General features: G+C 43.0%; 103 protein-coding genes and 1 riboswitch (1 of these 104 running past the window's edge). Of the genes, 74 read left to right on the top strand and 29 right to left on the bottom strand.

What is annotated here, in order from left to right:
- Together AC20OE_RS17320 and AC20OE_RS17315 are read left to right on the top strand one after the other, a co-directional pair.
- Positions 1-298, top strand: partial view of a DUF1700 domain-containing protein gene (locus AC20OE_RS17320; protein ID WP_372556188.1) — the 3' portion only. The gene continues 290 nt to the left of window position 1, outside the view; 298 of the gene's 588 nt are visible here — the last part of the coding sequence; the start codon falls outside the window, past its left edge; its stop codon occupies positions 296-298.
- Positions 295-465 (top strand): hypothetical protein, encoded by a 171-nt coding sequence (locus AC20OE_RS17315; RefSeq protein ID WP_268473073.1) that lies wholly within the window; start codon positions 295-297, stop codon positions 463-465. Before AC20OE_RS17320 ends, AC20OE_RS17315 begins: the two co-directional genes overlap by 4 nt.
- Before the next feature lie 68 nt (positions 466-533).
- Here AC20OE_RS17315 and AC20OE_RS17310 read toward each other — a convergent pair whose 3' ends face one another.
- Positions 534-1,751, bottom strand: coding sequence for a multidrug effflux MFS transporter (locus tag AC20OE_RS17310; RefSeq protein WP_268464123.1), 1,218 nt, complete (start codon positions 1,749-1,751; stop codon positions 534-536).
- Between the two features lie 213 nt (positions 1,752-1,964).
- Between AC20OE_RS17310 and AC20OE_RS17305 the strand changes: the two genes are divergently transcribed.
- The gene (locus tag AC20OE_RS17305; RefSeq protein WP_461199036.1) at positions 1,965-2,501 is read left to right on the top strand and encodes a GNAT family N-acetyltransferase; all 537 of its coding nucleotides are present in this window, start codon (positions 1,965-1,967) and stop codon (positions 2,499-2,501) included.
- Positions 2,502-2,559: 58 nt separating this feature from the next.
- Here the strand turns inward: AC20OE_RS17305 and AC20OE_RS17300 are convergent, their stop codons facing one another.
- The gene (locus tag AC20OE_RS17300; protein ID WP_039176190.1) at positions 2,560-2,763 is read right to left on the bottom strand and encodes a hypothetical protein; all 204 of its coding nucleotides are present in this window, start codon (positions 2,761-2,763) and stop codon (positions 2,560-2,562) included.
- Between the two features lie 113 nt (positions 2,764-2,876).
- On the opposite strand from AC20OE_RS17300, the gene AC20OE_RS17295 reads away from it, so the two are divergent.
- Entirely contained in the window at positions 2,877-3,413 is a 537-nt protein-coding gene (locus tag AC20OE_RS17295) for a ribonuclease FAU-1 family protein (protein WP_058837252.1), read from the top strand.
- A 38-nt stretch (positions 3,414-3,451) separates the two neighbouring features.
- Here AC20OE_RS17295 and AC20OE_RS17290 read toward each other — a convergent pair whose 3' ends face one another.
- Positions 3,452-5,065 (bottom strand): S8 family peptidase, encoded by a 1,614-nt coding sequence (locus AC20OE_RS17290; RefSeq protein WP_039176194.1) that lies wholly within the window; start codon positions 5,063-5,065, stop codon positions 3,452-3,454.
- A 187-nt stretch (positions 5,066-5,252) separates the two neighbouring features.
- Between AC20OE_RS17290 and AC20OE_RS17285 the strand changes: the two genes are divergently transcribed.
- From AC20OE_RS17285 to AC20OE_RS17270, 4 genes are all read left to right on the top strand, one after another.
- Positions 5,253-6,734, top strand: coding sequence for an amidase (locus tag AC20OE_RS17285; RefSeq protein ID WP_247544628.1), 1,482 nt, complete (start codon positions 5,253-5,255; stop codon positions 6,732-6,734).
- A gap of 37 nt (positions 6,735-6,771) precedes the next feature.
- A complete protein-coding gene (locus AC20OE_RS17280) occupies positions 6,772-7,344 on the top strand; it encodes a TetR/AcrR family transcriptional regulator (protein ID WP_224930128.1) in 573 nt (190 codons plus the stop codon).
- Between the two features lie 80 nt (positions 7,345-7,424).
- On the top strand, positions 7,425-8,447 hold the full coding sequence (locus tag AC20OE_RS17275; RefSeq protein ID WP_487269049.1) for a quercetin 2,3-dioxygenase: 1,023 nt from the start codon (positions 7,425-7,427) through the stop codon (positions 8,445-8,447).
- A 158-nt stretch (positions 8,448-8,605) separates the two neighbouring features.
- On the top strand, positions 8,606-9,739 hold the full coding sequence (locus tag AC20OE_RS17270; protein ID WP_047203435.1) for a zinc-dependent alcohol dehydrogenase: 1,134 nt from the start codon (positions 8,606-8,608) through the stop codon (positions 9,737-9,739).
- Positions 9,740-9,760: 21 nt separating this feature from the next.
- Here AC20OE_RS17270 and AC20OE_RS17265 read toward each other — a convergent pair whose 3' ends face one another.
- Positions 9,761-10,198, bottom strand: a complete 438-nt coding sequence (locus AC20OE_RS17265) for a MarR family winged helix-turn-helix transcriptional regulator (protein WP_039176203.1) — start codon at positions 10,196-10,198, stop codon at positions 9,761-9,763.
- A 262-nt stretch (positions 10,199-10,460) separates the two neighbouring features.
- On the opposite strand from AC20OE_RS17265, the gene AC20OE_RS17260 reads away from it, so the two are divergent.
- The 4 genes from AC20OE_RS17260 to AC20OE_RS17245 all read left to right on the top strand — a co-directional run bounded on the left by AC20OE_RS17260 (position 10,461) and on the right by AC20OE_RS17245 (position 14,856).
- Positions 10,461-11,969, top strand: coding sequence for a class I adenylate-forming enzyme family protein (locus AC20OE_RS17260; RefSeq protein WP_487269048.1), 1,509 nt, complete (start codon positions 10,461-10,463; stop codon positions 11,967-11,969).
- Positions 11,970-12,035: 66 nt separating this feature from the next.
- Positions 12,036-13,418: an amino acid permease gene (locus AC20OE_RS17255; protein ID WP_039176209.1), complete on the top strand. Its 1,383-nt coding sequence runs from the start codon at positions 12,036-12,038 to the stop codon at positions 13,416-13,418.
- A 100-nt stretch (positions 13,419-13,518) separates the two neighbouring features.
- Positions 13,519-13,884, top strand: coding sequence for a VOC family protein (locus AC20OE_RS17250; protein WP_025092526.1), 366 nt, complete (start codon positions 13,519-13,521; stop codon positions 13,882-13,884).
- Positions 13,885-13,995: 111 nt separating this feature from the next.
- A complete protein-coding gene (locus AC20OE_RS17245) occupies positions 13,996-14,856 on the top strand; it encodes an alpha/beta fold hydrolase (protein ID WP_268502376.1) in 861 nt (286 codons plus the stop codon).
- Between the two features lie 40 nt (positions 14,857-14,896).
- Here AC20OE_RS17245 and AC20OE_RS17240 read toward each other — a convergent pair whose 3' ends face one another.
- Positions 14,897-16,324 carry an alanine/glycine:cation symporter family protein gene (locus AC20OE_RS17240; protein ID WP_330545866.1) on the bottom strand — a complete coding sequence of 476 codons (1,428 nt, stop codon included), beginning with the start codon at positions 16,322-16,324 and terminating at the stop codon, positions 14,897-14,899.
- 33 nt (positions 16,325-16,357) lie between these two features.
- Complete coding sequence (locus tag AC20OE_RS17235) at positions 16,358-17,338, bottom strand: glutaminase (RefSeq protein ID WP_008342152.1); 981 nt, start codon at positions 17,336-17,338, stop codon at positions 16,358-16,360.
- 517 nt (positions 17,339-17,855) lie between these two features.
- Here AC20OE_RS17235 and AC20OE_RS17230 point away from each other — a divergent pair.
- The 3 genes from AC20OE_RS17230 to AC20OE_RS17220 all read left to right on the top strand — a co-directional run bounded on the left by AC20OE_RS17230 (position 17,856) and on the right by AC20OE_RS17220 (position 21,362).
- Positions 17,856-19,142, top strand: coding sequence for an ATP-binding protein (locus AC20OE_RS17230; protein WP_487269047.1), 1,287 nt, complete (start codon positions 17,856-17,858; stop codon positions 19,140-19,142).
- Between the two features lie 4 nt (positions 19,143-19,146).
- Positions 19,147-20,085 (top strand): response regulator, encoded by a 939-nt coding sequence (locus AC20OE_RS17225; RefSeq protein WP_268473092.1) that lies wholly within the window; start codon positions 19,147-19,149, stop codon positions 20,083-20,085.
- 191 nt (positions 20,086-20,276) lie between these two features.
- Positions 20,277-21,362, top strand: a complete 1,086-nt coding sequence (locus tag AC20OE_RS17220) for an SEC-C metal-binding domain-containing protein (protein WP_487269046.1) — start codon at positions 20,277-20,279, stop codon at positions 21,360-21,362.
- Between the two features lie 47 nt (positions 21,363-21,409).
- Here AC20OE_RS17220 and AC20OE_RS17215 read toward each other — a convergent pair whose 3' ends face one another.
- The 4 genes from AC20OE_RS17215 to AC20OE_RS17200 form a co-directional block, all read right to left on the bottom strand.
- Positions 21,410-22,450 (bottom strand): DUF4352 domain-containing protein, encoded by a 1,041-nt coding sequence (locus AC20OE_RS17215; RefSeq protein WP_251181448.1) that lies wholly within the window; start codon positions 22,448-22,450, stop codon positions 21,410-21,412.
- Positions 22,451-22,764: 314 nt separating this feature from the next.
- Positions 22,765-23,421 carry a response regulator gene (locus tag AC20OE_RS17210; protein WP_366204371.1) on the bottom strand — a complete coding sequence of 219 codons (657 nt, stop codon included), beginning with the start codon at positions 23,419-23,421 and terminating at the stop codon, positions 22,765-22,767.
- A complete protein-coding gene (locus AC20OE_RS17205; RefSeq protein WP_487269045.1) occupies positions 23,418-24,632 on the bottom strand; it encodes a sensor histidine kinase in 1,215 nt (404 codons plus the stop codon). The genes AC20OE_RS17210 and AC20OE_RS17205 overlap by 4 nt, the downstream gene beginning before the upstream one ends.
- A gap of 22 nt (positions 24,633-24,654) precedes the next feature.
- Positions 24,655-25,116, bottom strand: coding sequence for a DUF1453 domain-containing protein (locus tag AC20OE_RS17200; protein WP_260981899.1), 462 nt, complete (start codon positions 25,114-25,116; stop codon positions 24,655-24,657).
- A 159-nt stretch (positions 25,117-25,275) separates the two neighbouring features.
- Between AC20OE_RS17200 and AC20OE_RS17195 the strand changes: the two genes are divergently transcribed.
- Positions 25,276-26,205 (top strand): aldo/keto reductase, encoded by a 930-nt coding sequence (locus AC20OE_RS17195; protein ID WP_338527808.1) that lies wholly within the window; start codon positions 25,276-25,278, stop codon positions 26,203-26,205.
- Positions 26,206-26,238: 33 nt separating this feature from the next.
- Here AC20OE_RS17195 and AC20OE_RS17190 read toward each other — a convergent pair whose 3' ends face one another.
- Both AC20OE_RS17190 and AC20OE_RS17185 read right to left on the bottom strand, forming a co-directional pair.
- Positions 26,239-27,204 carry a sensor histidine kinase gene (locus AC20OE_RS17190; RefSeq protein WP_058837263.1) on the bottom strand — a complete coding sequence of 322 codons (966 nt, stop codon included), beginning with the start codon at positions 27,202-27,204 and terminating at the stop codon, positions 26,239-26,241.
- Between the two features lie 11 nt (positions 27,205-27,215).
- The gene (locus tag AC20OE_RS17185; protein WP_039176235.1) at positions 27,216-27,917 is read right to left on the bottom strand and encodes a LytR/AlgR family response regulator transcription factor; all 702 of its coding nucleotides are present in this window, start codon (positions 27,915-27,917) and stop codon (positions 27,216-27,218) included.
- A 166-nt stretch (positions 27,918-28,083) separates the two neighbouring features.
- Between AC20OE_RS17185 and AC20OE_RS17180 the strand changes: the two genes are divergently transcribed.
- From AC20OE_RS17180 to AC20OE_RS17170, 3 genes are all read left to right on the top strand, one after another.
- On the top strand, positions 28,084-28,824 hold the full coding sequence (locus AC20OE_RS17180; protein ID WP_039176238.1) for an ATP-binding cassette domain-containing protein: 741 nt from the start codon (positions 28,084-28,086) through the stop codon (positions 28,822-28,824).
- On the top strand, positions 28,824-29,999 hold the full coding sequence (locus tag AC20OE_RS17175) for an ABC transporter permease (RefSeq protein ID WP_041088911.1): 1,176 nt from the start codon (positions 28,824-28,826) through the stop codon (positions 29,997-29,999). Before AC20OE_RS17180 ends, AC20OE_RS17175 begins: the two co-directional genes overlap by 1 nt.
- A gap of 145 nt (positions 30,000-30,144) precedes the next feature.
- Positions 30,145-30,480, top strand: coding sequence for a hypothetical protein (locus AC20OE_RS17170; RefSeq protein ID WP_039176243.1), 336 nt, complete (start codon positions 30,145-30,147; stop codon positions 30,478-30,480).
- A gap of 45 nt (positions 30,481-30,525) precedes the next feature.
- Here AC20OE_RS17170 and AC20OE_RS17165 read toward each other — a convergent pair whose 3' ends face one another.
- Both AC20OE_RS17165 and AC20OE_RS17160 read right to left on the bottom strand, forming a co-directional pair.
- Positions 30,526-30,861: a hypothetical protein gene (locus AC20OE_RS17165; protein WP_039176245.1), complete on the bottom strand. Its 336-nt coding sequence runs from the start codon at positions 30,859-30,861 to the stop codon at positions 30,526-30,528.
- A 295-nt stretch (positions 30,862-31,156) separates the two neighbouring features.
- Entirely contained in the window at positions 31,157-32,218 is a 1,062-nt protein-coding gene (locus tag AC20OE_RS17160) for a DUF4352 domain-containing protein (RefSeq protein ID WP_039176247.1), read from the bottom strand.
- Positions 32,219-32,745: 527 nt separating this feature from the next.
- Here AC20OE_RS17160 and AC20OE_RS17155 point away from each other — a divergent pair.
- Positions 32,746-33,174 carry a cell wall hydrolase gene (locus tag AC20OE_RS17155; protein ID WP_039176249.1) on the top strand — a complete coding sequence of 143 codons (429 nt, stop codon included), beginning with the start codon at positions 32,746-32,748 and terminating at the stop codon, positions 33,172-33,174.
- Between the two features lie 119 nt (positions 33,175-33,293).
- Entirely contained in the window at positions 33,294-34,073 is a 780-nt protein-coding gene (locus AC20OE_RS17150) for a glucose 1-dehydrogenase (RefSeq protein WP_487269044.1), read from the top strand.
- Between the two features lie 20 nt (positions 34,074-34,093).
- On the opposite strand, the gene AC20OE_RS17145 is transcribed toward AC20OE_RS17150, so the two are convergent.
- Together AC20OE_RS17145 and AC20OE_RS17140 are read right to left on the bottom strand one after the other, a co-directional pair.
- Positions 34,094-35,134, bottom strand: a complete 1,041-nt coding sequence (locus tag AC20OE_RS17145) for an acyltransferase family protein (protein WP_039176257.1) — start codon at positions 35,132-35,134, stop codon at positions 34,094-34,096.
- A 211-nt stretch (positions 35,135-35,345) separates the two neighbouring features.
- Positions 35,346-36,338: an LLM class flavin-dependent oxidoreductase gene (locus tag AC20OE_RS17140; RefSeq protein ID WP_369879077.1), complete on the bottom strand. Its 993-nt coding sequence runs from the start codon at positions 36,336-36,338 to the stop codon at positions 35,346-35,348.
- Positions 36,339-36,751: 413 nt separating this feature from the next.
- Between AC20OE_RS17140 and AC20OE_RS17135 the strand changes: the two genes are divergently transcribed.
- The 15 genes from AC20OE_RS17135 to AC20OE_RS17065 all read left to right on the top strand — a co-directional run bounded on the left by AC20OE_RS17135 (position 36,752) and on the right by AC20OE_RS17065 (position 51,910).
- Positions 36,752-37,354, top strand: a complete 603-nt coding sequence (locus AC20OE_RS17135; RefSeq protein WP_039176264.1) for a TerD family protein — start codon at positions 36,752-36,754, stop codon at positions 37,352-37,354.
- A 20-nt stretch (positions 37,355-37,374) separates the two neighbouring features.
- Positions 37,375-37,956, top strand: a complete 582-nt coding sequence (locus tag AC20OE_RS17130; RefSeq protein ID WP_039176267.1) for a TerD family protein — start codon at positions 37,375-37,377, stop codon at positions 37,954-37,956.
- Positions 37,957-37,995: 39 nt separating this feature from the next.
- The gene (locus AC20OE_RS17125; RefSeq protein ID WP_034664245.1) at positions 37,996-38,574 is read left to right on the top strand and encodes a TerD family protein; all 579 of its coding nucleotides are present in this window, start codon (positions 37,996-37,998) and stop codon (positions 38,572-38,574) included.
- A gap of 140 nt (positions 38,575-38,714) precedes the next feature.
- The gene (locus tag AC20OE_RS17120) at positions 38,715-39,494 is read left to right on the top strand and encodes a TerC family protein (protein ID WP_039176272.1); all 780 of its coding nucleotides are present in this window, start codon (positions 38,715-38,717) and stop codon (positions 39,492-39,494) included.
- A gap of 99 nt (positions 39,495-39,593) precedes the next feature.
- Complete coding sequence (locus AC20OE_RS17115; RefSeq protein ID WP_487269043.1) at positions 39,594-40,781, top strand: HpcH/HpaI aldolase/citrate lyase family protein; 1,188 nt, start codon at positions 39,594-39,596, stop codon at positions 40,779-40,781.
- On the top strand, positions 40,771-42,102 hold the full coding sequence (locus tag AC20OE_RS17110; protein WP_487269068.1) for a phosphoribosyltransferase family protein: 1,332 nt from the start codon (positions 40,771-40,773) through the stop codon (positions 42,100-42,102). Before AC20OE_RS17115 ends, AC20OE_RS17110 begins: the two co-directional genes overlap by 11 nt.
- Complete coding sequence (locus AC20OE_RS17105) at positions 42,095-43,204, top strand: cysteine protease StiP family protein (protein WP_099662864.1); 1,110 nt, start codon at positions 42,095-42,097, stop codon at positions 43,202-43,204. The genes AC20OE_RS17110 and AC20OE_RS17105 overlap by 8 nt, the downstream gene beginning before the upstream one ends.
- Positions 43,201-44,016, top strand: coding sequence for an HAD family hydrolase (locus AC20OE_RS17100; protein WP_099662865.1), 816 nt, complete (start codon positions 43,201-43,203; stop codon positions 44,014-44,016). The genes AC20OE_RS17105 and AC20OE_RS17100 overlap by 4 nt, the downstream gene beginning before the upstream one ends.
- Positions 44,017-44,086: 70 nt before the next feature.
- Positions 44,087-45,703 carry a YceG family protein gene (locus AC20OE_RS17095; protein WP_372556181.1) on the top strand — a complete coding sequence of 539 codons (1,617 nt, stop codon included), beginning with the start codon at positions 44,087-44,089 and terminating at the stop codon, positions 45,701-45,703.
- 14 nt (positions 45,704-45,717) lie between these two features.
- A complete protein-coding gene (locus tag AC20OE_RS17090) occupies positions 45,718-46,812 on the top strand; it encodes a toxic anion resistance protein (RefSeq protein ID WP_034283225.1) in 1,095 nt (364 codons plus the stop codon).
- 400 nt (positions 46,813-47,212) lie between these two features.
- On the top strand, positions 47,213-48,478 hold the full coding sequence (opuAA, locus tag AC20OE_RS17085) for a glycine/proline betaine ABC transporter ATP-binding protein OpuAA (RefSeq protein ID WP_039176292.1): 1,266 nt from the start codon (positions 47,213-47,215) through the stop codon (positions 48,476-48,478).
- Positions 48,479-48,488: 10 nt separating this feature from the next.
- Complete coding sequence (gene opuAB / locus AC20OE_RS17080; RefSeq protein WP_039182966.1) at positions 48,489-49,334, top strand: glycine/proline betaine ABC transporter permease subunit OpuAB; 846 nt, start codon at positions 48,489-48,491, stop codon at positions 49,332-49,334.
- The gene (locus tag AC20OE_RS17075; RefSeq protein ID WP_039176296.1) at positions 49,334-50,215 is read left to right on the top strand and encodes a glycine betaine ABC transporter substrate-binding protein; all 882 of its coding nucleotides are present in this window, start codon (positions 49,334-49,336) and stop codon (positions 50,213-50,215) included. Before opuAB ends, AC20OE_RS17075 begins: the two co-directional genes overlap by 1 nt.
- Before the next feature lie 106 nt (positions 50,216-50,321).
- Complete coding sequence (locus AC20OE_RS17070; RefSeq protein WP_231730792.1) at positions 50,322-51,077, top strand: alpha/beta fold hydrolase; 756 nt, start codon at positions 50,322-50,324, stop codon at positions 51,075-51,077.
- Positions 51,078-51,187: 110 nt separating this feature from the next.
- Positions 51,188-51,910: an SDR family NAD(P)-dependent oxidoreductase gene (locus AC20OE_RS17065; RefSeq protein WP_059374366.1), complete on the top strand. Its 723-nt coding sequence runs from the start codon at positions 51,188-51,190 to the stop codon at positions 51,908-51,910.
- A 48-nt stretch (positions 51,911-51,958) separates the two neighbouring features.
- Here AC20OE_RS17065 and AC20OE_RS17060 read toward each other — a convergent pair whose 3' ends face one another.
- Positions 51,959-53,086: a M20 peptidase aminoacylase family protein gene (locus AC20OE_RS17060; RefSeq protein ID WP_059374368.1), complete on the bottom strand. Its 1,128-nt coding sequence runs from the start codon at positions 53,084-53,086 to the stop codon at positions 51,959-51,961.
- 153 nt (positions 53,087-53,239) lie between these two features.
- On the opposite strand from AC20OE_RS17060, the gene AC20OE_RS17055 reads away from it, so the two are divergent.
- The 3 genes from AC20OE_RS17055 (at position 53,240) to AC20OE_RS17045 (ending at position 57,501) form a co-directional block, all read left to right on the top strand.
- Positions 53,240-54,670: a YfcC family protein gene (locus AC20OE_RS17055; protein WP_059374369.1), complete on the top strand. Its 1,431-nt coding sequence runs from the start codon at positions 53,240-53,242 to the stop codon at positions 54,668-54,670.
- Positions 54,671-54,887: 217 nt separating this feature from the next.
- Entirely contained in the window at positions 54,888-55,835 is a 948-nt protein-coding gene (locus tag AC20OE_RS17050; protein WP_039176305.1) for an L-lactate dehydrogenase, read from the top strand.
- Between the two features lie 43 nt (positions 55,836-55,878).
- Positions 55,879-57,501 carry an L-lactate permease gene (locus AC20OE_RS17045; RefSeq protein WP_039176308.1) on the top strand — a complete coding sequence of 541 codons (1,623 nt, stop codon included), beginning with the start codon at positions 55,879-55,881 and terminating at the stop codon, positions 57,499-57,501.
- Between the two features lie 45 nt (positions 57,502-57,546).
- On the opposite strand, the gene AC20OE_RS17040 is transcribed toward AC20OE_RS17045, so the two are convergent.
- Complete coding sequence (locus AC20OE_RS17040; RefSeq protein WP_039176311.1) at positions 57,547-58,536, bottom strand: LacI family DNA-binding transcriptional regulator; 990 nt, start codon at positions 58,534-58,536, stop codon at positions 57,547-57,549.
- Between the two features lie 109 nt (positions 58,537-58,645).
- On the opposite strand from AC20OE_RS17040, the gene AC20OE_RS17035 reads away from it, so the two are divergent.
- From AC20OE_RS17035 to AC20OE_RS17005, 7 genes are all read left to right on the top strand, one after another.
- Entirely contained in the window at positions 58,646-59,971 is a 1,326-nt protein-coding gene (locus AC20OE_RS17035) for a DegT/DnrJ/EryC1/StrS family aminotransferase (protein ID WP_039176314.1), read from the top strand.
- Complete coding sequence (locus tag AC20OE_RS17030; protein WP_039176316.1) at positions 59,946-60,812, top strand: HAD-IIB family hydrolase; 867 nt, start codon at positions 59,946-59,948, stop codon at positions 60,810-60,812. Before AC20OE_RS17035 ends, AC20OE_RS17030 begins: the two co-directional genes overlap by 26 nt.
- Complete coding sequence (locus AC20OE_RS17025) at positions 60,809-61,855, top strand: Gfo/Idh/MocA family protein (RefSeq protein ID WP_099662868.1); 1,047 nt, start codon at positions 60,809-60,811, stop codon at positions 61,853-61,855. The genes AC20OE_RS17030 and AC20OE_RS17025 overlap by 4 nt, the downstream gene beginning before the upstream one ends.
- A 54-nt stretch (positions 61,856-61,909) precedes the next feature.
- On the top strand, positions 61,910-63,100 hold the full coding sequence (locus tag AC20OE_RS17020) for an MFS transporter (protein ID WP_058837278.1): 1,191 nt from the start codon (positions 61,910-61,912) through the stop codon (positions 63,098-63,100).
- A gap of 115 nt (positions 63,101-63,215) precedes the next feature.
- Entirely contained in the window at positions 63,216-63,845 is a 630-nt protein-coding gene (locus tag AC20OE_RS17015) for a LysE family translocator (protein ID WP_099662870.1), read from the top strand.
- Positions 63,846-63,948: 103 nt separating this feature from the next.
- Positions 63,949-64,332 (top strand): UPF0715 family protein, encoded by a 384-nt coding sequence (locus AC20OE_RS17010; protein ID WP_039176326.1) that lies wholly within the window; start codon positions 63,949-63,951, stop codon positions 64,330-64,332.
- Positions 64,333-64,521: 189 nt separating this feature from the next.
- On the top strand, positions 64,522-65,280 hold the full coding sequence (locus tag AC20OE_RS17005) for a YqcI/YcgG family protein (RefSeq protein ID WP_099662871.1): 759 nt from the start codon (positions 64,522-64,524) through the stop codon (positions 65,278-65,280).
- Here the strand turns inward: AC20OE_RS17005 and AC20OE_RS17000 are convergent.
- Positions 65,275-66,591: an amino acid permease gene (locus AC20OE_RS17000; RefSeq protein ID WP_180272389.1), complete on the bottom strand. Its 1,317-nt coding sequence runs from the start codon at positions 66,589-66,591 to the stop codon at positions 65,275-65,277. The two genes, AC20OE_RS17005 and AC20OE_RS17000, sit on opposite strands and share 6 nt — an antisense overlap.
- A 112-nt stretch (positions 66,592-66,703) precedes the next feature.
- Here AC20OE_RS17000 and AC20OE_RS16995 point away from each other — a divergent pair, with 112 nt between their 5' ends.
- The 9 genes from AC20OE_RS16995 (at position 66,704) to AC20OE_RS16955 (ending at position 76,799) form a co-directional block, all read left to right on the top strand.
- Entirely contained in the window at positions 66,704-67,300 is a 597-nt protein-coding gene (locus tag AC20OE_RS16995) for a DUF1989 domain-containing protein (protein ID WP_047202087.1), read from the top strand.
- A 197-nt stretch (positions 67,301-67,497) separates the two neighbouring features.
- Positions 67,498-68,319 (top strand): NAD(+) synthase, encoded by an 822-nt coding sequence (gene nadE, locus AC20OE_RS16990; RefSeq protein WP_024424335.1) that lies wholly within the window; start codon positions 67,498-67,500, stop codon positions 68,317-68,319.
- A 520-nt stretch (positions 68,320-68,839) separates the two neighbouring features.
- Positions 68,840-69,697 (top strand): citryl-CoA lyase, encoded by an 858-nt coding sequence (locus AC20OE_RS16985; RefSeq protein WP_082700785.1) that lies wholly within the window; start codon positions 68,840-68,842, stop codon positions 69,695-69,697.
- Positions 69,694-71,127 carry an aldehyde dehydrogenase family protein gene (locus AC20OE_RS16980; protein WP_099662872.1) on the top strand — a complete coding sequence of 478 codons (1,434 nt, stop codon included), beginning with the start codon at positions 69,694-69,696 and terminating at the stop codon, positions 71,125-71,127. The genes AC20OE_RS16985 and AC20OE_RS16980 overlap by 4 nt, the downstream gene beginning before the upstream one ends.
- Positions 71,128-71,193: 66 nt before the next feature.
- Positions 71,194-71,910, top strand: coding sequence for a type I 3-dehydroquinate dehydratase (aroD, locus tag AC20OE_RS16975; RefSeq protein WP_216431146.1), 717 nt, complete (start codon positions 71,194-71,196; stop codon positions 71,908-71,910).
- A gap of 38 nt (positions 71,911-71,948) precedes the next feature.
- Positions 71,949-73,709: a thiamine pyrophosphate-binding protein gene (locus AC20OE_RS16970; RefSeq protein WP_059374383.1), complete on the top strand. Its 1,761-nt coding sequence runs from the start codon at positions 71,949-71,951 to the stop codon at positions 73,707-73,709.
- 23 nt (positions 73,710-73,732) lie between these two features.
- Complete coding sequence (locus AC20OE_RS16965; protein WP_039176346.1) at positions 73,733-74,113, top strand: cupin domain-containing protein; 381 nt, start codon at positions 73,733-73,735, stop codon at positions 74,111-74,113.
- A gap of 124 nt (positions 74,114-74,237) precedes the next feature.
- Positions 74,238-75,440 (top strand): CaiB/BaiF CoA transferase family protein, encoded by a 1,203-nt coding sequence (locus AC20OE_RS16960; protein ID WP_099662874.1) that lies wholly within the window; start codon positions 74,238-74,240, stop codon positions 75,438-75,440.
- A 45-nt stretch (positions 75,441-75,485) separates the two neighbouring features.
- Positions 75,486-76,799 carry an MFS transporter gene (locus AC20OE_RS16955; protein WP_099662875.1) on the top strand — a complete coding sequence of 438 codons (1,314 nt, stop codon included), beginning with the start codon at positions 75,486-75,488 and terminating at the stop codon, positions 76,797-76,799.
- A 44-nt stretch (positions 76,800-76,843) separates the two neighbouring features.
- On the opposite strand, the gene AC20OE_RS16950 is transcribed toward AC20OE_RS16955, so the two are convergent.
- On the bottom strand, positions 76,844-78,202 hold the full coding sequence (locus AC20OE_RS16950; protein WP_059374385.1) for a hypothetical protein: 1,359 nt from the start codon (positions 78,200-78,202) through the stop codon (positions 76,844-76,846).
- A gap of 148 nt (positions 78,203-78,350) precedes the next feature.
- On the opposite strand from AC20OE_RS16950, the gene AC20OE_RS16945 reads away from it, so the two are divergent.
- Together AC20OE_RS16945 and AC20OE_RS16940 are read left to right on the top strand one after the other, a co-directional pair.
- Complete coding sequence (locus tag AC20OE_RS16945; RefSeq protein ID WP_039176354.1) at positions 78,351-79,124, top strand: IclR family transcriptional regulator; 774 nt, start codon at positions 78,351-78,353, stop codon at positions 79,122-79,124.
- 85 nt (positions 79,125-79,209) lie between these two features.
- Positions 79,210-79,767 carry a shikimate kinase gene (locus tag AC20OE_RS16940; protein WP_003214270.1) on the top strand — a complete coding sequence of 186 codons (558 nt, stop codon included), beginning with the start codon at positions 79,210-79,212 and terminating at the stop codon, positions 79,765-79,767.
- Between the two features lie 39 nt (positions 79,768-79,806).
- Here AC20OE_RS16940 and AC20OE_RS16935 read toward each other — a convergent pair whose 3' ends face one another.
- On the bottom strand, positions 79,807-80,580 hold the full coding sequence (locus AC20OE_RS16935; RefSeq protein ID WP_099662876.1) for a class I SAM-dependent methyltransferase: 774 nt from the start codon (positions 80,578-80,580) through the stop codon (positions 79,807-79,809).
- A 116-nt stretch (positions 80,581-80,696) separates the two neighbouring features.
- On the opposite strand from AC20OE_RS16935, the gene AC20OE_RS16930 reads away from it, so the two are divergent.
- Positions 80,697-81,614, top strand: coding sequence for a LysR family transcriptional regulator (locus AC20OE_RS16930; RefSeq protein ID WP_487269067.1), 918 nt, complete (start codon positions 80,697-80,699; stop codon positions 81,612-81,614).
- 177 nt (positions 81,615-81,791) lie between these two features.
- Here the strand turns inward: AC20OE_RS16930 and AC20OE_RS16925 are convergent, their stop codons facing one another.
- Positions 81,792-82,577, bottom strand: coding sequence for a carbon-nitrogen family hydrolase (locus tag AC20OE_RS16925; protein WP_487269042.1), 786 nt, complete (start codon positions 82,575-82,577; stop codon positions 81,792-81,794).
- Between the two features lie 247 nt (positions 82,578-82,824).
- On the opposite strand from AC20OE_RS16925, the gene AC20OE_RS16920 reads away from it, so the two are divergent.
- Positions 82,825-83,781 carry an acetylxylan esterase gene (locus AC20OE_RS16920; RefSeq protein WP_487269041.1) on the top strand — a complete coding sequence of 319 codons (957 nt, stop codon included), beginning with the start codon at positions 82,825-82,827 and terminating at the stop codon, positions 83,779-83,781.
- A gap of 35 nt (positions 83,782-83,816) precedes the next feature.
- Here the strand turns inward: AC20OE_RS16920 and AC20OE_RS16915 are convergent, their stop codons facing one another.
- Positions 83,817-84,131, bottom strand: coding sequence for a hypothetical protein (locus AC20OE_RS16915; RefSeq protein WP_024424319.1), 315 nt, complete (start codon positions 84,129-84,131; stop codon positions 83,817-83,819).
- A gap of 92 nt (positions 84,132-84,223) precedes the next feature.
- On the opposite strand from AC20OE_RS16915, the gene AC20OE_RS16910 reads away from it, so the two are divergent.
- From AC20OE_RS16910 to AC20OE_RS16890, 5 genes are all read left to right on the top strand, one after another.
- A complete protein-coding gene (locus tag AC20OE_RS16910) occupies positions 84,224-84,994 on the top strand; it encodes a nucleotidyltransferase domain-containing protein (RefSeq protein WP_487269040.1) in 771 nt (256 codons plus the stop codon).
- Between the two features lie 161 nt (positions 84,995-85,155).
- Positions 85,156-86,073 carry a proline dehydrogenase family protein gene (locus AC20OE_RS16905; protein WP_058837292.1) on the top strand — a complete coding sequence of 306 codons (918 nt, stop codon included), beginning with the start codon at positions 85,156-85,158 and terminating at the stop codon, positions 86,071-86,073.
- 23 nt (positions 86,074-86,096) lie between these two features.
- Complete coding sequence (gene pruA / locus AC20OE_RS16900) at positions 86,097-87,644, top strand: L-glutamate gamma-semialdehyde dehydrogenase (RefSeq protein ID WP_426052799.1); 1,548 nt, start codon at positions 86,097-86,099, stop codon at positions 87,642-87,644.
- 126 nt (positions 87,645-87,770) lie between these two features.
- Positions 87,771-89,003 (top strand): PucR family transcriptional regulator, encoded by a 1,233-nt coding sequence (locus tag AC20OE_RS16895; protein WP_058837294.1) that lies wholly within the window; start codon positions 87,771-87,773, stop codon positions 89,001-89,003.
- A gap of 133 nt (positions 89,004-89,136) precedes the next feature.
- The gene (locus AC20OE_RS16890) at positions 89,137-90,435 is read left to right on the top strand and encodes an arsenic transporter (protein WP_039176390.1); all 1,299 of its coding nucleotides are present in this window, start codon (positions 89,137-89,139) and stop codon (positions 90,433-90,435) included.
- Positions 90,436-90,554: 119 nt separating this feature from the next.
- Here AC20OE_RS16890 and AC20OE_RS16885 read toward each other — a convergent pair whose 3' ends face one another.
- Both AC20OE_RS16885 and AC20OE_RS16880 read right to left on the bottom strand, forming a co-directional pair.
- Complete coding sequence (locus tag AC20OE_RS16885; protein ID WP_047203935.1) at positions 90,555-91,232, bottom strand: amino acid ABC transporter permease; 678 nt, start codon at positions 91,230-91,232, stop codon at positions 90,555-90,557.
- Positions 91,233-91,244: 12 nt separating this feature from the next.
- A complete protein-coding gene (locus AC20OE_RS16880; RefSeq protein WP_372556208.1) occupies positions 91,245-92,051 on the bottom strand; it encodes a transporter substrate-binding domain-containing protein in 807 nt (268 codons plus the stop codon).
- A 247-nt stretch (positions 92,052-92,298) separates the two neighbouring features.
- Between AC20OE_RS16880 and AC20OE_RS16875 the strand changes: the two genes are divergently transcribed.
- Positions 92,299-92,628 (top strand): YckD family protein, encoded by a 330-nt coding sequence (locus AC20OE_RS16875; RefSeq protein WP_039182972.1) that lies wholly within the window; start codon positions 92,299-92,301, stop codon positions 92,626-92,628.
- A gap of 42 nt (positions 92,629-92,670) precedes the next feature.
- On the opposite strand, the gene AC20OE_RS16870 is transcribed toward AC20OE_RS16875, so the two are convergent.
- The gene (locus AC20OE_RS16870; RefSeq protein WP_058837296.1) at positions 92,671-93,435 is read right to left on the bottom strand and encodes an MBL fold metallo-hydrolase; all 765 of its coding nucleotides are present in this window, start codon (positions 93,433-93,435) and stop codon (positions 92,671-92,673) included.
- A 115-nt stretch (positions 93,436-93,550) separates the two neighbouring features.
- On the opposite strand from AC20OE_RS16870, the gene AC20OE_RS16865 reads away from it, so the two are divergent.
- Complete coding sequence (locus AC20OE_RS16865) at positions 93,551-93,967, top strand: Lrp/AsnC family transcriptional regulator (protein WP_039176401.1); 417 nt, start codon at positions 93,551-93,553, stop codon at positions 93,965-93,967.
- Between the two features lie 28 nt (positions 93,968-93,995).
- Positions 93,996-94,802 carry an AAC(3) family N-acetyltransferase gene (locus tag AC20OE_RS16860; RefSeq protein WP_059374401.1) on the top strand — a complete coding sequence of 269 codons (807 nt, stop codon included), beginning with the start codon at positions 93,996-93,998 and terminating at the stop codon, positions 94,800-94,802.
- A gap of 1 nt (position 94,803) precedes the next feature.
- Here the strand turns inward: AC20OE_RS16860 and AC20OE_RS16855 are convergent, their stop codons facing one another.
- The 3 genes from AC20OE_RS16855 to AC20OE_RS16845 all read right to left on the bottom strand — a co-directional run bounded on the left by AC20OE_RS16855 (position 94,804) and on the right by AC20OE_RS16845 (position 97,564).
- Positions 94,804-95,190, bottom strand: coding sequence for a competence protein ComJ (locus AC20OE_RS16855; protein ID WP_059374403.1), 387 nt, complete (start codon positions 95,188-95,190; stop codon positions 94,804-94,806).
- 120 nt (positions 95,191-95,310) lie between these two features.
- On the bottom strand, positions 95,311-97,008 hold the full coding sequence (locus tag AC20OE_RS16850; protein WP_338593936.1) for a methyl-accepting chemotaxis protein: 1,698 nt from the start codon (positions 97,006-97,008) through the stop codon (positions 95,311-95,313).
- Between the two features lie 127 nt (positions 97,009-97,135).
- Positions 97,136-97,564 carry a NucA/NucB deoxyribonuclease domain-containing protein gene (locus tag AC20OE_RS16845; RefSeq protein WP_039176411.1) on the bottom strand — a complete coding sequence of 143 codons (429 nt, stop codon included), beginning with the start codon at positions 97,562-97,564 and terminating at the stop codon, positions 97,136-97,138.
- Positions 97,565-97,931: 367 nt separating this feature from the next.
- Between AC20OE_RS16845 and AC20OE_RS16840 the strand changes: the two genes are divergently transcribed.
- From AC20OE_RS16840 to AC20OE_RS16810, 7 genes are all read left to right on the top strand, one after another.
- Positions 97,932-100,001 (top strand): hydantoinase/oxoprolinase family protein, encoded by a 2,070-nt coding sequence (locus AC20OE_RS16840; protein WP_058837300.1) that lies wholly within the window; start codon positions 97,932-97,934, stop codon positions 99,999-100,001.
- A complete protein-coding gene (locus AC20OE_RS16835; RefSeq protein WP_487269038.1) occupies positions 99,991-101,979 on the top strand; it encodes a hydantoinase B/oxoprolinase family protein in 1,989 nt (662 codons plus the stop codon). Before AC20OE_RS16840 ends, AC20OE_RS16835 begins: the two co-directional genes overlap by 11 nt.
- Positions 101,976-103,061: an ABC transporter substrate-binding protein gene (locus AC20OE_RS16830; RefSeq protein ID WP_058837302.1), complete on the top strand. Its 1,086-nt coding sequence runs from the start codon at positions 101,976-101,978 to the stop codon at positions 103,059-103,061. The genes AC20OE_RS16835 and AC20OE_RS16830 overlap by 4 nt, the downstream gene beginning before the upstream one ends.
- Positions 103,062-103,069: 8 nt before the next feature.
- Positions 103,070-104,161 carry an ABC transporter ATP-binding protein gene (locus tag AC20OE_RS16825; RefSeq protein ID WP_338593939.1) on the top strand — a complete coding sequence of 364 codons (1,092 nt, stop codon included), beginning with the start codon at positions 103,070-103,072 and terminating at the stop codon, positions 104,159-104,161.
- Positions 104,161-105,030, top strand: a complete 870-nt coding sequence (locus AC20OE_RS16820; RefSeq protein WP_251181428.1) for an ABC transporter permease — start codon at positions 104,161-104,163, stop codon at positions 105,028-105,030. The genes AC20OE_RS16825 and AC20OE_RS16820 overlap by 1 nt, the downstream gene beginning before the upstream one ends.
- Positions 105,023-105,826, top strand: a complete 804-nt coding sequence (locus AC20OE_RS16815) for an ABC transporter permease (RefSeq protein WP_024424298.1) — start codon at positions 105,023-105,025, stop codon at positions 105,824-105,826. The genes AC20OE_RS16820 and AC20OE_RS16815 overlap by 8 nt, the downstream gene beginning before the upstream one ends.
- Positions 105,827-106,194: 368 nt before the next feature.
- Positions 106,195-106,288, top strand: a riboswitch (cyclic di-GMP riboswitch).
- A 139-nt stretch (positions 106,289-106,427) separates the two neighbouring features.
- Positions 106,428-115,343, top strand: an 8,916-nt coding sequence (locus AC20OE_RS16810; protein ID WP_487269037.1) for a non-ribosomal peptide synthetase, incomplete at its 3' end; no start/stop codon positions are given.

The following is a 115,343-nucleotide window of genomic DNA, read 5'->3' as shown; positions in this document are numbered from 1 at the left end:
AGTCTTCCTGTTGATTCTTTCTGTGTATATGGTGATTTGGTGTATTCCACTCGTGACGGGTACAGTGACGCTGGTTGGTCTGCTCGGAGGTTTTTGGAGCATCATTGGTTCTCCATTTATCTTTCAGGACGGTTTGCATGTGGTGGTGACGCAGATTGGCGTTGGTATTTTTCTATTAGGTGTCGGATTATTAAGCGGCATAGCCACGGCGTATTTGACAAAGCTATTTGTGCAAATAACTATTCAAACCACTAAGGCATTCATCGGAATGTTTAAAAAGAAGGTCGTGAGAGTATGAACGTGAACGATTTAAAAAAGCAAGTCATCAAATGGGGGATCATCCTCACCGTTGCCGGAGGAATTGTCATGGCAATTGGTTTTGGCATATCAGGCTTTGATCTAGATGCATATCACAACAATGACCAGAGCAACGTGTTCCGCACCATCAATTGGAGCAAGCCGTAATAAATGAAAAAAGACAAAGGGCTAAAATCAAGATCATTTTAGCCCTTTGTCAACAGTCTAAAACCCGCTTATGCGGGTCTTTTTTTCGCTCGGGCCACAAAGAAGAAATAACAGCAAAGTGCGCCTAGATCACAAAGCATAATGATCAGACCCATTGGAAAGGCTGTTTGGCTTCCGGCTAGTCCGACAAGAGGTGTCATGCAAGCGCCTAGCAGCATTTGCGCCACACCGATCAGTGCAGCAGCACTTCCTGCATGTGCCCCGTGATGCTGCATCGCAAGAGACGGTGCAGAGGTGCCGACAATTCCAACGCTTGATACCACAAAAAACAGCGGAATGAGAATACCGTACAATCCTGCATCAATCGAGATCATGAAAAATAAAGTGACTCCCCCTACCGCAGCTGTCAGCAATCCAATGCGAAGGACTTTCTCTTCACCAATTTTCGCAGCGACTCGGGCAAATACTTGTCCAGCTGTGATGATCCCAAGACTATTCACCGCAAAGGCCGCACTAAAGCCTTGTGGAGAAAGGTTAAAAATATCCTGGAGCACAAACGGTGACCCGGAAATATAAGCAAACATCGCTGCGAATACAAGACCTTGTGAGAGTGCATATCCAACAAAGAGACGATCACTGGCTAAAATTTTCATCGCGCCTGCAATCTGTTGAAAGCCCCCGGTCTGTCTACGCTCCGCAGGTAAGCTTTCTTGCAGTGAAAAGATGGATCTCAGCAGCATCAATGCCCCGAGAATTCCGAGTAGGACAAATACACCCTGCCATGTCGTGAAGCGTAAAATTTGTCCGCCCGCAATAGGTGCTGCTGCCGGAGCCACCCCGTTGACTAACATCAGCAGTGCAAAGAATTTCGTCATTTCTGATCCTTCATAATGATCTCGCACGATAGCTCGTGCAATCACAATGCCTGCTGAACCAGCAAGTCCTTGAATCAATCTAAGAAGAATGAACATCCAAATCGATGTGACCACTGTACAAAGAAGTGATGCCGCTATAAAGATAATCAAGCCAATCATCAGCGGTTTTCTTCTGCCGATCGTATCGCTGATCGGGCCTGCAATCAGCTGGCCAAGCGCCAGTCCAATGAGACAAGCCATGAGACTTAATTGGGACAGCGCCGTACTTGCCTCAAAATCACGAGCAATATGAGGCAATGCAGGTAAATACATATCCATTGCCAGCGGAGCAAGGGCTGTTAAAGATCCAAGCAATGCGGCAAGGAGAAATCGATTTTTTTTCGATTCTTGGGGATAAGATAAAGAACTCATATGATGACAACACTCCTCGTATACTTCCTCAACACAGCATAATGAATCAAGCGTTCCTTTTCAATGAAAAATTTTCAAAGATGTTTCCGTGCAAAATGATTGATCTTTCGAATGAGACTCTTTACATTGAATGAGTAGAGAAAAGAGTAAGGCTATCACATGCAGTGATTGCATGATACGTATATCCACTAATAGAGAGCAGGAGGTGCTGACATGAAGCAGCAAGAGCTAATCATTCGTCAAGCAGTCAAAGAAGATCATGAGGCCATCAGGAGCGTGCTGATCAAATCCTATGCACAGTATGCGCCTCAATTTACAGAGGAAGGCTGGCAAGATTATTCTGCCGCGCTTGCAGCAGCTGTAGATAATCCGAACATGGAGCTGATGCTGGTGGCGGAGCTTGATGGCAAGGTTGTGGGGACGCTTCAAATGTTCCGTTCATCAGAGCAAGCATATGACAATCCAGAAATGGGCATTACATCAGCCATCGTCCGGTTTTTAGGAGTAGAGCCCGATGTGAGGGGAAAAGGAATTGCAGAGTCCTTGCTGCGTAAAAGTATTGAACTAACGCAATCATGGGGCGAAAATGTCCTGTATCTGCATACATCTGATAAAATGCAGGCCGCCATTCGCCTATATGAAAGAATGGGCTTTGAGCGTGCGCTTGATAAAGATTTTGTGAGCTCGAGTGGGACGCATGTCAAGAGCTATCAATATGTGATCAAGAAAGAACAGCCAGCAGGTTCATAATATAACGTGCAGCAAAAGGAAGAGCTTACGTCCATGGGCAGCTCTTCCTTTTTTCAATTTATGCCCATAGTGCCAGCGCCCAATATGATACCCCCCATGAGATGAAACCGAACATGACAAAGAATTTTAACATGCGCTCATAAGGAGACAGCTTTCGTTCTCTCTTCGTTTTCACTAGCTGCCAATAAAGGGCAAAGCCGCAAATCATGAGGATGATTTGTCCAAGCTGTGTAAAGTTTTCAAGAATCGTGATTCCGTTCATTTCTTTTCACCTCATCATTCATCTTCCAGAAGTAAAAGCGCAATCCTTTATTTCTTCAAAAAAAATCGGTGTATACTAGAAAGAAACGAGTGTTTAGAGGGAGTTGTGACATATTGTTTTCGCTGCATGCGGATCGTTGGGATGAAGTCATCGAGAGAAAAATCAAATACGATCAAAAAGTTGTGGAACATACCTGTCAGCTGTTAGACGCACAGAAGCAGCAGGCTGTGCTGTTTCACAAAATTGAAGACCCGTTTACGATGAGGGCAGGTGATGGTGCTCTAACCATTCCTAAAGGAAGCTATACGACTGCCTATTATTGGAAGGATCGTCCTTACAACATATATTTCTGGAGAGATGATCAAGGGAAGGAACTAGGATCTTATCTTAATATGGTGGGAGATACTCAGTTCAACGGCCAGCTGGTCATGTTTGAAGATCTCATTATTGATCTACTCGTTCTTCCGAATGGTGATGTCTTTGTGCTGGATGAAGATGAATTGCCGGAGAGTTTAGCGGATTTTGAACACGGTTCGGTGCATCGGGCATTAAAGGGTGTGATGGCTTCGTTAGAAAGCATTCTCGATCAAGTGAGGGCAGATGCCGAAGGAAAATATCATCACAGTTTGTTTGAGCCGATGTTGAAATAGAAAAAACGATTCCTCGCTGAAAGGAATCGTTTTTTTTGTTAAACCTTAATACGGTTTAATCGTTTTTGTAAATTGGTTTTTGTTTTGGAGGCTTTTAGCTGTTTGACAGCGCTTTGGGCCGCTGCTTTTGTTTTCTTTGTTCGTTTCGCTTCCGCTTTTTTGACCTTTTGTTTAGCGTCTGTCACTTTCTTTTGATAAGCGACTTGTTTTTTGACTTTGTCGAGCCGGTTTTGCAGGCTTGTTTTTTCTTTGCCTTTGTTTAGTTTTTTGATGGCCGTTTGAGCACTTTTAATAGCGCCCTGTGTTTTGTTTTTTTCGGCTGTTTTGACCTTTGCACGTGCCGAGCGGATATCAATGGCTGCTTGGACTTTCTTCACCCGTTCTGTGAGTGCTGTTTTTTGTTTGCTTGCAGTGAGCCGGCCAATTCTTGTTTTGGCTTGATTGACATCTTCCTGCTTTTTAGATGTTTCGGCTTTTTTAACAGCACTGGCAGCAGCCTTTAAAAAGGAGGATTGCGGCACATATTGCACGCGGCCATAGCCGAATTGTGGATCCCTCCCTTTTGCACCAAGATCCACTGTATAGCTGCGCAATAAAGTGCGAAGCTGTGCATTTGTTTTCTTCGGATGAAGCTGCTTTAACAGTGCCAGCATTCCTGTGACATGCGGTGCAGCTTGTGATGTACCCGTTGCATACCAATATTCATTTTTTAAATAAGTGCTGATGACGTTCTGGCCAGGGGCAGAAAATTCAATCCCTTTCCCTGTATTCGAGATAGACGCGAGTTTGTCTTTGTCAGTCGTTGCAGATACGGCAATGACGCTATTGTAAGCGGCAGGGTAGCTAATATGATTCTTTTTCCCATCATTTCCGCTTGCAGCGACTACAAGTAGTCCTTTTTTATAGGCTTCATCCACTGCTGAACGCAAGATGGGGATATTGTCTTCAAAGCCTAAACTTAAATTAATAATGTCCATCTTGTTGGTAATCGCCCAATCGATGCCTCGAAGCAGACTATATAGATCGCCTTCTCCCGTTTTATCTAACACTTTCACAGCATACAGCTTCACACCAGAAGCGACGCCAACTGTTCCATAATCGTTATTAAGCGCACCAATCGTGCCGGCGACATGTGTGCCATGTCCTTCATCATCTTTATAAGAGGATGTGTAGTTCACGAATGATTTACCGCCGGCTACCTTTAAATCCTCGTGTGAGAAAATGCCAGTATCTAAAACGGCTACTTTTACATTTTTACCAGTGACGCCTTCTTTTATTGCTTGTTTTATATTGAGTTTTTGCAGGTTGTAAGATTTTTGTACCAATGCATCCTGATTAGTAGCAGCGGCTGTTTTCTTCACAGTAGAAGCTGCGAGTTTAACCTTTACGTTTTTTGAGACGTAAGCGATGTTTGGGTCTTTTTTGAGTGAGGTGACCGCTTGTTCATCTGCTGTCACAGCGACCGCGGGAAGATGTATGTACTGTGCGTTCACTTTCTCACTTTCCTCAATAGCTGTTTGTTTCCCTTTTTGATTTTTATAGACGATGATAACATCTGTTTCTTTTGACGGTGCAGCTGCCTGCGAATGGAAGGGCAAAGCAGTTGTCAGCGCAAGAAGAAACGCGATGACGATCAATATTTTCCTTTTCAAGGCGTGGCTCCTCTCATCCGATGATCTCGGTCTTTTTTTCTCTATTATATCGGAGAAAGCAGAGGGATGGGATAGTAGAATTGTCGTCTTGTTGAGAAAGTTATTTTTACTAGTAACCTGAAATTGAAATTCATAGAATTCTAGTAGACAATAGAGACATCAAGATAAGAGAAAGAAGGACATGCTGATGAACGTAAAAGAGTATATGACGTATGATGCGACTGGCTTAGCAGCACTTGTGCGGAATAGGCAGGTAACGCCCGAGGAGCTTATGCAGGCTGCATTTAATAGATTGAATGAGGTCAATCCAGAACTAAACGCTGTGATACAGACGAGACAAGATCAAGTTTTAAAAGATATCAAGGAGTTACATGAGTATCAGCCATTTGCAGGCGTTCCGTTTGTGCTGAAAAATATATCACAAGGGATTAAAAACGAACCGCTGACAGCAGGCGCTTTGCTGTTAAAGGATGTAAAAGCCAACTCGGATTCGCACTTTGTTGATCGATTGAAGCAGGCTGGTTTTCTCATGATTGGGCATACAAATACACCGGAATTCGGTTTAAGAAATGTGACGGAACCTGCGTTACATGGGCCAACGAGAAATCCTTGGAATACGGACTATTCTCCAGGCGGCTCAAGCGGCGGGACAGCAGCAGCTGTTGCAAGCGGCATTGTACCTGCTGGCGGAGCAAGTGATGGCGGTGGTTCCATTCGGATTCCAGCCTCCTTTACCGGTTTGTTCGGTCTTAAGCCTACGCGGGGAAGAACGCCGGTAGGCCCAGGCGCAGGAAGGCAGTGGCAAGGGGCTTCCATCGACTTTACACTCACAAAAACCGTGCGGGACAGTGCAGCCCTTCTTGATCTTCTTCAAGTCATTCAGCCCGAAGCTGCTTTCCAAACTCCGTTATACGATGGCAGTTACCAAGAGGATCTGGTGAAACGTACATCTTCTATGCGAATTGCTTACAGTGTAGAATCTCCAGTTGGCACGAAGGTCAGTGAGGAAGCGAAGCAGGCGGTTCAGCAAACAGTGAAATGGCTGAGTGAGCAAGGTCATCAAGTAGAAGAAGCCAAGCCGGAAATTGATGGGGTTCATCTCATGCAGCAATATTACGTGATGAACAGTGGAGAAATGTCTGCGTTATTCACTTCCTTGGCTCGTTCCTTAGGGCGTCCAGTAAAGCCGGAGGAAACGGACATCGTGGCATGGGTGCTGGCGGAGGCTGGCAAGAATGTGACCGCAGCTGCTTATACAGAAAGTCTTGATGCGTGGGATCGGGCTGCTGCACAAATGGCGTCATTTCATCAAACCTACGATCTCTATGTGACACCAGCTACTGCCTATTCAGCTCCAAAGGTTGGTGAGCTTATGCATTCAGATCAGGAAACAGCCGAACTTTTACGTGTGTCATCTCTTTCAATGCAAGCACAGCAGGATCTTATTTATGATATGTTCCTCAAGAGCTTGACCTACACCCCATTTACACAGCTTGCCAACTTAACAGGTCAGCCATCAATGAGTGTACCTGTTCATCTCACTAGCGCGGGCATGCCTTTAGGGGTACAGGTGACAGCGCCTAAAGGGAAAGAGGACTGGCTGCTCAGGCTTGCGGCGGAAATGGAGACATCCTCGATTTGGAAAGGAACTAGTCAATTAAATCGATAACGCATGATAAGCGACTTTGGTCTATGGAGGGAAAAGAGTGTCACACGTGAGTACGAAGGATAAAATCATTCAAACGGCAGCACTTCTTTTACGTAAACAGGGATACCATGCGACAGGATTGAATCAAATTATCAGAGAGAGCGGCACACCTAAAGGCTCTCTTTATTATTACTTTCCAAATGGAAAAGAAGAGCTGGCCATTGCATCTGTTGAATACATTAGTCAAAAGGTCATCAATCAAATTGAAGAAGGCTTTGCTTATTCGGATGATCCGTATATCGCCATCGATCGTTTTATGACAAATATCATTCGAGGATTTATGGAGAAAGAAAGTGAAAGAGGGATTCCAATTGTCTTGCTGGCGGCAGAGTCAAAGCCGGAAAACACGCAGCTCCATGCCGCATGCAAACAAGAAATGATCCGCTGGCAGGAGCTTGTAAAAGAAAAGCTAATGAACAGCGGGTATGAAGAAAACAAAGCGGATGAGCTGGCTTCTCTCCTTCACTCAATGGTAATCGGTGGTCTATCGATGACGACTGCACTCAAACAAACGACTCCTTTAGAACACGTAAAAAGTTACCTTAGACACTTATTTATGCGAGAAGAGTAAAATCTCTCGCATATTGTCTATCTATTATATCAATTGGTCTATATAATATAGATAGTCAATTCGTCATGAGGAGTGATGGGATGTCGGAGCAACCGCAATCGATCAAGCAATCCGAAGGTACCTCTTTTTATACCATGTCTGGTTCAGGAAAACTGTATGGGCTCGAGAATCAGCTTGTTCAAATGCTGGCAGAAGCAAATCAAACGAATCAGCTGTTTGAGCTTGCCTTAATCACAGGTGGGAAAGGAGCTTATTTCCCGCTGCACTGTCATGAGCACTTATTTGAAACCATTTTTGTGCTGGAAGGAAAGCTTGAAGTGATGCTGGACGGTAAAAAATACATGGTAACTGCCTTTGATTATATTCATATCCCGCCCAAAACGATTCATGGCTACAGAATGCATAGTCATAAAACAAGATTTATTTCATATACGCTGGGCGGAAAAATGACAGATGTCTATCAGCAAATTGGGAAGAGGCTTTTTCAGAATGAAAGTTCTATGATGAATCATGCTTTCGATGCAGCCAGTTTTCAGCAGACTGAAAAAGAAAGCGATATCATCCTGATGCATGGAATCAGAGAACTGTCCAATACAACCAAGCCCCCCGTTTTATTTCATAGTCAGCTCCCTCACGAAATAAAGCCCTATGTATTAGAGGCTGGTGAAGGGAAGCAATACATCATTGATGGTCAGATTCATGAGCTGATTGCAACAGTAGAAACAACAGGGGGCGGATTCAGTCATTTTGTGGTTGAAGGAGCGAAGGGAAGATATTTCCCGCCGCATTATCATCAAGTTCATACTGAAGCCCTCTATTGTGTTGAAGGGAAAATGAACCTTCATTTGAATGGAGAAGATATTTGCTTGATGCCGGGTGACTTTGCCTATATCCCGCCTGATACGATTCACTCTTATGAATTTATGTCTCATTCAAATAAAATGTTGGTTTTGCTGCTACCAGGAGAAATTGAGCAGGTGTATGAGCAGTTTGAAGAATCTCCAAGACAAAGTATATGTCCCTATTTTATTCAAGAAGGGAATTTCATGTTCAATCGGGAGACTTCAACTCAATATGATTTGTTTTTTGTCGAAAAGGAATAAGTGTGTAACGCGTTACACAACATTATGAGTCTGTCGAAACAATCGACAGGCTTTTTTTGTTTTTTGCCTCCTCCACATAAATTTCTCATTTGATGAATGAAGCATTCATTCAAGGTGAAGCTATGTAAAGATGACTTGAGCTAAAGGAGGAAATGCATGTGAGAGCCGTTACTTATCAAGGGAAAAATAGCATTGCAGTGAAAAAAGTAGATGCACCGTCGATTCAAGATCGAGAAGATGTGATTATACGGATAACATCGACATCAATTTGTGGATCAGATTTACATTTGTATCAGGGGAATTTCCCGCTTCCAATCGGCTATGTGATTGGGCATGAACCAATGGGGATTGTGGAGGAAGTTGGCCCGGATGTCACAGCTGTAAAAAAGGGAGACCGTGTCGTCATTCCATTTACAGTTGCATGTGGTAAATGCCAATATTGCGATCATCACTTAGAAAGCCAATGCGACAACTCAAACCCGCACTACGACTCGGGTGGACTTTTTGGCTATAGCGAGAAATATGGGAATTATCCCGGAGGACAGGCAGAGTATTTACGCGTACCTTTTGGAAATTACACCCCGTTTAAGATCCCAGAGGATTGTGAGCTGGAGGATGAACAATTGCTGTTCTTATCAGATGTCCTGCCAACCGCCTATTGGAGCGTAGAGCACGCAGGTGTGAAAAAAGGCGATACGGTCATCGTGCTAGGCTGCGGACCTGTTGGGTTAATGGCACAGCAATTTGCTTGGCAAAAAGGGGCGGAACGTGTGATAGCTGTGGATTACATCGATTACCGCCTGCGGCATGCAAAACGGATGAGCGGCGTGGAGGTTTTTGACTTTACAGAAGATCCCGACATGGGAGAAACGTTAAAGGAGCTCACCAAGGGCGGGGCCGATGTTGTGATTGATTGTGTGGGAATGGACGGGAAGAAGTCGCCGCTTGAAAAAATTGAGCAAAAGCTCAAGCTGCAAGGCGGAACGATCGGACCCATTCAAATTGCCACAAAAGCCGTTCGCAAGTGCGGAACAGTGCAGATGACGGGTGTGTACGGCGGCCTGTACAATATGTTCCCATTAGGTGCTTTTTTCGCAAGAAACGTCACCTTGAAAATGGGCCAAGCCCCTGCTCGAGGATACATGTCAAAACTCTATCAAAAAGTGACAAGCGGTGAAATTGATCCTAGAGCCATTATCACACACAAATTGCCATTAGATGAAGCTGCTCATGCGTACCACATCTTCAATGACAAACAGGATGATTGTATAAAGGTCGTCTTAAAGCCATAAAAAGAAGGCTTAGGAGTATTCCTAAGCCTTTAATGTGTGCTCGTCCATCATTTTTTCGATTAATTCAAAAAATGTTTTTTTATCTTCCTCTGAAAGGTGGTTGAACAATTGATTCACAAGCAGCTGGCGATTGTCGATCATTTGTTTAGCAATTTGTTCACCCAATTCAGAGAGTTCAATCCATACAGTACGGCGGTCATTATTATTTCGAGAGCGGATAATCAGCCCTTCGTCTTCTAAGTGATTGAGAGCGGTGGTTGTTGCAGAGGGAGATAATGAAACTTCCTGAAGAATATTTTTCACAGTACATGATTGATGGCGGTAGATGATACGTAAAATAAATCCTTTAACATTCGTGACGTTTTTCGGAATATTTTCTTCATCTAATTGTTTCGTCGCCTTTAAATACTTTGTCAGTGCATGGTCTAACAAACTTGCCTCTAGCTCGAAATGTTGCATTCTCCATACCTCTTTTCCTATTGCATTCGCATTTTCCGATCAATTACTAGGTCTATCTTATCATAATAATCATCATGATTTAAACCGAAATGGAAGACGGCTATAAAATTACCTATATTATCAATTAATAAAAAGAACAATTCCAAAATGAAATGATTTTACTTTCAGCTGTTTTTATTTTAGAATGTGAATGAGATAAAATCTGCCAACCCAATTCGCTGGAAATTGGCTATTGGAAATCAAACGTTTGGAGATGAAGATATTGAATACTTTACAGGCATTACTAAACGACAGAATGGAACGCTCTTCACAAATTGAGGCGGTAACTGGCGGAGGTGTGTCTTATACATTTGAAGAATATGCAAAACGCATCGACCAGCTCGCTCATTACTTACATCAAAAAGGAATTCGAAAAGGCGATCGCGTTTGCTTTATTTGTCAAAACCATCATCACTTTTCAACGATTATGCTGGCAGCCATTAAAGCAGGTGCAGTCGCAGTTCCGCTTAGCTGGCAGCTTACTTCTTTTGAGCTGGAAGGGATTTTGAAAAAAGCAGAGCCAAAGGCTTTATTCTTTGATCGAGAATTCCGTGACATTATCGCTGCGGTGGATGTGCCTTTAGACAACTGTCTCATGGTAGAATCTGGTGTGGATGCGAAAACAACGCAGCTGTTTGAAGATATATTGGCTTCAAATGATGGCAGTGATCTTGCAGAAGAGGTATCAGAGGAGGATCTAGCGATGATCTTATTTACCTCTGGGACAACGGGTAATCCAAAAGGCTGTATGGTCGGACATGGACGAATCTATCAATTTTTAACAAGACGTGGGAATCGAGGATTTGACTTGAAAGGAAAGCGGTATTTAGCGAGTCACCCTCTGTATCATATGAGTTCAATTAATCACCTGATCGCCGCTGCGATTGAAGGGTATACGCTTGTCTTCTTACATGATGCAACACCGAAGCGCATTTTAGAAACAATTGAAAAAGAAAGAATTACGTTCATGATGGCTTTCCCATCAGCTTATACGTACATGCTGGAAGAAATGAAGCGCGGTTCGTATGATCTTTCATCCTTTGAAATTGCGATTTCTGGTGGTACGAAGGTGCCGGTCCGTTTGATTAAGGACTACAAAGAAGCAGGCATTCAGATGATGCATGGCTACGGAAGCACGGAAGCATGGGTTGTCAGTGCGTGGCATCCTGCGATGGGCGAGGATAAAATGGGCTCTGCTGGTAAAGTGGATCCAGATGTAGAAGTGAAAATCGTTCATCCTGAGACAGAGGAAACACTGCCAGCTGGAGAAATTGGCGAAGTCGTCATGAGAAGTCCGTTTTATTTCTTAGGCTATTATCATCAGCCTGACGCAACTGCGAAGGTACTCAAAGATGGATGGTTCCATATGGGAGATGCAGGCTATCTAGACGAAGACGGTTTTCTATTTATCACAGGCAGATACAAAGATGTGATTTTATACGGCGGAGATAATATCTACCCAGATCAAGTAGAAGAAGTCATTGAACAAATTCCGGGTGTGATTGAATCAGCTGTCATCGGGGTGCCGGACGAATTATATGGTGAAGTACCAAGTGCATATATCATAAAAGACGAATCCGCCGATTTCTGCGAAGAAGATGTGGTGAACTATTGTCAGGAACGTTTGGCCGATTACAAAGTGCCATCCATTCATTTCATCAGTGAACTGCCAAAAAACAAGCTTGGTAAAATCATGAAGAAAGATTTACGTGAATTGGTTGTGAATGCTTAGTACCTATTCTGCTATAATGAAATTTGAATGATTTTTTGTTTTTCTAACGTTTTGGAGGGAAAGGGTTTGCGACATATTCTTCGTAAGAAACACATTCACGATTTGTTGGAACAGAGCAGACAGCAAAAGGTAAAGAAAACGCTGGGCGGGCTTGATCTCACGCTTCTTGGTATAGGGGCGGTGATTGGTACAGGGGTTATGGTATTAACTGGAATTACAGCAGCTAAGGATGCTGGACCGGCTGTCATTTTCTCTTTTGCGATTGCAGCCATTGTGTGCAGTTTGGCAGCACTTTGCTATGCAGAAATGGCGTCAGCGCTCCCTGTATTCGGCAGTGCATACATTTATTCATATACAACCATGGGCGAGCTTGTAGGCCATTTGATGGGCTGGACCTTATTATCTGTTTATATGCTGACAGCTTCAGCTGTCGCCAGCGGCTGGTCGAGTTATTTCAACAGCCTGCTTGAGGGATTTGGAATTTCGATTCCGCATCAATTCTTAGCGGGGCCAGAGCAAGGCGGATATATGAATCTGCCGGCGATTATCATTGCTTTACTGATTGCGTGGATCTTATCTAGAGGAACGAAGGAAAGTAAAAAATTTAATAATATCATGGTGTTTGTGAAACTCGGTATTATTGTTCTTTTCATTGTAGTAGGCGGCTTTTATGTACAGCCAGCCAATTGGCAGCCATTTATGCCGTTTGGCGCAGAAGGCGTTATTGCCGGTGCTGCTGCTGTATTTTTTGCCTTTTTAGGATTTGATGCGATTTCTGCTTCAGCTGAAGAGGTGAAAAATCCGCAGCGGAACCTGCCAATTGGGATCATAGGTTCATTACTTATTTGTACGGTCATTTACATTGTCGTTTGTTTGGTCATGACAGGCATGGTGCATTATACAAAGCTTAATGTTACAGAAGCTATGTCCTATGTCCTGCAAAGTGTACATCAAAATAGCGTGGCTGGTATTATTTCTGTTGGTGCGGTCATTGGATTGATGGCTGTGATTTTCGCCAATAATTATGCGGCAACTCGAATTGCCTATGCGATGGGCCGAGACGGACTTTTGCCTAAAGTGTTTTCAAAAACAAACAAAAGCGATACGCCTGTTGCTAGCATATGGATGATTGGCGGAATGACAGCTGTTATTTCAGGCTTTATTGATTTGAAGGATCTGTCCAACTTAGCGAATATCGGTGCGTTATTAACGTTTGCCATGGTCAGTTTATCTGTGCTTATTTTGAGAAAGACACATCAGCAGCTTGAGAGGGGCTTCAGGGTTCCTTTTGTGCCGGTTCTGCCGATTATATCAATGGGCTGCTGCTTGTTCCTTATGCTCAACTTACCAGGCCGGACATGGCTTTACTTTGGGGTTTGGCTGTTAATCGGCGTCGTCATGTACGCAGCGTATTCAAACAAACACAGTGAATTAGCGAAATCTTCATGAGAAAAAGGTGCAAATCCGTTGACGATTTGTGCCTTTTTTCATACGATTTGGGATAAGCTATAAAAGAGATAATGGACGGAACAAGAGGAGGATGAGGGATATGATTAGTGTTAGTCCTTATATTGTTGTAGAAGATGTGAAAGAATCTCTTCAATATTATCAAGGGATTTTTGGTGGGGATATTCAAATCTTAAATGAACATCAAGACCGTGTCCTGCATGCTGAATTGCATCTTGGGGAATCGCTGCTTCATTTTTCAGATACGTTTGGACGCACGCCAAAGCCAGAGAATCTCAGATTGATCATGCAGTTTGACAATGAAGAAGAACTAAAGGCTGTCTATGAAGCACTGGAAGCTGATGGAGATGTACTGGTTGAATTACAGGATACCTTCTTTGGCGCACTTCACGGACAAGTACAGGACCGGAAAAACGGGTTAATCTGGGTTCTGAATTATATGAAATAGACTAAGACCTTCACGAGTGTGAAGGTTTTTTGTGAGTGTTTTTATTTTCTGAAAAATGGAAAATATGCTATGTTGGAAGAATAAAAGGACAAGGAGAAGGGTGGCAAAGGAATGGAACAAATTGAGTTTCAATCAATCCAAACAAATGGTGTAACACTTCATACAGCAATGGCTGGACCGGAAAATGGCCCGCTGCTTGTGCTGCTCCACGGGTTTCCTGAGTTTTGGTACGGCTGGAAAAATCAAATCATCCCCTTGGCTGAGGCGGGCTATCGTGTTGTCGTTCCTGATCAAAGAGGCTACCATCTAAGTGACAAGCCAGAAGGAGTCGAATCCTACGTATTAGATAAATTGAGAGATGATATTGTAGGACTGATTAAGACGCTGAGCCCGAACCAAAAGGCGATTGTCGGCGGACATGACTGGGGCGGGGCTGTTGCTTGGCATTTGGCTTCGACCCGTTCTCAATATGTCGAGAAATTAATCATTGTGAATATGCCGCATCCGCGGGTGATGATGAGGGTTCTTCCTTTTTATCCGCCGCAGTGGAAGAAAAGCTCTTATATCGCTTTTTTTCAGCTCCCAAATGTTCCAGAGGCAGCACTTCAAGAAAATCACTTTCAAAAGCTGGATGAAGCCATTGGGCTGACTGCAAGACCACATTTGTTTACGAAGGAAGATGTCTCAAGCTACAAGCTCGCTTGGACGCAGCCAGGCGCCTTGACCTCAATGCTGAATTGGTACCGAGCCATTAAAAAAGGCGGCTTTGAAAAGCCAATTTCAAAACGAATTCTCGTTCCTGTTCGCATGATCTGGGGGATGGAAGACAAATTTTTAAGCAGAAAGCTGGCGAAGGAAACGATTAAGATCTGTCCAAATGGCCAGCTGATCTTTGTCGATGATGCCTCGCATTGGATCAATCATGAAAAACCAGACGTCGTCAACAAACTCATACTCGAATTCTTGACATAAAGAAAAAAGCTCTGATCAGAGGACCAGAGCTTTTTTTGATTTATCCAATTTGATTCTTTTTCAATTCAGCAGGTTCGTCGTTCCAGCATTCAATTTTCTCATTGTTTGGAACGGCATTTTTATAGAAAACAGGATCTTTGCCTTCTTTTTTCTGTCTCGTGTAATCCTTCAGTGCTGCGAAGGCGACCTTAGACAGCATGGTAATGGCGATGAGGTTGACGATGACCATGAGTCCCATAAAGAGATCGGCTAGACCCCAAACAAGAGGAACAGTGGCAACCGCACCGAACAGAACCATTCCAATAACAGCAATTCGATAGATGTTCAGCCAAATTTTGTTCGCTCCAAGGAATTCAATGTTCGTTTCCCCATAGTAATAGTTACCAATCAATGTACTAAATGCGAATAGGAAAATCATGATGGCAAGGAAGCCAGATGCCCATGGTCCAATGTGCTGACTGAGAGAAGCCTGTGTTAATTCAATCCCTTGCAGATTTGTTGTTTTATACGCATCAGAAAACAGGACAAGGAAGGCTGTGCTTGTACAAATAATTAACGTATCTGTTAACACGCCGAATGCTTGAATTAATCCTTGTTTAACAGGGTGGCTCGTGACAGCCGTTGCTGCTGCGTTAGGTGCACTACCCATACCAGCTTCATTTGAGAAGAGACCGCGTTTAATCCCTTGTAATAAAGCACCGCCCAGCGTACCGCCAGCGAACTGTTCAAACCCGAAGGCGTGTTTCACAATCGTGCTGATGACACCAGGAAGTTCCGTGATATTTGTGACAATGACAAAGAACGCAATACCGATGTAAGCAACTGCAAGCACAACCACAATGTATTCAGAAGCCTTTGCAATCGCTTGGATGCCTTTGAAAATGATCGCTGCAAAAATGACTGCCATCACAATACCGACGGTTAAACGGTCTAAACCAAAGGAATTTTTAAAAGCGACAGTGATCGTATTGGATTGAACCGCGTTAAAGACGATTCCAAAAGAAATCGTGATCAGGATCGCAAATAAAATCCCCATCCAGCGCTTGTTTAACCCTTTTTCCATGTAATAAGCAGGTCCACCTCGGAAGCCTGTTTTGTCTTTTACTTTATATACTTGAGCTAGTGTACTTTCAACGAAACTTGAAGCAGATCCGATAATGGCTACGATCCACATCCAAAAGATGGCACCAGGGCCACCAATGGCAATAGCGATGGCAATCCCTGTGATATTCCCTGTCCCTACGCGTGCTGCCATACTGATGGCAAATGCTTGGAACGGTGATATTCCCTCTTTTTCTTTTCTTCCTTCTTTCAGGACACGCAGCATTTCTTTGATCATTCTCACTTGCAGGAAGCGTGTTCTATATGTGAAGTACACCCCAACACCAAGTAACAGAGCAATCACAATATAAGTCCAAATAAAATCATTTGTATGTGTTAAATAAGATAGCAAAGCTTTTTCGTTCATAACATCACCTCTTCGAATTCATCACTGTTCTTTTTAAAAAATGCTGAGATCCCACTCTTTAGCGAGTTTTTTCAGCATCATGACACCGGTAATACTATTTCCACAATCGTCAATGGCAGGACCGTAAATGCCAATACCACAGCCTGTCTGAAACGGGAACTCTCTTCTTGCGCTTGGCGGAACGCAAGCCATAATTCCTCCAGACACACCACTTTTGGCTGGAACGCCTACGAAAGCAGCAAAATTTCCAGACGCATTATACATGCCGCATGTCAGCATCAATGCCTTTGTTAGTCTGGCGATATCCTTTGGGATGACTTGGACTTGTTTAAAGGGATGGTAGCCATCACTTGATATAATCAGTCCAATCAAGGCGATGTCCTCTGTTGTGACCTCGATGGAACATTGCTTTAAATACACTTCTAACGTGTCCTCGACATCCGATTCTAAATAATTGGTTTCTTTTAAATAATAAGCAAGTGCCCGGTTGCGATGCGCAGTTGCCCATTCTGATTGATAAACCTCTTCATTGACAGAAGGACGCTTACCTATTAAGTTTTCGATTAAATCGAAAATATATGCTAGCTTTTCTGTAGAAGTCTTTCCGGGAAGGATGGAGGATACGGTAATAGCTCCAGCATTAATCATTGGATTAAAGGGCTTCCCTGGTTTATGCATCTCAAGACGGTAGATGGAATTAAATGCATCACCAGTTGGCTCTACATCTACCCGATCCAAGACGTAAGGTACGCCTCTTCCTAAACAGGCAGCTATAAAGCTGATGACTTTTGAGATACTTTGCAGGGTAAAGGGAACGTCCCAATCACCATATCGTACAGATGATCCATCTGGGCCTATCACGCTGATACCAAGTTGAGAGGAATTCACTTTTCCGAGTGCTGGAATGTAGCCAGCATTCTGCCCGTTCTTGTAATACGGACGTATTTCTTCTGCCCATTGATCAACAGAAGACTGGCATGCGTGTTGTGTATTATTAGAAATTGCTGTTTTCATACGATTCCTCCAATCAAAAATCAAAAAGTACCCTATTGAATTGGCGGATGACAAAAAATGCGATCAAATAGGCACGAAAACATGTTACACATCTTCAAAGAACTTGTCATGCGCTGCTTGCACCACTCCTTTACACCTAAATATATGTACAAATGAAGGCATTGTCGGCGGAAAAACAAAAAGGGTTTTTAGTGAAAATTAAGAAAACGCTTACATCTAGTTTCACTAAAATTATTCATTCAATTTATCTTGGAAACTACACAATCTGACGTAAATCTACAGAAAAACTTACAAATAAAAATCTGTCTGTCGACTATTGTCTAAACAATTCCTATTATTGTCGTCAATGATCAAAACACTGAATAGCTGAAAGGTCACCTTGCTGCCCCGGAGAATAGTCATAAAAAAGGATTTTGGAGATAAAAAGAGCGGTGAAAATTATTTTTTTGCACATTGTGGAGAAAAGAGTCTCCTTGTATACTGTGGCTATGCAAACAGGGGAAGGGATGTCAGTCATTTGAGTTTAAATCAGCTTGTCAAAAAGGACGCATTCATTTTAATTTTTATGATGGTCATTGTGCCGCTTGCAGGAGAGCTGAAGTTTTATCCTGTGAATGAGACGTTTCGCATCAGCTTTGGTGCGCCTGCGTTTTTCTTTTGTTTATTACTTTTAAGAACATCTAGACCGCTATTGCCAGGATTTTTAACAGGCGCAGCCATTGTGCTTTTTCGTGTAGGCCTAGATTTGATTCAGCAGAATGCTGATCTGGCTTTATCATTTTATCAGCAATTCCCAAGCTTCTTTTTCTATTTCACGTATGCGTTCCTGTTTTTTGCCGTCCGAACGGGTCGCTTTAAACAGCGCTCTATTTTCATTGGGATCATCGGTCTGATGATCGAATTAGTTGCTGATTTTGTCGAGCTGTTTGTACAATTTCTAGTGTTTGATACAACGATGACTTTATCAAAGCTGAGCGATATGTTCCTCATTGCGTTTGCTCACAGCTTTGTGGTGATCAGTTTTTTTAATATGATGAAGCTGTATGAGGCACAATCAAGAGAGAAGCAGATCATGAAACAAAATGAGCATATGATGATGGTCATTTCAAATTTATATGAAGAAACGGTGCACTTAAAGAAAACATTAAAACATACAGAGCATATTACGCAGGAATCATACCGGCTTTATCGTCTTCTGCATGAACACGAAGCAGGGAAAAAAGTGAGTCAGGAGCTGTTAAAACTCGCTGGAGAAATTCATGAAGTGAAAAAGGACAATCAGCGTATTTATGCTGGGCTTTCAAAGCTGATTTCGAAGGAAAATATGCAAGATTACATGAAGGCGGAAGAACTCGTTCAAATTGTGATCCGGATTCAAGAGAAGTATGCTCTATCTCTTGGGAAAAACATCTCCTTTACCTCTGATATAAGGGGCATTCATCTGCATGATTATCATGTGTTTATTTTCTTATCGCTGATTAATAATTTAATGGCCAATGCAGTGGAAGCTATAAAGGATACCGGCATGATCTCACTCGAATTGAAAGGAAGTCATGATAAAATAGAGATTCGGATTGAAGATGATGGACCGGGGATTCCTAAAAAAATGAGAGAGATTGTGTTTGATCCAGGCTATACCTCCAAATTTGATGCATTTGGAACACCGTCTACTGGGATAGGTTTATCCTATGTGAAAGAGCTGGTTCAAGAGCTAGGCGGTCATATTCAAATCGAACCAAAAGAAACAAAAGGGACAGCTTTTCTGCTTGTCCTTCCTATACAAAATTTAATACAGAGAGGGTGAGTGTATGCGATTCTTCATTGCAGATGATGATCGTGCAATACGCTCGATTTTAGGTCAAATCATAGAGGATGAGGATTTGGGAGAGGTCGTAGATGAAGCGGGTGACGGAGTTGGATTAGAGGCACATTCACTGAACCTCAAGAAAGTAGACATCCTTTTGATTGATCTTTTAATGCCTGCTAGAGATGGCATTCAAACCATTCGCCATATTCACCCTGAATTCAAAGGCAAGGTCATTATGATTTCCCAAGTAGAGGCGAAAGAGATGATGGCAGAAGCCTATGAACTAGGGATTGAATATTATATTCATAAGCCCGTCAATCGCATTGAAATCGTCAGTGTGATTCGAAAAGTCATGGAGCGTATCAAACTGGAAAAATCGATTTATGATATACAAGCCTCCCTTCGCCACGTACTGCCATTAGAGCCTGTGATTTCTCAAGGTGCCGGCGCTGGAGCGAAGAGAAGAACGATGAAAGAGGCTGGGGAATTCCTCTTATCTGAGCTGGGAATTGTCGGTGAGAACGGCTCTAAGGATTTACTGGAGATACTTCTCTATTTACATGAAACTCAGTCAGCCAATTCTCATGAGGTCAATTTCCCGCCGCTAAAGCAGCTGTTTATCAAAACCGCAGAAAGAAAGCTGGATCATGGTGCAACCGATGTAGAGGTGATGCGGGAAGTGAAAGCGGCGGAGCAGCGGATTAGACGAGCTATTCATCATTCCTTGAATCATTTTGCCTCACTAGGATTAACAGATTTCTCAAATCCTAAGTTCGAGCACTACGCGTCGAAGTTTTTCGATTTTACCGATGTCAGCCAAAGAATGAAAGAAATGCAGAAGACATCTTCTCTCGCAGGATCGACGGGCAGAGTCAATACAAAGAAATTTGTTCAAATCTTTTATTTTGAAGCAAAGCAGTTATTCGAAGAAATGAGCTGAGGAAAATCTGTTGGTATGATTGGAGAAAATAAACAGAGAAAGTCTGTCTTTCCTATGATCTGTCTTGATCTTCAGGTGTCTTTATAATTTAACTGATCATTCTGATTTTTCTTTTTTCTTGAAAATAAAACCCTCCTGTACAATCGTTTGTTAAAATAGTGAGGTTAGACTAGAATGTCGGAGGTTTTATTTTGGGAAAAATTAAACGAAATGCGCTCTGCCCATGCGGAAGCGGAAAAAAATATAAACATTGCTGTGGTCAAAAATCAGGCGGAGAACAAACGTCTGAGCTTGTGTTTAAGGAAGCTGTACAAGTTCAAAAGGATTTAATGAATTATGCTTTTTCTAAACATCAAAGAGCGATCAATCAATTCATTAATGAGTTTTCTTTCCTTGCAGATATGGATAAAGAAACGCAACAAATCTCAGTTTTTCATTTGAGTGTATGGGGCATCTTCTTCCGTCCATTAACTGATCAGAAAGAAACCATTTTCCAAGAATTCCTGACAAAGAAAGCAGAAGATATTACCCGTCCGAAAACAAGACAAGTGGTCCAATCTTGGACAGACATGGAGCCATCTTTGCTTTTATTAAATGAAAAAACGGAAGAGTCTCTTTACTTTGAAGATATGGTAACAGCTGAGAAGGTTGAAGTAGATGTAAAACCGGATCAAACGGTACTGCCTGAAAAGGGAAGTCTCGTGCTTGGTTTTCCTGTTCAATTTGAAGAAAAAGCAGAGTTTTTCATTCAGTATACGATGTTTGCGAAAGAGTTCACGGATACTCTTCTTCTTCAGGTCCGCCAGCTTGTTGACGCATATGAAGCAAATGGAGGAGCGCGCAGCACATTTATGAGAGAATCATTCCCTGATGTGCTGAAGTGTATGTTTGCGAAGCAAGAAGTAGAAGGATCAGAAACACCTGCTCAAACAGAAGGCGATGCAGGTCTATCAGCAGATCGTATGGACTGGGCAAGTGACGTCCAGCTGGAAACAGCTAAGCTGATTGAAGACGGAATGAAGGAGCACGGTGACCAAAGCCTGACAGATGGTGCTTTAACGGTTTGGAAAGCCTACTGTGATCAGAAATCACCTGTAATCCGTAAAGCAGCGTCATTTGCTGCGGGAATCGAATACTATATTCATTCACTTGCAAGCGATGCTCCGCTTTCTCAAGCACAAGTAGCGAAGAAGTATGGCATTAGTGCGTCGACTGTATCGAGCCGTTTTAAAGATATCGAAAAAGCGGTGAAAGAAGAGCAAGAGGCGACAGTATAATCTAAAAAAGACGCGGCACCTTCAGAGGCCAGCGTCTTTTTTTTAGATTATCTTGTTTTAATAAAACCACTCATGTACTGCTCTGTATTATAATCGTTTAGGTCGATTTTCCATTGACCATCCCCATTACGCTTCATTTTCACTTCATATTCAGCTGGGCTGGAGACGGGAGGAAGCTTTTCGAATTCAGATGCGTACATGTTTAAGCTTTTTTTATACAATTCTTCTTTAGAACGGATCTTTCCGTTGTAAAACTCGTCTCTTTTCTTGTCTAGCTTGTCTTTTAAGTTAGAAGCATCAATGCCTGTTACTTGAGCGACAACCTTTGCTTCGTCATCAGAGATGGTTTTTACACTTGTTTCTACTTTGGCTTTATCCTTCATAGTGTTTTGAATGCGTTTGTACATCGACAGAATATCACGGTCACTCACTTCATTACCGTATATTCCTGCACTTCTTTTGAAGTCTTTAACAAACATTTCATGGTATTTATTGACGACATCCGATTGGTTGTCACCCGTTAAATCTGCGAATTCATCGTTCTTTTTGTCAAAAACAATAATATCGGTATAAGCGGATAACGCTTTTGCTGGGTTATCCAGCTTTTTTGCTGAATCGAGTATTTTGTTTCCATCTAGATCGATTTGGATGGAATCACTGTTTTTCTTGATGCTGTCCTGATACACGAACTGATATTTTTTCCCTTTGTCTACTAGGAAATATAGAGCTCCTGAAAGTGACTTGCCTTTGTTCAGTGAACCAAGGTCAAGACGGTCTTTACTGCCGTAGAATTTTAAATCAGATACTTTGGCATCGTCCTGATAAAGGGAGAAGTCAGAGTTATATAATGAAAGGGCTTTGTCACCTTTGTTTGTGATCGTTAGGTTGACTTTTAATACCAATTCATTGTCTCTCAGGGTAGTTGTTGAGTCTTCTGGTAACGTATATTCGTAGCTATTGACTTTTACCTCTGCTGTTTTCGTTGACTTTTGGTCAGTGTCTGTTGATTTGGCTGAGCTCTGGCAGGCTGCAGAGATGATCATCACGAATGAAATCATGAGGAGGGCACTTATTTTTTTAAGATTCACAGTTGATGCTCCTTTGCTTTTCTTTCGTCATTTCATTCCCGCTATCTGACTATGAAAAAAGAAACAGATAGAATGGTATATTCGGGTGTTAAAGGGGAAAATATCCTAATGACGATTTGCACTATTCATTCTATCGAAATTCATTCATGATGAGGAATAGGTTTTAGTCCCTATTTTTAATAGTTTTTAACACATTTACCTATAAAATAAGGAATTAAATAAGCACAATATACTGGTTAATAAGTATTGATTTATAGATTTATTTTGGGTTTTAAATGTTTTTTGTATAAAAATCTTGAAATAAAGGTAGTTTTTTATTTGACGAGGCGGTGCCGGATGGCGAAGACGACAGCCTGTGTGCGGTCTTGTGCATTGAGCTTTTGTAATATACGGTGCACATGCGTTTTTACCGTACTTTTGCTGATAAATAATTGATCAGCGATGTCTTCATTCTTTAAACCATAGGCCATTTGCTGTAAAACATCGCGTTCACGTTCTGTAAATGATTCGTGAAGTAGATGAGTGTGATGTGTATCATTTGTCTGCTGAAGAGCTCGTGCCATCATGTGCTCAGAGGCTGCCGTTCGAAAGACAGATTCACCAGCAAAGGCGGTGCGGATAGCCTCAATTAATTCCTCAGGCATTGTATCCTTCAGCAAATAACCGACTGCCCCTGCACGAATCCCGTCAAAGACGTATTCTTCCGTATCAAAGGTCGTGAGAATCACAACTTTTACATCTGGGTGCTTTTTTAAAATGTGCTCTGTTGCCGTGATGCCATCCATTCCAGGCATTTGTACATCCATGAGCAGTACGTCAGGTTTGTTGGTCAAGCAAAGCTCAACCGCCTCCTGACCGTCTGACGCCTCCCAAATGACGTCAATATCCTCTTGAGCGCTTGCAATATAACGAAATCCTTGGCGGATCAGCGGCTGATCATCAATAATGCCAATCTTAATAGGGGTTGTCATGTCTCAGAGTCCTCCTTGATAGGAATTTGAACATGGATACAAAAGCCGTGCGGCTCGCGTATGGACGTCTTGAGGGAACCGCCTGCTGCGTCACACCGTGCCTTCATGCCTGACAGCCCAAATCCAAATGAAATATCTTTTTCGCTGGTCAAATTTCCATCATCTTCAATGTTCATCATCAGCTCATGCTGGTGGTTATAGAGTGTAATGGTCATTGCGGTCGCCTTGGCATGGCGAATTGTATTGGTGATGGCTTCTTGTAAAATGCGGTAAAGCAGTTCAGAAACGGAGAGCGGCCATTTTTTATACGTAAGCTGCTCTGTATGAAATTGAATATCTAGCTCTCCTGATATCTCTCCTTGCTTGATGAGACTGCGAAGTCCGGCAAGTCCGAGACCTGCATCATCTGACGCCATATGATGAACCACAGAACGAACTTCGGTGAGACAATTTTTAGAAATATTGATCAGCTCCTGAAACGTCTGCGCCATCTGCTCTGGTTCTTCCTGTTTTAAACGGTAGGGCAAAGACTGCAGCTGGACAATCATTGAGGTTAATTGGTGACCGATGCTGTCATGCAGGTCACGTGCAATTCTGCTTCGCTCCTCCAGCACAGCAAATTGGAGTGACTGAACGGTCGCTTCTTCAAGCTCTATATGCGCCTTTTTTAATTGTTCATGGGCATCTGATAATTCCTTGTGAACCAATTGCAGTTCTCCGAAGTGTTCTTCCTTTAATTCCTGTTCACGCCGCCGCATTCTAGAGATCAAGACAAGTGTATACACAAGCAGCTGGAATAGCGGGAGAGTGATCACCATGTTCCAAGAAAAATCATTTACATAATAACTGACTCCACTAGTGAAAAAGATGATAGCAAATAGATAGGGATGATGCGCCTCTGAAAAACGAAAAGCGATAAAGCCAATCATAAAAAAGGTCAGCCCAATACTGTCTTGAATCTGACCTGTCACCATCCACAAGAGATGTGTCAGAATCCACATCAAAAGGAGCATAGAAAATTGCTTTTTAGGTGACAGCTTGCTTTTTGGAAAAAGACAAAGGAGAAACACCAAATAGACGAAGGTGCGAAACACCAATTCGCCTATTGAAAGGGGCTCATACATTTGAATATACATATAGGTCAATACAAGGCCTAATACGAATTTTTGCCTTATTTGACCTAAAAGCTTGAGTGGCTGCTGAAGGTTCATATCAAAAACTCCTGTCTGTCAGTTAAATAGCAGCAGATGCCTTGATGTTCATATATCTTTTTAAAAGAATAAAACGTAATCCGATCATACTGCCAATTGGAAGGAATGTCAGGCCATTTGCGAAAATGATCAGGGAATGACCGCCATCCTGTACAACTGAACCTACTGTCATCCGGATAAGGATGATTCCGATGAAAAAAAGTGTTCCATAGAGTGAGCTGGCGGCGGTGATACGTCCCGACTGTTGATCATATGTTACTTTGTATAGTTTACCTCTCCAAAGCCCGATTGCAAAACCTGCGAATGCAAAGCCAGTCATCACAAGCAGGCTCATCGCCGTGATTTCAATATGCTGGGTAAAGGAATAAGAGAGAGTGCCTAATAAAATGAGCGGCCCTATGAGAAGCCTGATGGGGCGGATTTCTTTTTCCTTGCCTGTTCTTAAAAGCAGGATAATGATAATGATGACAATTTGAATGGTCATGACAAGATCTCCTTTTCGCTTTAGTCTATCTTCATCATACGCATCTACTATTTTCTCGGCGTCCACCTGCAGGTTGATTTTCAGAGAGCGGGAAACTTGAATGTTGGAATTGATTCATGGGAAAATAAGGATGATTACGTAGATAAGGGAGATGAGCTTTTGAAAAAGGTAACGCTTGGACGAACTGATTTGCAGGTGAATCCGATAGGGCTTGGTACGAATGCAGTAGGTGGACATAATTTATTCCCAAATCTTAGTGAGGATGCTGGACGGGAGCTTGTGGAGACGGCTCTTGATCAAGGTGTCAATTTCTTAGATTCTGCTTTTATTTATGGGCTGGGCCGTTCAGAGGAATTAATCGGTGAGATCATTGCCAAAAGAGGCGGCAGAGAAAAGCTTGTCCTTGCGACAAAAGGAGCTCATAAGGAAGTAAACGGGCAAATTGAACTTGATAACAGCCGTGATTTCTTAAGAGAGCAGGTCGAAAATAGCCTGAAACGACTGCAAACAGATTATATTGACTTGTACTATATGCATTTCCCGGATGGGCGAACGCCGCTCGAGGAAGTAGCAGGCACATTAAAGGAATTGAAGGATGAAGGGAAAATCAAGGCGATCGGTGCATCCAACCTTGATTTTGAACAGCTTCAAGCCTTTAACCGAGATGGCTACTTAGACGTGCTTCAGTCGGAGTATTCTCTGCTGAAACGTCAGGCGGAGCAGGATCTTCTTCCATACTGCGTCGAGCATGGTATTTCCTTTATTCCTTATTTCCCATTGGCATCAGGCTTGTTGACTGGCAAATTTACAAAGGATGCCACATTTGATGATATTCGAGCAAAAGACCCACTTTTTCAAGGTGATGCATTCCTTTCAAATCTCGAAAAAGTAGACAAGCTGCAGGCGATTGCCCAATCAAAGAATGCAGAAACGGCACACGTCGCACTCGCTTGGCTCTTAGCTCAGGATGGTATTGATGCTATTATTCCAGGGGCAAAACGAGCAGACCAAGTGCTGCAAAATTTAAAAACAAACGATGTTCAACTAACTGAAGAGGAAATTAATCAAATCGACAAGATTTTTTCTTAACACGAAAAAAAGGTGCAGCTATGCACCTTTTTTTTATGACATTGTAAGAGGGATTTTGATGACGAGCCGTAAATTTGGAGAACGGTAAGTGAAATCCAGTGTACCGTCTGCCTTTTCAACAAGCTGATGAATGATATACGTCCCCATGCCTTGATGATCGCCGCCTTTTGTCGAGCGGCCAAAAGTTTTGAATAAATGATCTAACACATGTTTTTCCATACCCTTTGTGCTGTTTTCACAATGGATTAAAAATAGCCCGCTCCGAATAGAGGTTGTGACCGAAATGCTGCCCTCTTTTCCAGCTTTCTTTGCTTCAATCGCTGCATCTAGGGCATTATCAAGCAGGTTGCCAGTAAAACTAACCTGATCCGCCTTTGAAAAGGGAAGCGATGAAAAGGGAGCTTGAAGGTCTAGTGAAAGTGCAATGTTCTCTTTCTCAGCCCGCTCCAAAAAGATGTGAAGGGTAGAGGCTAAATAGGCATTTTCTCCTTTCATCCATGGGAAATGTTTGACGTATTGCTGAATCAAATCTTTAATCTCATACTCGTCGTTCGACGCCGAAAAGGCATTTAAATGTCTGGCTGTTTCATGATGTTTACTCCGCAGCTCAAGAAGTAATTCGTTGGTTCTAGCTTCTGCGTTTATAAGCTCTTGAAGCCGTCCATTTAACTGTTTCTCTGTCTGCATCACCTTCAATGAGAGGATATCGACTGTCACCATCATGATGATTGCTAAAAGACAGCTCAGCCCATTCTCTTGCGTTAGAAACAGCAAAAAGCCTGCACAGGTGATGAGTATAAAAGCACCTAATATCACATAACCACTCGTATGAGGTAAAAATCTTTTGTACATGAAGAATGTATAAACACATATTACGCAAAAGGTAAGAATCCACAACACAATTGATGATAGCGGTAGAAAGGCTTCAGCAGCTGCATGAAACGCAAGACCTAGCCATATGAGGGCATAAATGCGAAATCCAAGATAGAAAGCGTTCACGTTCGTTCTCCTTAAAAATAGTATTTCTTAAAGAATTCTAATTGCTGCTTGGTCATCATGGCTTTTTTATCTGTCCCTTCAAAAGACACGATAAACGAATTTTTAGCATACGCCGAGAAATTCTTAATGTAATGAATATTGATGATAAACGATCGATGGGAGCGGATAAAATCCTTTTCAGCCAAATCACCCTTTAACTCGTTTAAAGTTTGATATGTCTGGATTTCTCCTGTCGTTGTCACGATAGTTGTTGACCGGCCCGTTCGCTCAACAAAAATGACATCCTTTTTCTGCAGCACATGAATATCTGACTGCTGCTTAATGAGAAGCCGTCCATGAATGCTTTTCTCCTGCTTGGTGGACATATAGCGCTCTAAGCATTTGGCAATTCGATCAGCTTGGTAGGGCTTCATAATATAATCATGTACATTCAAATCAAACGCATGGACTGCATAACCACTGTTTCCTGTCACAAAGACCACATCGACATTCAGTGCGTGAGAGTGAATGAGGTCCGCTAATTCATAGCCGGACATTCCAGGCATTTCAATGTCAGCGAACAACAGATCAATGTCTCCTTGTTTGACCTTCTCATATGCATCCTCTGCTGACTGCGTGACAAAGACAATGTCCACAGCCTCCATTCTGCCCACAATGGCGTGCAGCTTTTCTAAATCTACTCGGTAATCATCGACGAGACCTACTTTTATCATAAAAATCACCTATGACTCTTCTTATTATTTGTCTATTTTACCATTTGTTTTTTTGAAATAGATCATTTCAAGACAGAAAAAGGACGTTTCGCGACATTTTTATATCAGGCAGGCATTATTTTTTCTATCATAGACTTAGAAAGTAAAGTTGAAAGGGGCGAACCAAATGATTACTCTCAGCGATTGCAGCTGCTGGTTTAAAGATAAGAAAAAAGTCGTGAAAGCGATGAAACACATGACGTTCTCCGTGAAGGAAGGGGAAGTCGTTGGCATCCTAGGAGAAAATGGTGCAGGAAAAACGACATTATTGCGCGCCGTAGCCACATTATTAGAGCCTACGCACGGGTCAGTCACTGTCGCAGGCTTTGATACGGTGAAAGAATCAACGGAAGTGAAAAAGCGAATTGGTGTCTTGTTTGGCGGTGAGACGGGGCTTTACGATCGTTTGACGGCACGAGAAAACCTTGAATACTTTGGCAAATTGTATGGCTTAGATCAGCATGAAATCAAAGCAAGAATAGAGGATTTGGCAAAGCGTTTTGGAATGAGACAATATATGGATCGCAAGGTGAAAGGATTCTCAAGAGGGATGAAACAAAAGGTGGCGATTGCCAGAACGTTAATTCATGATCCTGACATTATCTTATTTGATGAGCCGACAACAGGCTTAGATATCACGTCGAGTAATATTTTCAGAGATTTTATCCATCAGCTCAAGCAGCAAAATAAAACGATCCTCTTTTCAAGCCACATCATGGAAGAAGTCAGCCAGCTTTGTGACAGTGTCATGATGATTCATCAAGGAGAGCTTGTGTACAAAGGGACACTTTCAGAATTATATACTCAGGAACAAAGTGATGACTTGAACTATATCTTTATGTCGAAGCTCGCTAGGGGGATTTCATAATGTGGAAAACCGTCTTTTTGAAAGAAATGACAGATGCGCTGAGAGATCGAAAAACGTTGCTCTTAACCGTGCTGATTCCTCTTTTGACCATGCTTGGACTGGTGTTCTTTTATGAAAGCATGATTGCAGATCCAGGGGATGAAGCCTATACAGTCGCCATCAATGAACAGCTTCCAGCCGAAATGAACCAAATGATCAAAGAGGTCAAAAACCTAAACCTTGAAACATTTGATGATCCGCAGCAAGCGGTCAAAGATGGAGAGGCAAATGCTTACCTTGAAATGCCGAAAGAGGCAGGCGATATGCTCAAACAACAAAAGCCATTCGCTATTAAAATCCATGGATATACGACAGATGATGATTCGGTCATCACTGTTCAAATGCTGCAATCATTGCTGGAGCAATATCAAAACCAAGTGGTCGAAAAGCGATTAGCAGCCGATCAAATCGATACGTCCGTTATTCATCCTTTTGAGGTGCAGTCCGTTGATGTAGAAGAAGGGGATGAAGGGGAAAACGGAGTGACCGCTATGCTGTTGTCGATTCTCCTTCCGATGATTTTGGTGACCTCCGTCATCTCAGGAGCTTTGCCGGCTGCGCTTGATATTGTAGCAGGTGAAAAAGACCGGAAATCCATTGAAGCGTTGTTCCTGACACCTGCCAGCAGACTCCAGATTCTCATCGGGAAATGGCTCGCTGTCTCTATGTTTGGTATTTTAAGTGGGATTGTGGCGATCGGTATGTTGCTTCTATCTACTTTGCTCTTTACAGAAAAGCTGAAGCAGGCTCTGAACTTTGGTGATCAAATGTGGAGCATTATCGGCGTCATGTTTGCGGCGCTTATTATCTTCTCCTTCATGGTATCCATGATTGAATTGCTGCTCAGCGTCATTTCGGGCTCAGTCAAAGAAGCACAGTCGTACATGTCCATGATCATTACACTAGGTGTGATCCCAATGTTCTTTACCATGAGAGCAGGTGCTACGCAGCTAGATACGTATTACTTTGCGGTCCCATTCCTTAATATTCATGCGCTTTGTAAGCAACTGATGTTTGGTATCATCGATCCGGTGGCTGTCACTCTGACACTCGGCTCCTCAGCTCTCGCAGTTGTCATCTTGTTTATTATCGTGAGAAGCTTGTTTATGAAAGAAAAGTGGATGCTTGCGAAATAAAGAAAGGAAAACTTGTAGATTTTTTCTACAAGTTTTTTTATATTCGGAGATTCATATAAAAAGGCTCGGGAAAGAATTGTTATGGCATAATGGAAGAGGAAATGACATAATCATCCTATTTTTACTAAAGAGGGGAGGTGGAGATATGTCTTATCAAACAGATGACGATGATGTGTTAGGACTATGTAATATATATGCTCAGCAAACACACCATTTTGAAGCCTTTATTTTGGGAAATAGGAAAGGCTTATTAGAACTAAGAAATGCAATAGACAAGGCTTTAGAAACCGGTTGTTCTACTGCAGCGTTATTCCCTTCTGATTATGAAGGATATGATGTCTATGTTGCTTTAGTAGACGAGGAGCAAAGGTTTAAAAAATTAACGACTCCTTATGTAGAGGAATACGCACAAGAGGAAGATGCGGTTGATCCAATTGAGATCATTAAAGAATATGAAGCTGAAAAGGGGAATTCCTTATAAAGAGATTCCCCTGCTTGTGAACTCGTTTGCTAGTGAATCAAATGTCTATGGATTTGGCTTGTCATTGGGTTTTGTCCAGTACTTGATGTCTTCCAATGCTCTTTCAATGTCATCCATATCGTCAATTCCTAAAGTACTATCAAATTTCGAAGATAGTATCTTTCGTACTTTAGCGAGTCTTTGAGTGACCTCCCACTCATCTATAAATCGTGTGGTTTCTGTTTCATATTCTCCTCTATATGCTTCCTCACCACACTGATGAAATTTTTCACCATAATAAGAACCCATGTTATGCAAAGACAAAAGAATCAAATTCATTTCTTTTAATACCTCTAACATTTCATCACCCGTGTAGGTGATGTTTTGATTAGACTTTAGCATTGACTCCCACCCTTAAAATAAGAAATGTTGATATACGCCGCAACCAATACGCTTGTGTTCATCATATTAAAAAAACCCCCGGGATCGGGGGTTTCAGCGTGTAGACAAACCCTCGCATTCTTTGTCAGTTCTGCGCTCCGGTGCTCACGAATGTCAAATTCGCTCCGCTCCGGTGCTCGCCCTTCCTAGACTGCAAAGGTTTTCTATCACGCTGAAAAGAAGACAAAGGGCTAAAATAAAGATCATTTTAGCCCTTTGTCAACAATCTGAAACCCCCGGAATCGGGGGTTTTTCTTTAGTTCTTGATGAATTTCTCAACTAATGAGCTTGTTTTGTAGTCGTTCAAATCAAGTTTCCATTGGTCGATATCATTTTTCTTCATGTTCACTTCTACTGTTTCTTCAGAAGATGATGGTCCTAATTTTTTAAATTCATCTGGATAGATAGAAAGTAGATATTTCTGTGCATCATCATAAGATGCTGAACGGTTTTTGCTGTAGAACTCAGTCGCTTTCTCTTTCAAACGATCGACAAGCGGGCTTGCATCAATCGGTGTAAGAGTCACAGTCACGACAGCTTTATCACCACTGATCGCTTTTGTTTTTGTTGATACTTTTGATTTTTCAGCTAATGTTTCTTTTACTGCTTTTAAAAGCTTATCAAGGTTTTCGTCCTTCGCTGAGCTAGAAGAAATACCTGATGAAGTGATATAACCTTGTTTGAATGATTTATCGAATTCATTCACAACAGTTGATTTGTTATCACCTGTTAGTTTTTCGAAATCGTCGTTTTTCTTACCAAAAATCATCACATCAATATAAGAAGAAAGAGCTTTTGCAGATGCTTGTAGTGTATCTGCTTTTTTCATTAAGTCTTTTCCTTTAATATCGAATTCTAGTGTTTTGTCATCTTTTTTCGATCCACTGCCTGGCTCTGTGTAAACAAGCTGATAGTCCTTGTCTTTGTCAACAACAAAGAATAGACCGCCTTTTGTTACTTTGTCTGCATTTAAAGAGCTTGAAGATAATACTTCGTTGTAGTCATCTGGAGAGATCGTAGATACCTGTGCGTCATCTTGGTAAAGTGTGAAGTTGCTTTTATCAACATTGAGAGGCTCTTTGCTGATATTTTTTACAGATACATTCACTTTTAGTACATACTGATCATCCTGTACAGATGTATCGTATTGAGGTGGTAATGTGTACTCAGCACTTTCTACCTTTACTTCTGCTGCATCAAGAGATTTTTTGGTATCGTTTTCTTTCGCAGCTGTTTTGTCTTTACCACCACTACAAGCGGCAGCGACAACAGTTACACACAAGATCAGAAGAAACAGGGATAATTTCTTTTTAAACATGTCGTGTTTTCCTCCTCGGGTTTATGGTGAATTTCATTGAAAAGCTGTAGTTCATATCGTTCTTTTTGCACAAAAAGAAAAATACTGTATGTTTTTTACTGTAGAATGAAGCGAAAGTACTGTCAATACCTCAGTGCGTTTCCGAGGTTGATTGGCTTCAAGTAGTAAAAATGACACTAAGTTGAGAGGAGAAACTTGTAATTTATTATTTGATATCTCCTGTAGAAACTCAACATTTTATATTTTAAGGTTTTGAGTCGGATTATTGAATAGGTTCAAATGACTGTTTTTGAAGATGATGTCGCAATTAGAAGGATTTTTATGACTTGTAAATGAGTATATAGTAATGAATATTTTTTCCTGCTATGTGGATGATCACTTGGTTTGTGTGTTGTTGACAGCAAGACACATGTCCAGCAAATTTAGACAGGCTGCCGACACTGAACGTGCTTTTTCATGTCAAAATGGCAGTCATCTACACAGAAACGCTACATAAAATAAAAGAGAAACGAACTGGAGGTGGATGTATGGCAGTGGTAAGAGCGACAAGCTCTGATATTGATTTAATGGCCAGACTGCTGAGAGCGGAGGCAGAAGGTGAAGGGAAGCAAGGGATGCTGCTCGTAGGAAATGTGGGCATCAATCGGCTGCGTGCCAACTGCTCTGACTTTAAAGGGCTGCGTACGATTCCACAAATGATTTATCAGGAGCATGCATTCGAAGCGGTCACGCATGGGTACTTTTATCAACGAGCACGAGAAACTGAAAAAACACTTGCGCGGAGAAATATTAACGGAGAACGTTTTTGGCCGGCAAAATTCAGCCTTTGGTATTTTAAACCGCCTGGCAATTGTCCGGCGACATGGTACAATCAGCCGTTTGTGGCAAGGTATAAGTCGCATTGCTTTTATCAGCCAACCGCCGAAACGTGTGAAAATGTCTATAACACCTTTTAGCTTGATGAAACGCACAACCCTCTTAGAGTACGAATGCAGAGGGTTGTGTTTTTGTTATTTCCAAAATGGGTAACCATTGTGTATCAACAAGATGAAGCACGTGAATGGAGGAAATGAAGATGTATCAAGATTTAAAAGGGAAAACAGCCATTGTCACAGGTTCTTCAAAAGGAATTGGACAAGCGATCGCATTGCGGTTTGGACAAGAGGAAATGAATGTGGTTGTGAACTATAAAGGAGATGAAGATGGTGCTGAAGAGACGGTACAAGCCATTCAGAAGCACGGAGGCAAAGCGGTGAAAGTACACGCAGATGTCTCCAAAGAGGAAGGCATCCAAGCCATCATGGATACAGCATTGGAACATTTCGGTACAGTAGATGTATTCGTCAATAATTCAGGCTTCAACGGCGAAGAAGCGCTGCCGCATGAGATGACGCTGGAGCAATGGCAAAACGTCATCGATGTGAACATAACAGGTGCATTTTTAGGCGCAAAGGCTGCGCTTGCCTATATGATGGAGCATGACATCAAAGGATCTATTTTAAATATTTCCAGTGTCCATCAGGAGATTCCGCGCCCATTCAACGTTCATTATTCCACTTCAAAGGGCGGAATGAATATGATGACAAAGACGCTGGCTCTTGATTATGCAGAATCAGGTATTCGAATCAATGCCATTGCGCCAGGTACCATGGCAACCGAATCAAATGATGATTTGCAGGATGAACAGAAAAAACAAAAGCAGCTTGAGAAAATTCCGATGAGGACCTTTGGTGAACCGAAGGAGATTGGGTCCGCTGCGGCATTCCTCGTTTCTAAGGAAGCGGCATATATCACAGGCACCACCTTATTTGTGGATGGTGGAATGACACTTTATCCTTCTCAAATCAGTGATTAATCCGAAAAACATCCGCCTGTTCAGCCGGCGGATGTTTTTTGTTCGTAGCGTTGTGTAGCTTTGGCTCGTTTGCCGAGCAGCATCGGGTACTTGCTCAGGAAGGAGATACATGGCACCATGAGCAGCAATGTGCCGATCGTATAAAAAAGTGTCCAAGAGAGCTGCGCTGTATCAGCAATATTGATACCAAGTCCATAAAAAACAAATGCTTTCATGATATCAATGCCGGCAAACTGCAAGACAAGAATGACAATAGAATTTCGTCCTAGATACGTCAAAATAGGGGATGTTTTCAATTTAAAGCTTAAATAAATCACGGCAGCTGAACCGAGCAGAGCACATGCATAGAAAATAAAGAGATCACCGTAGTCGTTGACGCGCATATCGATCCGTGAATTAAAGCTCTGCATGTAAGCCGTCAGCACAAGCAGACCTGTACATAAAAGAAGGGTTGGATCTGTTTTTAATTCCACAAACCACTGCTTTGCTAAAAATCCAATCGAATAAAACACAACAGCCGTCAAGGCAACATTAGCATTCCAAGGAAGACTTTGATCTAAAAGCAAGGTAGAGGCATATCCAGCACCTCCGCAAAGAATAGTCAGCAAGATTAAGGCAGCAGGTCTCCCTTTTGAAAGACGATGCATAAAGAAAAATAAAATTTCCACTAAAAAGAGTGTCGTTAAAAACCAAATCGCTGGGTTATGTGTAAGTCTTGCTTCATCTGCATTGGATATGAAAATACCTGTAAACGGAACGAAAGGGTCGATATCCGTTTGTCCCTTGAATGCAAAAAAACGAGTAACGGAGAACCAAAATACATACGTAATGATGGAGAAATAGAGATAGGGCAGGAGTAAGCTTTTGGCTTTTTTCTGAATAAATGACAGAGCAGGGGATGAGGATGATCGAAACATCATGCCTGATAGTAAAAAGAAAAGCGGCATATGAAAAGAGTAAATGAATTGCTTGAGCGAATCTGGAATGGGCACATGCGCCATAACCACGAGCAGAATGCCGATTCCTTTAGCTGCATCTACCCAATCGAGTCTCTTTTTCATGTCCTGTCATCTCCTTTTTCTCAGCTTCGTAAACCGTTCATTGAATATGTACCTCTACTATATAAAAGGTACACCTCTTATGCGTTTACAGTTCGCTAACGATTAGAAGACACATTTGCGATTAGATGACAGACGGAAGGATTTTGACATCTTGATGTTACATTTCCCATTTTTTATGACAATGTAAAAAAAGAAGCCTGAAAAGCTGGCTTCAAAATAATTCTGCTATTCGCTTGTAGGAGCGTTGTTTTTCAATCGGATCAAAGGAATTGTTCAGAATCATGATGTCATCCGTTTGATAGCGGTCCATCAAGGTCTGTAATTGCTCTTTCACCGTTTTCTTCGAGCCGACAATCATCCGCTGGCGGTTTTGCAGCACTTTTTTCTTTTCCTGTGTGGTGTAGTGATAGGCACTTGCTTCTTCTATAGAAGGAACGCGGCTGTCCAGTCCTTTTTCAACACGCAGCAGCCATAAATCTGTACTGCTGGCGATCCGGTCTGCTTCTTCATCTGTTTCACCGCAGATGACAAAGACGGCAAACATAGATTGTGGCTGCCTAGAAAAGACAGATGGAGAAAAGTGTGATCGATACGTCTCAAATGCTTGTTTGCCGCGTGCAGGATGAATAAAGTGGCCAAAAATATAGTTGATTCCAAGCTTCGCCGCCTGCATGGCACTATTTTCTCCTAGTCCAAGCAGCCAAACCGGCGGATGAGCATCAACAAGCGGAGCAGCTTTCACACCTGCATGCGGATGACCAGAAGGCAGGCTGTCTGATAAGTAAAAAAGAAGATCCTTCAGCTGGCGGTCAAACTGAGACAAATCTTTATGCACGCCGTCCGTCAAAGCGAGTCTCGTCCTTTCGATCCCACCGGGGGATTTGCCGACTCCGATCTCAATCCGTCCAGGATAAAGGGCTTCAAGCTGCCGCGTGACCTCTGCTACTTTAAAAGGACTGTACTGAGGAAGTAAAATGCCGCCAGATCCGGTACGCAAGGTCGATGTATGAGCCGCAATATGAGCCATTAATATTTCAGGCGCCGTACTAGCGAGCCCCCTTGTGCTGTGGTGTTCAGCGAACCAATAGCGCTCATACCCAAGCGTTTCAGCCAGTTGAGCCAGCTGCGTTGTATGAATCAATGTCTCCTGAGCAGACTGACCTTTAGGAATGGCGACTTGATCTAATATATGAAGTGATGGCATCATCAACATCCTTTCAACAACATGCTGAATATAAGTATAAAGAAATCAATGGGTGGAAGGAAACGAAAGGGTTTATCCTTTGAACACATGCTTTTATCTTTTCTATATCAACATATGAAACCACATCTTACGCTCCTTATCAGCAAGAGCTGCTCACCGGGAACTTTCGACAATGTTTCACATGAAACACTTCATTTACGACATGAACTATTTTCAATGTGCATCTTTCTTTAAAAAAATATAAAGTGTTTGAAACCTATCTTGAACATAGATCGTATATACTAGTAAATAGAAAAAAGAGTAAGAGGCTCCAATGTCATTTCATGAATTTTGTCGAATTTTCATGTATGATGATTTTAATAGGGTCCATCGCTTAATAAATAGATTTTTATTATGCTGGAGGAGTGATTGATTTGGCGATTACATTAGAAAAAGGTCAACGTATTGATTTAACAAAAGGGAAAGCAGGGCTAACGAATATTCTTGTTGGACTTGGCTGGGACCCTGTATCACAAGGCGGCGGGTTTTTAGGAAAGCTGTTTGGCGGCGGAGGCGGCGCTGATGTTGATTGTGATGCTTCAGTGCTCATGCTGAAAAATGATAAGTTTACGGAAAATAAAGATTTGATTTATTTTGGCAACCTAAAAAGCAAATGCGGCAGTGTTGAGCATACAGGTGACAACCTGACTGGTGAAGGAGACGGAGATGATGAACAAGTCCTCGTCAACTTGAGCAAGGTGCCGGGTAATGTGAATAAATTGGTGTTTGTCGTGAACATTTATGATGCCCTTAGAAGAAACCAACACTTTGGTATGATTCAAAATGCTTACATTCGCATCGTTGATCGTTCAAACAATCAAGAATTAGTGAAATATAATTTAAAAGATGACTATGCAGGAAAAACATCGTTAATCGTCGGAGAACTTTACCGTCAAGAGAATGAGTGGAAGTTTGCGGCTCTTGGAAATGGTACAAATGATGCGAAGCTTGCCGATATTACGAGAAACTACATTTAAACAGAAGGGAGAGGTTCCTAGTGGGAATTTCTTTAGCGAAAGGTCAAAAAATTGATTTAACAAAAACGAATCCGGGTTTAACAAAAGTAGTCGTTGGTCTTGGCTGGGACGTCAATAAGTATGACGGCGGACATGACTTTGATCTAGACGCAAGTGTATTCCTTTTAGATGCAGCAGGTAAAGCAAGCTCTCCATCTGACTTTGTCTTTTACAACCAAACAACTGGCGGAGGCGGCAGTGTCGTACATACAGGCGATAACCGCACTGGTGAAGGGGACGGAGATGACGAGCAGGTCAATGTTGACCTTGCAGCTGTACCAGCAAGTATTGAGAAGATTTCATTTGTCATTACCATTCATGATGCAGAAGCGCGCAGTCAAAACTTCGGACAAGTGTCTAACGCATATGTACGTATTTTAAATGCGGCTTCGAATGAAGAACTCATTCGCTACGATTTGGCAGAGGATTTCTCAATTGAGACAGCCATTATTGTAGGTGAATTATACCGTCATGGCGGGGAATGGAAATTCTCGGCTGTCGGATCAGGCTATCAAGGCGGTCTTGCACGCATTGCAACGGACTTCGGCTTAGATATCGGATAACGATAGCTTCCTATTTTCAAAGACAGGAGAGATACGAATATGGCGATTCAGCTTTCAAAAGGACAACGTGTCGATTTAACTAAAACCAACCCAGGGCTGACGAAAGTGATGATCGGTCTGGGCTGGGATACGAATAAATATTCTGGCGGAGCCGAATTTGATTTGGACGCATCGGCTTTCTTGGTAGATGCAAACAATCGTTGTCAGCAAGATACAGATTTTGTGTTCTATAATAACCTTCAGCATCCGAGCGGCAGTGTCACTCATACAGGTGATAACCGGACGGGTGAAGGAGATGGAGATGACGAGCAAATTCTCGTTGATTTCTCGAAAATTCCTGCTAACATTGATCGTATCGGAATTACAGTTACGATCCATGATGCAGAGACGCGCAGCCAAAATTTTGGACAAGTCTCTAATGCATTTGTTCGTGTTGTAAATGAAGAGGGCGGGGAAGAATTGATTCGCTTCGATTTAGGCGAAGACTTCTCAATTGAAACAGCTGTTGTGGTATGTGAATTGTACCGACACGGAAGTGATTGGAAGTTTAACGCGATCGGAAGCGGATTCTCTGGCGGACTTGCAGCTCTTTGTCAAAATTATGGGTTAGAAGTGTAACTAAGAGAAACAAATCAATTCAAGAGGTGCTGTCAAAAACTCATATGAGGGCCTTTTCCAAAGTGAGAAAGAAACAGCGATCAAGAATAGCAGCAGGCGAAAGCCTGCTGATGCTTCTACACTTATAGGAGGAAAACCAGTTGGACATTTTGAAACATATGTTGGATACATATGCCTCGTTTTTTGATTGGCATATGTGGGCAGAGGTGTTAACAGACCCTGTCTCTTGGGGGCTTATTGGGACGCTTGTCGTGCTTGAAGGATTGTTATCAGCAGATAACGCACTTGTATTAGCCGTGATGGTGAAACATTTACCGGAAAAGCAGCGTAAAAAGGCATTAACCTACGGATTAATTGGCGCTTATTTCTTCCGTTTTCTATTCATTGGCGTAGGGATGCTGCTTATTAAATTCTGGTGGATTAAGGTTCTTGGAGCTGCTTACCTAGCATGGCTTGTCATTAAGCACTTCTGGTTAGGTGATGGCGATGATGAAGCGAAGGAATTGAAAAAAGAAGGCTGGTTGATTCGGGTATTTGGTATATTCTGGGCAACCGTTATCTCTGTAGAAATTATGGACCTTGCCTTCTCGGTTGATAGTATTCTTGCAGCATTCGCTGTATCTGAGGAAGTATGGATTCTTCTATTAGGCGGAATGCTTGGAATTCTCATGATGCGTACAGTGGCACAGTTGTTCCTTGTTCTTATTGACCGTATCCCAGAGCTCGAGAATACAGCGTTTATTCTTATCGGGATCATTGCGATCAAAATGGGCTTGAGTGCTGCTCACATTGAAATCCCGCATCTTGTATTCTTTGCAATTATTATCCTAGCATTTATCGGAACGTTTATTGTTCATAAAATCAATAAGAAGAAACATCAAGGTGTAACAAACGAAGCTGCGGCTTCAAAAGAAGAATAGGACGATCAAAAAGGAATGGAGTTGATTAGCGGCTCCATCCTTTTTTGAATCATCAAGTCATTTGTTCGATTTTCTCTCAACAACAGGAGGTGGCACAGCATGCGGTATTTTCAGTTTTTATCAGAGGCGAAGCAGCACGATATTTTTTTCAAAAGGCCGGTGGCGATGCATTTGATGACGCCAAGGCACATACTTGCGCATGCATTAGGTGCTACTTTGTATATGCCTGCAACAAGACAGGATATAGCAGACATGCTGCTGTCGCAGAAATATGAAGCGCTTTGCTCTGTTGTATTTTGTTTAGAGGATGCCATCGGTGATCAAGAAGTGGAAATGGCTGAGCAGAATCTAGTGGTACAACTCGCCAAACTGTCGGACAAATTGACGCATACGCCTGAAACGGCTGAACAATTGCCGCTTTTATTTATTCGGGTTCGTTCACCGAAGCAGCTGCTTGAAATGGCAGATTTGCTAGGTTCATCTCTTCATTTATTGACGGGTTTTGTATTTCCGAAGTGTTCTATTCATAATGCGAAGGATTATTTGGACAGCTTGAAACAGGTTTCAGCACAAACGAAGACAAAGCTGTACGGTATGCCCATTTTGGAAACACCCGATTTATTAGAAAAAGAAACAAGATATACGGTGCTGTCTGAGTTAAAGCAGATCATGCTGAATGATGAAGAATATATTTTGAATATTCGTATTGGGGCAACGGATCTTTGCGGCTTATATGGCATTCGCCGTGACCGTGACACCACCATCTATGAAATCAGATTGATTGCTGATTTGATCACAGATATGATCAATTATTTTGGCCGTTCCTTTGTTGTATCAGGTGCAGTATGGGAGCATTTCGGCCCTGCACGAAAGGAACAAAAACCATTCATCCGTGCGCTTTCTAAGGGCGGTGAGCTGTTCTTATCTGAATTCGATGACGTACAAGGCTTACTCAAGGAGACAAGACTCGATGTAGCCAATGGCATACATGGGAAGACAGTGATCCATCCAACACATCTCAAGCCAGTGCAAAGCATGTATGTTGTGACAAAGGAAGAGTACATGGATGCATTAAGTATTTTAGAACATGCTGACGGCACAGTTGGCGTAATGAAGAGTGCCTATTCTAATAAGATGAATGAAACGAAGCCGCATTACAGGTGGGCAGAGCACATATTAATTAAGTCAGACATTTACGGGGTGTTTCATGAAAATAGAAGCTATATCGACATACTCACAGAATCAGAAGCGGCATACGCTGAACATCTTGGAACATATGGAGGTTGAGCTTGACCTCAAAGAAGGGGCGCTCCAGCTGGAGAAAGAGCATCTTTTTGAGATGGCAGCAAGGGTGAACAAAAAAAGAGCCTTTTTATTCGTTAGTAAGGTGCTTGGAAAGCATATTCCTGTTCATCCAGTGAAACCGCTCCTTGTCTCGGGTCTTTTAGCGATGGCATATGCCAAAGAGCAAACGGGACAGACGCCTCCGTACCAAGATTTTCTTGTAGAGGCACTCAAGACGGATGATCACGCGGTGTTAACGGCAGCCTATGAAACACTCAAAAAAGAAAAGCTAGCAGCTGGCAATGAGCCTGTCGTCATCGGCTTTGCGGAAACGGCAACAGCCCTTGGACATGGTGTGTATGATGTGCTAGAAGGCGCATCTTACATTCATACGACACGTGAACAGCTGCTGGGTCTTGACCCGTCATTGGTATTTGAAGAAGAACATTCGCATGCAACAGACCAGCTTTGTTATGCAGATGAAGCATTACTTCGCACAGACCGCCCCATCGTGTTAGTAGATGATGAAGTCACGACAGGCCGTACAAATATCAATATCATTCGTGACCTTCATGCAAAGTACCCGCGGCATTCTTATACCATTCTTTCCATCTTGGACTGGCGGACGGAGGAGCATGAGAAAGCCATGTGCCAGCTTGAAGAGGAGCTCGGAATTCACATCACATCATTGTCTTTATTAAAAGGGCAGATGGTCTTTCGAGGCAAAACGCTCGATGAGCCAGCTTATTCGTATGAGATTGCGGAGCAAGAGAAGCGGCCAAGTCTCTCTTTTCATTCTCTTCAATCTTTCTTTAAGCAAGTGCCGTATTCACTTTCTCATGCAGCAAATTCGGCTGGTCATTCGCCATATATACATGAAACGGGCCGTTTTGGTTTAAACGCAGCAGATACGGAAGCACTCGACCAAGCAGCTGCTGAAGCGGGATTGAAGCTGCGGCAGGAACGCAAAGGAAAACAAACACTCTGCTTAGGGACAGGTGAGCTGATGTATGTACCGATGAGACTGTCTGCACATATGGGTGAAGGCGTTCGCTTTCATTCAACAACGAGAAGTCCTATTCACCCAGTCGAAAAGGATGGATACGCTGTCCAAAATGGGTTTACCTTTATGAATCCAGAAGATGCCCGAATTCAGCACTACGTGTACAACATTCCAAAAGGTGAATATGATGATGTATTTCTCTTTTTTGAGAAAAAGGTCTCTCAGGAGGCATTGCTTCCGCTTATTCATTTATTTGCCGAGCGGCATGTGAAGCATGTGCATATTGTGACTTTATCAGACGAGGTGAAGGTGAATGGCTAACGTGTATACAAAGATGGGAAGCTATCCAGAGCAGGATGTAACCTTCTTACTCAAAGATTTATCCTCTATTGAGATGGAGAAAAGTACAGAAGAGCGGGAGCGTTCCATTCAGAGTGGTGCGCATTATTCAGAAATGCTGCCAATTGAATATAAACCAACTGAATCTTATATGACTTTATTCTATCAATCTCTTGAAGAAAGTAAGGAAAAGGTAGCCGAAGCAGTAGCTGTTGTAGCAGAACAGATTGTGAAGAAGCGAGGCTTCAAAACCGTGCTTTGCAGCTTGGCGCGTGCAGGAACACCGATCGGGGTGCTAATCAAACGATATATTCGAAAGACATATGGTATCGATCTGCCTCATTACAGCATCTCTATTATTCGCGACCGCGGAATAGACGAGAATGCACTGCATTATATGCTGAAAGAACATCCAGGCTTTGAAATTGCTTTTATCGATGGATGGACTGGAAAAGGTGCGATTTCGAAAGAGCTCGAAAAAGCTGTGATTGATTTTGAAAAAAAGTATGGCGTGCGTCTTTCGAGTGAGCTGGCTGTGCTGGCTGACCCTGGCTATTGTACACATGTATATGGAACGAGAGAGGACTTTCTCATTCCAAGTGCCTGCCTGAATTCGACGGTATCAGGGCTTGTCAGTCGTACGGTACTAAACAACCGCTGGATCAATGCCGATGATTTCCATGGGGCAAAGTATTATAAAGAGCTGCTTGATGAGGATGTGTCCAATCTGTATGTGGATACGATTGAAGAAGCATTTTCCAGCCTCGGCCCAAATGTACAAGAGAAAGCAGAAACCATACTTACGCAAGGGACGCCGGCAGATTGGCGCGGAATGGCATCCATTGAAGCAATCGGTCAGGAGTTTCAAATTAAAAATACACATTTGATTAAGCCGGGTGTTGGTGAGACGACCCGCGTGCTGCTTAGAAGAATCCCGTGGAAAATCTTGATTCAGCCTGGATCTCAGGAAAAGCTGAAGCATATTTTGCTTTTGGCTGAGGACAGAGGCGTTCCTGTCATTGAATATGCCAATATGTCCTACACGTGCTGCGGGTTAATTCGCCCGCTGGAGCAAACGTCATGAAGACATATGCATTTGCCAGTGATTTAGACCGAACGCTGATTTACTCACATCGAGTGCTTGACCAGTATGCGTATGAAGGAGAGTATGATTTAGTTGAGGTGCTGGACGAACGGCCGCTTTCCTATATGTCTGTTGAAACGAAAAGATCCTTGCAGACGATTCATCAATCAGGCTGGTTCATTCCAGTGACGACAAGAACGACTGCACAGTATGAACGGATCACCTTCTTTCAACAAGAGCTTCAACCGGAGTATGCTGTCACAACAAACGGGGGCTGTATTCTTCACCATGGCAAGCCGCTTGAGGATTGGCAGGCCATTGTTGATGAGAGACTTAGGGAGTGTATGCCAGTCAGAGAGATGCTGAGGGCGATCTCCGAACTTCCGGTTGCGGCTTGGGTGAAGCGTACCCGTACAGCAGAGGGAAGATTTCTTTATTTGATTATGAAAGATGAGTATCTATCTCACATACCGCTTGCTGAATTGAAGCTGTGGGGTGAGGAGAGAGGCTGGCAGGTTTCTCTTCAGGGACGGAAGCTTTATTTTATTCCACAGCCGCTTAATAAGTGGGATGCTGTTGCTTTTATAAAGGATAGGCTGCAGCTTGAATACGTCTATGGTGCGGGTGATTCCCTGTTAGATGTGGGGCTCATTCGTCAATCAGATAAGGGCTTTGCCCCAAGGCATGGAGAAGTTCTCGACTTTGACCCAGAACTTGAGCCGACAGCAGCATCTGGCATGGCCGCAGCGGATGAAATCACCGCTTCTGTCATCGAGCAGATGGCGAAGGCAAAAAAGCCTTCGATTCGATAGCAGAAGTAGAAGGCTGAATGATATGATAGTAGTAGCTTTCTAGAAAATATAGGAGAAAGGAAGGAGCGGCGTGAGTTATAAAGAAATCAATGTCACCCAAACACGGGCGGAGCAGGAAGCCTGGAAAAACGTGCTGAAAAAGCCGCTCCCTGAAAGAGACGGTTATGTAAAGGACGAGCATACGTTGTCCTTGCCGCGTCTCGCCGCCCGGGTCCTTGGAACTCCGCATGATGCAACCGATTATTTTATTTATTTACATGAATTATACGAAACAGAAGGCATGCATATTTTAAGTGAAACGCTCAATCGTCATATTGAGCCAGAGCATTTTCAAGCGTTGCAGCGTATTCATTTGATTAACCAAGAAGAAAAGGGATTGTCCGTGAATCGCTTTGTGGCTTTTTTAGATGGTGAACAGCTGATTGTACGCCATCCAAACCCTGTGATGAACCGGCATATCCGTCTTTCATTGATCAAGGTGTTTGAGCATTTCAAGCAGCTGCATGAGGGTGGATTTCAGCATCCTGATTTCCGCCGGGTCTTGCTGGATGTCGTGAAGTTTTCAAATAACCATCTAGGTCCATGGCTGAAGGAAGTCAATATAGAAGAAAAAATGCCGGCTGTCATTTGGTATGGAGAGGCGAATAAAAGTCAGCTTTATTTTCTTTACTATGTCATGCTGATTGGCTGTGATGTTGTGCTATTTCATCCAGAAGGCGTGGATTCGTTTCGCGAATTAGATCCAGAAGAAAAGCTGACTTTTATTGATCAGTACCCGGGGACTTCAAAGCTTGAGCCGTTCCCTACTGAAAAGCCTGAGAGGAAATCAACGGTGGCGTACCGCTCGACAAGAGAGCTTGAAGAGGTGCTTCACACGGAAGATTCAATGCTGTATAAGCCGTGGCAATTCAGAGATCATACTCCTCATTCTATTACGCTGAAGACAACGTATGATGAGCTGTTTTTAATTGCAAAGGAACGATCCTTTATCCGCCCGAATTTCAAAGCAGACCGGGACACGATACAGATTCCGAATCTTTTTGCGAAAATGATGGGTGTCACACGAGACAAGCGTGAATACTGGGATCGCATTTACACGTTAATGGAGGGGAAAGAGACGAAGACCATTCGCCATTTTCCTTTTACAAAAGAAGTGACTTCGAATTATCAATTTCATTATCAGCATGCACTTTCTGCTACTGGAGAGATTGATCCTGAATTATTAATGAAAAGCAATGTGTGGCAGTTTTCTCATCTATATGAGGGCGCGCAGCGTGCGATAGCAGAGGCGATATCTCGAATCTGTCAGCATCCGAAGCTATTAAAAGAAGGCAATGAAACCGAATTAGATGTCCGCATTTATTTATTCAAGCAGATTCTGCATTTGAGCCAGGATCTCATTGAACTGATTCAAACCTTTGATTATGCACAAATCGTACCGAAAGTGATTTTATACCATACGGAATATAATGGGGAGCTGACTCGTTCTGATGCGGCCGCCCTGATTTTCCTAAATGAAATGGGTGTGGATCTCTTCGTATATCATCCGGCGGGATATCAGTGTATCGAACGGTATATCGATGACCAATTATTTGATACCCATTGGCTTGATGAGATGGTCATGAACCAGGAGTTTAAAGAGCCGTCCATCGTTAGAAAGTTATTTCAATCCATTAAAAACCGATAAGGAGATCAAAGCTTATGACAAATACAAACGGAAATGACATCATTTCAATTGATAAAGAGGAAATCACGATTGAGAAGGCAGACGATATTCGCGTTCAGCTTCGAAACGAACCAGAAGTGCAAAATATTGCGAGACAGATCGATGCAAAAAATCAGCTTGAGCTTCTTGAATACGGAAAACAGCCAGCCGTTGAAATCTCTAAGTTCTCTGATCGTATCCTTTCAATGATGCGTTCAACAAGCGTCACTGACTCAGGAACAATGCTGACGCAGCTTGGTAAGATTATGGATCGCTTTGATAAAAATGATTTTGACGAGCCGAAGGGTGGTTTGTTGTCAAAAATCTTTAAACGCGGCGGCAGCATGATTGAAAAGATTTTTAGTAAATATCAAACGCTCGGTGCTGAGATTGAAAAAATTAATGTAGAAATCAGTAAATATAAAGATGAAATGACCAAATCGACTGTGACGCTTGAAGAAATGTATGAGCATAACATTCAATACTACATGGAGCTTGAAAAGTATGTCGTAGCCGGTCAAATGAAAATTGAAGAATTAAAGCAATTGGTTCCTTCATATGAAGAAAAAGCAGCTAGTGGAAACCAGCTGGCACAAATGGAACTTGATACGCTTCGTAATGGGATTCAAGCGCTTGAAGAGCGTGTATATGACCTTGATATGGCAAGAATGGTCGCGCTTCAAACGGCACCGCAAATCCGTTTGCTTCAGCGTGGGAATACAAAATTAATCGGTAAAATCAACTCTGCCTTCATTATCACCATTCCAATCTTCAAAAATGGGATCATTCAAGCTGTGACAGCGAAGAGACAAAAGCTTGTCGCTGATTCCATGAGTGAGCTGGATAGAAGAACAAATGAAATGCTGAAACGAAATGCTGAAAACATTTCAAGTCAAAGTGTGGAGATTGCCAAATTATCCGGCCGTCCAAGCATCGACATTGAAACGATCGAATCTTCCTTTAATACAATTGTACAAGGGATGAAAGAGACGAAACAGATCGAAGAAGAGAACAAGCGATTACGTGAAGATGGAACAAAACGTATGCTTGAGCTTCAAGATAATATTAAGCGGGCTGCCCTAGAGTCCTAAAAAAACGAGCTGTCTGTAACTAAAGTTGCAGGCAGTTTTTTTGTGAATTTAAATAAAATTTGAGAAAAAAGGTTTTTATGTGACCATTTTCGGGTAAATCATGTTCAGGGGAATGGTTCGCCCATGATTCAAAAAAACTGCTATGACGAGGATTCGACTTATTTTTTAGCACAATTAGGAATTTCCAGTAAAATATTGTCTGGTGAGAGGAAATACCCCGTAAAATATGTAGTTTATGAAGCATTCTATAGGATTTACGAGTAATACGGCGTATAAACTCTAATGACCAGACCTCTATATGGAATTCATACATATTGTGGGGAAATAAGCGAATTCTAAAGATTGTTCGCATCATAACGCTTATGTTACGGTTATAAAGATGCTAATTTGGAGGGAAAATATGAATTCTGAAGAGAGAAATATCAAAATCAAGATAAATAATGTATCTAAAATTTTCGGTAAAAATGCTAAAAAAGCATCTCAAATGCTTGAAAACGGGAAAACAAAAAGAGAGATCCTAAAAGAGACCGGCGCAACAGTTGGTGTCAATCGAGCAAATTTTGATGTTTATGACGGCGAGATATTTGTCATCATGGGGCTATCAGGGAGCGGAAAGTCCACACTTGTGCGGATGCTAAACAGGTTAATCGAACCAACCTCCGGTGAAATTTATATTGATGGGGATATGATAACAAATATGTCAAAGGATCAATTGCGTGAAGTCAGACGGAAAAAGATCAGCATGGTTTTCCAAAACTTCGCATTGTTCCCGCACCGTACAATTCTTGAGAACACAGAGTATGGTCTTGAATTGCAAGGTGTAGATAAAGAAGAGCGCAGACCAAAAGCGCTTGAATCTTTAAAGCTTGTTGGACTTGAAGGCTTTGAAGAGCAATACCCAAATCAATTAAGTGGTGGGATGCAGCAGCGTGTTGGATTGGCACGTGCGTTAGCAAATGACCCTGACATTTTATTAATGGATGAAGCATTCAGCGCACTAGACCCATTAATTCGTAAAGATATGCAGGATGAATTGCTTGAGCTTCATACATCTGTAGGAAAAACGATCATTTTCATTACCCATGATTTAGATGAGGCGCTTCGTATTGGCGACCGCATTGTGCTCATGAAGGACGGAAATATCGTTCAAATCGGAACACCAGAAGAAATTCTAATGAACCCATCGAATGAATATGTTGAACGCTTCGTTGAAGATGTTGACCTTTCTAAAGTATTAACCGCTGGTCATATTATGAAACGTGCAGAAACAGTTCAGATTGACAAAGGGGCACGTGTTGCGCTTACGCTCATGAAAAACCTAGGGATTTCGTCTATCTATGCGGTAGATAAGAAAAAGCATTTATTAGGTGTCATTTCTGCCCAAGCAGCGAAGAAAGCAGCAGAAACGGGAGCGTCGCTTGAAACGGTTCTCGATAAAGAATTTACGACAGTGTTGGAATCTACGTATTTGACAGAGATCTTTGATGCGGTGTCTGATGCGAACATTCCGATTGCCGTTGTCGATGAGAAAAACAGAATGAAGGGCATTGTGGTCCGAGGTGCATTGATTGGTGCATTATCAGGAAATGATGAGTATATCAACATGTCTTCTAACAAGCTAGAGGAAATTAAAGCACAAGAGCCTTCTGCACAGGAGGTAGAATAAGATGTTTAGTATGAGTGATTTACCTAGAATTCCGTTTGCGGAATATATCGATCAATTTGTTGACTGGTTAACATTAACGTTTGGTGGTTTCTTTGATGGCATCACAAATGGATTAGCAGGAACAGTAAATGGGATTGTGGCTGCACTTGGCGTCATTCCATCCATTATTTTAACCCTTATTTTTGCCGGTATTGCTTGGTGGATCAGTACAAGAGGAGTTGCTCTTTTCACACTTATTGGATTTTTACTGATCGACTATTTAGGCTACTGGCATCCAATGCTTCAAACACTTGCGCTCGTTTTGACCGCTGTGGTCATTTCTATTGTGATCGGGGTTCCGATCGGTATTTGGGCATCACAGAAGGAAACTGTGCGTAAAATTGTGACACCTATTTTAGATTTAATGCAGACAATGCCTGCATTCGTTTATCTATTACCAGCTATCTTCTTCTTTAATATTGGGGTTGTTCCTGGGGTTGTGGCATCGGTTATCTTCTCTATGCCGCCAACGATCCGTATGACCATTCTCGGTATTAAACAAGTACCGGCTGATTTAATTGAAGCAACCGAAGCATTTGGTTCAACGACATTCCAGCGTTTATTCAAAGTTCAGCTTCCACTTGCAACAAAAACCATCTTAGCTGGTATTAACCAAAGTATCATGCTGGCTCTATCAATGGTCGTGATTGCAGCAATGGTAGGTGCACCAGGACTTGGTTCAGAAGTATATAGTGCGGTAACCCAGCTGAAAACAGGTATTGGTTTTGAAGCAGGTATTGCCATTGTTATTGTGGCGATTACACTTGACCGTATTACACAAAACATTAAAACGAAAAAAACCAGGGGGAATGCTTAATGTGGAAAAAGTCTCTCTACATTGGGATGACCGCCCTGCTTGTCTTTTTACTAGCTGCTTGCGGCGCGCAGACAGATTCAAATGCGAGTGCAGCACAGCAGGTGAATAAAACTATTATCGGAATCGATCCAGGTTCAGGGATTATGGCACTGACAGATCAAGCGAAAAAGGATTACGGCTTAGAGGATTGGACGGTTGTGTCTGCATCAAGTGCAGCTATGACAGCAACACTCAAAAAATCTTACGACCGTAAAAAGCCAATCATCATCACTGGCTGGAATCCACACTGGATGTTTTCCCGCTATGATTTAAAATATTTAGATGATCCAAAAAAATCTTACGGTGAAGCGGAAGAAATTCATACGATTTCACGTAAAGGCTTTGCAAAGGATCAGCCGGAAGCAGCCAAAATGCTTAGTCAGTTTAAATGGTCTCAAGATGACATGGGCGAAGTCATGATTGATATTCAAGATGGTGTGAAACCAAAGGATGCTGCCATAAAATATGTGAAAAAACATAAAGACCAAGTAGCGAAATGGACAAAAGGCGTGAAAAAGTCGAATGGTGGAAAAGTCAATCTTGCCTACGTTGCCTGGGATAGTGAGATTGCAAGTACCAATGTTGCAGCAGAAGTATTGCGTGAACTCGGGTTTAATGTGACTTTGACTCAGGTTGAAGCAGGTCCAATGTGGACAGCAATTGCAACCGGAAGTGCGGATGCTTCATTATCCGCTTGGCTGCCAAATACGCATAAAACGTATGCAGCGAAGTTTAAAGGGAAATATGATGACCTTGGTACAAGTATGAAAGGCCTTCGAATGGGGCTAGTTGTTCCGAAATATATGAAGAACGTAAACTCCATTGAAGATTTGAAAAAATAGTCAATGATGTAGTGGTTCCCTTATAATAGAAGGGAGCATGTGGAAAAAGCAGTCTGCTCAAAAAGCGGCTGCTTTTTTCTTATATAGAAGGATGGAGTTGTCGTCGATGATGGATAGGTCAATCATGATTTTTCTGCATGGTGGAGGAGTAAGCAGCTGGATGTGGCAGGAGCAGGTTGAAATATTTAAGGACACGTATGAATGCTTTGCCCCTGATCTCATTGGACACGGGACAAGAGCAAAAGAACAGATATTTTCAATGAATGAAAGCGCTCAAGAAGTCATCTCATGGATCAAGGAAAACGCGAATGGCCGTCAAGTGATTCTGATTGGATTTTCTTTAGGTGCGCAGATTGCCGTTGATGTGTTATCAAGAGAGCCAGATATCGTAGACATCGCTGTCATCAATAGCGCCCTTGTGATGCCTTTGCCATGGCTCCATTTCATGGTGAGACCGCTCTTGCCACTGACGTATCCATTATTAAAGAAAGATTGGTTTATCCAGCTCCAAGCTGAAAAGATGGGGCTCCCGCAACATGTACTGCCTCATTATGCGGCGGAATCGAAACATTTGCAGAAGAAAACCCTTCTTACGATGTTTCAAGAAAACCTCCATTACAGGCTCCCAGACACGTTTCAGCAAGCAAAGGCACGCATTCTTGTCACAGTGGGAGAAAAAGAAAAAGGCATTATGACACGCTCAGCAAAAAAAATAACAAATTCACATCCGAAGGCAACAGGCGTCATCGTTCCCGGTATTGGACATACATTTACTTTTGAGAGAAAAGAACTTTTCACAGAAATGATCAAAAGCTTTATAGAGGCACGTGCATTACCAGTGGAATTAAAGGAAATCCAGTAGCCGCGCCCATCAATAAGTGAAGATAAGCATAAAAGAGGCGGTGGTCTCTTAGAATCTGTATGATATAGGTATAAAACGCTTTCAGTTTGTGTGCCATAGAAGGAGGAGCTATGAGTAAAAACTATATCATATTCGGTGCAAGTCAAGGATTAGGAGATGCTTTTGTAAAGGGTCTTCCTTCAAGTGGAGATACAGTTTGGATTGTGTCAAGAAGTGAACCAAGTAGTTTGAGCATAGATGACGGTGTACATAGAATTTGGCTGAAAATCGACTTATCAAGCCAAACGCATATCCCTTATATGCTCGAAGCACTGGAGAACAAGACGATTGATGTACTGATCTATAACGTCGGTTTATGGGAAAAACGAGGCTTTGAAGACGATTATTCCTTTGATCACGATCAGCCAGAGGATATTGCGCACTTAATTAATGTGAATGTCACCTCAACCATTACGTACATCCAGGCACTGCTTCCGCACGTAAGGAAATCGGAGAATGGGAAAATCATTGTGATTGGCTCAACGGCTGGACTCGATCATACAAACCTGCCGCAAGTCTCGTTTGTTGCATCTAAATTTGGCCTGCGCGGAATTGTGAATGCGCTGAGAGAGCATGTGAGAAAAGATAAAATATCTGTTACCTGTATCAATCCAGGAGAGCTGGCGGCAGAGGTTCCGTATGAAGAGGGAGCCGAAAAGGCGATTACTCTATATGACGAAACGAGAATCCCTGTCCAGGATATTGTGGAGCTAGCTAGATGTGTGATTCATTTATCAAGAGTATCTTGTGTGAAAGAAATCAACGTTCCAGCCATGACAGATTTGAATGCGTAAAATATTGCGACCACCCGCCCTAAAGAGAAGGCGGGTGGCTTTTTCATTTTATGATGAATGCTGCTGGAGTGTTTGATAGACAGCTTCGGTCAAAATCTCAATGCCGGTAAAGATTGCAGAGCGGTCGAAGGTCATGTACGGATGATGAAGACCTGGCTTTAAATCACAGCCTAAACCGAGCATTGTAGATTTGATATGCGGAAGCTTTGCTGCATAAAAGTGAAAGTCTTCTCCACCTGTTGTGACGATTGGGGGATCAAGCTGCTCTTGTCCTAAAACCTGTTCAATCGCATGAGACATGATCTGGACAGCTTCCTCATTTAAGGTTGCGGCAGGCAGACGATGGTCTGTTGAAAGTGTAATGGAAGCACCAAAGGCATCCGCTACAGAATGAACTGCTCTTTCAATTTCTTTTTCTAGCTCATCCATTACTTCGTTTGTTTGCGCCCTTACATCTAATGTAAATGAAGCTTTGCCTGGGATGATGTTTGAGCTGCCCCCGCCAGCATGTAAATTGGTCATTTTCACAGAATGGGCGACTCGTGGATCGACATGGATATGCGCGAGTCTCTGCACGAGGGTTGAAGCCACTTCGATTACGTTGATGCCAAGGTGTGGACGTGCACCGTGCGCTTCCTCTCCAGTAATTGTGCCGACATAATGATTACTTGATCCGTGCAAAATAGCAGGAGCGCAGCGTCCGTTTAATGTTTCTTGAATTGGGCGCACATGTACGCCATATAAGTAATCGACATCTGCCAGCACACCTTTTTCAATCATTTTCAGCGCACCGCCGCCTCTTTCCTCGGCAGGCTGAAAGATGAAACGAATTGTGCCGTTCGGGCGTTCTTTTTCCTTTAATGCCATAAAGGTGCCAAGAGCCATTGTCATGTGTGCATCGTGGCCACATGAATGATTGGCTTGAAACTCTCCATCTACTTCCTGCCAAAGTGCATCAATATCGGCTCTCACAGCGACCACTGGTGCGCCTTCTCCAATTTCACCGATCACCCCTGTACAGTCGTCAAATGTTTGAGTTTTGCAGCCTAATTTTTTCAATATATCTTCAATATAAGCAGTCGTTTCTGTTTCTTCCCAGCTGATTTCTGGGTGGGCATGCAAGTGTTCAAAGATGTCTGTCACGGTTTGTTTCATTTCGTTTGTCAAAGTTGTCATGAAGAGCCTCCTTGCTGACAGATAATCTGCCAAAACATTATTTTAGTGAAATAATATTGATCTTAAATATCAACAGTGTTTATAATATAACACATCATTTGATTATTCTGAAAATTAAGTGAAATTCCGATCGGGACAAAGGGGTTTTGGCACATGAAAACTGCGACAGTATCAGCACCAGAGAAACAGAAACGAAAACTTCAAATGCCGGATGCGTATGTTCTCTTATTTATGATTGCACTGATTTGTACGATAGCAACGTATTTTGTACCAGCGGGTGAGTTTGACCGAAAGACATCTGGGGAGATCACAACGGCCGTTCCTGGCAGCTATCACCGCATTGATCAATCACCAGTGAGTCCAGTTGGCTTTTTCACTGCGATACAAGAAGGAATGGTTGGGTCCGCATCTATTATTTTTCTGATTCTATTTACGGGCGGAACCATTGCCATTTTGGAGAAGACAGGTGCTATTAACGGGATGATTCACCATGTCATCAGCCGGTTTCAAACGAAGCAATTATTGTTTATTTGTATTGTTGGGGGATTATTTTCAGTCCTTGGAACGACCGGAATTGTCGTGAACTCTGTTATTGGGTTTATTCCAATCGGCATCATTGTGGCACGATCCTTGAAATGGGATGCTGTAGCAGGAGCGGCTGTCATATACATCGGCTGTTACGCAGGGTTTAATGCAACGATTTTATCTCCATCTCCATTAGGTTTATCACAAACGATCGCAGAGCTGCCGATCTTTTCTGGCATTGGGCTGCGTGTCATCATTTATCTTTGTTTTCTTATTTCTAGTATCGTGTACATCTATTTATATACAAGACGTCTGAAGAATAAAGACAAGGGAAGCATTCTTGGCGATCAATGGTTTCCTGCTAAGGGGCTTGGCGGAGCCGATGCGGAATCTGTGGACAAGCCTGCATTCACTGGTAGACATAAGCTGATTTTAGCAGTATGCGGATTGTCTCTTGGAGGGTTCTTATATGGCGCACTTCAGCTTGGCTGGACCGATAAGGAAATGGCCGGTGTGTTCATTTTTATGGCAATTGCAGCTGGACTGCTTGGAGGATTAGCGGCCAATGATATTGCGAAAACGTTTATTGTCGGCTGTCAAAGCCTTGTATACGGCGCACTTATTGTTGGGATGGCACGCTGTATTTCGGTCATTTTAGAAAATGGGAAGCTGCTTGATACAGTGGTCAACGGCTTGGCGAGTATGCTGACAGGATTTAGTCCAATTGCTGGTGCGATCGGGATGTATATTGCGAGTGCGCTTCTTCACTTTTTGATTTCATCAGGATCAGGAGAAGCCGTTGTCTTTATCCCGATTCTTGCGCCGCTCGCTGATTTAATGGGCATCACAAGACAGGTAGCTGTAGAAGCAGTAATGCTTGGTGAAGGGGTGGTCAACTGTATCAATCCGACTTCTGGTGTGCTGATGGCTGTGCTTGCTGCAAGTGGTATTCCTTATGTAAAGTGGCTGCGTTTTATGGTGCCGCTTGCCCTCATTTGGTTTGTCATTGGTCTTGTATTTATTTGTATTGGGGTCATGATCAACTGGGGCCCTTATTAAACATGTATGAAGCTGCCGAAGAGCGTTTGGCAGCTTTTTTCTTGTGGAAATATGTATGGAACCAGCGCTTTGAAAGCACAATAAATGTGTTCACAAATTCGCTACATATTTTTTTTGAGCAACCCCCTTGCAAAAGTTTGTGAAGTATTGCACAATAAGAATGTGAAATACTTCACATAATAAAAACAGCCGAGTTTTACTCAGGAGGATGAGATAAATGACAAACGAAAAAGTAAACAAAGTAGCCCTTATTGGAGCAGGTTTCGTCGGCAGCAGTTATGCCTTTACATTAATAAATCAAGCGATCACAGATGAATTGGTTGTTATCGATTTGAATCAAGACAAAGCAATGGGTGACGTCATGGATTTAAACCACGGGAAAGCATTTGCCCCGCATCCTGTGAATACTTGGTATGGAGATTATGAGGATTGTAAGGATGCAGACATTGTATGTATCTGTGCTGGTGCAAACCAAAAGCCAGGTGAAACGAGACTTGACCTTGTTGAGAAAAATTTAAATATATTTAAAGGCATTGTAGACAATGTGATGAAAAGCGGATTCGATGGTATTTTCTTAGTTGCTACGAACCCAGTTGATATTTTGACATATGCGACTTGGAAATTCAGTGGACTTCCAAAAGAACGAGTGATTGGCAGTGGTACGACGCTTGATACGGCAAGATTTAGATACATGCTCAGTGAGTATTTTGAAGCAGCGGCACACAATGTGCATGCGTACATCATTGGCGAACATGGGGATACTGAGCTTGCTGTTTGGAGTCATGCGAATATCGGAAGTGTACCAATTACAGAATTAATGAAGAGAAATGATCAATACAAACAAGAAGACTTAGATGAAATCATGGAAAATGTCCGTCATGCCGCTTACCAAATCATTGAGAAAAAAGGCGCTACTTACTACGGCGTAGCAATGAGTTTAGCCCGCATTACAAGAGCGATCCTGCACAATGAAAACAGCATTTTAACGGTCAGCACTTACTTGGATGGTGAGTACGGAGCAGAAGATGTCTACATTGGTGTACCAGCCCTTGTGAATCGAAATGGCGCAACAGAAGTAATGGAGCTTGCACTAAACGACACGGAGAAAGAAAAATTTGCACACAGTGTGAATGTGTTAAAAGAGATTTTGGCTCCTCATTTTTAATCAATCAAAAGCAACCTATCTGAGCAGAAAAGGATGAATCACTATGTGGCAGCAAATATATGATCCGTTTGGTAATGAATTCGTCAGTGCATTGGTGGCAATGCTCCCAATCTTGTTTTTCCTACTTGCATTAACCGTCTTTAAGTTAAAAGGTGTTTTAGCCGCTTGTTTTACCTTAATCGTCAGTTTTGTAACAGCTGTTTTCTTCTTCCATATGCCAGTTGAAAAGGCATTATCTGCTGTGCTGCTCGGTATATCTAATGGGCTGTGGCCGATTGGATATATCGTGATCATGGCGGTATGGCTCTATAAAATTGCAGTGAAATCTGGTAAGTTCGATGTCATTCGTTCTAGTATTGCAGGAATCTCTCAGGATCAACGTCTTCAGCTCTTATTAATAGGTTTTAGCTTTAACGCATTTTTAGAAGGTGCTGCTGGGTTTGGTGTACCGATTGCGATCAGTGCCGCTCTCTTAACAGAGCTTGGGTTTAAACCGCTGAAAGCTGCGATGCTCTGCTTAATTGCCAATGCTGCGTCTGGTGCATTTGGTGCTGTGGGAATTCCAGTGATTACAGGGGCGCAAATGGGCAATATGACGCCGCTTGCGTTATCTCAAACCCTTGTATATACGATTCCGTTTATTTCATTCTGTATTCCGTTCCTACTCATTCTGATTGTAGATGGATTCAAAGGAATCAAAGAAACTCTGCCAGCCTTGCTTGTTGTGAGTGGAACCTATACCATTTTGCAAGCTGTTACAATGGTGACGATGGGTCCTGAGCTTGCCAATATTATTTCTGCCTTAGCAAGTATGGGTATTTTGGCTTTATTTCTTCGGAAATGGCAGCCAAAACACATTTATCGAGAAGAAGGAGCGCCAGATATTGAACAGAAACAAACGTATCGCGGCGTTGAAATACTGAAAGCATGGTCTCCGTTCTATATTTTAACTGCTGTTATTACAGTATGGAGCCTGCCAGCATTTAAAGCATTGTTTGCTGTAGGAGGACCGCTTAACTGGACGACCATTTTAGTGAAAATGCCATTTTTACATCAGCAAATTGTGAAATTACCACCAATTGCACAAACGGAAACACCTATTGATGCGATCTTTAAAATTGATGTCATCAGTGCAACGGGTACTGCCATTCTGATTGCGGTGATGCTGACAGGGCTGTTTAGCAGACATATTACGTTAACAGAAGGCGCTGCCTGCTTAAAAGCAGCGGTGAAAGAGCTTTGGCTCCCCGTTCTTACCATTTGTTTTGTCATGGGCTTTGCCAACCTGGCGAACTTTGCTGGACTAAGTTCTGCGATTGGACTTGCTCTTGCCAAAACAGGCGATTTGTTCCCACTTGTCAGCCCGGTGCTTGGCTGGATCGGTGTGTTTATTACTGGATCTGTCGTGAGTAACAACGCCTTATTCGGTAACCTTCAAGCGGTCACTGCTTCTCAAATCGGCTCACAGGCAGGTTTGTTGATTGGGGCGAACACGACCGGTGGTGTGATGGCGAAATTAATTTCTCCACAATCTATCGCTATCGCTACAGCAGCTGTTGGAGAAACAGGGAAAGAATCTGAGCTCTTCAAAAAGACCGTGAAGTACAGCTTCATTCTGCTCGGCATTGTATGTATATGGACATTCATTCTTGCTCAATTTTTATAGGTTGATAGATTAAAAAAGACTGAGAGAGATCTCAGTCTTTTTTCTTTATGTAGATTCTCTTGTCACGAGCCGGGTAGGCAGCTGGATATGTTCGCGCTGTAATGGTTTTTGGTCTTGCAGAAGCGAGATCATTTGCTGTACTGACCGCTGGCCAAGCTCTACGATCGGTATGTCAATCGTGGTGATCGTTGGAGCTGTCACTTCGCATATGTCTTGGTTGTCATAGCCGATGACCGCTAGATCCTCGGGGATTTGATAGCCATATGAAATGGCCTGTTTAATGAGCCCTGCTGCAACTTGATCATTGCCGGTGAAAATGGCATCAGGCGCATCCGTCATATGATGAATGACCTCCATTAAGCGAAAGCCGTCTTCAATTGTAAAAGCCTCTCCAAACAGCCAATCATCTTGCAGCGGCAAACCGTGAGCAGAGAGTGCATCAAGATAGCCCTGTTTTCTTTGTTTCTGCGCTTCACTGCTTTCTGTATCAAAGCAAAACCCAATCGATTTTCGCCCCGACCGAATCAAGTAGTCCACCGCTTTATAGGCAGCTTCCCGTTCATCGTATCCAATAATCGGGATGTTTGCTGTTTGATGATATTCATTTGCCATGACGATGGGGCCGTTCGTTAAAAATGGCTCAATTTTCTCCCACGTATTTTCTAACGCCCCCAATATAACCCCATCTACTTCTCTTCTTTTTAATAATTGAAGTCCTTCAAGCTCTAATGCCTCTTGATAAAACGTCTGAAGCACGATGGCTTTATATCCTTGATCAAGGGCTTCTTTTGAAATGCCTTTAATCAATTGTGCAAAAAAAGGATGGTCCACAGCTGGGACAGACACAGCAATGGTTTTTGTCTGATGTGACCTTAGTGTGCGGGCTGCTGAACTCGGTGTATATTCCATTTCTTTCATCACCTGTAAGATGAGCTGCCGCTTTTCTTCTGACACATATGGGTGATGGTTTAGCACTCTGGAAACGGTGGTGGTTGAAACCCCGCAGCGTTTGGCAATTTCATAAATTGTACACATATTAACAAATCCTTTACACAAAGTTATTGTTCTGAAATCGATAACATCATTTACAATGTGAAACAAGTTAAATATTAACAAAAGGAATTGATTAATTGGAGGGAATGGAATGCAAATATTGACGAAGATATCAGGTAAAAGCAAGGATTATCTTCCTTTGCTGGATATGATCAATCAAGGTGTTCAAGTAAAAGCCGATTCAGTTGAAAAGCATCTAGCAAATGAAAAGCTGGTGACGTTCCTTGAGCAAGATATAGAACGCACAGGTTTGGAAAAAATTCTCTTCCATTATAAACAAAATAAGGAAAAAAAGATACCGTTTCTGCCGGTTGATAAACTGATTTCAGAGGATGAAATCGATGATATTATGCTGGTGTTGAAGGAAGTATTGAGCTCTGGCCGTTTTACTTCAGGGCCATATATTCCGACCTTTGAAAAGGCGATTGCTGAGTACTTAGGGAAAAAATATGTCATAGCCACGTCAAGTGGAACAGATGCCTTGATGATCAGTCTCATATCAGCAGGCGTCCAACCAGGAGACGAGGTAATTTTGCCAGCCAACAGCTTTGCTGCAACAGAAAATGCAGTGCTTGCCATTGGGGCTGTTCCGGTATATGCCGATATCGATCCAGAAACCTACTGCCTCGCACCGAGTGAAATAGAGAAGCATATCACAGATAAAACGGTTTGCATCCTACCGGTTCATTTATATGGAAAGCAAGCGGATATGAAGGCTATTTCGGCGATTGCGAAACAGCATGGTTTGAAAATCATTGAAGATGGCTGTCAAGCGATTGGCAGCAGCGGCCTTGGTGCTTATGGAGATGGACTTGTTCTCAGCTTTAATCCATACAAAAACCTTGGGGTCTGCGGAAAGGCAGGCGCCATCGCTACAAACGATGAGGCCTTAGCGGAAAAATGCATGGAGATCAGCTATCACGGCTTTGAAGCTGGAAAGAAAAATGTCAAACGCAGTGACTACGGCTTTAATTCCAAAATTGATAATTTGCAGGCAGCGATCGGACTGGAACGAATGAAGTATTTAGGACTGCAAAACTTTAAACGTTTTTACTTAGCCAAGCGATATATTGACCAGCTGCAAACGCTTGAGGATGAAGGATACATGAAGCTTCCGAAGCTGACGGATGACCATGTATGGCATCTATTCCCGATTAGAGTACTGAAGGGAGAGCGAGATGAACTGGCAGCGAAATTGCTGGAAATGGGCATAGAGACGGATGTCTATTACCCGATCCTATCGCATCAGCATCAAACAAATCTTGTTTCTCAAAAGTATAGACAAACAACACTACCGCACACGGAAAAGGCAGCGCAGCAATTACTTCACTTGCCGCTTTACCCAGGAATGCCGCTGCAAGATCAGGAGAAGGTCATCGAGGGGGTTCATCATGTTATCAAGTCTTCCATTCAATAAAAAACTACTGAATCAGCCGAAGAATCCGCAGTGGATCGTCTTCTGTGATTTTGATGAAACGTATTATTCTCACGAAATGACAGAGGAGCAGAGAGAGGATGTCAAGCGGCTGGAAGCCTTTGTAGCAGAAAAGAGTGAAGCGGGACAGCTTTTGCTGGGCTGGGTGACGGGAAGCAGCCTCGATTCTGTCACGAGCAAAATGGAAAAAGGCGGGTTTCATCAATTCCCGCATTTCATTGCGTCGAACTTAGGGACTGAGATTGTATATACGTCGGATGTTCATTTTGGACAGCCAGATGCAGAGTGGATGAAGCGGCTGGATGCACAGGGCTTTTCAGATGAAAAAATCGAAGACATCCTGGAAACAGTCCGAGAAAAGGGCATTTCCCTTAGACCGCAAACGCAGCTGGGCAGCTCAGGGTATAAAAAGAATTTCTATTATCAGGAGCAGGATGAACGGACGGATCTTCATCATCTATCATTTATCCAAACACTGGCTAAAGAGCGGGGTGTGGCGGTCAACATCAACAAATGCAACCCGCTTGCAGGAGATCCTGCGGATTGCTATGATGTCGATTTTTTACCAGTAGGAACAGGGAAGGATGAAATTGTCCGCTTTATGCTGAACCAATATGATCTATCGAAAGATCAAGGCTTTGCGTTTGGTGATAGTGGGAACGATTTGCGGATGCTTCAATCCGTCACGCACGGTTTCCTTGTCCAAAATGCGACAGGCGAAGCCAAACGGCACCATCACCAAATTTGTCATCATGGGTATGCAAAAGGAATCTATGAAACTCTGAAAACAGTGATGTATAAACATGAGGAGGCACATTCATGAAGAAAATTGGAATTGTTGGAGCAGGGAATATTGCAAAAGCACATGCAAGAGCATTATCAACGATCAAAGGTGCAGAATTATCCGGTGTCTATGATTTGCATGAGTCGGTCGCACAGGGATTCATTAAACAGTACGGCGGACGTGTGTATTCAAGTATCGAGACACTTGCAGATGCATCTGATGGGTTGATCATTGCTTCCCCTAATTTTTGTCATAAGGACCATGCCCTTCAGTCGCTAAGAGCAGGACAGCCGATTTTATGTGAAAAACCGATGGCTGTGTCGCTGAAGGAAGCGAAGGAAATGGTAGAGACAGCCAAACAGTTCCAAGTTCAAGCCAGTATGGGCTTTAACTATCGTTATTTATCCTTTGTGAATATATTGAAGAACTTGATTGCCAACGGAGAATTAGGCCGTATTTTGACCGTCAGAACTCATTTTAAGAAAAACAGTGCCCTCAGAAGAAAGACATTTTCATGGAGAGACAGCGGCGAAAGTCTGCGTACGAGCGGTGCGCTAGGAGATCTTGGCATTCATTTGATTGATATGCTGTGGTACTTATTTGGCAGTGAAATGAAGAAAGAATCACTTAACACCAAGATGCTGACACGTGTAAAGGAAAAAGAAGAGAAAAAGGTACAGGTGGATGATCATACCGAAATTTTCGGGCAGATGGAGAATCAAGTGTTCTTTCATTTGGTGACATCCAAAAGTACGCAGCCTGAGGAATGTGGATTTAGTGTAGAAGTCGTTGGTCATGACAAGGTATTCAAATACCATACGAACATGAAAAACGAATATGAGATCAGTGATGGATTGTGTGTGGAGCGTCATCAAATGCCGCAAACCTTGCTGACAGATCCGCCGAATGAATTTTACGGATGGTCCGATACATTCCGCGATCAGCTGATGCATTGGGTGAATACTGATCCATACCCAACTCATATGAAGGTCGCTAATTTTGAAGATGGTTATCGCGCGCAGGCTGCGCTCAATACATGCTTTGAGAGGGAAGAGGCAGTTGTCTCTGCTCAGGCATATTAAAGAGGTGGAGCGGAGGATGTCATGACTCCGCTCCTTTTTAGAGGAAGTGAAAAGATGAAAAAGGTATTTTACTTTGGCTGTGTCTTTTATTTTTTTATTGGGACCATTCATGTGTTCTTTGGCAGCTTAACGCCTTATTTGCTGTCGAGTTATGATAAGGGTCCTGGGGAATTATCATCTTTAATTTTTTTTCAGTTTATTGGTTTTTTGACAGGTGTTCTGCTATCCCCCATTCTAGTGAGAAAAAGAGGCTATGGCGCTGTGCTGACGATGGGTCTTTTGCTGATGATTGGCTCACTTCTGCTGGGGCTGTTGGTGCCGGGCTGGACGACGCTTGTGCTGGCAGGTTTTTTTCTTGGGAGCGGCGCAGGCAGTCTTGAGACAACAGCCGGTGCGTATGTCATTTCGATGGCTAATAGTGCAAAGCGAATCAGTATCATGGAGGTCTTTTTTGGATTAGGTGCACTGTTATTTCCGCTAGTGATTTTGCTGACTGTCACAGAGCAGACATGGCAGTATGTGTTTTTATTTCAGGTGGGTGCGCTGACATTTTTCCTCATGCTCTGGCTTGTTTTTATGAACAAACTGCCTCATGGACAGATGGATGCTCCTTCCACAGGAGAGATGAGGAAACCGTCCTTACTTGTTGATCGAAAAAATCGAATGATTGTGGTTATTATGATTTGCTTTGCCTTTTTCTACGCAGGGATTGAAACGAACTTTGCGAACTTTTTGCCGTCGATCATGCTGGAAAAGGGGGGAGAAAATTGGGGCCTCTTTGCGGTCTCTACTTTCTGGACAGCGATCGTCATTGGCAGGACTGTGATTGCGAGAAAAGCTGATCAGCTGCACCCGCTGCGTTTTTTAAAGCTAAGCGCATCACTGATGATTTTGCTGCTTGTGATATTCGCTCTGACAACCCACATTACTGCGCAGCTGATTCTCATCTTTTTCATCGGCCTTTGCGCAGCTGGCATGTTCCCAATCGCACTGACAGCATCTGCCTTAATGATTGAAAATGCCATCGATGAGGCGACGAGTTATTTTATTGCAGCCGCGAGCTTAGGCGGAGCCTGCTTGTCCTTTTTGATTGGATTTAGTCTGGAATGGGCAGGAGCGGCAAGTGCCGTCTTTGTATTTGCTTTCTTAGCTGTTCTTCTGTTTGCAGCTGCGATTCAAATGAATCGTTCTAAGAAAAAAGAAACAGTACACACGCAGCAGACGGAACTGAAAGCAGATCGCTAAGCACATGATCAAGCCGCTCCCCAAGGTCCACCTGAAATGATGACAAAGGACTTGTACTAAAACGCAGAAAGTTTGAATAACATGTACAAGTCAGCATCAAAAGGAGGACGTCTATGTGGCGGTGTTTTTTGGTTATATCTTTTTAGGGTTGTCGCTTTCAGCGCCTGTTGGGCCAGTCAATGCAGCCCAAATCGACAGAGGCATTAAAAGTGGATTTTGGCATGCTTGGATTTTTGGTGTGGGGGCTATGGCTGCGGATATTGTCTATATGCTTCTCATCTATTTTGGTGTCGCCCAGCTTTTGACTGCACCTCTTGTAAAAACCTTTTTGTGGCTGTTCGGCTTTTTCGTTCTGACCTATACCGGCATTGAAAGTCTGCGTAAAATCAATTTGCAGGAGAGTCCGAAAAAGGACAGCGGTAACACATCAATTGGCCATTCGTTCATGACCGGATTTTTCATTTCTCTATCTAATCCGCTCAGTATTTTGTTTTGGCTTGGCATCTATGGCAGCATTTTAGCCAATACGATCGAAAAGTATGGAGCTTCCCAAATGCTCATGTATAGTATGGCTATTTTTATCGGCATGCTGATCTGGGATTTCAGCATGGCACTGCTAGCTAGTTCGTTTAGGCGTTATTTAAGTGAACGTGTGTTACATGGGTTATCCGTTCTTGCAGGTCTATCTTTACTTGGTTTTGGCGTCTATTTTGGGTATCAAGGGATTATGGCGTTGATTGGGTAGAAAAACAGACTGACACATTCAGTCTGTTTTTTGTAAGGATTGACAGACATAACACATTCTTGAATAATGGTGGAATAGAAAATGGATTGAAGGAGCTTCTGCTATGCGTATGTTTCTGCCAGTATTTAATTATTTGTGTATGTTGATTTTATCAGTCATCACAGCAACATTCATTTATACGTTTTTATTTATGCCATCTGAAGCGGGCTTCAGTTATGTGGAGATGACCAGTCTGTTCATTTTGCTTGCTTATGTCATTTTTGCTGTACCAATTCAGCTTGTTTTACACCGGCATCCTAAAAGATTTCGAAGCCGTGACTTATTGATTTATTTTATTGCGGCCTGGGTGGTTTGCTCGGCTTTGGCTTTATGGATTGATTATGGACTTGTTGTGTTCATCAGCTATAAAGTTTATTTGTTTAGCTTCTGCGCAGCCCTTATTTATTGGGTGCTGGATTCCGTCTTTTTGATGAAGAGCCAATCGTAGAAATAACGAAAGGCGCTCTATTAACTTACGCTAGGTTCATCACATAATAGAATAAAAGAAACAAATACCTACTCAATTTGAATGGAGACCCCATCTTGTCATGCGCAAGGAAAGTCGTGGAAGGACAGTCACCACAGCCATTTCCACCTCATAGGCTGTGGAGAAGACGCTAAAACGAGGTGGAAGGAAATGGCCCAGCTGTATGCAAAAAGTTGCCTTGATCAAAATCTACGATCACTAGAAGAATGGAAGCAGGATGCTTTCAAACAATTTGGCGAGATGGTCGGAGATGAAGCAGATACATTCCCTTGTGTACCCGGGAGACAGGGATTTTTTCTCGATCATTTACGCTATGGGTTTGTTGGTGACCCGAGGGAAGAGGAAGCAGTGGATGAATTAGCCCAGCTGCTTAGAGAATACAAAGGCTGTGCGAAAGAAACCGGTCAATATGCTTCATTTATCTGTTTTTTTGAAACACCGCAGGATTTAAAGGAAAGTTCGCTTGAAGAGTTTGAGCAGCATTTTTGGTCGCTGCTTCAACGGCTGCATCATAAAGATGAAGAACCATGGCCTGAGGAGATTCCGCTAGATACTCATCATCATGAGTGGGAGTATTGCTTCCATGGTGAAGCTTATTTTATTTTGTGTTCCACACCTGCTCACAAGCTCAGAAAAAGCCGCCACTTCCCTTATGTCATGATGGCATTTCAGCCTAGATGGGTGTTTGAGAAATTGAATGGATCGACCAAGTTTGGACAAAAAATGAGCCAGCTCGTTCGCAAGCGGCTCAAAGCATATGATGAGGTCAGTGTTCATCCATCATTAAAATGGTACGGGGATCCGACCAATCATGAATGGAAGCAGTACTTTCTCCCAGATGAAGAGGCGGAGAAACCAGCCTCCGCCAAATGTCCATTTACTGCATTAAAAAACATGATGAAATTATGATGCGGTCTGATCCTGTTTCCACTTTTTCCTCATAAATAGCACCATGACGGCAATCACTGCAATGATCCCAAGGCTGATAAAAAAGCCAGGTCGTCCGCTTGCCTCTGTTAATGTGCCTGAAACGGCGGCTCCAATTAAGAGCAGCGCAAGAATCATTTCACACGTTTGGCGAGTGGATGGCTTGGATAGCTTTTTACTTGAGAACAGAATAAAGATCCATGTATACAGCAAAGTAAGACCGGCTGCTGTTGTGAGATGCTCGTAGATGTGTTTGGACAAAAAGAGTGCAAGCAAAATCGAGACAATTAATCCAGCAGCAGTTAAGATAATCGAAGACCATCTGACATGCGATGGATCTTTTTGTTTAAAGCAAGCAGGTGCATCCTGATGCTCTGACATTGTGCCGAGCAGCGTTGTGACTGCATAGAGAGAGGCAACCAATGTCGAAAAACCGGCAATGATAAAAATGCCATTAAAGATATGAAGAAAGATCGATAAATGAAACGGCTCTAATGAAGTAATAAATGGACTGCTGTTCTCATTAAAGGCTGTCACTGGGACAAGCGAGAGAGCAAGTCCGATTGAGACGATATAGATGACTGCTAGAATGATCAGCATGACACGCCCAGCCTTTGCCGCATCCTTCGGGTCCTTTAAATGAACCGCCATCAGCCCCATGACTTCAATCCCCCCAAAAGCATAAAACGCATAAATCAAACCATTCCAAAGACCAAGCGGACCAAGAGGCATCCATTCGTGATCCTTATTAGGCAGATGAAGGGTCGGTTTATGTTCTGTCAAAATGCCGAATAATACAAGCACCGCAAGAATCATAAATAGAAAAATCGCCGCTGTTTTCAGTACCGCCAGAACATTTTCTGTCTTTTGAAAAGAAGAAAGCCCAATGATAATGACGAGCAGAGCAAGAGCGGAATAAATTGCAGAAAACACCCAAAGCGGAACAGAAGGAAACCAGTGACGGGTAAATAGAGAAATGGCGGTTAACTGACTTCCTGTAATCAGCATTTCTGCAAACCAATACACCCAGCCATTACTAAATCCTGCCCAGCGTCCGTATGCTTTACGAGCATAAGAACAAAACGACCCTTTATCAGGATTATCGGCTGTCATCGCAGCCAAATGTTTAAAAACGAGATACGTTCCGACCGCAGCAAGCAAAAAGGAGATGCAGACGGAATAACCGGATTTTGTAATGGCGATGCTGGAACCAAGGAAGAACCCAGTGCCAATTGTACAGCCGACTCCGATGAGAGAAAGCTGCCACCAAGATAAAGATTGTTCTTCTTTCAATGCAAGTGCAACACCTTTCTATTTCAATGACATTAGCTTGTGACCACGTCTTTTTTTTATACATGATCAAGGGGACATTTTGGGCATACTGTCATGGAAAGGAGTGCATGTGATGAACGGAGAATACGTCATTTTACCGAAGGGTAGACTCGGCTTTCGTTTAGGAAAAGGCCAATGTATGCGAGTGGTTGATGTCGAAGGCCAGCAAGTAGCAGATGTGATGGCCTATCATGAAAAGGATTTTTATGAAAAATTTGACCAAGGTGCGACGATGGACAGTTTGTTCTCGTCCAAAGTAAAAAAAGGCGATAAGCTCTATTCAAATTTATATAAACCGATGTTTACGATCATTGAAGATACAGTAGAATGCCATGATTTATACATGCCCGCCTGCCGGCAAGAGATGTATCAGCTTTTATACGGACGGACGCACTTAGAGGTCATGCATACATGCTACGACAATTTGCGGACGGCCTTTGAGCCTTTTGGAATTCCAAAGGAGGATATGTACTATCCTTTTAATGCCTTTATGAATACAGTCATTGATGAAAAAGGAAAGCTGTCTGTCGAGCTGCCAAAATCGCTGCCAGGTGACTACATTCGCCTGAGGGCTGAAATGGATCTCATTGTGGCCGTGTCCGCTTGTCCTGCTGATATTGGGAAGTGTAATGGTTCAAGCTGTACATCTATACGGGTAGAAATCGATTAAAAAAGAAAAGGACCAGTCCATAAAGACATGGTCTTTTTCACTTGTGAATGTTTGATATCTAAGAAATAGGGGAACGTCTAACAAAATGTTCTTGATGAAAACATGGTATAATGGAGATTCAAAAAACGTTGTTAAATCAATGAATTGTGTGTAAAACCTGTTCTCTTCATGTAGAGGATGCTTAGGAGGAAAAGTGTATGAGTTTGCAGAAAAAGATCAGCCAAGAGTTGCATGTGCAGCCCTCAATTGACCCAAAGCAGGAGATCGAAAAACGGGTTGGATTTCTAAAGGAATACTTGAAAAAAACCGGGGCAAAAGGATTTGTACTCGGCATTAGCGGCGGGCAGGATTCAACGCTTGCCGGACGTCTTGCACAGCTTGCTGTCAGTGAGCTTCGTCAAGAAGGAAAAGAGGATGCTGTCTTTATTGCGGTACGCCTTCCGCATGGTGTGCAGCAGGATGAAGATGATGCACAGCTTGCTCTATCATTTATTCAGCCAGACAAGTCGTGGAAATATGATATTGCACCTGCCGTATCAGCATTCAGTGATCAATATCAAAAAGAAACAGGCGGCCCATTGTCTGACTTTAATAAAGGGAATGTCAAAGCACGTATGAGAATGATCGCGCAATATGCTGTCGGCGGTGAGGAAGGATTACTTGTCATCGGTACAGATCATGCAGCTGAAGCAGTAACCGGCTTCTTCACGAAGTATGGTGATGGCGGTGCAGATGTTCTTCCGCTCACAGGCTTGACAAAACGCCAAGGCCGGGCGCTACTCGAAGCGCTAGAAGCACCGGAACGCCTGTATTTAAAGAAACCAACAGCCGATCTGCTGGACGACAAACCTCAGCAAACGGATGAAACAGAACTCGGCATTACGTACAATGAAATTGATGATTACTTAGAAGGCAAACCAGTGTCAGATCAAGCAGCAGAAGCGATTGAAAAGCGCTATGTTCAATCAGAGCATAAACGCCAAGTACCCGCTTCTATGTTTGATGATTGGTGGAAATAAAAAAGAGACCTCTCCAGAAGATGGAGAGGTTTCAGCGTGTAGACAAACCTTCGCATTCGGTGTCAGGTCTGCGCGCCGGTACTCACGAATGTCAAATTCGCTCCGCTCCGGTACTCGTCCTTTCCTAGGGCTGCAAAGGTTTTCTATTACGCTGAAAAGAAGACAAAGGGCTAAAATAAAGATCATTTTAGCCCTTTGTCAATAATCAGAGACCTCTCCAGATGGAGAGGTTTTTTTATGTCGAATTTCAAGTGGGTTTGACAAAATAACCAAAATTTCATTAAATTAGTAGAACGATATACTTAAGTCCATTTCACTAAATATCGGTTTTTTTGATCAAAAAAAGCAAGCATAATTAGTTCGATTCACTTAATTTCATTTCTATTGACAGTATTTTCAGAAAAAATGATTGACGAAGGAAAAGAATGCGCTTACAATGAAACCACATTCCGAAAAGTGAAATTAGATTCCACTGAATGGAATAAAGGGGTGATTCACCTCCAAATAAGAAGCTAAAGGAATGATGGACACAATGAAAAATCGAAGTGCACTGGAAATTTACAAAGAGGGAGGCGCTTGGTGGGAGACTGAGATTAGTCATATTCAAAAAAATTCAATTGAACTTCGAGGATATCCGATTGAAGAACTGATTGGTGAATTGTCGTATCCACAAATGCTCTATTTACTGCTTGTTGGTGAATTATTGGATGATTCAAAAGCAGCTCTTTTTGAAAGTGTTCTTGTCGCAGGTGCGGACCATGGACCAAGGGCGCCATCTATTGCAGCAGCCAGAATGGCGGTGACTTGCGGCATTTCGTTTAATTCCTCTGTTGCAACAGGGATGAATCTATTAGGTGACATTCATGGCGGAGCCGGAGAGAAGGCCATGCGTATGTTATACGAAGCCAAAGCGATCTACGATGATCAAAAGGATGTACAGTCTGCGGCAAAGCAAGTGTGCCAAACATGGTTAACTCGCAAGGAAAAAATCCCGGGAATCGGACATCAGCTTCATGATGATGATCCGAGGGTGAGACGTCTATATGAGCTGAGTCACACATATGTCCAGCAAGGTGTTATCAGCGGGACATATTTACGATTAGCCGAAGCGATTAGACATGAGCTTGAACAGCTGAAAGGGAAGAAAATCACGATGAATATAGATGGTGTATCTGCTGCCATCCAATGTGAATTAAACATTCCGGCAGAAGCAGCAAAAGGCATTTTTTCCTTATCCAGAGGAATGGGCATCGTGGCGCATGCATATGAGGAGCTGACAAAGGGAGCCCTCGTGAAGGGACCTTGTCCGAATGAAGAAAGATTGGTTCGTTATGCAGGGCATGGAACGCGGCACTTGAAGGAGGGAGAAAAAATTTGAGTGGTTTCAAAGCGTTGTCATATATAAACGGCGAGTGGCTGGATACCGATCGTGTCAAAACTGATATCATCAATCCTTACTCAGGAGAAATAATCGGTACATCCTATCTCGCCTCATCAGAAGACATAGAACAGGCACTTTCTAGTGCGCAGCATGCTAAAAAACAAATAGCGGGAATATCGGCCATCGAACGCTCAAAGCTTCTAACAAAAGCAGCCACCTTACTTGAAGAACAAAAAGACCATTTTGCAAAACTGATTTCGCTGGAACTAGGCAAACCACTTAAAAATACAAGAGATGAAGTTTCGCGATCAATCGAGACGCTGGCGCAGTCGGCGGAAGAAGCGAATCGATTAATAGGTGAGACCATTCCTGGCAATGTATCATCGCGTGGACAGGGAGCAATGGCCATGACATTTAAAGTACCAGTCGGAGTTGTGCTGGCGATTACTCCTTTTAATGCACCGCTCAACTTAATTTGTCACAAAGTCGGTCCAGCCTTTGCGGGAGGGAATGTCATTATTTTGAAGCCCGCACCGCAAACATCAGCTGTTGCCACAGCGTTTGTCAAACTTCTTCTCGAAGCAGGGTTTCCTGAGGCTGGTTTGCAGCTTGTGATTGGCGGGGTCGAGGCTGGGAAACAGTTAGTCACTGATGAAAGAACGAATCTCATCTCTTTTACCGGCGGGGCTGCCGGAGGCGAACATATTACAACCTCTGCGGGATTAAAAAAGGTACTGCTCGAACTTGGAGGGAATGGCGCGACGATTGTTCATCACGATGCAGATATTGAACAAGCCGCATCCCTTTGTGCCAAAACAGGCTTTAGTAATTCCGGTCAAAGCTGTATTTCTGTTCAAAGAATTTATGTCCACCAGGAAATCATGCCGACGTTTACTGAGGTATTAAAACAAAAAGTAGAGCAGCTTGTCGTTGGAGATCCGCTGTCTAGTGAGAGTGATATCGGCTGTATGGTTGATGTCCAGGCCGCGCAGCGTGTTGAGGCCTGGATACAAGAGGCAGTGAGCATGGGTGCTGAGCTTTTATATGGGGGAAAAAGAAAAGGAGCGAGCATCACGCCAGCTATTTTGTTAAACCCTCCGAAACAGGCCAAGGTTGTCTGTGAGGAAGTGTTCGGCCCAGTTGTCAGCGTTCTCCCTTATGAGGAGCTGGAGGAGGCAATCAAAGAAGCAAACGATAGTCGATATGGGTTGCAGGCAGGGATCTTTACGAATCAGCTGGATGTGGCATTACACGCAGCAAAAGAGCTTGAAACTGGCGGTGTTGTCATCAATGGGACATCGAATTTTAGACTGGATCATTGGCCTTATGGCGGGATTAAGCGAAGTGGTCTTGGAAGAGAGGGTCCGCGTTTCGCCATCGAGGAGATGACCGAAACCAAAATGGTCGTGCTCCCAAATGGTCTGTGAAAGGGGCGTAGGGATGTGAATGCATTTCAGCAAAAAGTAAAAAGTGTGCAGACAGGCGGTCCGCCAATGATTTGTACGCCGCTCATCGGACAAACAAAGGAAGAATTGTTTCATGAGGTCGAGGTGTTAACAGAGAAGAAGCCTGATGTGATCGAGTGGCGGGCAGATTTTTTTCATCACCTTCATGACAAGGAACAAGTGATAGAAACCCTTAAGGGAATGGTAGAAAAGGCAAAAGGCATCCCATTTTTATTCACCATTCGCTCTGAAAAGGAAGGCGGTGAAAGTATATCACTCTCCGAAACTGAGAAAGTTTCTTTGCTTGCCGAGCTTTGTTCCACACAGCTTGTGGATGCCGTTGATTATGAATTGATGCAGGATGTGGCACATATACAGCAAGTCAGTCAGGCAGCTAAAAGAAATGGCGTCACCTTGATTGTGTCGTATCACGATTTCTATCGCACCCCTGAGATAGATCGTCTCGTGCAGCTACTCGTCAATGCAGAATCAGTCGGCGCCGACATCGCAAAGATCGCAGTGATGCCGCATTCCTATGACGATGCATTAACACTGCTCTCAGCGACCAGCTATGCGAAAAAGCAGCTGTCAATTCCCGTGATTTCGATGGCAATGGGGGAATACGGGGCTTTTACAAGAATGGTTGGCGGACTTTTTGGATCTGTCATGACCTTTGCTGTAGGGAAAGAAAGCTCAGCTCCCGGGCAAGTCGCGATACAGGATTTGAGCAATGTTCTATCTATTGTGTTTTCAAAGAATAAGTGAGTAGCAGATTCATAGCTGCAACGTGAGAGGAGAGAAACATGAAGAAGAATATTTCTACACAGGTTATTCAGTACTTAGAAAATCGGGGAGTCGAGCATATTTTCGGTCTCTGTGGTCATACGAATATTGCTTTTTTATCAGCGCTTGAAAAAAGCTCGATTCAATTTGTAAATGTCAGGCATGAACAGATAGCAGCACATGCAGCAGATGGTTATGCGCGAGCAAAGAAACAGACGGCTGTTGTTCTCAGTCACCTAGGTCCTGGACTCACCAATGCGGCAACAGGTGTGGCGAATGCAGCACTTGATTCCATTCCGATGGTTGTCATTGCAGGAGATGTTCCAAGTCATTACTACGGAAAGCACCCACACCAAGAGATCAATCTTCATTCCGATGCCTCTCAATACGAAATTTACCGGCCGTTTGTGAAAAGAGCATGGCGAGTCGATATTCCAGAATTATTTCCAGAGATTTTATCAAAAGCATTTCAGTTAGCTGAAAGCGGCCGACCTGGCCCGGTGCTTATTTCTGTTCCGATGGACGTGTTCTCAAAAGACCTAGATGTGTCCCTGTTTGAACAAATGAACCATCATACACACACCATTGAAAAACCTTCTATTGATGATCAAACGGCCAATCGGATATTAGACCGATTGCTGCAGGCAGAAAGGCCGCTCTTATATGTAGGGGGAGGCATTTTACTAGCTGATGCAGCTGAAGAATTAAAGGCATTTTCTGATCATCTAAGTATCCCTGTTGCTCATTCTTTGATGGGGAAAGGAGCCATGCCGGATGATCACCCAATGACCCTTGGAATGACAGGATTTTGGGGGACAAAATTTATTAATGATCAGTGCAAAGAGGCGGACTATATATTGGCTTTAGGCACCCGTTTTGCTGAAGCTGATGCGAGCTCGTGGGAATCGGAGTATACGTTCAATTTCCAATCAACCAAGCTCATTCATATTGACATTGATCCGAATGAAATTGGCCGGAACTACCCTGTTGAAATTGGAGCGGTAGCCGATCTCAAGCAGGCACTGACCGTACTCAATCGCGTGGCGAAAGAAAGGCTGCCAGAAGGTATCGATCGCCCTGAACTGAAAAAGGACATTGCGGCATATCGTGAGGAATTTCAAAAGAGCAATTTGACGAATATTCAAGACGAGTCTTTCCCAATGAAACCGCAGCGTATTTTGCAGGAAGTGCGGGAAGTATTGCCGTCAGATGCTTTCATTACAACCGATGTTGGCTGGAATAAAAATGGGGTAGGACAGCAATTTCCTGTATTCACTCCAGGCACTATTTTAACCCCAGGCGGTTTTGCAACCATGGGATTTGGAGCCCCTGCCGCACTTGGAGCAAAGATTGCCCAGCCTGACCGTGTCGTTGTGTCACTAGTTGGAGACGGTGGATTCGGTCAAAATCCATCCGTTCTCGCAACAGCCGTTGAAGAAAACATTCCTGTTGTGTGGATTGTGATGAATAACAGTGCGTTTGGCACAATAGCCGGCTTGCAAATGGCGCACTATGAAACGACGTACGGCACTGTTTTTAGAAAAGGTGGAGAAAGCTATTCTCCGGATTTTGCTGCCATTGCGAGAGGCTATGGAATGAAGGGGATTAAAATCACTTCTGCGTCTGAATTCAAAGAAGCTTTGGCTGAAGCCATTACCTCTCAGGAGCCTTGCGTCATTGATGTAGCGATGAAAAATGATCCTGTTCCTACAGATGGACATTGGAATATTAATGACATTTATTCACCAAATACAAAACGCTCACATGTCAGTGTGAACTAAACATTACTAGGGAGGAATCAACAATGAAAATTAAAGTATTGAATCCGTTTCAAGATGGGAACCCATTATGGTTAGGCTTAGATCGTCCAGAGGAGCAAATGATTCGAAAGGTATTTCAAACGATTACACCAGATACCGTTGGATCAGAGCATATGATGGCGGGTCTCACCATTTTTGAACCAGGGGAAGCAAGTTCAGTGCACAATCACCCGGGTTCAGAGGAATTTGATTTTGTGATTAAAGGGTCCGGCGAAGTCATTTGTGATGGAGAAAGGCAGCCCTTTAAACAAAATGATTTTATGTTCATTCCTGACGGTGTCCCGCACCAGCATGTGAATACAGGCGATGAACCTTTATGGCTCATTTGGCTCTACACGCCGCAAGGGCAGCTTCCGAAGGATTAAAAACCAGCACCGGTAAGCCCTTCTTTTGAATCATCAGGGCTTTACGGGTCAATCAGAAAGATGAAAAGGGCTAAATTAGAAATGATTTTAGCCCTTCATCACTTGAATGAAAGGGAGTCAAGCAATGAATATGAATACACCGCTCGAAGGAATAAAAATATTAGACGTCTCCACAATGATCGCTGCACCCTATGGCGCGGTGCTTCTAGGGGATTTTGGAGCAGAAGTCATCAAAGTCGAGATTCCCGGTAAAGGCGATACGCTGCGGCATGTCGGCCCTTTTGCAGATGGGGAACCACTTAGATGGTCAGGTCTCTCACGGAATAAGAAATCCCTTACACTGGATCTGCACAAAGACGAAGCAAAAGACATTTTTAAAAAGCTTGCAGCTCAGGTCGATGTACTGATCGAAAATTTCCGTCCTGGAACACTCGAAAAATGGGGCGTTGGGTACGATGTGTTAAAAGAAATCAACCCTCGTTTAATTATGATTCGTGTATCGGGTTATGGTCAAACGGGCCCGTTTAAGGACAAGGCCGGATTTGGAACGCCAGCGACGGCGTTTAGCGGCTTTACATATATTCAAGGGTTTCCAGACCGGCATCCAGTCAGCCCTTCCTTTTCTCTAACTGATTATATTGCTGGCATCTATGTGGCATTCGCTACTGTGACAGCGATGTATTACAGGGATACACATCCAGAAGGAACGGGGCAAATGGTGGATTTGGCCCTCTATGAATCTGTGTTTCGTATGTTAGAGTTTTTGGTTGCAGAATATGACAAGCTTGGGAAGGTGCGTGAGCGTTCACCGGGGCTAAGCGGTCATTCAAGCCCTGCTGGTACCTATGAGACAAAGGATGGGCATTATTTGGTTCTTGTAACAAGTACAGATTCGACCTTCAATCGATTGGCTGAGGCGATGAATCGATTAGATTTATTAGAGAATGAAAAATTCGCGGTTAATGCATCCAGGCTGAAGCATAACAAAGAAATGGATGCGATTGTATCGCAATGGATCGCGTCGAAAACAAGGGATGACGTATTAGAAATTCTAGATACTCACGGTGTCCCTGTGAGCCCGATCTTAAGTATTCGGGATATTTTTGAACATCCACAATTTAAAGCAAGAGAGAATATTGTCGAAGTGCATCACCCTCGACTTGGAAAAGTGAAGGTGCCTGGGATTATTCCGAAGTTTGAAAAAACACCTGGAAGTATCCGTCACATTGCACCTGATTTAGGCGAACATAATTATGAGATTTTAACAAATATGCTTGGCCTAACAAAAGAAGAGTGTAAGCAGTTAGAAGAAAAAGGGGTTATTTAAGACGTTCAACCGAACCGCACGCTGCGGAAACAAAGGAGGATGGTTATGAAAGTGCATTCAGAACTGAAGGGGAATGAATTGCAGCCCGCATATGTGAAACCAACGAAAGCCCGTTTTGGCATATTGATTCTGTTGTTTTTAATTACCGCTATTAATTATATTGATCGAGCCAGTGTGTCCATTGTTGCGCCTGCTATTCAATCTTCATTGCAATTAAATCCTGCTTTATTAGGTCTGATTTTTTCGGCATTTAGCTGGACATATACAGCGATGCAAATTCCAGGCGGTTTTATTCTCGATAAATTTGGCTCAAAGGTAACGTATGGGATATCACTCGTTACTTGGTCTATTTTTACAGGCTTACAAGCGTTTGCGAACAGCTTTGCCTTTTTATTCGGCTGCCGTTTGTTTATTGGAATTACAGAATCTCCCGCATTTCCTGCAAATAATCGTATTGTCACTACATGGTTTCCAAGGCGGGAACGGGCTTTTGCAACAGGAGTATACACAGCTGGAGAGTATGTGGGTCTTGCATTTGCGACACCTCTTCTTTTTTGGATCATGACGACTTTCGATTGGAGAACCGTCTTTATTACGGCAGGTGCGCTCGGTATCATATTTGCTTTCTTTTGGTACAAGTATTATCACGAACCGAAAGAGCATCCGAAGATAAATGAAGATGAGTTAGAATTAATTCGGCAAGGCGAAGGGCTGACAGTCGCATCACAAGAGAAGCTGAAATGGGCAGACTTTGCCGCCCTCCTAAAATATCGTAAATTGATCGGGCTCTATATTGGCCAATTCTCTGTTGCGTCTACACTTTTTTTCTTTTTAACATGGTTTCCGACCTATTTAGCAGAGGCGAAAAACATGGCGTTTCTCAAGGTAGGTTTTGCTGCTTCTCTTCCTTATATTGCTGCATTCTTTGGGGTCTTATTTGGAGGTTATGTGTCTGATTGGCTGCTTAAAAAGGGCGTATCAGTGAATGTAGCAAGAAAGCTGCCGGTAGTGGTTGGCTTGCTGATGACGAGTACCATTGTTTTAGCAAACTTTACAACGAATATCCCGCTTGTGCTGACGATTTTATCCATCGCTTCATTTGCGCAAGGACTGTCTAATATCTCTTGGACGATGCTGTCCGAGGTGGCACCGAGGGAAATGGTTGGGCTTGCTGGCGGCGTATTTAACTTTTTTGCTAATTTAGCTGGGATCATCACTCCGCTCATTATCGGATTCATCGTGTCGGCGACAGGCTCTTACAACGGGGGAATTTTATTCGTCAGTTTAGTCGCATTAGGCGGGGCATTGTCGTACATTTTCATCGTAGGTAAAATTGAACGTATTCAATTGAAACCGTAGTGGGAAAGCAAAAGAGAACTCATATCAAGACGAGTTCTCTTTTTTTATGAATAAAAAATAACGGTGATAACTGTTGCACATGCGATACCCATGCTGATATAAAAGCCAGCAAACCAAATATTCCACCGAGTGATACGGTAAGGGTTGACCTTCATCAAATCTGCCAATAAGGAGACAGAAACATTAAAAGGGCTAAACATAACAGTTGATGTGCCAGCAACGATCAGCATGATAGCAATGGGAAGAGCAGGCAGTTCATGAATGACAGGTGTCATCATGCTGACTAATAAAGCAAGCGAGACGAGCGGGTGAAAACCGCAAAGAGCGGTGATCAGAAAATACAACCCGATGACACAATAAACCCAAATGGCATGGTCTGCTATACTGACAATAAATGCTTGAATCGGCTGCATACTGTTTGTGGCAAGCAGCATATCGACAAAGAAGCCGGCACTTAAAAATAGACACATATAGTTGGAGAGCTGATTGGTTCTTTCTTTCCAATGAGGCACAGAGACCGCTATATATTGTTTTCTTTTTTTGATAACAGATGAGAATAATAGAGCAAATGGAATAATTGTCAGCACAACAGCAAATAGATAGCCTTTTCCAATCCATGCATCGACAAGTGAGACGGCTGTCATAAAACTAAGCAGCATGAAAGCGAGCTGAAGGGTTTTTCGCTTAATTCGATGAGGATTGGAGTTTGTTTGTGCTGACTGAATGATGTTTGGTAATCGTTTGCTTTGCCGAGAAAAAAGCATCCAATCTGCCGCCAGCACCACGATCATTAAACCAAAAGTAATGGGTGCAATTTGATAATATTTTAGTTTGGTTGCATCAATGGTGACGCTGACTAGCACTTCAACAGGACTCCAGCTTAAACATAATGCATATGACCTTAAGAGGTTGCGTGTATAAAGATGTTGCTGCACCTGTTTTTTTAGGGATTCCAGCGACGGTTTGAGTGATGTATATAGTAAGGGGATCGTCGCGATATTTAAAAACATGCCAAGAATATGAGTGACAAATGAACTCTTGCGATAAAGCTGGTTTGGACTCGTTGTATGCAGTGTGAGCAGTTTATTTAATTGTGTATCGAAATGTCCAACATGTATGAGAGAATGAATAAAAGGCAGCATGAAAAATAGAGAAAGCAAGCCTAGCATGGAATGAAAGTGAAGAACAAACGTATGCAATGGCTGGCCGGATAAGAAGAATAAGAACAAACCAATGATGAGAAACACAGCACCTGTTTTCAAATAAAGCCCACTGGCTTTCTTAAAAGAAATGGTGAGCGAGATAGCGGCCAGCAGACCAACAAAGTAGGAGAGTATGGGAGCAGGAAATAGTTGATGAACAATATATAAGCTAATCAGAAGTGTAAAAACGACCAGGTACATTCAAATATCTCCTCCATCAAACATCTTCAATTGATTTTATTCCGTCTAGTAGAATTTGTTTTCTTTTAGTGGAACATTTAAAATGGATTATAGCAAAATCGATCGTTTATGTCGATAAGAAATCAAAGGGGAAAAGGAGAAAGTGAACATGGCTGATAAGAAGTCAAAAGAAGAATCAGGACTGCGTACGGTTCAGCGCGCTTTGGATATTCTTTCTTGTTTTAGTGAAGAACGTCAAGAGCTGACGCTAACGGATATTTCAAAAGAGATGAATTTAGCAATGTCTACGACAACGAGACTGCTCAAGGCACTTGAAATGAATCATTTTGTGGAAAAGAATCAAGAAACAATGAAATACCGATTGGGTCAAAGGCTTTATCTCCTCGGGTACATTGCAGGGAAGTCCATTCAATTGAGAGAACTGGCTAAACCACTCATGTACGCACTTCGTGATGAAACAAAGGAAACCGTCAACCTGTATGTACTCGATTCAACAAGCAGAGTTTGTATTGAACAAGCGGAAGGGCTGCAATCGATTCGGCATCTTGTCAAGATTGGTGAGAAGCTGCCATTGTACGCAGGTGCAGGCGGAAAGGTATTATTGGCATTTCAAAGTGAAGAATTTCAACAAAAAGTATTTGCGGCTGAGGCTGATCATGTGATGGGAGACGACTGGAAAAAGGAACGTAAACATATTCTTGACACGTATACTTCTTGCAGTATCGATGAACGAGAGGTCGGATCTGCGGCAGTAGCGGCACCAATCTTTAATATTCATGGGGAAGTGAAAGCTTGTTTATCCATATCTGGTCCAACCCATCGGTTTACTGAAGAAGTCATTCCCCAGCTGCAGCAAAAAGTAAAAGAACAGGCACAGAGGCTCTCTGAACAGCTCGGCTACGTCGTTAAACACAATTTTTAAGATGGTCTATCTTTTCGCGCTCCATTTATCATATAATAGAAACATTATGTAGCATTCCTTGTCGTAGGGAGGACGTGTCACGACCATGAAAATCAATAGAGAAATTCCTGTAAGACAGCGGAATATTGTCCTCATTGGCTTTATGGGTGTTGGAAAAACAACCATTGGGCAGCTGGTTGCCAAAAAGCTATATAGAGATTTTATTGATGTCGATCAGGAGATTGAGAAAAAGTACAACATGACGATTCCAGAGATGTTTCAGCAAAAAGGAGAAGCATTCTTCAGGCAGGCTGAAAAGGATTATATCGTCGATTTATGTGAACATACACAGCTTAAGATCGTCTCCCTTGGAGGCGGTGCATTCAAACAGGAAGAAATCAAACGCGCCTGCTTGAAGCATTGTACCGTTCTTTTCCTTGACCTGTCTTGGGAGAATTGGAAGCAGCGGCTGGATATTTTAATCGAAAACCGCCCTGTTCTTCACAACCGGACGCTTGATGAGATGAAAGAGCTGTTTGAAGAACGCCGGGAAATTTATTCTCTTCATAACTCCAGAGTGGAAACAGATCATTTAGAGGCTGAGGAAGTCGCCAATTATATTGTGGACACACTCAAGCTTGGCTGGGATTTATATTCGAAATAAAAAAAGTCTACCGTTTAGGGTAGACTTTTTTCTATCAGTTTAATGCTTGATTCCTTGAAGCAATGCAGCTTTTAAACAGAAAGAAATGGGCTGATGCTGTTCATCGAATTGAAGCTGAAATAGCTGCTTTGTGTCAGGGTCTGCGGTTTGAAGATGGGAAACGATCTCCTTTTGAACGTTCTCTGGTGTGCGTCCACGTATAATCCAGTCCTGATAATCAATGTGCAGATCCCAGTAACGAATCTCGTTTTGAGTCAATTGGTTGGCTGCGAAAAGCTCTTTCCATTCTGATAACGAGCTTTCCCGCACATGAGAAGGGTCTCTCAGTCTATTTAAGTGATTAATAAATGAATCCTGTGCAGTGTTTTCAGGTGCATAATGATCGACGAGCAGAAATTGGCCGCCTTTTTTTAAGACTCGGCTGATTTCAGACATGGCTGCCGGAAGGTCTGGAAAATGGTGAGCGGCAAATCGGCACGTCACTAAATCAAATGATTCATCAGAGAAGGGCAATGCTTCTGCGGCTGCCTGCTCAAAAGTAATGTGGGTCAGCTGGCGTTCTTCCGCAAGTGCTGCAGCAATCTCGATCATCTTTTGTGTGACATCAATACCGATTCCTTTAGAGATAACGTCTGAAAAGGAAAAAACGGTATGTCCTGCCGCACAGCCAATATCAAGTAAATGCTCATGTCCCTTCGCATTTGCTGTTGTTTTCATCCATTCCAGCTCTTCTCCAGCTGCAAATATAGGTGAATCTCGATAGTTCTCGGCATTTTGTGAGAATTGGTTCTCTGCTTTAGCATATGGATTCATTTCTTTTCCCCCTTTGTGGTCTCTTTATCGTAGAATTCCTTCTGTAATTTGTCTAAGACATAAAAGATATGGCATGAATAGTTAAAACCTATGAGGTGATGAAAGTGGATATACGAATGATGGAATATGTCATTGAAGTGTACCGGCAGCAAAGTTTTACAAAAGCAGCGGATCAACTTCATATTGCACAGCCTTCTCTAAGCCAGCAAATAAAGAAGCTGGAAGAGGAATTAGACACACCACTATTTATTCGAAAATATGGACAAGTAACGCCCACACCTCAAGGGAGACGATTCATTAAAAGGGCAGAGAATATTTTGAAGGAAAGAGATGATTTGCTGCGTGAAATGGGAGAAGTAGCTTATGAAATCGGGAAAGAGCTGAACATTGGAGCGCCAGCAGTCACAGGGGGATATGTCTTGCCCGGTTTATTAAAAACTTTTTGTCAAACGTATCCTCATGTTCACGTTCAACTGATAGAAGAGTCTCCACGTGAGCTCGAAAAACTTCTATTGGCTGGAAAGCTGGATTTGGCTATTTTATCGATGCCTGTCGAGCACGAATCATTGAAAACGAAACAAATGCTGACCGAGCCGCTCCTTCTTGCAGTTCCGCAAGCTGCTCAGCCCTGGTTATCAGAGGCATTGAACGAGATCATTGAGCAGGCAGGGCAAAAAGAGACCGGTCACGAAATCGTTCCCTTTCGGCTTCTTGAAGGTATCCCATTTATTTTGTTGAAAGAGGGATACGGTTTTCGGCAAGTGGTCACTGAACTGTGCTGTCATCATGGTTTTCAGCCAAAAGTGGCTTTTGAAACAAGTCATATTCAAACAGCACAGGCAATGGTCAAAAACGAACTAGGGGTGACCGTTGTGCCGAAAATGGTGGCACAAGAGGATAGGAACCAAGTCACTTATTTGCAAATTGATTCATGCCCAACCCGCACACTTGTGTTTGCATATGTGGAAGAAAGGTATTTAACGAAAGCCGCTCAAGCCTTCATGGACCTTTATCAGAATCAAGAAAAGACTTAAACAAACGTTTGATGAAATAGAAAAAAGCAGGGGAATTCCCTGCTCAGTGCGCGGACAAACCCTCGCCTTCGCTGTCAGGTCTGCGCTTCTTGCTCACGCTAGAGTTTTTTACCACAATGAAAAAAAGACAAAGGGCTAAAATTAAGATCATTTAGCCCTTTGTCAGTACTCCATTTTTTAATATAAGTCCAGACGCTGATCCGTCATCACCGGAATTTGCTGTCTTACTTCATCCACTAGATGAAAATCAATTTCCGCATAATAAATGTCTTCGTCATCGTTTGTTTCAAGCAGAATGCGGCCGAGTGGATCAATTACCATGGAGTGTCCAGGAAATTCCGTGTCTCTGCTTGTGCCAGTCCGGTTGACAGCAATCATAAATGACTGGTTCTCAATTGCTCTTGCAATGAGCAGGCTGCGCCAATGGTCCACTCTGGCTGACGGCCATTGCGCTGTATTGACGAGGATCTTCGCCCCTTTGTTCACAAGTGTTCTAGAAAGCTGCGGGAAGCGGAGGTCATAGCAGATCATTGCGCCAATTTTCACATCTTCACTATAGTCAAATAAACCAAGCTGATCACCAGCGGTTAAATAGTTGTGCTCATCCATTAGACGGAACAAGTGAATTTTATCATAATCTAACAGAAGCTCACCTTGGCGGTTAAAGACATACATCGTGTTGGTGATGTTTTCATCTTCTGTTCGCTTATTTAAGACACTGCCTGCGATGAGATACACTTGATGCTTACGGGCAAAGGAGGAAAAGAGCTGTATTGTGCGTTCACCGTTTACATCCGCAAGCTGATCGGCTTGCTCAAGGGCGTAGCCGGTATTCCACATTTCAGGTAAAATGATCAGGTCAGGCTGCTCGTGAATTGCTTCTTCTAAGAAAGCTTCTGCTTTTTTAAAATTCACTTCAGGTTCTCCAATTTGTACGTCCATTTGGACAAGGGCGATTTTCATAGGGATTCCTCCTTTTTTCGCTATATGTCATGTGAAAATTCATGAACGATCGATCATCTTCATGAATATATTGTAAAGGATGATTCTGTCTGAGAACATCTAGTCTTTATGGTCAGTTTCTTTATCATAAAGGTTTCCATCATCTTTGCCAATAGAAATGTCAGAAGGTTTTGTTAAATGACTTTCTCAATCAAGAAATGAGTGGTATGATATATATAACTAATAAAACAAAGGGGAATAGTAGGATATGCAATTGTTCGATTTATCATTAGAAGATCTAAAAAAATATAAACCAAAGAAAACAGCACGTCCTGATTTCTCAGACTTTTGGAAGGCATCGCTTGAAGAACTGCGTCAAGTGAAGGCAGATCCAGCGCTTGAACCTTATGACTATCCAGTGAAAGGGGTCAAGGTGTACCGCCTGACGTATCAAAGCTTTGGGCATTCTCGAATTGAAGGCTGGTACGCGGTACCAGATCAATCAGGTCCGCATCCAGCGCTCGTTCGTTTTCATGGCTATAATGCCAGCTATGATGGCGGCATTCACGACATTGTCAACTGGGCGCTGCATGGCTATGCGACATTTGGTATGCTCGTCCGCGGTCAAGGCGGCAGTGAAGATACGTCAGTGACACCAGGCGGTCACGCTTTGGGATGGATGACAAAAGGTATTTTAACCAAGGAGACTTACTATTATCGCGGCGTTTATTTAGATGCCGTCCGTGCACTCGAAGTGGTTCAATCCTTCCCCGAAGTAGATGAACACCGAATCGGCGTGATTGGTGGAAGCCAAGGAGGTGCATTAGCGGTAGCCGCCGCAGCCCTTTCAGACATTCCGAAGGTCGTAGCAGCAGATTACCCTTATTTATCGAACTTCGAGCGTGCAGTGGATGTGGCATTGGAGCAGCCTTATTTAGAAATCAATTCATACTTTCGAAGAAATAGTGATCCGAAAGTGGAGGAAAAGGCATTTGAGACATTAAGCTATTTTGATTTAATCAATCTAGCTGGATGGGTCAAACAGCCAACATTGATGGCGATCGGGCTGATTGACAAAATAACCCCGCCATCTACTGTGTTTGCGGCATACAACCATTTAGAAACAGAAAAAGACCTGAAGATATATCGTTATTTTGGACACGAATTTATCCCGGCGTTTCAAACAGAGAAGCTCGCCTTCTTACAAAAGCATTTGCTCAAATAAAAGAACAAAGAGGCCGCTCTAGGAGGGCCTCTTTTTTAATAACTCGTATTCTGTCTCGTTTTTTCATCAGGCACTAACGCTGTGATGATCAGGGCAAGAGCTGTGATGATATGCAGGATGAATCCGAGTATCGGAATCCAGGCGAGGCAGGATGTGATAATCCCAATGATGCTGCCAATCATTGGTCCTTGGTCTCGCTTCGATAAGACGAGTGTGATAATATGCAGAATAAGCATGACCATGAGCGGTGAATAGCCATTGCTAATAATAAATAGTCCTCCGATGACAGGGATGGCAAGACAGGCTTCAAAAATCCCGGTGATCCATTTCATGATGCGAGATATAGACATGAGATCCAACTCCTTTTTCATATATGTCTTATTCGTATTTTACCAAATCGTGATGAAGTCATGCAGATTTCTATAGAAAGAGTTGATGGTTGATGAGAGAGAGAATCAAGGAAGAGCTGAAAATCATCGAAGAAACGTATGACGTAAAGATTTGCCTCGCGGTCGAATCAGGCAGCAGAGCATGGGGATTCCCTTCGACTGATAGTGACTACGATGTTCGTTTTTTATATGTGCCTCGAAAAGAATGGTATTGGGCGATGGAAGAGCATCGTGATGTCATTGAACGGCCGATTGATGACATGCTTGATATCAGCGGCTGGGAGCTTAGAAAGGCACTTCGCTTATTCAATAAATCGAATCCGTCCATCATGGAATGGCTGTCTTCTGACATCATCTATGCTGAATCCTTCTCGTTGGCAAAGCAGCTAAGAGAATTAAAAGATCAAGCGTTTTATCCTGCAGCATTGATGTATCATTACCTCAATATGGCGAAGCGGAATGAAAGCAGGCATTTACGAGGAGAGCAGGTGCGAATCAAGAAGTATTTCTATGTGCTTCGTCCGCTGCTTGCCTGTCAGTGGATTGAACGCTACCGGACGGTTCCGCCGATGGACTTTCATGAACTGCTCGAGGAACTAGTGGAGGAAGGACCGCTTTTAGCGGAAATCCATGAGCTGCTCAAACGTAAAATGGACGGCGAAGAAATTGATATAGAGAACCGCCTCGCTTATGTCCATCCATTTATCGACAAAGAGCTCGCGCGATTTGATGAATTGGTGAAAAGCTACAATCAGCCGAAAGACAACCTGATGCAAGAATTAAATGAGCTGCTGCAGTCTACCCTTGATGAGGTGTGGGCGTAAGCAGGGAAGAGCCAGCCGGATCGCGGAAGGCTCTTTTTTATCTGTTATTGTGATAAAACCACAAAAAAAGTCAGAATTTTTGTCATCTTCAAATATTGTAGCGGACAGCTTATGAGCCTTACAATAAAGACATAGCTTACAAAGAGTGGGAGGTGCCCTTTATGGAGTCGGTCACAAGAAATTTCTTCTTGTTTTTGTCAAAGAGCAGTCTCTTGAACCATATTGCTCGTAATTGGGGAAGTGCTGTTGCATCTAAGAAAATCATCGGAGGGAAGGACTTTGAGAGTGCCATCCCTGTCATCAAACGATTAAATGACCAAGGAATGGCTGTGACAGTTGATCACCTTGGTGAGTTTGTCACAAAGGCAGAGATTGCAAATGAACGGACGACTGAGTGTATTCAAACTATTCAGCGGATTGCAGAGGCGGGACTCAATTCTCACGTGTCACTCAAAATGACATCACTTGGCCTGGATATTGACGATGACCTTGTGTATCGCAATATGAAAAGGATTTTAGATACGGCAGAGAAGCACCGTATCATGGTGACAATCGATATGGAGGATGAACAGCGCTGTCAAAAAACGCTGGACATTTTTAAAGAGATGAAATCTCAATATGAGTATGTCAGTACGGTCTTGCAGGCGTATTTGTACAGAACAGAAAAGGATCTTGATGACCTAAATAAGCTGCAGCCATTTTTAAGACTTGTAAAGGGTGCCTATAAGGAGTCCGCCGAAGTGGCGTATCCAAACAAAAAAGACGTCGATCAGAATTATCAAAAGCTGATCGAAAAGCAATTGCTCTCAGGGAACTATACAGCCATTGCGACACATGACGATCGAATGATTGAGTTCACGAAAAATATTGTGAAAAAACACAATATACAGACAAGTCAGTTCGAATTTCAAATGCTGTACGGCATGAGATCAGAAACGCAGCAAGCACTTGTGAAAGAAGGCTATCAAATGAGGGTCTATACTCCGTATGGACGAGAGTGGTATGGCTACTACATGAGACGTCTTGCAGAACGGCCGGCAAACATTGCCTTTGCTTTAAAAGGAATGACGAAAAAATAATTTGAAACGGGAGCGTGACAAAAATGACAACACCTTACAAGCATGAACCATTCACGGATTTTAGCCAGGAAGAAAACCGCAAAGCGTTTGAACAAGCATTAGCTAAAGTAACAGAATCACTTGGTCAAACCTATCCGCTCGTGATTAATGGAGAAAGAATTGAAACGAAGGACAAGATTGTTTCAATCAATCCAGCGAAAAAGGATGAAGTGGTTGGAACTGTATCAAAGGCCGGGAAGGAAGAGGCAGAACAAGCGGTTCAAGCAGCAGCGAAAGCATTTGAAACATGGCGCTATACGTCTCCTGAAGAAAGAGCAGGCGTATTATTCCGTGCTGCGGCAAGCATTCGCCGTAAAAAGCATGAGTATTCAGCCCTTCTTGTAAAAGAAGCAGGTAAGCCTTGGAATGAAGCGGATGCAGATACAGCAGAAGCGATTGACTTCCTAGAGTATTACGCTCGTCAAATGCTGGAGCTGGCGAAAGGCAAACCAGTGAACAGCCGCGAAGGGGAACGCAATCAATATGTGTACACACCAACTGGCGTGACACTCGTCATTCCGCCGTGGAACTTCTTATTTGCCATCATGGCAGGAACAACAGTAGCGCCAATCGTCACTGGGAATACAGTTGTTTTAAAACCAGCAAGTGCGACGCCTGTCATTGCAGCCCGTTTTGTGGAAGAGCTTGAGCGAGCCGGTCTTCCAAAGGGTGTTGTCAACTTTGTACCTGGAAGCGGAGCAGAAGTTGGGGATTACTTAGTAGATCATCCGAAAACAAGTCTGATTACATTCACTGGATCAAGAGAAGTAGGGACACGTATCTTTGAACGCGCGGCAAAAGTGCAGCCAGGCCAGCAGCATTTAAAACGTGTCATTGCTGAAATGGGCGGTAAGGATACAGTAGTTGTTGATGCGGATGCAGATGTTGAATTAGCGGCTAATGCCATTTTCACATCAGCCTTCGGGTTTTCAGGTCAAAAATGTTCAGCTGGATCGCGGGCAGTCGTCCATGAGAAGCTGTATGACCAAGTGGTTGAGCGAGTGAAGGAAATCACAGAAACGAAAACAACAGCCAATCCGCTTTCTGCGGATGTTTACATGGGACCTGTCATTGATCAAGCGTCCTTTGACAAGATCACGGATTATATCGAGGTTGGCAAACAGGAAGGCCGCTTAGTCACTGGCGGAACGAGTGATGATTCGGAAGGATACTTTATCCACCCGACCATTTTTGCAGATCTTGAGCCGACTTCCCGTTTAATGCAAGAAGAAATCTTTGGACCAGTGTTGGCTTTCTCGAAAGTCTCAAGCTTTGATGAAGCACTTGAGGTAGCCAATAACACAGAATACGGTTTAACAGGGGCTGTCATTACGAATAATCGTGATCACATCAACCGTGCGAAGCAGGAGTTCCATGTGGGGAACCTTTACTTTAACCGTAACTGCACAGGTGCCATCGTTGGTTACCACCCATTCGGCGGCTTCAAAATGTCAGGAACGGATTCAAAAGCAGGCGGTCCAGATTACCTAGCTCTGCACATGCAGGCAAAAACGATTAGTGAAATGTTTTAATATGGAAAAAGCATGAACCTGCACTGATGGGTTCATGCTTTTTTTGCCTGTCTGCGACTTGTTTCTATACAAATCTGACTGGAAAGAAGTATGATAAATGTATCACTTAATCAGGGAGCAATCGGGATGGAAGAGATATTAGAAAAGCTTCATACATTTTTTGATGTCGATAAATTAATTGCATTTATTAGCGGGTATTTAAAGAAGCCAGTCATTTTAGAAAGCACAGAGTGTCAGCTCCTTGCTTATAATTCTTACAGCATTCAGCAGTTTGACCCAGTCAATCAGCAAACGATTTTCTCCAAGGAATGTCCGGGGTCTGTGGTCGATTGGTTAAAGAAAACAGGGGTAATCGAGCGGCTTTTCGCGGAATCAAAGCCTTTTTATGTGAGCGGTCATGACGAGCTCGGATTTAATCGGCGGGTGGCTGTGAGCGCCAAGCATAAACAAGAGGTAGTAGGCTTTATTTGGGTGCAGGACATTGAGGATTCCCTTACTCAGGAAGAGCTGCAATTTTTACACGAAGCTTCCTTTCAGGTTGGAAAAGTGATATATAAGAATAAGAAACAGCTTGAGAAAAAGGAAGGCAAGATTGAAGAGTTTTTCAAAAAGGTCATGGATGATCATTTTTATACAGAAGAAGAGCTGAAATGGGAGGCTGAGAACTTAAGCATTCCACTGCCAGCCGTATTTACCGTCATGGTCGTGCACGCTGCCGATAACAAAAGTGAGACGGCAGAAGATGTGAAGGATGTCATTCGAACGTATTTGCAGCTAGAGGATAAAGTGAATCACGTCTATTCGGTTCAAGCAGATATCGTTGTTATATTAGGCAGCCTGTCAGATCGGCACTCACCGAAAGCGACTGCCGCTGATGTCATCGCACATCTGCAATCGAAAACGCATGCGCATCCCTCCCCTTTGTATATCGGAATGGGAAGAGAGTATCGTGATGTCATGAAAATGAGTACAAGTCGATTTGAAGCGATAGAGGTCGTCAAGGCAGTGAAAATTGTTGGAGGACAAGAACTGATTCCATACGATTATGAGAATTTAGGGGTCTTCCGGTTTTTAGACTCCATTTACAGTCATCAAAAAAAGAAAAACGACTTCAATCCAGATTTGTTACGTTTGAAGGAAAAAGACCGCGAAAGTCAAACTTCGTTTTTAAAAACGCTTGAAGTCTACTTATTGAATAACTGCAAGCTAAAGCCAGCAGCGGAGCAGTTGTTTATTCATCAAAATACATTAAACTATCGAATGAAACAAATTTTTGACATGACGTCGATCGACTTAAGTCATTTTAGCCAGCGGTGTGAGTTATTTATTGAATTGATGCTGATGAAAAAAGATCAATAATATATGATGGAATCCGCAGGTGCACGGGATCACCTGCGGATTTTCATGTGAAATGCGAAAATGGCATACAACTGATGTATTTCGTTGTATGATAGATAAAGATTTTATGAGAAAAATGAAAGGGGGGCCACCTTTGGGTTCAGTCACCTTAGCCATTTTGATTTTCATCATGACCCTCGTCCTTGTCATTTGGCAGCCAGGACGTGTCACCATAGGATGGTCAGCATGTGGGGGCGCCATTCTTGCGCTTGCCTTTGGCGTCGTTCATCTGGGCGATGTGTGGGAAGTTACGCAAATTGTATGGAACGCCACCTTTGCTTTTATTGGTATTATTATCATTTCGTTAATTTTAGATGAGATCGGCTTTTTTGAATGGGCTGCACTGCATATGGCAAAAGCCGCAAGAGGCAACGGTGTCCGCATGTTTATTTATTTAACATTGCTCGGCGCTGTTGTGGCTGCTTTTTTTGCCAACGATGGAGCGGCACTGATTTTGACCCCAATCGTCTTATCTGTCGTGAGAGCGTTGAAGCTGGATGAACGCATGGTGCTGCCTTTTGTGATGGCAAGCGGCTTTATTGCAGATACAACCTCCTTGCCATTTGTCATTAGTAACCTGGTCAATATCGTATCAGCCGACTATTTTCATATTGGTTTTCTAGAATATACAGCAAATATGTTCGTGCCAAACCTTGTGTCGCTTGGGGCGAGTATGCTGGTTCTGTATGTGTTTTACCGAAAGCTTATCCCAAAAACCTACGATCTGTCACAGGCGAAAGAGCCGGCATCAGCTATTCGAGATATCCGTATGTTCCGTTTGTCTTGGTATGTGCTCGGCTGTCTGCTTGTTGGTTATTTTGCGGGCGAGCTGATCGGTGTTCCAGTGTCCATTATTGTAGGCGGGATTGCCCTTGCTTTCTTGTGGCTGGCGAGAAGAAGTCCGCAAGTGGCGACAAAGCGAGTGATCAAAGAAGCGCCGTGGTCCATTGTGTTTTTCTCGATCGGTATGTATGTCGTCGTATATGGATTGAAAAATGTTGGTCTTACTGAAATATTGGCGGCATGGATCGAGCAAGGGGCATCACATGGCTTGCTTGCAGGAACGATGTTTATGGGTGTACTTGCCGCAGTGCTGTCCTCTGTGATGAACAATCTGCCGACCGTTTTAATTGATGCGATTGCCATTGGACATACAGATACAGCAGGTGTCATGAGAGACGGACTGATTTATGCCAATGTTATCGGCTCCAACCTTGGACCGAAAATGACCCCAATCGGCTCATTGGCGACATTGCTGTGGCTTCATGTCTTAAAGAAAAAAGGCGTTCATATCTCTTGGGGGGCTTACATGAAAGCCGGAATCATCCTGACCATCCCAACCTTGATCCTCACTTTACTCGGGTTATATGTGTGGTTATGGCTTATTCATTAATTATCGTGTATAACAAACCCTCGCATTCGCCCGCAGGTCTGCGCTCCGGTGCTTAGGGCTGCAAAGGTTTTCTATCATGCTGAAAAAGAGCAGATCCATGAGATCTGCTCTTTTTTTTGCTACAGATATTTCGCATAGCGTTTTTCTAAAAAGTCCTGAAGCAATGAGACGACACTGCAAATGCCCCAGTAAATGAGTGCGACCAAAATATACATGGTCATATAATCAAATTCTCGTCCGCCTACAATTTTTGCTTGCTGGAAGAGCTCTGGTACAGTAATCATCGCTGCCAGTGAGGAAGCTTTGATTAAATCAAGCATGACATTGGTCAATGGCGGCAAGGCGATGCGGACGGATTGAGGCAAAATGACACCGCGCATCGTTTGCCAATAGCTGAGACCTAATGATTTAGCCGCTTCCACCTGTCCACTTGGAACAGAGGAGAGGGCCGCCCGATTAATTTCTGCAATATAGGCAGCACTATTGAAGCTGAACCCAATAATGGCGGCAGTGACTGCTGTAAACTCAATGCCGATATAAGGGAACCCAAAATAAAGAATAAACAAAATCACCAGAATGGGCACGCCTCGCATGAATGAGATATACAGCCGTGCAGGCAGCTTAAGAATCCATGAATTCGCCATCCTGGCAAGAGCGATAAAAAAACCAAGAATGGTACCAAAAAACATGCTCACAAAGGAAATGAGCAGCGTCAGCCAGATGCCTTTCATGACAAACGGAAATGACGCCTTTGCCAGTGCAGGATTAAATATATATTCTAAATGAATATCTCCCACGATTGCGGCTCCTTATTTGGAAATGTCGACATCTTCGACATCAGCATCAATTTTCTTTGAGACGTCTGCATGATTAAAGAATTTCTCAGAAATCTTTTTCATTGTTCCGTCTTTTTTCATGTCGCTTAATACACGATTCAATTCTTTTTGAAGCTCTTTGTTGTCCTTCTTCATGACAAAACCTTGTTCATTCGGCATGTATTTCAAGTCAGGGTGAATCGTAATATTTAATTTAGGAAATGCAGCAAGAGCCAGTGTCTGCAAGTAATAATCATTTAAAATGACATCTGTTCGGCCGTTTGCAACATCCTTTAAGTATTGCTCGTTTGTCGCATTATCATAAATGACTTCCTTTGCACCGTACTTACGAGCGACATCCATGTAAATCGTCGTGGCAGCACCTGCTGCTTTCTTTCCTTTTAAATCTTTTAAAGTTTTAATGCCAGATAAATCATCTTTCCGTACGATAGCCGTTCCGTAGGAATACTTATAAGGGGTTGAAAAGGCAAACTTGTCTTTTCTGTCATCTGTGATGTCGATATCATTTGCAGCGGCATCCACTTGACCAGAATTAATGGCGCTCAGCATCCCGTCATAACCCATTTCTTTAAATTCTACTTTCACATCAAGACGTTTAAACGCTTCTTTGACAACTTCTACTTCATAGCCAGTTAATCGATCCTTGCCATTAGAAGTATCATGATAAGAAGTTGGATAAAGGGTGCCTGAAGTTGCAACCACGATTTTTCCTTTCTTTTTAATCTCATCCCACTTTGTGTCTCCAGATTGAGATGAGCCTGATTGGCTGCAAGCAGACATGATAAAGATGCAAGCAGATACAACAAGCATGATCCATATAGATTTTTTATGATAAAAACGACTCATTTAAGAATCCTCCTCTATTTTTGATACAAAACAAAACATAGCACGCTTTTTCTGATAGGACAACGTTTTCAGAAGAAAAGTGAAAAAGTAAGAATATTATAAGCAATTTGCGTGTTGAAATAATGTATAAAAAAGGAAAGTGAGCGCAAAATAAAGGCGAATAAAGGAGGGAACAACAATGATGAAAAAAATAAGCGGTTTGATCATCTTGTCGATGATGCTGTTATTTGGTTTTCAGATAGAAACGGCTCATGGAGAAACACCTCAAATGGAAAAGCGCCCGGTGACACACCAAGTGAAATTAACAGCAGAACAACAAAAACAAATTGAAATCCTTGAGCAGCAAATTCTTTCTAAACGAAAAGCAGTCATTGAGAAATATGTACAGTATGGCGTGTTAACAAAGGAACAAGGCACACACATCACGAAACGAATGGATGAGCATTACAATCATTTGAAAAAGAACGGATTTGTTCCATTACTGAAAAAACCACAGCACCATCGCCCATAATAATGATAAAACCGGCAGCGAGGTGCCGGTTTTTTATTGTGATCAGAAGGTGAGACTTTCCCCATCTTGAGGGACAAAAATGGCTTGATCTGCATGATGCTCTTGAATGTAAGCTTCCAAAGCAGCTCTTGTTAACAAGCAATGATTCACAGCTTCAAGATGACAGGCGACAATTTGAGCTTTTGGCTGAGAACGGTGAATGTCTAAAATTTCTTCCTTAGTCATGGTAATCGGATCGCCTTCTAAAAATTGAGCAGCTCCGCTATTGACCACAATGACGTCTGGCTTGCATGTATTCACAACCTCTTTCGGTTCATCACACCAAATGGTATCACCTGCAATATAAAGGGTAGGTTCATCAGGGTGAGAGAAAACAAAACCGCTCACCTGCCCCATTCGCTTCGCCGTTTCTCCCGTCCCATGCTGTCCACCTGTACGTTTAATATGAACGCCGCAAATGTCCATTTCATCTTCAATGCATGTGACATGCTGAAATCCAGCTTCTTCAACTTCTTTTCGATCCTTCTCCGATTGAGTATAAATTGGCCCATCTTGAGCTAATTTCCTTTTGGCCTCGTCGTCAAAGTGGTCCACATGTAAATGAGAGAGTAAGACAGCATCTGGGTGTAACAGACTGTCTAAATCTATGTTTACGGGAAGCTCCACAATAGGGTTGTTCAAATGTTGATTGGCTGTATGAGGGAACGGTGGATATGTTCCTTTTGCTGCCAAAAAGGGATCGATTAAAAAAGTTGAATGACCATAGTGAAGGTATAAAGTAGCATTGCGAATGAGTGTAATTTTCATAAAAAGGCCTCCTTTTTTTCTGATTAAGTTTACAGTATATTAAAAGAGTTCTATGTGACAGAGGATCATGAAAGTCTTTTATCGGAAGGGCTTGATTTTTGAAAGAGGTGAGCCAATGCTAGACCAAACAGATATGAATATTTTAAAAGAACTATCAAAGAACAGCCGATTAACGATGAAAGCTCTAGGTGAAAAAGTTCATTTAACCGGCCAAGCTGTTGCAAATCGGGTGTTAAAGCTAGAAGAAGAAGGCGTGATCGAAGCATATACCATTTCAATTGATTGGCAGACGCAAAAGACGATTCAAACATTTTTGCAGCTCTATACCCGGAGTCATCATCATGAACCACTTCTGTCGTTTCTTTATGAAAAGGAAGAAATCAAGAATTTGTTCAAAATAAGTGGTGAGGGCTGTTATATGGCTGAAGGACATTTCTCGAGTCATGATGAGCTTGATCAGTTTTTAACGGAGCTGACAAATTACGCAAATTACAAACTGTCTATTGCGGTTAAACGTCTCATTCATCAATAATCGAAGAGACGCAGGAGGAAAAGGAACGATGCAAAAATTAATCGAAAATCAAGCTGAACCGATGACAAAGGAAACAATCAAAGCAGACTTGGAACAACTTGGTGTGAAAAAGGGCATGATTTTATGTGTTCACTCATCTTTATCATCCATCGGCTGGGTAAACGGAGGCGCTGTAGCCGTCATACAAGCATTGATGGAAACCTTAACAGAAGAGGGGACACTCATTATGCCGGCACAAACGTTAGAGCTTTCTGATCCTGCCGATTGGATTGATCCGCCTGTTCCTTATTCATGGTGGAAATCGATCAAAGAAACTATGCCTGCATTTGATCCAGCTTACACGACGCCAACAGCAATGGGAAAGGTAGCGGAAACATTTTGGAAATACCCAGGCGTGGCGAGAAGCAATCATCCCCATTTTTCATTCACAGCCTGGGGAAAAAGAAAACATGAAATTCTGAAACACCATGCACTTTCCTTTGGATTAGGAGAGCATTCGCCTCTTGGTCGCATGTATGATCTTCATGCTCAAGTGCTGCTGCTTGGTACAACATTTGAAAGCATGACAGCTTTTCATCTAGCTGAATATCGAATCCCCCAGCAGGACCTCATGACAAGAGGAGCCCCTATTTTAGAAAATGGGTGGAGGGTATGGAAAGAGTACCAAGATATCATCACAAGAGAAGAACTATTTGAACAGATTGGCCGTGATTTTCTGCAATCTGGAGGCATCCATCAGCACAATCAGATCGGACTTGCCAGTTCATATTTATTGCCAGTGAGAGAATCGGTAGACTATGCGGAAAAGTGGCTTGATTTATACGATCAGTCGTAATCTACACTGTTTGGAAATTTACATAATAAACGTCTTGATCAGGCTGCTGTGAGGTATAGCAGGTAAGCTGATAGTCTCCTTTTGGAATGGAGAAAGACAGTACATGAGCCATGACGCTTGTGATATAAACTTGATCCCTTGTATGCGTAAAGGGCACTGTTATAGCTCTATCAACTGATACTTGGGGCTCATCGCTATTTAATGTCACAATAATAGACGCCTTTCCATTATTGATTCCTTCAAAGGAAACTCCCTGATCTCCAGTTGCGAATCCTTGGAGAATGTCCTCATCTGTCCAATCAATGATAGGTGGTGTTTCGCTTCCGGTGTATACCGTGATTTGGTGGTAGGAGATAGATAGAGAATAGGTTTGATTTAAGTGGTTCATATAAAAAACTCCTTTATTTATGGGTTTTCGTTGAAACGTAAATGGTTGAAAGAGTCATTCTTGAGGAGAAAGTTAGGCAGCAAGACGATTGCAGCCGTCTTGCGCTATTTGTTGTGGGATCTAGATGTGAAATTGCGAGACCATTGCTTTTAAATCTCCTGCTAAATGGGCAAGTGCTTCTGATGAAGCTGTTACTTCTTCCATTGCAGCAAATTGTTCTTCTGTTAAACCTGCTACTTGCTGTGAATGTTCACTCGTTCGTTTAACGCCTTCTGTAATAGACGCAAAAGACTGTTTCGCATCGTTAGTATAAGCTGCGATTTTTTGTGATGCACTCGATAAATGCTTAATGCCATCTGCCATTTCTCTCATGGACTGCTGGATATCATGAAAAGATTCTTCTGTATGAGAGATAAGGACAGCCCCTTGAGCTGCTTCTTCTCTTACTTGTTTGATGGCATTCGTCGAATGAGTCATCTCTTTTTGTATTTCAGAAATGAGATGGGAAATCATGTTTGATGATGCTTGAGATTCTTCAGCGAGCTTTCTCACTTCGTCTGCGACAACAGCAAACCCTTTTCCATGCTCACCTGCCCGTGCTGCTTCAATTGCTGCATTAAGAGCTAGCAGGTTTGTCTGGCTGGCGATATCTGTAATGACTTTGGAAATATGATCAATTTCAGCTGAACGTGTTTCCAATGCTTGAATTGCTGTACCGTTTTCTTCAATTGATTTTGCAATAGATGTCATTTGTGAATGAACTTCACCGATATTGTGTACACCTTTTTGGGCAATTTCTTGTGCGAAGTGACTTCTTGAAGCCATTTGTCCGGCATTTTCAGTGATGTTTGCCAGCTCGTTTGATACTTGAATCATCATGTGCTCACTAGCTGTCATTTGAGCGGACTGTTCTTCTGAAGATTGTGCCACTTCTTGGATCGTGTGGGTGATTTTTTCTGATGCTGCACTCGTTTCTTCTGCGCTAGCTGACAGCTGTTCAGAGGATGTGGCCACTAATTCAGACGTGTTCATGACATTTAGAATCGTTTGATTTAGTTTTTCACGCATCTTATTGAAATGTCCAGCCAGATCAGACAATTCATCACCGGCAGTATCCGTCACATTGATGGTTAAATGACCTTCGCCTGCACTCTTAATGGCAGAAGCCAAATGCTTGAGACGTACCTGAATCCGCTTAGTGAAAATAGAAATAATGATGGCTGAAACGATCAGACTTAACAAAAGGACGATGACAAATTGTATATAGAATGACTGAAGCATTTGTGAAATCATGCTTTGATTAGCGCCAGTATAAAAAATACCAATTGTTTCGCCTGCTTCATTTTTGATTGGCATATAAGCCGTTTGATAGTCTTTCCCAGCAACATTTGCTGTCCCGTAATAGTTTTCTCCTTTATCTAAAACAGTGGTCTTCACTTCAGGAGAGACTTCTGTACCTACAGCTCGTTTCCCGTTTAACATGACATTCGTAGCAACACGGGTATTTCCTTGAAAAATCGTGATGGTATCACCGGTATATTCGGCTAATTGGTCAACCAATGTGTCATGATCATTGATTTGCGTATTTCCTTTGAATAGCTTGTCTTCTTTAATCTGCCACGAGCCTGACACTTTTTCATTTAGGTAGGCGTAGCCTAGCTTTAAGTCACCTTTTGCTTTTTCAGTTGCCATTTGCTTAATGTTTTCTGTCATTTCGCGATTCACAACATAACCAACAACCGCAGAAAAGATGATGAGGACACTTAAAAAGATCAGCAAAATTTTGGCGCCTAGCCTCAGTTTTCCCTTTTTCTTCATGCTTTTTGACTCCTTTAGGTATAAGGTAGGATATCCCTCCTTAAGGATTATCGGCATGAAAAAAGTGTTTAAAATACCTGCAAGCAGTCATGTGAAAATTTTTTTAATATAGAAAAGGGAAAGGCGGCTAATCGATGATAAATTGAATTCTTGTGCCGTCAGGATCATCCGATAATTGATGACTAACCCACGAGCCTGCGCCTCTATTATCAGAAGGGCGTACATATTTGACAGAAGCTCCACTGCCTCCTTCTTTGCACATCGCCATTGGCCATTCGTCCCGATCATACCCGCGCTTTGTTGGAATGCCATGTAGTGATCGATCTCTCTGCTCATCACTATGTTTACGGTCAATTGTACAAATGGACGAATGACCTTCATCAATGGCTTCTTCTATGTGCTTGGCTGTTTCTGGATAGCGGTCTGATGGAAAATGAATGGTTTTGTCATAAGATGAATTCGCTGTCTCTTGTTTCCCTTGCTCTAGCTGGATATAGCCTGTTGCTACACCAATGACAATCAATAAAAGCAAGAGAATCATTTTAAGAAGTTTCATAGATGCTGGCTCTCTTTCTTGTTTGCGTATTTTGTAAACAGAAGTATAGCAGAATTACTTACCAATTTCTCCTGGTTTTGAAAAAACGTCTTTTAAAATTCAAAAAACAGTTTTTACCTGATTTCTTGCTTTTCATTTTTGTAGAAATTCATAAAAATTTTAATTTTGTGGGTCAGAAAACGAATATGCTCATCCAAAATGGCTTTATCACTGCTTTTTTGGCTAATTTCAAGAATTTAACACACAGAAATTTCAAAAAAATAAAATTGACTAGACCGATCTGCTTTAATAATATGGAGTCAAATATCAAAAAATGTCGTAATTTATCAAAATATGATTCTAATTACATTGCAGGAGGGAAGTACAAATGGCGGATGTCTCATACCGGCTCGGAATAGACATAGGCGGAACATTTACTGATTTATCGCTGATAAATGAAGCAACAGGGGAGCTGACTGAACTCAAAACGCCTACAGTGACTGATGACCCAGCCCAAGGAATTATCAATGGGTTAAATCTTCTAAAAAAAAGAGGTGTTGATTTATCCAACATCCAATACCTCGTTCACGGAATGACAATCGGTCTGAATACATTATTACAGCGAAAAGGAGCAGATTTAGCCCTTTTTGTGACAGAAGGATTTCAAGATATATTGTCACTTCAACGTTTACGACTACCCGTTCCTTATGACTTCAATTCTCGTTTGCCAGAACCATTGATACCACGGAAGCATGTATATCCAATCTCTGAAAGGTTGATACACGATGGTACGATCAAAAAACCTCTCCATCTGCAGCAATTAGATGATGCGGTCCAGCATGTTATATCTAAAAAGCTAGCAGGTATCGTCATTTCATTTTTACATAGTTATCAAAACCCAGTTCATGAATTACAGGCAAAAGCCTATATCAATCATCATTATCCACAGTTAGAAGTCCTTACCTCATCTGAATTATGGCCTCAAATGAGGGAATACGAGCGTACAGTGATGTCTGTTGTTAATTTGTACATTCAGCCAAAGGTGAAACAGTATTTGCAAACATTGAAAAGCCGTTTGAAGGAAGAAGGTGTACCAATTTCTCCATACATTACACAATCAAATGGTGGTTTAATGGATGCAGAAAGTGCGGCAACCTCGCCTGTTAAGACTCTCTTTTCTGGTCCGGCAGCTGGTGTCATCGGTGCGGCGAGAATTGCAGCATCAGCGAGTGAACCCAATCTGATCACTTTTGATGTTGGGGGGACGAGTGCAGATATCTCAATCATTCAAAATGGACAGCCTACAATGGCTCAATCCAATCAGCTTTCAGGCTTCCCAATCATTCTTCCATCTGTTGCGATGTATTCAATAGGAGCAGGAGGAGGTTCGGTAGCATGGATTGATCAGGGCGGACTTCTCAAAGCGGGGCCGGAATCAGTTGGTTCAAACCCGGGACCAGCTTCGTATGGAAAGGGAGAAAAAGCAGCTTTAACTGATGCGTTTCTCATATGCGGTTATCTCAATCAAGAACGTTTTGCCGGAGGACATTTACATTTACAACTGTCTGCGGCGAAAAAGGCCTTTCAGCCAATTGCTGATCAGCTCAACAAAACGCTTGAAGAGGCGGCTGACCAGCTCATTCAAGTAGCCGTAGCCAATATGTACACAGAATTAAGCAATGTGATGGAGCAGCAAGGATTTGACCCTAGAGATTTTAGTTTGCTGGCGTTTGGCGGAGCAGGACCGGTTGTGGCGAATTTCCTTGCAAGAGAAATTCATGCGAAAAATGTAGTTGTTCCTCCAAGTCCTGGTACATTATGTGCGTTAGGTGCTTTAACAGCTGATTTTATCCATGATGCGGTGCTGTCGAAGAAAATATGTTTACAAGACTATTCGATCAACCAACTAAAACAAGATTATGAGAAGCTGTCACGAAAAGCGACTGATTGGGTCAGCCAGCAGAACATTCAGCATATCAATCAGACATCCATTCTCTTATTAGCAGACGCACGATATCAAGGGCAGGCATTTGAGATTGAATTGCCATTATCGATTGATTGGTTAAAGCAAGAACAAGACATCCACCAACTTATTGAAGCCTTTCACAAATTGCATCAGCGTCAATATGGTCATAGGGATGATCAGGCAAAAATCGAGTTTACTCATTTACGCGTTCGAGTCATAGGTGAGACGCCTCCGCTGCCTTTTTCACCTGTTCAAGAAAGCATGGGACAGTCTTTGAAACCAAATGAATATAGACGAATTTTTATAGAAGAAAAAGAATACGAAGCATCGGTTTATAATCGGGATACGCTGTCAGTAGGTTCTATTGTAAATGGGCCTGCCGTGATTGAGCAGGATGATACGACAACATTAATTTTGCCAAACTGGACAGGCAGTATTGATCCATCAGGTAACTTAGTGATTTCAAAGGAGGCGGCTTTACATGAGAACTGACCCAGCAAAGCTTGAGATGATGCGCAGTTATTTTAATGCGATTGCATCAGGTATGGGGCATGTCATTGAACGGACGTCGTTTACGACCTTCGTCAAAGAATCTGCTGACTTTGCGACAGCACTAGCCACACCTTCTGGAGATTTCTTTGTTTATCCGAAGACAGTGGGTGTGACGATCTTTTTAGGGCTGAGTCTAAAAAAAGCAATTGAAGAAAGCGGACAGATGCAGCCAGGAGACATTATCATCACTAATGATCCTTATACGACAGATGGTTTGGCGACTCACCTGCCAGATGTCCATATCTTTAAGCCGATTTTTGTAGATGGTGAAATCGTAAGCTATGCTTGGTCTTTTGTTCATGTCAGTGATGTGGGTGGCCTTGTGCCTTCGAGTATTTCACCGACAGCAACGGATGTTCATCAAGAAGGATTAAGAATTCCGCCCGTAAAAATTTATGAAGGTGGGAAAGAGAATCAGGTCGTACGTACCTTTTTAAGAGCTAACAGCCGCGCTAGTCATCTAAACGATGGTGATATCAATGCGATGATTGCTGCAGTGAATACAGCAGATATTCGGTTAAAAGAAATGATTGAGAAATTTGGAAAAAACGAAGTGAAACAAGGAATGATAGACTTGCTGAAGCAAGCCGAGGATCGTGCTGGAAAGGTCATTGAAGCTATACCGGATGGAACGAGTGAATTTGCTGATTATTTAGATGATGATATGATTTCAGACGTCCCTATTCGGTTGAAAATCAAGCTAACGATCAAAGGCAAACGGCTGACGCTCGATTTTTCTGAGTGTGACCCGCAAGTAAAAACAGCCTTTAACCTTGTTACCAATGGTCAGAAGCATTCCTTTCTTTATCAAGGGTTGATTAATTACATCATTAGTAAGGATCCTTTTATACCGATTAATGGTGGAATAACGTATCCAATCGATGTGATCTCTCCTAAAGGAACGCTGGTGCATCCAGAATATCCAGCCTCTGTCGGGATTCGTCATTCGATTACGATGAGGCTGTACAATGTCGTGCTAGGTGCGATTGGTAAGCTGCTGCCTGAAGCAGTACCGGCAGCAGGTGCAGGTCAATCTGCCATTGTGGTTCTCTCTGTACCTGATGATCAAACGGGTGGCAGGAAAATGTCCGTTGTCGAACCATTAGGCGGAGGCGGCGGTGCTCAAAATGGTACTGATGGAGTTGACGGTATTGATCATTCGTCAGGCTTTTTGAAGAATACCCCAATTGAGAGTTTGGAACAGCATATTGATATTCATGTTCACCGATATGAGCTTCTGCCGAATACAGGTGGAGCTGGTGAAAATCGAGGCGGACATGCGATTGGTTTGGAATTTGAAATGATGAAGCCTGAATCGATGGTGACAGCACGAGGAATGGAACGGATGAAGTTTCAGCCTTGGGGTTTAATGGGCGGCCGAGCAGGAGCGGTTGGTGAGGTCAAGCTGATCACAGCTAATGGTGAGAAACAAGACCAGCCCAAAATAGATGTTCTGCGACTTGAAAAAGGCGATATCGTTCAATTGATTTCACCAAGTGGAGGCGGCTGGGGGAATCCATTTGCCAGAAAGAAAGAAAAAGTCCTTCAGGAAGTGGAAGCTGGTCTATTAAGTGAAGAAAGAGCGCTGCAGCAATATGGTGTTCAAGTGTATTTAGAGCAAAATGAATGGAAGATTGATGAGGAGCAGACGAGCAAGGTGCGTGAAAAGGCTGGTGATCCTGCAGCTAATGACGTGTGGGATTTCGGAGAACAAAGAGCAGCTTATGAGAAAGTATGGACGGACGAAGCCAGCAGTGAGCTAGCCGTTCAGCTGCGTTCCTATCCGGCTAATGAACGTACGCACTATAAACATGCAGTTCATCAATATTTCAGTCATAGAAATGAGCCGTTAACAAAGGAAGATATTACTCAAGCACTTCGTCAAATGAATGGACAAAAAGGGGGAAATGAATCATGAAAAGAAGATTAATCGCTATTGTTGCAGGCATCCTATCCATCGTTGTACTGCTGACCGCTTGTGGTGGAAATGGAAAGGATCAAGGCAAACAGCAGCAGACTGTGATTGTTGGCGTATATGGAGGCGATTGGGAAAAGAATATCAAACCAATCCTTGAAAAGTTTGAAAAAGATACGGGAATTAAAGTGCAGACCGTCTCTGGAGCGGATTCTGAATGGTTTACAAAATTAAAAGCGTCAAATGGGAAAAATCCACCATATGACTTACTAATCTTACAGCCTGACACGATTCAAAGAGGTATTGCAGCAAACGTTCTTGCGCCTATCGATGAAGATCAAGCGCCGAACGTCAAAAAGCTTTACCGTTCTGTCCAAAAGAAGCTTACTGTGAATGGAAAACAATATGCAGCAGGCTTTAGTATGGGGCAGCTTGGAATTGCTTATAGAAAAGATCTCGTCAAGCAGGAACCAAACAGCTGGACAGACCTATGGAGCAGTCAGTTGAAAGGGAAGGTAGCCATTTCATCTCCGACTTATTCAGCTGGTTTGCAATTTTTCTCTGCACTTGTTCATGCACAAGGGGGGACAGAATCAAATCCTAAGGATATTGATAAAGCATTTAAAAGTCTCGCGCAATTAAAAGGTCATGTCGCTGCTTTTCCGGATAACCCAGGATCGATTCAAACCTTGTTAGAACGTGGGGATGTCGCAGCTGTTCCCTATTGGGACGGGCGAGTATTTGCACTTGAAGAAGAAGGAATGGATATTGGTTTCTCATATCCGAAAGAAGGCGCTGTTGCAGCTGTAGCGAGCTGGGCTTTAACGAAAGGAAGTCAGCACGAAGAAGCGGCATACAAACTATTAAACTACTTGAGTGGAAAAGAAGCTCAGGAGGCTTTCTCGGAAAAATCTTATTATGGCATGTCGAATTCTGATGTGAAGTACAATGACAAGATTAAGGGGAAAGTGAAAGTTGGAGAAAATTATTACAGCAAGCTGACTTGGGTAGATTATGAAACAGCAACCTCTGAGCTGGGCAATTGGACAAATCGATGGAACGAAGTATTAGGCGGAGGAAAATAGGTGATCGCATGAGTGGAATTCATTTAGAACACATCAGTCAGCACTTCGGTGAGCAGATTGCTCTCAACGATGTCAGTCTTACTGTGAATGAGGGAGAGTTTTTCTCCCTTCTCGGTCCTAGCGGCTGCGGGAAATCAACGTTATTAAACATCATTGGCGGTTTTTTAGAACCAACAAAAGGCGTCGTCTATATTGGTGATCAGGATGTGACAGCTTTGCCGCCTTACCAAAGAAAAACAGGTATGGTCTTTCAAAGCTATGCACTCTTTCCGCATCTGACTGTATTTGATAATGTGGCGTACGGGCTTAAGGTTCAAAAGAAAAAGAAGGCGGAAATCAAAGAGAAAGTGATGGAAAGCTTGTCTCTTGTTCAATTAGAGGCATTTGCGAAACGGATGCCCCACCAATTAAGCGGTGGTCAGCAGCAGCGGGTAGCGATAGCAAGAGCGCTGGCGATTCAGCCGTCTGTTCTCCTTCTTGATGAACCGCTCAGCAACCTAGATGCCAAACTAAGAAAAAACATGCAGACAGAGCTGCGAAATATTCAAAGAAATGTTGGGATTACAACCATTCTTGTGACACATGATCAAGAGGAGGCCTTAAGCCTTTCTGATCGAGTTGGCATTTTAGGAGAGGGTAGAATTCAGCAGATTGGGACGCCTTTAGAGGTGTACCGCCAGCCAAACAATCGATTTGTAGCTGAATTCATCGGACAGGTGAATATCTTTGAGGCCGTGTACAATGAAGCTGATGCTGCATTTACGGTTCCGCATGTAACCCATTCAAACGGTCAGCATCTTCAGCTGCAGGCTGCGGCACATCAAGAGAAAAGGGAAAAGCAACTGCTTATGCTGCGTCCTGAAAGAATCAGCATCTCTTCTGAGCAGAAGGAAGTTCAGCCAAACCATGTATCTGGCGTGCTGTCAGATGTGAGTTATATTGGGCATTCATTACGTTTGGTTGTGGGGCTTGATAATGGTGAAATCATTGTCCATGCTTCTGAAGCTGCATTTCCCGAGCTGCCTGAAGTTGGAGAAACTGTCTATATCCATTGGCAGCCTGAAGATATCGTTTTCTTAGATTCGAAGGTGCATACGTGATGCGAATCAAGAAAAAGAATCAACGATTTCATTGGTTTATGCTGCTGCCAGCCTGTTTGTTTCTTGTTGTATTTTTACTAGCTCCACTTGTGATGATGCTCGTTCTCAGTTTTCGCGATGTCGATTCGATGATGAATACATTACAAACGTATAGCTTTTCTCAATATATTCATGTGTTCACGACAGATGCATATGTAAAGGCGATTGGAAGTACTGTGTGGGTGGCTTTACAGACAACGGTGATTTGTTTATTGATGGCATACCCAGCAGCATACGTGCTCGTCAAGGCACCTAATTCGCGTCTGCGGGCATTTTTCTATATCTTACTTGTGTCGCCGCTTTTGACAAGTGTTGTGATTCGGACGTTTGCATGGATTGTTCTTCTTTCGCAAAATGGTCTGATCAATGGTATGTTACTAGATTTACATGTGATTGAGAAGCCGCTCTCGATGCTGTGGAATATGAATGCGGTCATTATTGCCTATGTCCAAGTCATGCTGCCATTTGCAGTACTGCCGATCGCAACAAGTTTAACCGATATGGATCGTCACTTAAAACCGGCTTCTATGAGTCTTGGAGCTGGCCGGATTCGAACCTTTTTTCATGTCACCTTACCACTGACCATTCCTGGCATGGTGACAGGCGCGATCATCGTCTTCTCACTGGCAGCAGGAAGTTATATCACTCCGCTGTTAGTCGGCGGACGGATGCAGCCGCTGCTGCCGCTGTCAATTTATCAGCAGGTGATGCAGGTGTATAACCTGCCTCTTGCTGCAGCTATGTCCTTTACATTATTGGTTTGTGTGCTTGTGGTGGTCAGTCTACTAAGCTATTTATTGAAGCGTTGGGAGGCGAGGATGCATGCGTAAAAAGTCAATAGGTGACCGCTTGCTTTCTATCCTGATTTGGACTGCTGGGTCATTGGTTTATCTTTTTTTAACCATTCCTGTTCTTGTGATCGTCCTATCTGCTTTTAGTCCAAATGCCTTTCCTGAATTTCCACCGACTTCGTTCTCTGTTCGCTGGTTTCATGAGGTCGTGTCAAATCCAGAATGGATGGAATCGCTTCGGATCAGTGTGATTCTGCTTTTCATTGTGACGCCTCTCACGGTTCTTTTAGGGACAATGGCTTCGTATGCTTTAGCAAGGCTTTCCTTTAAGGGAAAGGAGGCTGTCCAAGCTTTCATTCTGTCACCTCTCATGATTCCTCAAGTGGTGTTAGGGATTGCTATGCTTTACTTGTTTACGGCTATGGGCTTTACAGGGTCTTTGTGGGCGCTCGTCATTGGTCACGTCATCATTGGTTTTCCCTATGTGGTTCGAACGGTAGGTGTGAGTGTTTCGAATTTAGATCCGCGTCTTGAGCTGGCTTCAATGAATCTTGGCGCAGGACCCATTCGCACGTTTTTTCGAGTCACATTGCCTTTGATTAAGCCGGGAATCATTGCAGGCGGGGTGTTTTCAGCTGTGACGTCATTTGGGGAAATATCGATCAGTTTGTTCGTTTCCTCACCTCAAACCATCACAATTCCGGTCAGGACCTTTAATTACATTGAGCAGACCTTTGATCCAAGTGTCAATGCGATATCTGTCATATTTATTATCATTTCTATCATTGCGCTGCTCATTATTGAGAAAACGATTGGTCTGTCTAAGGTGATGTAAATATAATGAAGAAACAAGGAGTTGTCATTTGAAATGGCAGCTCTTTTTTTTGTTGTTTTTACAGTAAAAAAATTCATTTTTTTAGGGAATGTAGTTCTTAAGATTTAAGAATTTGCGGGAAACGAAAGGAGACCTCTATCCTAGATTTTCGGCCATATTTTCAATATTTAAGGGAAAATATGAAATTTTTGCGGTATTTAGTCGATTATTTTCGGTTGAACGCAACTATTATTAGTTATTTTCGGTAAATATCGTCAATTATCATGTAAACCCTTCGGTATAACGCATGAATCTTTACACCCATTTTTCGGTGAAAAAAACAATATTTTCATATAAAGTGGACGTAAATAGAAAATATCTAAAAGAAAAGAAGAAAAAGGCAAATCTATGGAAACATAGAGACGCAAAGCCATGTCCTAAAGTAAATGATTCTTTTTTTGCTAAGGTCGGCAGGCTACCGAATCAAAATGGGAGTCCCTCCGTTTTATTCGGGGTGGGCTCCTTTTCTGTTAAAGCGTCTATTTTAATGAAATAGACTTGGTTCTTTTGATATAGAGGGTGCAGGGTGAAATTGGTGGAGAAAACATAGAAGAGGCGGAGGATGAGAATGAATACAGTTTATTACCCCTTAACACATGCGCAAAAGCGAGTATTCTATACGGAAAGATTTTATCCAGGTACAAGTATTTCTAATTTGGGTGGATTCGCCAGGTTGAGATCAGCATCTGGTCTCAATCCTTCTTTGGTCGTCGATGTGCTTCAAGCGTACATTCGACAAACTGACTCTCTTCGGCTGAGACTCGTGTATCGAGATGAAGAGGAGGAGCCTGTTCAATATATCAAACCTTATGAAAAACAGCCGATTCGAATGGAAAAGGGCTGGAGTGAAGAGGAAGTAAGGGCTTGGGCGAACGAGCAAATTCGTGAGCCGATGCCATTGATTGACAGCCCCTTGATTGAATTTACGGTATTTCAAATCAGTGATCAAGAGTGCTGGCTGTTCTGTAAAGCACATCATATTGTCGCGGATGGGATTTCTATCATTTTAATGGGAAATCGCATTATTGATTTATATCATGACATGCTGCAAGGAGTAGACATCTCGCCAGTTGAGGAGATTTCCTTCGTTGATCACATTATGAGTGAGCAGACCTATGAATCTTCTAAACGTTTTCAAAAAGATCAAGCTTTTTGGAATGAGCAATTTGCTCATATTCCAGACTTCGCATCTTTAAAACCGCATAAGGGATATGAGATGAGTTTACATGCGGAGCGATTTTCAGGGGATGTTCCAGATTCTTTAAAGGAGAAGCTTCGTGTCTTTTGTGAAGAACATAAAGTCAGTATGCTTTCGATGTTTATGTCCACTGTCTATATTTACTTACATCGTTTTAGCGGTATGGAGGATGTCGTTCTTGGAACCTTTATGGGTAACCGGACGAATGCCAAAGAAAAAAAGATGATTGGGATGTTTGTATCGACGATTCCAATGCGTGCATCTGTTCAAGGGTCGCAATCGTTTGTTGATTTCGTAAAGCAGGTCATGGCAGATCAAATGAAGATCTTGCGACACCAAAAATACCCTTACAATCTGCTCATGAATGATTTGCGGGAAAGAGAAGGGTTTACAGGACGCCTTTTTGATATTTCTTTAGAATATCAGGTCATGCAGTGGCAGAAAAAAGAGAACCTGTCGTTCATTACTGAACCGATTTTTAGCGGGAGCGGAATGAATGATATTTCAATACATGTGAAAGACCGCTGGGATACTGATACATTGACCATTGATTTGGATTACCGTACAGATGTATTCACAGAAGAAGAAATGAGTAAGATGTTTGATCGATTCTTGATTTTACTAGAAGCGGCGGTCACTCAGCCTGATCAGCTGATCGGGACACTGCCTTTACTTTCAGCAGGTGAACAAGAGGAACTGCTGCAATTATCTGAGGGAGAACCGTTTGAAAGACCAGCAGCAAAACCGGTTCATCACATGTTTGATGAGACAGCCAACAAATATGCAGATCGAACAGCCGTTGTAGCAGAAAATGGAACAATTACTTATGGAGAGCTGCAACAACAGGCAGAAAAGCTTGCACGTTTTCTACAAATGAAAGGTATCTCACGTGATGTGCCTGTTGCTGTTTTGATGGAGCGGAAGGTAGATGCCATGGTAGCAGTCTTCGGCATACTAAAGGCTGGCGGGGCATATGTACCAATAGATCCAGCATTACCTGAGGAGCGCATTCAATTTATTGTGGAGGATTCAGGTGCTTCTATCGTGTTAACAGAGGAATCGTTCATTCAAGAGTACCCAGCCCTCTCGGAAAAATTGATCGTGCAGCAGCAACTATTATTAGATGATGGACGGCTGCCTGAGCTTCTCGATCAGACGGCGCCCGAAGATTTAGCCTACATGATTTATACATCGGGTACGACTGGAAAGCCGAAGGGCGTCATGATTGAGCATCTTCAGCTTCATCATTTGGTCCATGCTTTGCATCATGAGATGTATCAAGGGGCGAATGAGCTTCAAATGGCGCTTCTAGCCCCATTCCATTTCGATGCATCGGTGAAACAAATATTTGCTGCCCTTTTATTTGGACATACGCTTCATATCATCCCGCGAGAAACGACGAGAAATGGCATGCAGCTAGCGGCTTATTACAGAAAACATCAAATTGAAGCGGCAGATGGAACTCCGGCGCATGTGCAGCTTTTACTTGCAGCGGATTTGGACGGTCTGTCATTGACGCACATGTTGATTGGGGGAGAAGCGCTGCCTGCGAAAGCAGCACGTTCACTTATCGAAGCGGTTCGTATGAGTCAGCCTGATTTTACTCTATGGAATGTGTATGGTCCAACTGAGACGTGTGTGGATGCGGCAGTTCATCGCCTGAATCTCAGTGAGCTGAGCGAATCAACTGAACAGCGCTATGTGTCGATTGGAAAACCGCTTGGTCATCATCGTATTTATATTTTAAATGAACATGATCAATTACAGGTGCCAGGGGCTGCAGGAGAACTTTGCATTGCCGGTATAGGTGTTGGGCGAGGCTATGTGAATCAGCCTGAATTGACGAAGAAGGTATTCACGGCAGATCCGTTTTCTCCGAATGAGCGGATGTATCGAACAGGGGATCTAGTCAGATGGCTTCCAGATGGCACGATTGATTATCTTGGCAGAATGGACGATCAAGTGAAAATAAGGGGTTACCGCATAGAAACAGGTGAGATTGAAGCGGTGATGGAGCAGGTAGATGGAATTGATAAGGCTGTCGTGCTAGTAGTTGATGAAGCGGATGGGGAAAAGGCGTTAAGTGCTTACTATCAAGCTCGTCATGATGGTGTGTCTGTTGACATGCTGCAAGCGGCTATCAAACATCAGCTCCCAGCTTACATGATGCCGCTTTATTTCAAAGAACTCGATGCTTTTCCACTCACAGTCAGCGGCAAAGTCGACCGTCGTGCACTTGCTGCCTTAAAAGGTGATAGAGCGGTTCATGCTGTTTATACGGCACCTAGAAACGATATAGAAACGAAGCTTGTTCATTTGTGGGAAGACATTCTTGATCAAGAACAAATCGGTGTATATGATTCTTTCTTCGATCGAGGCGGGCATTCGCTCAAAGCGATGACCGTACTTACAAAGGTTCAGCGAGACTTTCAAGTGGAGGTGCCGCTCTCTGTTTTATTTGAACAGCAGACGATTGCTGCACTTGCTGCTTATATTGAGCAAGCAGAAAAGTCTACTGCAACGGAGATACCAAAAGCGCCGGCTGCAGATCATTATCCGTTATCGCCTCCACAGCAGCGCGTCTATATGGTGAGTCAATTGGAGCAAAGCACTGCCTATCATATGCCTGCTGTTGTGAGGTTAAAAGGAGCTCTGCAGCTTGAGAAGCTGACTGAAGCCTTTGACAGACTGATCTCACGTCATGATATGCTGCGTACTTCTTTTCATACGATAAAAGGTGTCCCTCGTCAGCGGATCGCTTCATCCGTTTTCTTTGAAATAGAACAGCTGACAGGTGGTACGATGGAAGAAAACATGCAGCACTTTGTCAGACCTTTTGATCTTGAGTGTGCGCCACTTCTTCGAATAGGATTGCAGTCATTGCATGATCAGGAGCATTTGCTCTTTTTCGATATGCATCATCTGATTTCAGATGGTCTTTCGATCGATTTAATGCTGCGCGAGCTGTCAGATGCTTACGAGGGATCGGTGAAAGCACCATTAAAGCTTCAATATCAAGATTATGCTGTTTGGCAAGAGCATCAAGGCTTTCAAAAAGAAGAGGCATTCTGGCTGCAAGAATTTTCGGGGGATATCCCTGCTTTACAGCTGCTGACCGATTATCAGCGTCCAGCTGTCCAGTCTTTCGCAGGTGATCGTGTCATCAAAGAAATCGATGAGGCGTTAAAGAATCAATTACAGGAGATTGCAGCAAACCATCACACGACACTGTATACGGTGCTGCTTTCGGCTTACTATACATTGCTTGCGAAATATACGGGTCAAAAGGAATTTGTGGTCGGAACACCGGCAGCAGGGCGTGTGCATACAGATTTGAATGACATGATCGGTATGTTTGTCCAGACACTTGCTTTGCGGTCAGAGGTAGATCCGAATGGAACCATGTCTCAGTTGATTGAGCAAGTAAAGGAAAAGACGATGCATGCATTTGAGCATCAGCAATATCCGTTTGAGCGGCTGCTTGAAAAACTGAATGTGCCAAGAGATTTTAGCCGTCATCCATTGTTTGATACCGTCTTTACACTTGCGCCGGGTCATTCAACAGCCCAGCATATTGGAGACATGCTGGTCGAAGTCGAAGAAACCAATTTCCATATTGCGAAATTTGATTTAACACTGCAAGCGATGGAGTCAGATCAAGGTTTATCCTTTGTACTCGATTACAGTACGGCGCTATTTAAACGAAGTACAGCAGAGCAGATGCTCAAACATTATGTTTATCTGCTGGAGCAAATGGTTCAAACGCCGCAGGAAGCTATCCAATCCTATCGCTTACTGTCTGAACAAGAAGCAGAAGCTCAGCTAAATAGGTGGAATCCGTTACCTGCGCCTTATCCAGCAGAAGAAACCATTGTGACGCAGTTTGAAGAACAGGTGCAGCAGCATGGTCATCAGCCTGCATTGCAATGTGAAGATGTGGTTCTTTCTTATCAAGAGCTGAATGACCGAGTGAATCAGCTGGCACATTATTTGCGTGAAAATGGTTTTGAAAAAGGAATGAAAGCAGCCTTATTCTTTGAACGATCCAATGAAATGGTGCTCTCTGTTCTAGCTGTGCTTAAGGCGGGCGGAGTCTATGTACCAATTGACCCCGATTTCCCTGATGAGCGCGTGAAGCACTTTTTAACAGACAGCGGTGCACAATTCTTATTGACACATCAAGTGCTGCGCCATCGCTCCGTGCTCACTGCATTTGAGGGAATCATCATAGAAACAGAAAATCAAGCGATTGCTCAGCAGTCAGACAGCCCAATAGATGCTCATATTTTACCTGAGGACTTGGCGAATTTGACCTATACATCTGGTACAACAGGTAAGCCTAAAGGAAATATGGTGACACACCGGAACATTTTGAGAACGGTGAAGCAATCGAATTATCTCACCATTCATCATGAAGATACGGTGATGAGCATCTCAAACTATGTATTTGATGCCTTTATGTTTGATGTGTTTGGTGCTTTATTAAACGGAGCAAAACTCATTGTTCTGCCAAAGGACCATATTTTAAACATGAATGAGCTTTCAGGAGCGATTGAGAAGGAAAAAGTCAGTATTTTAATGATCACGACAGCTCTTTTTCACTTACTCATCGATATGAAAAAAGACAGTCTGAAGAACGTAAGAAAAGTGCTGTTTGGCGGCGAACGTGCTTCCGTGCCTCATGTGGTGACTGCACTTGAGACAGTGGGGAAAGACAAGCTTGTTCATATGTACGGCCCTTCTGAGAGCACAATTTTCACCACATATTATCCTGTGAACCACATTGAGAAGCACGCGTTATCCATCCCAATCGGAAAGCCAGTGAGTCAAACGGCTGTTTATATTGTAGATGAATTTGGACATGTACAGCCGCCGGGCGTTGCAGGAGAGCTTTGTGTCGCTGGTGATGGACTGGTGAAAGGATATTATAAGCAGCCAGAACTAACGAGCGAAAAGTTTGTCAAAAATCCTTTCCGCCCTGGAGAGACCATGTATAAAACGGGCGATCTTGCACGCTGGCTGTCAAACGGAGATATTGAATTCATTGGACGGATCGATCATCAAGTGAAGATTCGCGGACAGCGTATCGAGCTTGGGGAAATTGAACATCAACTGCTGCAGCATCCTCAGGTGAAGGAAGCTGTCGTGATTGCTGCTCCGAATGACTCTTTATGTGCGTATTTCACAGCAGAAGGATCTGTCTCATTAACTGATTTGCGCGAGCAAGCAGGACGTGAACTGCCCGTGTATATGATGCCGGCATTTTTCATGCAATTAGAGGAGCTTCCTTTAACGAATAACGGCAAGGTCGATAGGCGGGCGCTGCCGGCACCTGATCTTAGTGAGCAGGGGGCAAATGAATACACCTCTCCTCAATCAGAAACAGAGCGTCTGCTGGCGAACATTTGGGAGGAAGTTCTTGAAGTACCGCGAATCGGCAAACACGATCATTTCTTTGAATGCGGGGGCCATTCGCTGCGCGGCATGAAAATGCTGAACAGGTTGTATGAAGAGATGCAGGTGGAGCTCACTTTGAAGTCTTTATTTGAATCCCCGACATTAGAAGCGTTCGCGCTTGCGGTAGATCAAGCGGATCAAACGGAGATCAAGCGAGTGGAAGTTGCCAAAGAGGCGGCCTATTATCCAGTGACATCTGCTCAAAAAAGACTGTTTGTTTTGGAGAAAATGACTGATGCGGAGCAAAGCTACCATATGCCGGCTGCCTTAAAGCTAGAAGGCGTCTTTGATGAAAAACGATTTGAAAAGGCAATTGATCAGCTAGTCCAACGTCATGAAGCTTTCCGAATGAGCTTTGATTTTGTTCAGAATGAACCTGTTCAACGGATTGAAACAAATGTCTCAATAAACATTGAAAAAATTGAACAGAACGGCCGAGACATACAGCAATTGATGAATGACTTTATCAGGCCATTTGATGTAGAAAAAGCGCCTTTACTCAGAATAGGTCTAGTTTCCGTCTCCGTAAATGTCCATTATTTACTGATTGATATGCATCATATCATTTCAGATGGGGCGTCTGTTGGCATTTTAATTGAGGAGCTTTCAGCCCTGTATCGAGGAGACAAACTAGAGGAATTGCCTGTTCAATATAAGGATTATGCAGTTTGGTCAAAAAGTGAGGCATCTGCTGCGCAAAAAGCAGATGAAGAGGCATTCTGGCTGGATCAATTACAAGGAGAGCTGCCTGTACTGGCACTGCCGGAAGACCTGCCAAGGCCAAAAGTGCAAACATTCGCTGGAGATCGTGTCTCATTTACAATTGAAGGTTCGCTTAAATCAAAATTGGACGAACTCGTTAGAACGCTCAACAGTACGACCTATACAGTCCTGCTTGCTGGCTACAGTATTCTTTTAAGCAAGCTTTCAAGACAAGAGGATATCATCATTGGTTCTCCGGTTGTGGGTAGAACCCATCCTGATATTCAATCTGTGATTGGCATGTTTGTGAATACGCTGGCACTTAGAACAAAGCCAGCAGGACATCAGACAGCTGCTGAATTTGCGTCAAATGTTCATCAGCTTGTGTTAGAGGCAAACGAGCATCAGCTGTACCCATTTGAAGAATTGGTGGATCAGGTGCAAACGGTTCGAGACACAAGCCGTCATCCAATTTTTGATGTGGTCTTCTCAATGGAAAATGCGGATATTCGTGATTTATCAATGGATGGGCTTCACGTTGTTCCACAGCCATTCGAGGAGAATATCGCCAAATTTGATTTGACCTTAACTGGAAACGAATCCGCAGATCAAATTGAGCTCGTGTTTGATTTTAATTGTTCTATCTTTCAAAAGACGTCAATTGAAAAGTGGAAAGAATATTTCCTTCATTTGCTGGAACAAATGGTGTCAGCGCCAGATCAATCGTTAGATCAAATGAAATTATTGTCACCGCAGCAGCAGCAAAAACAGCTGAACGAATGGTCAGGACCTGTCCTAGACGTCCCATCAGATCAAACCGTTCATGCCCTGATTGAGGCGAAGGCACAAGGAGCACCGCATCAAAAAGCAGCGACATTCTGCGGAACGAGCTGGACGTATAAAGAGCTGAACAGCCGGGCGAATGTAGTCGCTTCAAGGCTCATCGCCAGCGGCACAAAACCAGGAGACCGCGTCGGCATTCTCACCCGCCCATCTCTTGACATGACAGCCGCTGTCCTTGGTGTCCTCAAGGCAGGTGCGGCATTCGTTCCAATTGATGCGGATTATCCAGCGCAGCGTATCGCGTACATGCTGGAAGACTGCGGGGCAGAGGTACTTCTGATGCAGAAAGGACTCACTGCGCCAAATTCTTTCACAGGACATGTGCTGTTCATAGAAGATGCGGTAGAAGGAGAAGCTCACGAAATTCAGGTTCATATCAAACCAACAGATCTCGCTTATATGATTTACACGTCTGGGACGACGGGACAGCCGAAGGGTGTCATGGTCGAGCATCAGTCTCTTGTGAATCTTTCATTCTGGCACAATGATGCGTTCCAAGTGACGAACAAGGATCGAACTGCGAAATATGCCGGCTTTGGCTTTGACGCCTCCATTTGGGAGATGTTCCCGACGTGGATCGCCGGCGCAGAGCTGCACATTATCGACGAAGCAATTCGCCTCGATCTGATCAAGCTTAATGCGTATTTCAATGAAGAAGGGATCACCATTGCCTTCCTGCCAACGCAGTTATGCGAGCAGTTTATGTCAATGGACAACCATTCTCTGCGCTATTTACTAACAGGTGGAGACAAGCTGAAACAGGTGAAGCCAGTACCATATCAACTCGTCAATAACTACGGTCCAACAGAAAATACGGTTGTAGCGACAAGTGGAGTCATCGACCCAGAACAAGGCACGCTTCCGATTGGAGCAGCGATTGCCAATACTCGTTTTTACATTATGGGTTCGTTATATGACCTGTCGCCGCCAGGCGTACCGGGCGAGCTCGTGATTGCAGGAAAAGGACTGGCAAGAGGCTACTGGAATCTTCCAGAGGAAACAGGCAAACGATTTGTCCCAGATCCATTCTATCCAGGAGAGCGCATGTACCGTACAGGCGATTTAGTGAAATGGACAGAGGGTGGCGAGCTGATCTATCTCGGCAGAATAGACCATCAGGTCAATGTCCGCGGCTTCCGTATTGAGCTGTCAGAAATTGAAGCCCAGCTTCTGACGTTGGATTCGGTGAAAGAAGCCGTCGTGACAACAGTCAAAGATGCGAGTGATCAGGATGCCCTTGCCGCTTACGTGATCACGGAGAGCGATACTGATACAGAG

It is taken from the genome of Bacillus sp. SRI_025 (assembly GCF_057592095.1).
The sequence above is the reverse complement of the archived record's forward strand: the minus strand, read 5'-3'. Positions and strand labels throughout refer to the sequence as shown.

What these genes read in the sequence shown, in the direction of transcription:
- AC20OE_RS17315 (WP_268473073.1), top strand. Translation starts at nt 295, where the DNA reads ATGAACGTGAACGATTTAAAAAAGCAAGTCATCAAATGGGGGATCATC.
- AC20OE_RS17310 (WP_268464123.1), bottom strand. Translation starts at nt 1,751, where the DNA reads ATGAGTTCTTTATCTTATCCCCAAGAATCGAAAAAAAATCGATTTCTC.
- AC20OE_RS17305 (WP_461199036.1), top strand. Translation starts at nt 1,965, where the DNA reads ATGAAGCAGCAAGAGCTAATCATTCGTCAAGCAGTCAAAGAAGATCAT.
- AC20OE_RS17300 (WP_039176190.1), bottom strand. Translation starts at nt 2,763, where the DNA reads ATGAACGGAATCACGATTCTTGAAAACTTTACACAGCTTGGACAAATC.
- AC20OE_RS17285 (WP_247544628.1), top strand. Translation starts at nt 5,253, where the DNA reads ATGAACGTAAAAGAGTATATGACGTATGATGCGACTGGCTTAGCAGCA.
- AC20OE_RS17275 (WP_487269049.1), top strand. Translation starts at nt 7,425, where the DNA reads ATGTCGGAGCAACCGCAATCGATCAAGCAATCCGAAGGTACCTCTTTT.
- AC20OE_RS17265 (WP_039176203.1), bottom strand. Translation starts at nt 10,198, where the DNA reads ATGCAACATTTCGAGCTAGAGGCAAGTTTGTTAGACCATGCACTGACA.
- AC20OE_RS17250 (WP_025092526.1), top strand. Translation starts at nt 13,519, where the DNA reads ATGATTAGTGTTAGTCCTTATATTGTTGTAGAAGATGTGAAAGAATCT.
- AC20OE_RS17245 (WP_268502376.1), top strand. Translation starts at nt 13,996, where the DNA reads ATGGAACAAATTGAGTTTCAATCAATCCAAACAAATGGTGTAACACTT.
- AC20OE_RS17240 (WP_330545866.1), bottom strand. Translation starts at nt 16,324, where the DNA reads ATGAACGAAAAAGCTTTGCTATCTTATTTAACACATACAAATGATTTT.
- AC20OE_RS17235 (WP_008342152.1), bottom strand. Translation starts at nt 17,338, where the DNA reads ATGAAAACAGCAATTTCTAATAATACACAACACGCATGCCAGTCTTCT.
- AC20OE_RS17225 (WP_268473092.1), top strand. Translation starts at nt 19,147, where the DNA reads ATGCGATTCTTCATTGCAGATGATGATCGTGCAATACGCTCGATTTTA.
- AC20OE_RS17210 (WP_366204371.1), bottom strand. Translation starts at nt 23,421, where the DNA reads ATGACAACCCCTATTAAGATTGGCATTATTGATGATCAGCCGCTGATC.
- AC20OE_RS17205 (WP_487269045.1), bottom strand. Translation starts at nt 24,632, where the DNA reads ATGAACCTTCAGCAGCCACTCAAGCTTTTAGGTCAAATAAGGCAAAAA.
- AC20OE_RS17200 (WP_260981899.1), bottom strand. Translation starts at nt 25,116, where the DNA reads ATGACCATTCAAATTGTCATCATTATCATTATCCTGCTTTTAAGAACA.
- AC20OE_RS17185 (WP_039176235.1), bottom strand. Translation starts at nt 27,917, where the DNA reads ATGATAAAAGTAGGTCTCGTCGATGATTACCGAGTAGATTTAGAAAAG.
- AC20OE_RS17180 (WP_039176238.1), top strand. Translation starts at nt 28,084, where the DNA reads ATGATTACTCTCAGCGATTGCAGCTGCTGGTTTAAAGATAAGAAAAAA.
- AC20OE_RS17175 (WP_041088911.1), top strand. Translation starts at nt 28,824, where the DNA reads ATGTGGAAAACCGTCTTTTTGAAAGAAATGACAGATGCGCTGAGAGAT.
- AC20OE_RS17170 (WP_039176243.1), top strand. Translation starts at nt 30,145, where the DNA reads ATGTCTTATCAAACAGATGACGATGATGTGTTAGGACTATGTAATATA.
- AC20OE_RS17165 (WP_039176245.1), bottom strand. Translation starts at nt 30,861, where the DNA reads ATGCTAAAGTCTAATCAAAACATCACCTACACGGGTGATGAAATGTTA.
- AC20OE_RS17160 (WP_039176247.1), bottom strand. Translation starts at nt 32,218, where the DNA reads ATGTTTAAAAAGAAATTATCCCTGTTTCTTCTGATCTTGTGTGTAACT.
- AC20OE_RS17155 (WP_039176249.1), top strand. Translation starts at nt 32,746, where the DNA reads ATGGCAGTGGTAAGAGCGACAAGCTCTGATATTGATTTAATGGCCAGA.
- AC20OE_RS17150 (WP_487269044.1), top strand. Translation starts at nt 33,294, where the DNA reads ATGTATCAAGATTTAAAAGGGAAAACAGCCATTGTCACAGGTTCTTCA.
- AC20OE_RS17145 (WP_039176257.1), bottom strand. Translation starts at nt 35,134, where the DNA reads ATGAAAAAGAGACTCGATTGGGTAGATGCAGCTAAAGGAATCGGCATT.
- AC20OE_RS17140 (WP_369879077.1), bottom strand. Translation starts at nt 36,338, where the DNA reads ATGCCATCACTTCATATATTAGATCAAGTCGCCATTCCTAAAGGTCAG.
- AC20OE_RS17125 (WP_034664245.1), top strand. Translation starts at nt 37,996, where the DNA reads ATGGCGATTCAGCTTTCAAAAGGACAACGTGTCGATTTAACTAAAACC.
- AC20OE_RS17115 (WP_487269043.1), top strand. Translation starts at nt 39,594, where the DNA reads ATGCGGTATTTTCAGTTTTTATCAGAGGCGAAGCAGCACGATATTTTT.
- AC20OE_RS17110 (WP_487269068.1), top strand. Translation starts at nt 40,771, where the DNA reads ATGGAGGTTGAGCTTGACCTCAAAGAAGGGGCGCTCCAGCTGGAGAAA.
- AC20OE_RS17105 (WP_099662864.1), top strand. Translation starts at nt 42,095, where the DNA reads ATGGCTAACGTGTATACAAAGATGGGAAGCTATCCAGAGCAGGATGTA.
- AC20OE_RS17100 (WP_099662865.1), top strand. Translation starts at nt 43,201, where the DNA reads ATGAAGACATATGCATTTGCCAGTGATTTAGACCGAACGCTGATTTAC.
- AC20OE_RS17090 (WP_034283225.1), top strand. Translation starts at nt 45,718, where the DNA reads ATGACAAATACAAACGGAAATGACATCATTTCAATTGATAAAGAGGAA.
- opuAA (WP_039176292.1), top strand. Translation starts at nt 47,213, where the DNA reads ATGAATTCTGAAGAGAGAAATATCAAAATCAAGATAAATAATGTATCT.
- opuAB (WP_039182966.1), top strand. Translation starts at nt 48,489, where the DNA reads ATGAGTGATTTACCTAGAATTCCGTTTGCGGAATATATCGATCAATTT.
- AC20OE_RS17075 (WP_039176296.1), top strand. Translation starts at nt 49,334, where the DNA reads ATGTGGAAAAAGTCTCTCTACATTGGGATGACCGCCCTGCTTGTCTTT.
- AC20OE_RS17070 (WP_231730792.1), top strand. Translation starts at nt 50,322, where the DNA reads ATGATGGATAGGTCAATCATGATTTTTCTGCATGGTGGAGGAGTAAGC.
- AC20OE_RS17065 (WP_059374366.1), top strand. Translation starts at nt 51,188, where the DNA reads ATGAGTAAAAACTATATCATATTCGGTGCAAGTCAAGGATTAGGAGAT.
- AC20OE_RS17060 (WP_059374368.1), bottom strand. Translation starts at nt 53,086, where the DNA reads ATGACAACTTTGACAAACGAAATGAAACAAACCGTGACAGACATCTTT.
- AC20OE_RS17055 (WP_059374369.1), top strand. Translation starts at nt 53,240, where the DNA reads ATGAAAACTGCGACAGTATCAGCACCAGAGAAACAGAAACGAAAACTT.
- AC20OE_RS17050 (WP_039176305.1), top strand. Translation starts at nt 54,888, where the DNA reads ATGACAAACGAAAAAGTAAACAAAGTAGCCCTTATTGGAGCAGGTTTC.
- AC20OE_RS17045 (WP_039176308.1), top strand. Translation starts at nt 55,879, where the DNA reads ATGTGGCAGCAAATATATGATCCGTTTGGTAATGAATTCGTCAGTGCA.
- AC20OE_RS17040 (WP_039176311.1), bottom strand. Translation starts at nt 58,536, where the DNA reads ATGTGTACAATTTATGAAATTGCCAAACGCTGCGGGGTTTCAACCACC.
- AC20OE_RS17035 (WP_039176314.1), top strand. Translation starts at nt 58,646, where the DNA reads ATGCAAATATTGACGAAGATATCAGGTAAAAGCAAGGATTATCTTCCT.
- AC20OE_RS17030 (WP_039176316.1), top strand. Translation starts at nt 59,946, where the DNA reads ATGTTATCAAGTCTTCCATTCAATAAAAAACTACTGAATCAGCCGAAG.
- AC20OE_RS17025 (WP_099662868.1), top strand. Translation starts at nt 60,809, where the DNA reads ATGAAGAAAATTGGAATTGTTGGAGCAGGGAATATTGCAAAAGCACAT.
- AC20OE_RS17020 (WP_058837278.1), top strand. Translation starts at nt 61,910, where the DNA reads ATGAAAAAGGTATTTTACTTTGGCTGTGTCTTTTATTTTTTTATTGGG.
- AC20OE_RS17010 (WP_039176326.1), top strand. Translation starts at nt 63,949, where the DNA reads ATGCGTATGTTTCTGCCAGTATTTAATTATTTGTGTATGTTGATTTTA.
- AC20OE_RS17005 (WP_099662871.1), top strand. Translation starts at nt 64,522, where the DNA reads ATGGCCCAGCTGTATGCAAAAAGTTGCCTTGATCAAAATCTACGATCA.
- AC20OE_RS16995 (WP_047202087.1), top strand. Translation starts at nt 66,704, where the DNA reads ATGAACGGAGAATACGTCATTTTACCGAAGGGTAGACTCGGCTTTCGT.
- nadE (WP_024424335.1), top strand. Translation starts at nt 67,498, where the DNA reads ATGAGTTTGCAGAAAAAGATCAGCCAAGAGTTGCATGTGCAGCCCTCA.
- AC20OE_RS16985 (WP_082700785.1), top strand. Translation starts at nt 68,840, where the DNA reads ATGATGGACACAATGAAAAATCGAAGTGCACTGGAAATTTACAAAGAG.
- aroD (WP_216431146.1), top strand. Translation starts at nt 71,194, where the DNA reads ATGATTTGTACGCCGCTCATCGGACAAACAAAGGAAGAATTGTTTCAT.
- AC20OE_RS16970 (WP_059374383.1), top strand. Translation starts at nt 71,949, where the DNA reads ATGAAGAAGAATATTTCTACACAGGTTATTCAGTACTTAGAAAATCGG.
- AC20OE_RS16965 (WP_039176346.1), top strand. Translation starts at nt 73,733, where the DNA reads ATGAAAATTAAAGTATTGAATCCGTTTCAAGATGGGAACCCATTATGG.
- AC20OE_RS16960 (WP_099662874.1), top strand. Translation starts at nt 74,238, where the DNA reads ATGAATATGAATACACCGCTCGAAGGAATAAAAATATTAGACGTCTCC.
- AC20OE_RS16955 (WP_099662875.1), top strand. Translation starts at nt 75,486, where the DNA reads ATGAAAGTGCATTCAGAACTGAAGGGGAATGAATTGCAGCCCGCATAT.
- AC20OE_RS16950 (WP_059374385.1), bottom strand. Translation starts at nt 78,202, where the DNA reads ATGTACCTGGTCGTTTTTACACTTCTGATTAGCTTATATATTGTTCAT.
- AC20OE_RS16945 (WP_039176354.1), top strand. Translation starts at nt 78,351, where the DNA reads ATGGCTGATAAGAAGTCAAAAGAAGAATCAGGACTGCGTACGGTTCAG.
- AC20OE_RS16940 (WP_003214270.1), top strand. Translation starts at nt 79,210, where the DNA reads ATGAAAATCAATAGAGAAATTCCTGTAAGACAGCGGAATATTGTCCTC.
- AC20OE_RS16935 (WP_099662876.1), bottom strand. Translation starts at nt 80,580, where the DNA reads ATGAATCCATATGCTAAAGCAGAGAACCAATTCTCACAAAATGCCGAG.
- AC20OE_RS16930 (WP_487269067.1), top strand. Translation starts at nt 80,697, where the DNA reads ATGATGGAATATGTCATTGAAGTGTACCGGCAGCAAAGTTTTACAAAA.
- AC20OE_RS16925 (WP_487269042.1), bottom strand. Translation starts at nt 82,577, where the DNA reads ATGAAAATCGCCCTTGTCCAAATGGACGTACAAATTGGAGAACCTGAA.
- AC20OE_RS16920 (WP_487269041.1), top strand. Translation starts at nt 82,825, where the DNA reads ATGCAATTGTTCGATTTATCATTAGAAGATCTAAAAAAATATAAACCA.
- AC20OE_RS16915 (WP_024424319.1), bottom strand. Translation starts at nt 84,131, where the DNA reads ATGTCTATATCTCGCATCATGAAATGGATCACCGGGATTTTTGAAGCC.
- AC20OE_RS16910 (WP_487269040.1), top strand. Translation starts at nt 84,224, where the DNA reads ATGAGAGAGAGAATCAAGGAAGAGCTGAAAATCATCGAAGAAACGTAT.
- AC20OE_RS16905 (WP_058837292.1), top strand. Translation starts at nt 85,156, where the DNA reads ATGGAGTCGGTCACAAGAAATTTCTTCTTGTTTTTGTCAAAGAGCAGT.
- pruA (WP_426052799.1), top strand. Translation starts at nt 86,097, where the DNA reads ATGACAACACCTTACAAGCATGAACCATTCACGGATTTTAGCCAGGAA.
- AC20OE_RS16895 (WP_058837294.1), top strand. Translation starts at nt 87,771, where the DNA reads ATGGAAGAGATATTAGAAAAGCTTCATACATTTTTTGATGTCGATAAA.
- AC20OE_RS16880 (WP_372556208.1), bottom strand. Translation starts at nt 92,051, where the DNA reads ATGTCTGCTTGCAGCCAATCAGGCTCATCTCAATCTGGAGACACAAAG.
- AC20OE_RS16875 (WP_039182972.1), top strand. Translation starts at nt 92,299, where the DNA reads ATGAAAAAAATAAGCGGTTTGATCATCTTGTCGATGATGCTGTTATTT.
- AC20OE_RS16870 (WP_058837296.1), bottom strand. Translation starts at nt 93,435, where the DNA reads ATGAAAATTACACTCATTCGCAATGCTACTTTATACCTTCACTATGGT.
- AC20OE_RS16865 (WP_039176401.1), top strand. Translation starts at nt 93,551, where the DNA reads ATGCTAGACCAAACAGATATGAATATTTTAAAAGAACTATCAAAGAAC.
- AC20OE_RS16860 (WP_059374401.1), top strand. Translation starts at nt 93,996, where the DNA reads ATGCAAAAATTAATCGAAAATCAAGCTGAACCGATGACAAAGGAAACA.
- AC20OE_RS16855 (WP_059374403.1), bottom strand. Translation starts at nt 95,190, where the DNA reads ATGAACCACTTAAATCAAACCTATTCTCTATCTATCTCCTACCACCAA.
- AC20OE_RS16850 (WP_338593936.1), bottom strand. Translation starts at nt 97,008, where the DNA reads ATGAAGAAAAAGGGAAAACTGAGGCTAGGCGCCAAAATTTTGCTGATC.
- AC20OE_RS16845 (WP_039176411.1), bottom strand. Translation starts at nt 97,564, where the DNA reads ATGAAACTTCTTAAAATGATTCTCTTGCTTTTATTGATTGTCATTGGT.
- AC20OE_RS16840 (WP_058837300.1), top strand. Translation starts at nt 97,932, where the DNA reads ATGGCGGATGTCTCATACCGGCTCGGAATAGACATAGGCGGAACATTT.
- AC20OE_RS16835 (WP_487269038.1), top strand. Translation starts at nt 99,991, where the DNA reads ATGAGAACTGACCCAGCAAAGCTTGAGATGATGCGCAGTTATTTTAAT.
- AC20OE_RS16830 (WP_058837302.1), top strand. Translation starts at nt 101,976, where the DNA reads ATGAAAAGAAGATTAATCGCTATTGTTGCAGGCATCCTATCCATCGTT.
- AC20OE_RS16825 (WP_338593939.1), top strand. Translation starts at nt 103,070, where the DNA reads ATGAGTGGAATTCATTTAGAACACATCAGTCAGCACTTCGGTGAGCAG.
- AC20OE_RS16820 (WP_251181428.1), top strand. Translation starts at nt 104,161, where the DNA reads ATGCGAATCAAGAAAAAGAATCAACGATTTCATTGGTTTATGCTGCTG.
- AC20OE_RS16815 (WP_024424298.1), top strand. Translation starts at nt 105,023, where the DNA reads ATGCGTAAAAAGTCAATAGGTGACCGCTTGCTTTCTATCCTGATTTGG.